The organism is Sulfitobacter sp. 1A15106, from assembly GCF_043556995.1.
GTDB classification, from domain to species: Bacteria; Pseudomonadota; Alphaproteobacteria; order Rhodobacterales; family Rhodobacteraceae; genus Sulfitobacter; species Sulfitobacter faviae.
The window spans coordinates 218,838-331,844 of the sequence record NZ_JBIFFM010000003.1 but is presented as its reverse complement, the minus strand read 5'-3'; the positions used below and the strand labels follow the sequence as shown (position 1 = coordinate 331,844).

The 113,007-nt window shown below is 62.4% G+C and carries 106 protein-coding genes, 2 tRNA genes and 2 riboswitches (2 of these 110 running past the window's edge); of the genes, 62 read left to right on the top strand and 46 right to left on the bottom strand.

Features of this window, described 5'->3' with window-relative positions; translation table 11 throughout:
* From nadC to ACGYKA_RS06540, 4 genes are all read right to left on the bottom strand, one after another.
* On the bottom strand, positions 1–59 hold the 5' end (the start) of the coding sequence (gene nadC / locus ACGYKA_RS06555; RefSeq protein WP_394438277.1) for a carboxylating nicotinate-nucleotide diphosphorylase. 784 nt of this gene lie to the left of the window's left edge; 59 of the gene's 843 nt are visible here — the first part of the coding sequence; its start codon is at positions 57–59; its stop codon lies off the left edge, out of view.
* 2 nt (positions 60–61) lie between these two features.
* On the bottom strand, positions 62–1,618 hold the full coding sequence (locus ACGYKA_RS06550; protein WP_394408085.1) for an L-aspartate oxidase: 1,557 nt from the start codon (positions 1,616–1,618) through the stop codon (positions 62–64).
* Positions 1,619–1,629: 11 nt separating this feature from the next.
* A complete protein-coding gene (gene nadA / locus ACGYKA_RS06545) occupies positions 1,630–2,682 on the bottom strand; it encodes a quinolinate synthase NadA (protein WP_394408088.1) in 1,053 nt (350 codons plus the stop codon).
* Between the two features lie 134 nt (positions 2,683–2,816).
* The gene (locus ACGYKA_RS06540; RefSeq protein ID WP_322328646.1) at positions 2,817–3,689 is read right to left on the bottom strand and encodes a MurR/RpiR family transcriptional regulator; all 873 of its coding nucleotides are present in this window, start codon (positions 3,687–3,689) and stop codon (positions 2,817–2,819) included.
* Between the two features lie 186 nt (positions 3,690–3,875).
* Here ACGYKA_RS06540 and ACGYKA_RS06535 point away from each other — a divergent pair, with 186 nt between their 5' ends.
* The 7 genes from ACGYKA_RS06535 to ACGYKA_RS06505 are packed head-to-tail and all read left to right on the top strand — an operon-like array spanning position 3,876 to position 11,502.
* Complete coding sequence (locus tag ACGYKA_RS06535; protein WP_394408782.1) at positions 3,876–4,577, top strand: N-formylglutamate amidohydrolase; 702 nt, start codon at positions 3,876–3,878, stop codon at positions 4,575–4,577.
* Complete coding sequence (locus ACGYKA_RS06530; protein WP_067268278.1) at positions 4,574–5,140, top strand: TRAP transporter small permease subunit; 567 nt, start codon at positions 4,574–4,576, stop codon at positions 5,138–5,140. Before ACGYKA_RS06535 ends, ACGYKA_RS06530 begins: the two co-directional genes overlap by 4 nt.
* A complete protein-coding gene (locus tag ACGYKA_RS06525; RefSeq protein WP_067268276.1) occupies positions 5,140–6,465 on the top strand; it encodes a TRAP transporter large permease subunit in 1,326 nt (441 codons plus the stop codon). Before ACGYKA_RS06530 ends, ACGYKA_RS06525 begins: the two co-directional genes overlap by 1 nt.
* Positions 6,466–6,515: 50 nt before the next feature.
* Entirely contained in the window at positions 6,516–7,553 is a 1,038-nt protein-coding gene (locus ACGYKA_RS06520) for a TRAP transporter substrate-binding protein (protein ID WP_136720278.1), read from the top strand.
* 59 nt (positions 7,554–7,612) lie between these two features.
* Entirely contained in the window at positions 7,613–8,977 is a 1,365-nt protein-coding gene (locus ACGYKA_RS06515) for a glutamine synthetase family protein (protein WP_394408091.1), read from the top strand.
* A gap of 2 nt (positions 8,978–8,979) precedes the next feature.
* Positions 8,980–10,353 (top strand): aldehyde dehydrogenase family protein, encoded by a 1,374-nt coding sequence (locus ACGYKA_RS06510; RefSeq protein WP_394408094.1) that lies wholly within the window; start codon positions 8,980–8,982, stop codon positions 10,351–10,353.
* 3 nt (positions 10,354–10,356) lie between these two features.
* Complete coding sequence (locus ACGYKA_RS06505; RefSeq protein ID WP_394408097.1) at positions 10,357–11,502, top strand: iron-containing alcohol dehydrogenase; 1,146 nt, start codon at positions 10,357–10,359, stop codon at positions 11,500–11,502.
* Between the two features lie 58 nt (positions 11,503–11,560).
* Here ACGYKA_RS06505 and ACGYKA_RS06500 read toward each other — a convergent pair whose 3' ends face one another.
* Entirely contained in the window at positions 11,561–12,031 is a 471-nt protein-coding gene (locus ACGYKA_RS06500) for a c-type cytochrome (protein ID WP_394408100.1), read from the bottom strand.
* A 195-nt stretch (positions 12,032–12,226) separates the two neighbouring features.
* Between ACGYKA_RS06500 and idi the strand changes: the two genes are divergently transcribed.
* Entirely contained in the window at positions 12,227–12,757 is a 531-nt protein-coding gene (gene idi, locus ACGYKA_RS06495) for an isopentenyl-diphosphate Delta-isomerase (RefSeq protein ID WP_394438271.1), read from the top strand.
* 18 nt (positions 12,758–12,775) lie between these two features.
* On the top strand, positions 12,776–13,657 hold the full coding sequence (hemF, locus tag ACGYKA_RS06490) for an oxygen-dependent coproporphyrinogen oxidase (protein WP_394408105.1): 882 nt from the start codon (positions 12,776–12,778) through the stop codon (positions 13,655–13,657).
* Positions 13,658–13,897: 240 nt separating this feature from the next.
* Here the strand turns inward: hemF and hemE are convergent, their stop codons facing one another.
* Positions 13,898–14,938, bottom strand: coding sequence for a uroporphyrinogen decarboxylase (hemE, locus tag ACGYKA_RS06485; protein WP_394408108.1), 1,041 nt, complete (start codon positions 14,936–14,938; stop codon positions 13,898–13,900).
* A gap of 84 nt (positions 14,939–15,022) precedes the next feature.
* Between hemE and hemC the strand changes: the two genes are divergently transcribed.
* From hemC to ACGYKA_RS06460, 5 genes are all read left to right on the top strand, one after another.
* Positions 15,023–15,970 carry a hydroxymethylbilane synthase gene (gene hemC, locus ACGYKA_RS06480; RefSeq protein WP_271688676.1) on the top strand — a complete coding sequence of 316 codons (948 nt, stop codon included), beginning with the start codon at positions 15,023–15,025 and terminating at the stop codon, positions 15,968–15,970.
* On the top strand, positions 15,967–16,899 hold the full coding sequence (locus ACGYKA_RS06475) for a LysR family transcriptional regulator (protein ID WP_394408111.1): 933 nt from the start codon (positions 15,967–15,969) through the stop codon (positions 16,897–16,899). The genes hemC and ACGYKA_RS06475 overlap by 4 nt, the downstream gene beginning before the upstream one ends.
* Before the next feature lie 62 nt (positions 16,900–16,961).
* Positions 16,962–19,037 (top strand): hydantoinase/oxoprolinase family protein, encoded by a 2,076-nt coding sequence (locus ACGYKA_RS06470; RefSeq protein WP_394408114.1) that lies wholly within the window; start codon positions 16,962–16,964, stop codon positions 19,035–19,037.
* Between the two features lie 4 nt (positions 19,038–19,041).
* Positions 19,042–20,751 carry a hydantoinase B/oxoprolinase family protein gene (locus tag ACGYKA_RS06465; protein ID WP_394408117.1) on the top strand — a complete coding sequence of 570 codons (1,710 nt, stop codon included), beginning with the start codon at positions 19,042–19,044 and terminating at the stop codon, positions 20,749–20,751.
* A 98-nt stretch (positions 20,752–20,849) separates the two neighbouring features.
* A complete protein-coding gene (locus tag ACGYKA_RS06460) occupies positions 20,850–21,539 on the top strand; it encodes a fumarylacetoacetate hydrolase family protein (RefSeq protein WP_067262780.1) in 690 nt (229 codons plus the stop codon).
* Positions 21,540–21,554: 15 nt separating this feature from the next.
* Here ACGYKA_RS06460 and ACGYKA_RS06455 read toward each other — a convergent pair whose 3' ends face one another.
* The 4 genes from ACGYKA_RS06455 to gabT form a co-directional block, all read right to left on the bottom strand.
* On the bottom strand, positions 21,555–22,922 hold the full coding sequence (locus ACGYKA_RS06455) for a tetratricopeptide repeat protein (protein ID WP_394438266.1): 1,368 nt from the start codon (positions 22,920–22,922) through the stop codon (positions 21,555–21,557).
* On the bottom strand, positions 22,919–23,728 hold the full coding sequence (locus tag ACGYKA_RS06450) for an alpha/beta fold hydrolase (protein ID WP_394408123.1): 810 nt from the start codon (positions 23,726–23,728) through the stop codon (positions 22,919–22,921). Before ACGYKA_RS06450 ends, ACGYKA_RS06455 begins: the two co-directional genes overlap by 4 nt.
* Positions 23,721–24,710 (bottom strand): P1 family peptidase, encoded by a 990-nt coding sequence (locus ACGYKA_RS06445; RefSeq protein WP_394408785.1) that lies wholly within the window; start codon positions 24,708–24,710, stop codon positions 23,721–23,723. The genes ACGYKA_RS06450 and ACGYKA_RS06445 overlap by 8 nt, the downstream gene beginning before the upstream one ends.
* 232 nt (positions 24,711–24,942) lie before the next feature.
* Entirely contained in the window at positions 24,943–26,343 is a 1,401-nt protein-coding gene (gene gabT / locus ACGYKA_RS06440) for a 4-aminobutyrate--2-oxoglutarate transaminase (protein ID WP_394408126.1), read from the bottom strand.
* A gap of 181 nt (positions 26,344–26,524) precedes the next feature.
* Here gabT and ACGYKA_RS06435 point away from each other — a divergent pair, with 181 nt between their 5' ends.
* Positions 26,525–27,076: a cupin domain-containing protein gene (locus tag ACGYKA_RS06435; protein WP_209216952.1), complete on the top strand. Its 552-nt coding sequence runs from the start codon at positions 26,525–26,527 to the stop codon at positions 27,074–27,076.
* Between the two features lie 71 nt (positions 27,077–27,147).
* Here the strand turns inward: ACGYKA_RS06435 and ACGYKA_RS06430 are convergent, their stop codons facing one another.
* From ACGYKA_RS06430 to ACGYKA_RS06415, 4 genes are all read right to left on the bottom strand, one after another.
* Positions 27,148–27,315, bottom strand: a complete 168-nt coding sequence (locus ACGYKA_RS06430) for a hypothetical protein (protein ID WP_209216953.1) — start codon at positions 27,313–27,315, stop codon at positions 27,148–27,150.
* Between the two features lie 139 nt (positions 27,316–27,454).
* Positions 27,455–29,179 carry a sensor histidine kinase gene (locus ACGYKA_RS06425; RefSeq protein ID WP_394408130.1) on the bottom strand — a complete coding sequence of 575 codons (1,725 nt, stop codon included), beginning with the start codon at positions 29,177–29,179 and terminating at the stop codon, positions 27,455–27,457.
* A gap of 2 nt (positions 29,180–29,181) precedes the next feature.
* A complete protein-coding gene (locus ACGYKA_RS06420; protein WP_067264157.1) occupies positions 29,182–29,739 on the bottom strand; it encodes an RNA polymerase sigma factor in 558 nt (185 codons plus the stop codon).
* Positions 29,739–29,909 (bottom strand): NepR family anti-sigma factor, encoded by a 171-nt coding sequence (locus ACGYKA_RS06415; protein WP_197470876.1) that lies wholly within the window; start codon positions 29,907–29,909, stop codon positions 29,739–29,741. The genes ACGYKA_RS06420 and ACGYKA_RS06415 overlap by 1 nt, the downstream gene beginning before the upstream one ends.
* 93 nt (positions 29,910–30,002) lie before the next feature.
* Here ACGYKA_RS06415 and ACGYKA_RS06410 point away from each other — a divergent pair, with 93 nt between their 5' ends.
* The 3 genes from ACGYKA_RS06410 (at position 30,003) to ACGYKA_RS06400 (ending at position 31,575) form a co-directional block, all read left to right on the top strand.
* Positions 30,003–30,812, top strand: a complete 810-nt coding sequence (locus ACGYKA_RS06410; RefSeq protein ID WP_067264155.1) for a response regulator — start codon at positions 30,003–30,005, stop codon at positions 30,810–30,812.
* A gap of 106 nt (positions 30,813–30,918) precedes the next feature.
* Complete coding sequence (locus tag ACGYKA_RS06405; protein WP_067264153.1) at positions 30,919–31,224, top strand: YqjD family protein; 306 nt, start codon at positions 30,919–30,921, stop codon at positions 31,222–31,224.
* The gene (locus tag ACGYKA_RS06400) at positions 31,225–31,575 is read left to right on the top strand and encodes a phage holin family protein (RefSeq protein WP_394417441.1); all 351 of its coding nucleotides are present in this window, start codon (positions 31,225–31,227) and stop codon (positions 31,573–31,575) included.
* Here the strand turns inward: ACGYKA_RS06400 and ACGYKA_RS06395 are convergent.
* Positions 31,526–31,897 carry a hypothetical protein gene (locus ACGYKA_RS06395; RefSeq protein WP_394408136.1) on the bottom strand — a complete coding sequence of 124 codons (372 nt, stop codon included), beginning with the start codon at positions 31,895–31,897 and terminating at the stop codon, positions 31,526–31,528. The genes ACGYKA_RS06400 and ACGYKA_RS06395 overlap by 50 nt on opposite strands.
* A 90-nt stretch (positions 31,898–31,987) precedes the next feature.
* Here ACGYKA_RS06395 and ACGYKA_RS06390 point away from each other — a divergent pair, with 90 nt between their 5' ends.
* Positions 31,988–32,716, top strand: coding sequence for a Crp/Fnr family transcriptional regulator (locus ACGYKA_RS06390; RefSeq protein ID WP_168612601.1), 729 nt, complete (start codon positions 31,988–31,990; stop codon positions 32,714–32,716).
* Between the two features lie 3 nt (positions 32,717–32,719).
* Here ACGYKA_RS06390 and ACGYKA_RS06385 read toward each other — a convergent pair whose 3' ends face one another.
* The 3 genes from ACGYKA_RS06385 to ACGYKA_RS06375 form a co-directional block, all read right to left on the bottom strand.
* Entirely contained in the window at positions 32,720–33,655 is a 936-nt protein-coding gene (locus tag ACGYKA_RS06385; RefSeq protein WP_394408139.1) for a YihY/virulence factor BrkB family protein, read from the bottom strand.
* Positions 33,656–33,697: 42 nt separating this feature from the next.
* The gene (locus tag ACGYKA_RS06380; RefSeq protein ID WP_168612603.1) at positions 33,698–34,543 is read right to left on the bottom strand and encodes a formate/nitrite transporter family protein; all 846 of its coding nucleotides are present in this window, start codon (positions 34,541–34,543) and stop codon (positions 33,698–33,700) included.
* Between the two features lie 164 nt (positions 34,544–34,707).
* Positions 34,708–35,970 carry an Hsp70 family protein gene (locus ACGYKA_RS06375; RefSeq protein WP_394408142.1) on the bottom strand — a complete coding sequence of 421 codons (1,263 nt, stop codon included), beginning with the start codon at positions 35,968–35,970 and terminating at the stop codon, positions 34,708–34,710.
* A gap of 159 nt (positions 35,971–36,129) precedes the next feature.
* Here ACGYKA_RS06375 and ACGYKA_RS06370 point away from each other — a divergent pair, with 159 nt between their 5' ends.
* Complete coding sequence (locus ACGYKA_RS06370; protein ID WP_394408145.1) at positions 36,130–37,614, top strand: ABC transporter substrate-binding protein; 1,485 nt, start codon at positions 36,130–36,132, stop codon at positions 37,612–37,614.
* 77 nt (positions 37,615–37,691) lie between these two features.
* Here the strand turns inward: ACGYKA_RS06370 and ACGYKA_RS06365 are convergent, their stop codons facing one another.
* On the bottom strand, positions 37,692–38,129 hold the full coding sequence (locus ACGYKA_RS06365; protein ID WP_271688691.1) for an HdeA/HdeB family chaperone: 438 nt from the start codon (positions 38,127–38,129) through the stop codon (positions 37,692–37,694).
* A 251-nt stretch (positions 38,130–38,380) separates the two neighbouring features.
* Between ACGYKA_RS06365 and ACGYKA_RS06360 the strand changes: the two genes are divergently transcribed.
* The 11 genes from ACGYKA_RS06360 to ACGYKA_RS06310 all read left to right on the top strand — a co-directional run bounded on the left by ACGYKA_RS06360 (position 38,381) and on the right by ACGYKA_RS06310 (position 53,735).
* Positions 38,381–39,328 carry an ABC transporter permease gene (locus tag ACGYKA_RS06360; protein WP_209217004.1) on the top strand — a complete coding sequence of 316 codons (948 nt, stop codon included), beginning with the start codon at positions 38,381–38,383 and terminating at the stop codon, positions 39,326–39,328.
* Positions 39,325–40,140, top strand: coding sequence for an ABC transporter permease (locus ACGYKA_RS06355; RefSeq protein WP_394408151.1), 816 nt, complete (start codon positions 39,325–39,327; stop codon positions 40,138–40,140). The genes ACGYKA_RS06360 and ACGYKA_RS06355 overlap by 4 nt, the downstream gene beginning before the upstream one ends.
* A complete protein-coding gene (locus ACGYKA_RS06350; protein WP_394408154.1) occupies positions 40,137–41,738 on the top strand; it encodes an ABC transporter ATP-binding protein in 1,602 nt (533 codons plus the stop codon). The genes ACGYKA_RS06355 and ACGYKA_RS06350 overlap by 4 nt, the downstream gene beginning before the upstream one ends.
* 222 nt (positions 41,739–41,960) lie before the next feature.
* Entirely contained in the window at positions 41,961–42,920 is a 960-nt protein-coding gene (locus ACGYKA_RS06345; protein WP_394408157.1) for a TAXI family TRAP transporter solute-binding subunit, read from the top strand.
* A 101-nt stretch (positions 42,921–43,021) separates the two neighbouring features.
* Positions 43,022–45,775, top strand: a complete 2,754-nt coding sequence (locus ACGYKA_RS06340; protein WP_394408160.1) for a TRAP transporter permease — start codon at positions 43,022–43,024, stop codon at positions 45,773–45,775.
* 12 nt (positions 45,776–45,787) lie between these two features.
* On the top strand, positions 45,788–46,219 hold the full coding sequence (locus ACGYKA_RS06335; protein ID WP_067268202.1) for a universal stress protein: 432 nt from the start codon (positions 45,788–45,790) through the stop codon (positions 46,217–46,219).
* Between the two features lie 67 nt (positions 46,220–46,286).
* Positions 46,287–47,369: a carbon-nitrogen hydrolase family protein gene (locus tag ACGYKA_RS06330; protein ID WP_394408163.1), complete on the top strand. Its 1,083-nt coding sequence runs from the start codon at positions 46,287–46,289 to the stop codon at positions 47,367–47,369.
* 66 nt (positions 47,370–47,435) lie between these two features.
* Positions 47,436–50,171, top strand: a complete 2,736-nt coding sequence (locus ACGYKA_RS06325) for an aminotransferase class I/II-fold pyridoxal phosphate-dependent enzyme (RefSeq protein WP_394408166.1) — start codon at positions 47,436–47,438, stop codon at positions 50,169–50,171.
* A 17-nt stretch (positions 50,172–50,188) separates the two neighbouring features.
* Positions 50,189–51,646: a biotin carboxylase gene (locus ACGYKA_RS06320; protein WP_394408169.1), complete on the top strand. Its 1,458-nt coding sequence runs from the start codon at positions 50,189–50,191 to the stop codon at positions 51,644–51,646.
* A gap of 17 nt (positions 51,647–51,663) precedes the next feature.
* On the top strand, positions 51,664–52,635 hold the full coding sequence (locus ACGYKA_RS06315) for a C45 family autoproteolytic acyltransferase/hydolase (RefSeq protein ID WP_209216969.1): 972 nt from the start codon (positions 51,664–51,666) through the stop codon (positions 52,633–52,635).
* Positions 52,632–53,735, top strand: coding sequence for a CaiB/BaiF CoA transferase family protein (locus tag ACGYKA_RS06310; protein WP_394408172.1), 1,104 nt, complete (start codon positions 52,632–52,634; stop codon positions 53,733–53,735). Before ACGYKA_RS06315 ends, ACGYKA_RS06310 begins: the two co-directional genes overlap by 4 nt.
* A gap of 50 nt (positions 53,736–53,785) precedes the next feature.
* Here ACGYKA_RS06310 and ACGYKA_RS06305 read toward each other — a convergent pair whose 3' ends face one another.
* Entirely contained in the window at positions 53,786–54,346 is a 561-nt protein-coding gene (locus ACGYKA_RS06305; protein ID WP_394408175.1) for a type 1 glutamine amidotransferase domain-containing protein, read from the bottom strand.
* A gap of 157 nt (positions 54,347–54,503) precedes the next feature.
* Between ACGYKA_RS06305 and ACGYKA_RS06300 the strand changes: the two genes are divergently transcribed.
* The 7 genes from ACGYKA_RS06300 to ACGYKA_RS06270 all read left to right on the top strand — a co-directional run bounded on the left by ACGYKA_RS06300 (position 54,504) and on the right by ACGYKA_RS06270 (position 63,420).
* Complete coding sequence (locus ACGYKA_RS06300) at positions 54,504–55,151, top strand: paraquat-inducible protein A (RefSeq protein WP_394408178.1); 648 nt, start codon at positions 54,504–54,506, stop codon at positions 55,149–55,151.
* Positions 55,109–55,768, top strand: a complete 660-nt coding sequence (locus ACGYKA_RS06295; RefSeq protein ID WP_271690018.1) for a paraquat-inducible protein A — start codon at positions 55,109–55,111, stop codon at positions 55,766–55,768. The genes ACGYKA_RS06300 and ACGYKA_RS06295 overlap by 43 nt, the downstream gene beginning before the upstream one ends.
* Positions 55,761–57,845: an MlaD family protein gene (locus ACGYKA_RS06290; RefSeq protein ID WP_394438244.1), complete on the top strand. Its 2,085-nt coding sequence runs from the start codon at positions 55,761–55,763 to the stop codon at positions 57,843–57,845. Before ACGYKA_RS06295 ends, ACGYKA_RS06290 begins: the two co-directional genes overlap by 8 nt.
* Positions 57,846–57,848: 3 nt before the next feature.
* The gene (locus ACGYKA_RS06285; protein ID WP_394408183.1) at positions 57,849–58,415 is read left to right on the top strand and encodes a membrane integrity-associated transporter subunit PqiC; all 567 of its coding nucleotides are present in this window, start codon (positions 57,849–57,851) and stop codon (positions 58,413–58,415) included.
* 120 nt (positions 58,416–58,535) lie between these two features.
* Complete coding sequence (locus ACGYKA_RS06280) at positions 58,536–59,009, top strand: MarR family transcriptional regulator (RefSeq protein WP_168612826.1); 474 nt, start codon at positions 58,536–58,538, stop codon at positions 59,007–59,009.
* A gap of 41 nt (positions 59,010–59,050) precedes the next feature.
* Positions 59,051–60,292, top strand: a complete 1,242-nt coding sequence (locus ACGYKA_RS06275; RefSeq protein WP_394408186.1) for an efflux RND transporter periplasmic adaptor subunit — start codon at positions 59,051–59,053, stop codon at positions 60,290–60,292.
* Complete coding sequence (locus ACGYKA_RS06270) at positions 60,289–63,420, top strand: efflux RND transporter permease subunit (protein ID WP_394408188.1); 3,132 nt, start codon at positions 60,289–60,291, stop codon at positions 63,418–63,420. Before ACGYKA_RS06275 ends, ACGYKA_RS06270 begins: the two co-directional genes overlap by 4 nt.
* Before the next feature lie 22 nt (positions 63,421–63,442).
* Here ACGYKA_RS06270 and ACGYKA_RS06265 read toward each other — a convergent pair whose 3' ends face one another.
* From ACGYKA_RS06265 to pcaF, 15 genes are all read right to left on the bottom strand, one after another.
* Positions 63,443–63,907 carry a PTS sugar transporter subunit IIA gene (locus ACGYKA_RS06265; protein ID WP_067630567.1) on the bottom strand — a complete coding sequence of 155 codons (465 nt, stop codon included), beginning with the start codon at positions 63,905–63,907 and terminating at the stop codon, positions 63,443–63,445.
* A gap of 40 nt (positions 63,908–63,947) precedes the next feature.
* Positions 63,948–64,514, bottom strand: coding sequence for a ribosome hibernation-promoting factor, HPF/YfiA family (gene hpf, locus ACGYKA_RS06260; protein ID WP_067267651.1), 567 nt, complete (start codon positions 64,512–64,514; stop codon positions 63,948–63,950).
* 308 nt (positions 64,515–64,822) lie between these two features.
* Positions 64,823–65,581 (bottom strand): LPS export ABC transporter ATP-binding protein, encoded by a 759-nt coding sequence (gene lptB, locus ACGYKA_RS06255; RefSeq protein WP_136720275.1) that lies wholly within the window; start codon positions 65,579–65,581, stop codon positions 64,823–64,825.
* Entirely contained in the window at positions 65,578–66,072 is a 495-nt protein-coding gene (lptA, locus tag ACGYKA_RS06250; protein WP_394408191.1) for a lipopolysaccharide transport periplasmic protein LptA, read from the bottom strand. Before lptA ends, lptB begins: the two co-directional genes overlap by 4 nt.
* Before the next feature lie 5 nt (positions 66,073–66,077).
* Positions 66,078–66,686 carry an LPS export ABC transporter periplasmic protein LptC gene (gene lptC, locus ACGYKA_RS06245; protein ID WP_394408194.1) on the bottom strand — a complete coding sequence of 203 codons (609 nt, stop codon included), beginning with the start codon at positions 66,684–66,686 and terminating at the stop codon, positions 66,078–66,080.
* A 6-nt stretch (positions 66,687–66,692) separates the two neighbouring features.
* Entirely contained in the window at positions 66,693–67,661 is a 969-nt protein-coding gene (locus ACGYKA_RS06240; protein WP_394408197.1) for an SIS domain-containing protein, read from the bottom strand.
* Entirely contained in the window at positions 67,658–68,272 is a 615-nt protein-coding gene (locus ACGYKA_RS06235) for a ribonuclease D (RefSeq protein WP_394408200.1), read from the bottom strand. Before ACGYKA_RS06235 ends, ACGYKA_RS06240 begins: the two co-directional genes overlap by 4 nt.
* A gap of 54 nt (positions 68,273–68,326) precedes the next feature.
* Positions 68,327–69,106, bottom strand: a complete 780-nt coding sequence (locus tag ACGYKA_RS06230) for a PaaX family transcriptional regulator C-terminal domain-containing protein (protein ID WP_394408203.1) — start codon at positions 69,104–69,106, stop codon at positions 68,327–68,329.
* Positions 69,096–71,120 carry a phenylacetic acid degradation bifunctional protein PaaZ gene (paaZ, locus tag ACGYKA_RS06225; RefSeq protein WP_394408206.1) on the bottom strand — a complete coding sequence of 675 codons (2,025 nt, stop codon included), beginning with the start codon at positions 71,118–71,120 and terminating at the stop codon, positions 69,096–69,098. The genes ACGYKA_RS06230 and paaZ overlap by 11 nt, the downstream gene beginning before the upstream one ends.
* 10 nt (positions 71,121–71,130) lie before the next feature.
* A complete protein-coding gene (locus ACGYKA_RS06220) occupies positions 71,131–72,195 on the bottom strand; it encodes a 2Fe-2S iron-sulfur cluster-binding protein (RefSeq protein ID WP_394408209.1) in 1,065 nt (354 codons plus the stop codon).
* A gap of 7 nt (positions 72,196–72,202) precedes the next feature.
* Complete coding sequence (paaD, locus tag ACGYKA_RS06215) at positions 72,203–72,751, bottom strand: 1,2-phenylacetyl-CoA epoxidase subunit PaaD (protein ID WP_394408212.1); 549 nt, start codon at positions 72,749–72,751, stop codon at positions 72,203–72,205.
* Positions 72,745–73,467: a 1,2-phenylacetyl-CoA epoxidase subunit PaaC gene (paaC, locus tag ACGYKA_RS06210; RefSeq protein WP_394408789.1), complete on the bottom strand. Its 723-nt coding sequence runs from the start codon at positions 73,465–73,467 to the stop codon at positions 72,745–72,747. The genes paaD and paaC overlap by 7 nt, the downstream gene beginning before the upstream one ends.
* 32 nt (positions 73,468–73,499) lie before the next feature.
* A complete protein-coding gene (gene paaB, locus ACGYKA_RS06205) occupies positions 73,500–73,844 on the bottom strand; it encodes a 1,2-phenylacetyl-CoA epoxidase subunit PaaB (protein WP_231886377.1) in 345 nt (114 codons plus the stop codon).
* 5 nt (positions 73,845–73,849) lie between these two features.
* Positions 73,850–74,842 carry a 1,2-phenylacetyl-CoA epoxidase subunit PaaA gene (paaA, locus tag ACGYKA_RS06200; RefSeq protein ID WP_271688712.1) on the bottom strand — a complete coding sequence of 331 codons (993 nt, stop codon included), beginning with the start codon at positions 74,840–74,842 and terminating at the stop codon, positions 73,850–73,852.
* A gap of 28 nt (positions 74,843–74,870) precedes the next feature.
* Positions 74,871–76,076 carry a 3-oxoadipyl-CoA thiolase gene (gene pcaF, locus ACGYKA_RS06195; protein WP_394408215.1) on the bottom strand — a complete coding sequence of 402 codons (1,206 nt, stop codon included), beginning with the start codon at positions 76,074–76,076 and terminating at the stop codon, positions 74,871–74,873.
* 206 nt (positions 76,077–76,282) lie between these two features.
* On the opposite strand from pcaF, the gene ACGYKA_RS06190 reads away from it, so the two are divergent.
* A complete protein-coding gene (locus ACGYKA_RS06190) occupies positions 76,283–77,830 on the top strand; it encodes an alkaline phosphatase (RefSeq protein ID WP_209219578.1) in 1,548 nt (515 codons plus the stop codon).
* A 57-nt stretch (positions 77,831–77,887) separates the two neighbouring features.
* Here ACGYKA_RS06190 and cobO read toward each other — a convergent pair whose 3' ends face one another.
* From cobO to aroC, 3 genes are all read right to left on the bottom strand, one after another.
* Positions 77,888–78,493: a cob(I)yrinic acid a,c-diamide adenosyltransferase gene (gene cobO, locus ACGYKA_RS06185; RefSeq protein WP_394408218.1), complete on the bottom strand. Its 606-nt coding sequence runs from the start codon at positions 78,491–78,493 to the stop codon at positions 77,888–77,890.
* 70 nt (positions 78,494–78,563) lie between these two features.
* A complete protein-coding gene (locus tag ACGYKA_RS06180; protein WP_067265788.1) occupies positions 78,564–79,502 on the bottom strand; it encodes a DMT family transporter in 939 nt (312 codons plus the stop codon).
* A gap of 10 nt (positions 79,503–79,512) precedes the next feature.
* The gene (gene aroC, locus ACGYKA_RS06175) at positions 79,513–80,622 is read right to left on the bottom strand and encodes a chorismate synthase (protein WP_394408221.1); all 1,110 of its coding nucleotides are present in this window, start codon (positions 80,620–80,622) and stop codon (positions 79,513–79,515) included.
* Between the two features lie 92 nt (positions 80,623–80,714).
* Positions 80,715–80,816, top strand: a riboswitch (TPP riboswitch).
* Between the two features lie 34 nt (positions 80,817–80,850).
* Between aroC and thiB the strand changes: the two genes are divergently transcribed.
* From thiB to ACGYKA_RS06160, 3 genes are read left to right on the top strand one after another with little or no spacing between them, the layout of a single operon-like run.
* Positions 80,851–81,828: a thiamine ABC transporter substrate binding subunit gene (gene thiB / locus ACGYKA_RS06170; RefSeq protein WP_394408224.1), complete on the top strand. Its 978-nt coding sequence runs from the start codon at positions 80,851–80,853 to the stop codon at positions 81,826–81,828.
* The gene (locus tag ACGYKA_RS06165; RefSeq protein ID WP_394408227.1) at positions 81,804–83,360 is read left to right on the top strand and encodes a thiamine/thiamine pyrophosphate ABC transporter permease ThiP; all 1,557 of its coding nucleotides are present in this window, start codon (positions 81,804–81,806) and stop codon (positions 83,358–83,360) included. The genes thiB and ACGYKA_RS06165 overlap by 25 nt, the downstream gene beginning before the upstream one ends.
* Positions 83,347–84,039 (top strand): ATP-binding cassette domain-containing protein, encoded by a 693-nt coding sequence (locus ACGYKA_RS06160; protein ID WP_271688719.1) that lies wholly within the window; start codon positions 83,347–83,349, stop codon positions 84,037–84,039. Before ACGYKA_RS06165 ends, ACGYKA_RS06160 begins: the two co-directional genes overlap by 14 nt.
* Here ACGYKA_RS06160 and ACGYKA_RS06155 read toward each other — a convergent pair.
* Positions 84,036–84,518: a 6,7-dimethyl-8-ribityllumazine synthase gene (locus ACGYKA_RS06155; RefSeq protein WP_271688720.1), complete on the bottom strand. Its 483-nt coding sequence runs from the start codon at positions 84,516–84,518 to the stop codon at positions 84,036–84,038. The two genes, ACGYKA_RS06160 and ACGYKA_RS06155, sit on opposite strands and share 4 nt — an antisense overlap.
* A gap of 77 nt (positions 84,519–84,595) precedes the next feature.
* A riboswitch (FMN riboswitch) is annotated at positions 84,596–84,735 on the bottom strand.
* A 57-nt stretch (positions 84,736–84,792) separates the two neighbouring features.
* On the opposite strand from ACGYKA_RS06155, the gene ACGYKA_RS06150 reads away from it, so the two are divergent.
* The 5 genes from ACGYKA_RS06150 (at position 84,793) to ACGYKA_RS06130 (ending at position 89,592) form a co-directional block, all read left to right on the top strand.
* Positions 84,793–85,407, top strand: a complete 615-nt coding sequence (locus tag ACGYKA_RS06150) for an FMN-binding negative transcriptional regulator (protein WP_394408230.1) — start codon at positions 84,793–84,795, stop codon at positions 85,405–85,407.
* A 60-nt stretch (positions 85,408–85,467) separates the two neighbouring features.
* Positions 85,468–86,076: a glutathione S-transferase gene (locus tag ACGYKA_RS06145; protein ID WP_394408233.1), complete on the top strand. Its 609-nt coding sequence runs from the start codon at positions 85,468–85,470 to the stop codon at positions 86,074–86,076.
* A gap of 190 nt (positions 86,077–86,266) precedes the next feature.
* Positions 86,267–86,827, top strand: a complete 561-nt coding sequence (gene petA / locus ACGYKA_RS06140) for a ubiquinol-cytochrome c reductase iron-sulfur subunit (protein ID WP_067623073.1) — start codon at positions 86,267–86,269, stop codon at positions 86,825–86,827.
* Positions 86,828–86,842: 15 nt separating this feature from the next.
* Positions 86,843–88,186, top strand: a complete 1,344-nt coding sequence (gene petB / locus ACGYKA_RS06135; protein WP_067265773.1) for a cytochrome b — start codon at positions 86,843–86,845, stop codon at positions 88,184–88,186.
* An 11-nt stretch (positions 88,187–88,197) separates the two neighbouring features.
* Positions 88,198–89,592, top strand: coding sequence for a cytochrome c1 (locus ACGYKA_RS06130; RefSeq protein WP_348408954.1), 1,395 nt, complete (start codon positions 88,198–88,200; stop codon positions 89,590–89,592).
* A 254-nt stretch (positions 89,593–89,846) separates the two neighbouring features.
* Here the strand turns inward: ACGYKA_RS06130 and mtaB are convergent, their stop codons facing one another.
* Positions 89,847–91,100: a tRNA (N(6)-L-threonylcarbamoyladenosine(37)-C(2))-methylthiotransferase MtaB gene (gene mtaB, locus ACGYKA_RS06125; RefSeq protein WP_394408237.1), complete on the bottom strand. Its 1,254-nt coding sequence runs from the start codon at positions 91,098–91,100 to the stop codon at positions 89,847–89,849.
* Entirely contained in the window at positions 91,097–91,930 is an 834-nt protein-coding gene (gene dapF, locus ACGYKA_RS06120) for a diaminopimelate epimerase (protein ID WP_394408792.1), read from the bottom strand. Before dapF ends, mtaB begins: the two co-directional genes overlap by 4 nt.
* Positions 91,931–92,034: 104 nt before the next feature.
* Here dapF and ACGYKA_RS06115 point away from each other — a divergent pair.
* A tRNA-Lys gene (locus ACGYKA_RS06115) sits at positions 92,035–92,110 on the top strand.
* 61 nt (positions 92,111–92,171) lie between these two features.
* Here ACGYKA_RS06115 and ACGYKA_RS06110 read toward each other — a convergent pair.
* Genes ACGYKA_RS06110 through ACGYKA_RS06095 form a run of 4 tightly spaced genes read right to left on the bottom strand, consistent with a single transcriptional unit; the run spans position 92,172 to position 96,510 of the window.
* A complete protein-coding gene (locus ACGYKA_RS06110) occupies positions 92,172–93,020 on the bottom strand; it encodes an ABC transporter permease (RefSeq protein WP_174861039.1) in 849 nt (282 codons plus the stop codon).
* Positions 93,021–93,024: 4 nt separating this feature from the next.
* Entirely contained in the window at positions 93,025–94,266 is a 1,242-nt protein-coding gene (locus tag ACGYKA_RS06105; protein ID WP_394438226.1) for an ABC transporter permease, read from the bottom strand.
* A 48-nt stretch (positions 94,267–94,314) separates the two neighbouring features.
* Positions 94,315–95,358: an ABC transporter substrate-binding protein gene (locus tag ACGYKA_RS06100; RefSeq protein WP_394408274.1), complete on the bottom strand. Its 1,044-nt coding sequence runs from the start codon at positions 95,356–95,358 to the stop codon at positions 94,315–94,317.
* Positions 95,359–95,418: 60 nt separating this feature from the next.
* The gene (locus tag ACGYKA_RS06095) at positions 95,419–96,510 is read right to left on the bottom strand and encodes an ABC transporter ATP-binding protein (RefSeq protein ID WP_322344744.1); all 1,092 of its coding nucleotides are present in this window, start codon (positions 96,508–96,510) and stop codon (positions 95,419–95,421) included.
* A gap of 236 nt (positions 96,511–96,746) precedes the next feature.
* Here ACGYKA_RS06095 and ACGYKA_RS06090 point away from each other — a divergent pair, with 236 nt between their 5' ends.
* The 3 genes from ACGYKA_RS06090 (at position 96,747) to ACGYKA_RS06080 (ending at position 98,624) form a co-directional block, all read left to right on the top strand.
* The gene (locus ACGYKA_RS06090) at positions 96,747–97,844 is read left to right on the top strand and encodes an NAD(P)/FAD-dependent oxidoreductase (protein ID WP_394408277.1); all 1,098 of its coding nucleotides are present in this window, start codon (positions 96,747–96,749) and stop codon (positions 97,842–97,844) included.
* A 129-nt stretch (positions 97,845–97,973) separates the two neighbouring features.
* Entirely contained in the window at positions 97,974–98,153 is a 180-nt protein-coding gene (locus tag ACGYKA_RS06085) for a hypothetical protein (protein WP_269341980.1), read from the top strand.
* Positions 98,154–98,228: 75 nt separating this feature from the next.
* Positions 98,229–98,624 carry a PleD family two-component system response regulator gene (locus tag ACGYKA_RS06080; protein ID WP_300051021.1) on the top strand — a complete coding sequence of 132 codons (396 nt, stop codon included), beginning with the start codon at positions 98,229–98,231 and terminating at the stop codon, positions 98,622–98,624.
* 106 nt (positions 98,625–98,730) lie between these two features.
* On the opposite strand, the gene ACGYKA_RS06075 is transcribed toward ACGYKA_RS06080, so the two are convergent.
* Positions 98,731–98,816: transfer RNA gene (locus ACGYKA_RS06075), tRNA-Leu, on the bottom strand.
* Between the two features lie 168 nt (positions 98,817–98,984).
* Between ACGYKA_RS06075 and ACGYKA_RS06070 the strand changes: the two genes are divergently transcribed.
* From ACGYKA_RS06070 to ACGYKA_RS06020, 11 genes are all read left to right on the top strand, one after another.
* On the top strand, positions 98,985–99,971 hold the full coding sequence (locus ACGYKA_RS06070; protein ID WP_394408326.1) for a complex I NDUFA9 subunit family protein: 987 nt from the start codon (positions 98,985–98,987) through the stop codon (positions 99,969–99,971).
* Positions 99,971–100,777, top strand: a complete 807-nt coding sequence (locus ACGYKA_RS06065) for an undecaprenyl-diphosphate phosphatase (RefSeq protein WP_067623108.1) — start codon at positions 99,971–99,973, stop codon at positions 100,775–100,777. Before ACGYKA_RS06070 ends, ACGYKA_RS06065 begins: the two co-directional genes overlap by 1 nt.
* Before the next feature lie 159 nt (positions 100,778–100,936).
* The gene (locus ACGYKA_RS06060) at positions 100,937–102,370 is read left to right on the top strand and encodes an NAD(P)-dependent oxidoreductase (RefSeq protein ID WP_394408329.1); all 1,434 of its coding nucleotides are present in this window, start codon (positions 100,937–100,939) and stop codon (positions 102,368–102,370) included.
* A 1-nt stretch (position 102,371) separates the two neighbouring features.
* A complete protein-coding gene (locus tag ACGYKA_RS06055; protein WP_300051090.1) occupies positions 102,372–102,845 on the top strand; it encodes a GFA family protein in 474 nt (157 codons plus the stop codon).
* Complete coding sequence (locus ACGYKA_RS06050) at positions 102,842–103,276, top strand: GFA family protein (RefSeq protein WP_067942620.1); 435 nt, start codon at positions 102,842–102,844, stop codon at positions 103,274–103,276. The genes ACGYKA_RS06055 and ACGYKA_RS06050 overlap by 4 nt, the downstream gene beginning before the upstream one ends.
* Positions 103,273–107,805 (top strand): glutamate synthase large subunit, encoded by a 4,533-nt coding sequence (gene gltB / locus ACGYKA_RS06045; protein ID WP_132444038.1) that lies wholly within the window; start codon positions 103,273–103,275, stop codon positions 107,803–107,805. Before ACGYKA_RS06050 ends, gltB begins: the two co-directional genes overlap by 4 nt.
* Before the next feature lie 249 nt (positions 107,806–108,054).
* Entirely contained in the window at positions 108,055–108,759 is a 705-nt protein-coding gene (locus tag ACGYKA_RS06040) for an SGNH/GDSL hydrolase family protein (RefSeq protein WP_394408334.1), read from the top strand.
* A gap of 7 nt (positions 108,760–108,766) precedes the next feature.
* On the top strand, positions 108,767–109,495 hold the full coding sequence (gene mtgA / locus ACGYKA_RS06035; RefSeq protein WP_067624604.1) for a monofunctional biosynthetic peptidoglycan transglycosylase: 729 nt from the start codon (positions 108,767–108,769) through the stop codon (positions 109,493–109,495).
* Between the two features lie 58 nt (positions 109,496–109,553).
* On the top strand, positions 109,554–110,222 hold the full coding sequence (locus ACGYKA_RS06030; RefSeq protein WP_394408337.1) for a glutathione S-transferase family protein: 669 nt from the start codon (positions 109,554–109,556) through the stop codon (positions 110,220–110,222).
* The gene (queG, locus tag ACGYKA_RS06025; RefSeq protein WP_394408340.1) at positions 110,222–111,286 is read left to right on the top strand and encodes a tRNA epoxyqueuosine(34) reductase QueG; all 1,065 of its coding nucleotides are present in this window, start codon (positions 110,222–110,224) and stop codon (positions 111,284–111,286) included. Before ACGYKA_RS06030 ends, queG begins: the two co-directional genes overlap by 1 nt.
* A gap of 11 nt (positions 111,287–111,297) precedes the next feature.
* Positions 111,298–113,007: the 5' portion of a hydantoinase/oxoprolinase N-terminal domain-containing protein gene (locus ACGYKA_RS06020; RefSeq protein ID WP_394438214.1), read on the top strand. 297 nt of this gene lie beyond the right edge of the window; the window shows 1,710 of its 2,007 coding nt (coding positions 1–1,710); it begins with the start codon at positions 111,298–111,300; its stop codon lies off the right edge, out of view.

Genomic DNA, 113,007 nt, shown 5'->3' with positions numbered 1-113,007 from the left:
TCCAGCAAAGCGGCACGGACCAACGGCTCAAGGATCAGGTCGGGCAGGGCGGTGGTCATCTTCAGGCGTCCTCGGGGTTGGTACGGCGGGCGGTGGCCTCGGCCAATGTCATGAAGCTGCGGGCGGCTTCGGGGAGCGTTTCGGGATAGTCCGTGCGGCAATGCGCGCCCCGGCTTTCGCGGCGGGCGAGGGCGGCGGCGGCGATCAGCGTTGCGGTGGCGGTCATGTTTTGCAACTGGGCGCAATCGGGTTGCGCCGCTTCGATCTCGGCGATGGCCGTCAAGGCGCGGTGCAAGCCCGCCGCATCCCGCAGCACGCCGACCTCTGCGGTCATGGTTTGGCGCAGGCGGGTGACGAGGGTCTCGTTCGGTGTCTCGCCAGCAGACAATTCCGGCAGCTGTACGGCGTCATCGTCACCCGCCTCGCATTCCTCAAGCATGTCCTGCGCCGCGCGGCGGGCAAAGACCAGCGCTTCGAGCAGCCCGTTGGATGCCAGACGGTTCGCGCCGTGCAGCCCGGTCGAAGACGCCTCTCCGCAGACCCAGAGCCCGGCGAGGCTTGAGCGGCCATGCGCATCCGTCGCGACACCGCCCATATGGTAATGCGCCGCGGCGGCGACGGGGATGGGCTGGGTCACCGGGTCGATGCCATTGCGCGCGCAGGCGGCTGCGACGGCGGGGTAGTCGGTCAGCACCGCCGCGCCCAAGGCCGCGCGGGTGTCCAGCATGGGGCGCAGCCCCGTCTGGGTCTGGGCAAAGATCGCATGGGCCACAACATCGCGCGGGGCAAGCTCGGCAAGGGGGTGAACCGCCTCCATAAAACGCGCGCCTTCGTGGTTGATCAGATGCGCCCCGGCCCCGCGCAGCGCTTCGGTCGCCAAGGGCGCGGGGTCTTCGCCGCAGTCGATGGCGGTCGGGTGGAATTGTACGAACTCAGCATCGGCAATGAGCGCGCCCGCCCGGGCGGCCATGCCGATCACCTGCCCGCGAATGCGGGCCGGGTTGGTGGTCAGCGCATAAAGCCCGCCAGAGCCGCCGCCCGCCAGCAAGACCCCCGCGCCGCGCAGCATCACGGGGGCGGAGCCTTCGGGCCGGGCCAGTTCGACCTCGACCCCGGTGACCTTGGTGCCGTCACTTTCCAAACCGCGGGCTAGCACCCCTTCGAGCACTTGGATCGAGGGTGTTTCGCGCACCTTTTCGATCAGGGCGCGCATGATCTCGGCCCCCGCTTGATCGCCTTGCACGCGCACGACGCGGGCAAAGCTATGTGCGGCCTCGCGCGACATGACATAGCCGCCATCGGCGCTGCGGTCGAAGGCGGTGCCGAAATCCGTCAGGGCGAGGATATGGGCCCGGGCCTCATCCGTTACGGTGGCGGCGACGCGCGGCTCGACCGTGCCCGCCCCCGCTTTGATGGTGTCGAGCGCATGGGCCTCGGGGCTGTCGGCCTGCGCCATCGCGGCGGCCACGCCGCCCTGCGCCCAAGCAGAACTGGCCCCAGACCCCAAAGGATCGGGCGAGATCAGCAAAACCGGGCGCGGCGAAAGACAAAGAGCGGCATAGAGCGCGCCCAGACCGGCCCCAACGATGATGATCCTGCCGGTTGTGATCTGCTCCACGCGCGCGCCCTTCAGAGGCCGAGTTCGCGGGAGAGGTCGATCATCCGTTGCACGGCCACCCGCGCCTTGCTGGCAACCTCGGCCTCTACCTCGACGGCGCCGGACATCGTGTGCAGCGACCAGAGCACCTTTTCCAGCGTGATCTTCTTCATGTAGGGGCACATGTTGCAGGGACCGACGAAATCGACCTCGGGCAATTCATCGGCGATGTTCGAAGCCATGGAGCATTCGGTGACCAACATCGCCTTGGCGGGTTTATCGCGGTGCACATAGTCGAGGATCCCGCTGGTCGAGCCGGAGAAATCCGCCTCCGCCACCACGTCGGGCGGGCATTCCGGATGCGCGATGATGCGGGTGTCGGGGTTCCACTCGCGGTAGTCGGCGATATCTTTTGCGGTGTAGCGTTCGTGCACGATGCAGGCGCCGTCCCACCAGACGATGCGCTTTTGCGGCACCTGTTTGGCGATGTTCTGGGCAAGGTATTTGTCCGGCGTCATGATGATCGTCTCTGCCTCAAGCGCAGCCACGATCTGCGCCGCGTTCGACGAGGTGCAGCAGATGTCCGACGCCGCCTTCACCTCGGCCGTGGTGTTGACGTAAGTGACAACCGGCGCGCCGGGATATTGCGCGCGCATCTGCGCCACGCCCTCGGCGGTGATGCTTTCGGCCAGCGAGCAACCCGCTTCCATGTCGGGGATCAGCACGGTTTTCGCGGGGTTCAAGATTTTCGAGGTCTCGGCCATGAAATGCACGCCGCATTGCACGATGACATCGGCCTCAACCTCGGTCGCCTTGATGGCGAGTTGCAGGCTGTCGCCGACGAAATCCGCGATGCCATGGTAGATGTCGGGCGTCATGTAATTATGCGCGAGGATGACCGCGTTGCGCTCTTTCTTGAGCTTGTTGATCGCGGCGACATAGGGCGCGTGGATGGCCCAGTCGGGGGGCGAGATCACGCGGTCCATCCGGGCGTAGATATCGGCCATTTCAGCCGCCAGCGCTGGCGATGGCGCGAGGTCATAATGGCGCTCAAGTTCGCTGGGCGAAAAGATTTCATCACGCATGGTCGGTCCCCCTCCGGCCTTGGCGCGTGTCACGGCACCGCGCTGGACACCACACCCGGCGTGCTGGCCATAGACGACTGGCGGGGTTTGGGCAAGCCAATACCCTTTATGACAAGGCGTTGCTTGCGGGGGGCTTAGGTGAATTTGCGGAACAAACGGGTCTGGTCGAACATGTCTTCCAGCCGTTCGGCCCGGTCCTTCGTATCGGCCCAGTTGATGTCTTGCATGGCCGAGATCACGCTTTCTACCAGCAGCAGCGTGGCCGCCGCGCTGTCCCAAGCTGAGGGCGCGACGATCCGGCTGGAGAAGCAGATATCGGCAAGGCTATGCACCGGAGAGCGCCACTGGTCGGTGAAGAGGATGATCTTGGCCCCCCGCGCATGGGCCATTTCCGCCAGCTTCAGCGTGTTGTTCTCATAGCGCCGCACGTCAAAAATAACGAAAACATCGCCTTCGCCCACGTCCAGCAGGTAATGCGGCCAAGCGTTTGATGTGGATTGAATATGTGTCACTCGTGGGCGGATGATCTGAGCGTGGAGGAACAGATATTCGGCCATCACATGGGTGATGCGCCCGCCCACGATATAGAGCGGATGCGCAGTATCGGCGATCATGGCGCAGGCGCGGTCGAAGGTGGCAGGCTCGATCTGGCCCAACGTATGGCGGATGTTATCGATCACCGCATCGGTGAACCGGTTCAACACATGGCCCGAGGGCGCGCCTTCGGTCCATGTGTCGTGTTTGGCGATGGGGTTCTTGGCCTTGGCCTTCAACTCTTCGCGCAGCTCGTTCTGGAACTCGGGATAGCCCTTGAACCCCAGCTTTTGCACCATCCGCGCCACGGTGGGGGTCGAGACGTTGGCATCCTTCGCCAGTGCCGTCAGCGGGCCAAGGCCGGAGGCGGGGTAGTTTTCCAGAATCGAATGGGCAAGTTGCCGTTCCGCACGGGTCAGCCGGTCCAGCTCTTGCTGGATACGGTCGGAAATGGTCAGCGTCGGTTCAGCCATGGATGCCCCTCTTTTGACGAGTAATAACACAAACTGAATGGCGTTGTAATAAATTTGACATTATTCTGTTGACAGAAGCCCCCCGCCCGAATGAGGTTTGAAGCAATTGAGGGGGACAGGGTGTCAGAACAGACAGATCTTTCGAATGAAGCCGTCGAGGTGATCAATGCCGGGGCCAAGGCACCGATGGTCTTGGTCTGCGAACATGCGGCGCGTGAGATACCGGCCTGCTACGACGGTCTGGGGCTGGATGCCGCGGCCCGCGAAAGCCATGTGGCTTGGGATCCCGGTGCCTTGGGCGTGGCCCGGGCCATGGCACAGGATCTTGATGCGGTGCTGGTGGCGGGGCGCGTTTCGCGTCTGGTCTATGACTGCAACCGCCCGCCCGAAGCCCCGGGCGCGATGCCAGCGCAGAGCGAGATTTTCGCGATCCCCGGCAATGCCACGCTTGATGAGGCTGGCCGAGCCGAGCGGGTGGCGCGCTATTACGAGCCATTCCGCAAGACTTTGGCGGCAACGATCAAACGGGTCGATGCGCCTGCGATTGTCACGGTGCATAGTTTCACGCCGATTTACCACGGCAAACCGCGCAGCGTTGAGATCGGCATCCTGCATGACAGCGACACGCGCCTTGCCGATGCGATGCTCGCGGTGGCGTCGGAGTTCACGGACCTCAATGTCGAGCGCAACGCGCCCTACGGCCCGCAGGACGGGGTGACCCATACACTGAAGGAGCATGGGCTTGCCCATGGTCATCCCCATGTCATGCTAGAGATCCGTAATGACCTCATCACGACCGAGGCCGAACAGCGGCAGATGGCCGAGATGATCAGCAATTGGCTCCGTGCCGCCATGGCTCGGCCCGAGATGGAGGAGGTCAAACCATGAGGTTCATCCGGGGCTATATCCGGGGCATCGACGCGATGAACCGGCGGATCGGGCGGATCATGATGTATGGCATCTTTGTCCTGATGGGGGTGCTGTTGTGGTCCACCGTCAGCAAAGCCTTCTTCGTCCCCTCGCTTTGGACGTTGGAAATGGCGCAGTTTGTCATGGTGGGCTATTACATCTTGGGCGGGCCTTATTCGATCCAACTGGGGTCGAACGTGCGGATGGACCTACTCTATGGCGATTGGTCGCTGCGCCGCAAAGCGTGGTTTGACCTCTTCACCGTGTTCTTCCTGATCTTCTACCTCTGCGTGCTGCTCTATGGCGCGGTAAGCTCTACGGCCTATTCGCTGGGCTACTGGGGGACCGAGCCGTTCAGCTTTTTCGGCGGCTTGATCACCGGCAGTGAAGAGGTTGGCCATATGGAGCAATCCAGTTCCGCATGGCGTCCCTATCTCTGGCCGATCAAGGTCGTGATGATCGTCGGCATCTTTCTGATGCTGCTGCAATGTCTGTCCGAGCTCGCGAAAGACGTGCTGCGGCTCAAGGGTGAGGCCATCTGATGTCCTATGAAATGATTGCGACATTGATGTTCTCGTCAATGATGCTGATGCTACTGACCGGCCAGCGGGTGTTTGGCGCCATCGGCTTTATCGCCGTGGTTTCGGCGCTGCTGCTGTGGGGCGACAAGGGCGGCTATGACATCGGTTTCGCCGCCGCGATGAAGCTGATGAAATGGTATCCGCTGCTGACGCTGCCGATGTTCATCTTCATGGGCTATGTCCTGAGCGAAAGCCGCATCGCCGATGACCTTTACCGCATGTTCCACGTCTGGATGGGCGGGGTGCGCGGCGGGCTGGCGATTGGCACGATTGGCCTGATGGTGCTGATCTCGGCGATGAATGGGCTCAGCGTGGCGGGCATGGCGATTGGCTCGACCATTGCGCTCCCGGAACTGCTGAAACGTGGCTATGACAAAAGGATGGTCACGGGGGTGATCCAAGCAGGGTCCAGCCTTGGCATCCTCGTGCCGCCTTCGGTGGTGCTGGTGCTTTACGCGATGATCGCGCGGCAGCCGGTGGGGCAGTTGTGGCTTGCCGGGGTCATCCCGGGGTTGATGATGGCAGCGATGTTCATCGCCTATATCGTCATCCGCTGCCGGATGAATCCCGAACTTGGTCCCATCCTCTCAGCCGAGGATCGCGACATTCCCCGTGCCGAGAAACTGCGCCTGCTGCGCGCGGGCATCCTGCCGCTGGTGATCTTTGCGGTGATGATGGTGCCTTTCGTCAACGGTTGGACCAGCTTGGTCGAAAGCTCGGCCATCGGGGCCGCGGCGGCGTTCTTTGCTGCCGTTCTCAAGGGCCGCATGACCCGCGAGGTTTTCGAGAACTCCGTGCGCAACACCTTGGGCATCACCTGCATGTTCATGTGGATCATCCTCGCCGCCCTCGCCTTTGGCGCGGTCTTTGACGGGCTGGGCGCGGTGAAAGCGATTGAGAGCCTGTTCACCGAGAAGATGAACCTCAGCCCCTGGATGATCCTGATCATGATGCAGCTTAGCTTCATCATCATGGGCACCTTCCTTGATGATACGGCGATGCTGGTCATCGTGGCGCCGCTCTATGTGCCCTTGGTCGGTGCGCTGGGCTTTGATCTGATCTGGTATGGTATCCTTTACACAATCACCACGCAGATCGCCTATATGACGCCGCCCTTCGGCTATAACCTGTTCCTGATGCGCGCCATGGCCCCGCCAGAGATCACGCTGCGCGACATCTATGCGTCGATCACGCCCTTCGTGCTGGTGATGGTCTTGGCGTTGATACTCGTCATGGTCTTCCCGGAGATCGCGACTTGGCTGCCCGATTACATCTACGACAAATAACAACGAGAGCCGCGCGAAGACGGCCTGACATTTCAACAAAGGAGAGACGTATGACCACTCGCAGAAAGTTTCTATCCGGGGCCGCCGTCGCCGCCCCTGCGGCCCTCGCCGCGCCCTCCATCGTGCATGCCCAAGCGCCGATCAAATGGCGCATGCAGACATATGCCGGCGCCGCTTTGGGTGAACAGGTGACCAAACCGGCGGTCGATTACATCAATGCCGCCGCCAACGGCGAGATGGAGATCGAACTGTTCTACGCCGACCAGATCGTCCCCACCGGTGAGCTGTTCCAAGCCATGCAGCGCGGCACCATCGACATGGTGCATTCCGATGACGACTCCATGGCCTCGCCCACGCCGCTGCAACAATTCGGCGGCTACTTCCCCTTCGCCACCAAGCACATCCTCGACGTGCCAGTGCTGTTCAACCAGTACGGTTTGGCCGAAATCTGGAAAGAGGAATACGCCAAGGTCGGTGTTGAATGGCTGTCGGCTGCGGGCCAAGACCCCTGCAACTTCAACACCACCAAAGAGATCAAATCGGTCGCCGATCTGGACGGTCTGAAGCTCTACACCTTCCCCACCGCGGGCCGCTTCCTGTCGAAGTTCGGCGTGGTGCCGGTGAACATTCCCTACGAGGACGCCGAAGTCGCCGTGCAAACAGGCGAGCTCGACGGCATGGCGTGGTCCGGCATCACCGAAGACTACACCGTCGGCTGGGCCGATGTGACCGACTACTTCCTGACCAACAACATCTCGGGTGCTTGGATCGGGTCGTTCTTCGTCAACCAGCAGCAGTGGGCCGATCTGCCGGATCACCTCAAACAGTTGGTCATGGCGGGGATCGAAGCGGGCCACACCTACCGCAACCAGTGGTACTGGGGCGGCGAGGCGCGTCTGCGGGCGCAGGGCGACAAGCTCAAGCTCAGCACCGTACCTGCCGACGAATGGGCCGAGGTTGAAAACGCGGCCAAGGACTTCTGGACAGAGATCGCCGAAGAAGGCGAAGTGCATGCCAAGATCGTGCAGATCTTCCGTGACTATAACGAAGTCATCAACAAAGCCGGTCCGCCCTACACCAACGGCTGAACCGACAACCGGGGGCGCGCTGCCTGCGCCCCCGCCTTACCCCCTGAAGTGGACAGAACATGCCCGGCACACTGACATTCGACGCGCTGAAAAAACTGGTCAAAGAGGGATCCGTCGATACGGTCCTTGCGTGCCTTGTGGATATGCAAGGCCGGTTGATGGGCAAGCGTTTCCACGCCGTCAACTTCGTCGAGACCTCCTATAAAGAAACCCATTGCTGCAACTACCTGCTGGCCACCGACCTTGAGATGGCCACGCCCGAAGGCTTTGCCTCCACTTCGTGGGAGACGGGCTATGGCGACTATGTGATGCAGCCCGATCTCGACACGATCCGCCCGGTGCCGTGGCTGGAAGGCACGGTGATGGTGCTTTGCGACGTGCTGGATCACGACACGCATTCCCCGGTGCCGCATTCCCCGCGCGCCATGTTAAAAAAACAGATCGCTCGGCTGAAAGAGCTTGGCTTCGACGCGATGATGGCGACCGAATTGGAGTTCTTTCTCTTCGAGCAGAGCTTTGACGCGATCCGCAAGGGCGGCTACCGCGACCTAACGCCGATCAGCGGCTACAATGAGGATTACAACATCCTCCAGACCACCAAGGAAGAGAACGTGATGCGCCCGCTGCGCAACCATCTCTTCGCCGCCGGTCTGCCGATTGAGAACTCCAAAGGCGAGGCCGAGGCCGGTCAGGAAGAGCTCAACATCCGCTATTCCCAAGCCCTCGACTGCGCCGATTATCACACGATTGCCAAACATGCGGTCAAGGAGATCGCTTGGCAGCAGGGTCATGCGGCAAGCTTCCTGCCCAAGTGGCACAAGGACCGCGTCGGCTCTTCCAGCCACGTCCACCAGTCGCTGTGGAAAGACGGCCAAGCGGCTTTCTTTGACAGCGAGGGTGAGTTGGGCATGTCCGAACTCATGCACCACTATATGGCCGGTCTGATCGCCTATGCGCCGGAATATACCTATTTCCTCGCCCCCTATGTGAACAGCTACAAGCGCTTCGCTAAAGGCACCTTCGCCCCGACCAAGACCGTCTGGTCCGTCGACAACCGCACCGCCGGTTTCCGTCTATGTGGGGCAGGGACAAAGGGCGTGCGCGTCGAATGCCGTATTGGCGGATCGGACTTGAACCCTTATCTGGCGCAGACGGTCATGCTGGCCGCCGGAATCAAAGGGATCGAAGACAAGATGGAGCTTGCCCCGCCCACACGCGGCGATGCTTATGGCGAGTCCGACGCTGTCGATATCCCCCAGACCCTGCGGGCAGCAACCGAGACCCTGCGCGGCTCGACGTTCCTGCGCGAGGTCTTGGGCGACGATGTAGTGACCCATTACACCCGCGCGGCGGAATGGGAGCAAGAAGAATATGACCGGGTGGTGACCGATTGGGAAATCGCCCGCGGCTTTGAAAGGGCCTGAGAATGACGACGGTAAAATGTATCTCTCCGATTGACGGTTCGGTCTATGCGGAGCGCGAAACCCTGAGCACGGAGGCAGCGCAAGACGCTGTCGCCCGCGCGCGCAAGGCGCAAAAGGCATGGGCCGCGCGGCCCTTGCAGGAGCGTGTCGATCTGGTGATGGCCGCGCTGAAAGAGATTGAGAATTCCACCGACCGGATGACCGAGGAGCTGGCCCATCAGATGGGCCGCCCGGTGCGCTACGGGGGTGAGTTCGGCGGCTTGCAAGAACGCACCAGCCACATGGCCAAGATCGCCGCCGATGCGCTAGCGCCCAAGGTGATCGAGGACAGCGCCGCCTTCAGCCGCAAGATTATGCGTGAGCCGCATGGCGTGGTTTTCGTCGTGGCGCCGTGGAACTACCCCTATATGACCGCGAACAACACCATCGCGCCTGCGCTGATCGCGGGCAATTCGGTGATCCTGAAACATGCCTCGCAGACCATTCTTGTCGGTGAACACCTCGCCGATGCCTACCGCGCCGCGGGCGTGCCCGAGGATGTGTTCCAGAACGTTGTGCTGAGCCATGACACCACCTCGGCGCTGATCGCCGACAACGCCTTTGATTTCGTCAACTTCACCGGCTCTGTCGGCGGCGGTCAGGCGATGGAACGCGCCGCGGCGGGCACTTTCACCGGTGTCGCCACCGAGTTGGGCGGCAAAGACCCTGCCTATGTCCGTGCCGATGCCAATCTCGACGCGGCTGTCGACGGCGTGATGGACGGGGCGATGTTCAACGCGGGCCAGTGCTGCTGCGGAATCGAGCGGATCTATGTGCACGAAAGCCTCTATGACGCCTTTGTCGAAAAGGCCGTGGCATGGGTGAATAACCTCAACCTCGGCAATCCGCTGGATCAGGCCACGACGCTTGGGCCGATGGCCAACGTGCGTTTCGCCAATGAGGTTCGCGCGCAGATCGATGAGGCCGTGGCGGCAGGTGCCAAGGCGCATATCGATAGAATGCCCGCCGACGATGGCGGTGCCTATCTGACGCCGCAGGTGCTCACCGATGTGACCCATGAGATGCGCGTCATGCGTGACGAAAGCTTCGGCCCCGTGGTCGGCATCATGCCGGTCAAGGACGATGAAGAAGCCATTGCGTTGATGAACGACAGCCAATTCGGTCTGACCGCCGCGATCTTTACCGCCGATGCCGAGGCCGCCGAGGCCATCGGCCAGCGGTTGGAAACCGGCACCGTCTTCATGAACCGTGCCGACTATCTGGACCCGGCGCTGTGCTGGACCGGCTGCAAGCAAACCGGGCGCGGCGCGGGCCTGTCTGAACTGGGCTATCACGCGCTGACACGCCCCAAATCCTACCACCTCAAGAAAGCCTGAGACATGTCCCTGACTGCCAATTGGTCTTACCCCACCGCCATCCGTTTCGGCGCAGGCCGGATTAAAGAGATTGCCGAGGCTTGCGCCGCCGCAGGTATCAAAAAGCCTCTGTTGGTCACCGACAAGGGGCTGGCCTATCTGCCGATCACCCAGTCCACGCTGGATCTGATGGAGGCCGAAGGTCTGGGCCGCGCGGTGTTTTCGGACGTTGACCCGAACCCGACCGAAATGAACGCCGAGGCGGGCATCAAGGTCTATCGCGACGGCGGCCATGACGGCGTGATCGCCTTTGGCGGTGGCTCCGGTCTCGATCTGGGCAAGGTCATCGCCTTCATGGCGGGCCAAACCCGCCCCCTGTGGGATTTCGAGGATATCGGCGATTGGTGGACCCGCGCCGATGCGGATGGCATCGCGCCCATCGTGGCCGTGCCGACCACTGCCGGAACCGGCTCGGAAGTGGGGCGCGCCAGCGTCATCACCAATTCCCAGACCCATGAGAAAAAGATCATCTTCCACCCCAAGATGCTCCCCGCTGTCGTGATCTGCGACCCAGAACTGACCGTCGGCATGCCGCCGATGATCACCGCAGGCACCGGGATGGACGCCTTCGCCCATTGTCTGGAGGCCTTCTGCTCGCCGCATTACCACCCGATGAGCCAAGGCATGGCGCTGGAAGGGATGCGTCTGGTCAAGGAATACCTGCCCCGCGCCTATGCCGATGGCAGTGATCTTGAGGCCCGCGGCCATATGATGTCCGCCGCCGCCATGGGCGCTACGGCGTTCCAAAAGGGTCTGGGCGCGATCCATGCCATCAGCCACCCGATCGGCGCGGTGCATCACACGCACCACGGCACCACCAACGCGGTGGTCATGCAGCCGGTGCTGCGCATGAACCGCCCCGCGATTGAGGAGCGTCTGGCCAAAGCGGCGGCCTATCTCGATATCGTCGGCGGTTTTGACGGGTTCTATGATTTCGTCGGCAAGCTGAACGAAGAGTTGAACATCCCCGCCGATCTGACCGCCCTTGGCGTCACCGACCCGGATATCGACGCGCTGGTGGCCTCGGCCCTGCAAGACCCGAGCTGCGGCGGCAACCCCATTGAGCTTACCAAAGAAAACGTCACGCAGCTGCTGCGCGACTGCTTCTGATCTGAAACAAAAAGGGGGGCCAGATGGCCCCCCTTTCGCATTGCGCTGAATGCGCGAATTACTCGGTTGCCTCTGCCGCCGCTTCGGTTTCGGTTACCTCCGGCCCGACGGAGACCAGATAGGCCCAAACGTCTTTCGCGTCTTCTTCGTCTCTCAGACGGTAAGACATTTTCGACTTGGCCCGTTTCGTATCAAGATACTCGGCCAAAAACCCCTTGGGGTCGGCGACGTAGCCTGTGAAACTCTCTTCGTCCCATGTCAGACCGGCTTCGCCCGCAGCCACGATGGAATCGCCATAGCGGTAGTCTTCGACGGAACCCGCCACGCGGTTGTAGATCCCATAAAGGTTCGGCCCCGTACGGCCCCCTTTTTGGATATCGTTGCCCTCATCATCCGAGATCATGTGACAGCTTTTGCATTTACGAAAGACCTTTTCCCCGGCTTCGGCGTCACCGGAGGCATGGCTTTCCGCCCAAAGGGGCGTGGCCCCAAGGCAGATGGCGAAGATCGACGCGATACGCATGTTCATTGTGAGTTCCTTTGTCAGTCTGACTTGAAACTAGCGTTTGGGGCGAAGGGGTAAAGGATGTTCACTGCGCCAAAAGGTAGCACGGGCGCAGGGCGGGCCGGTTAGCGGTTGAGACTAGGGGGAAATCCCTCGATAATTGCCGGTGAATTTCTTCTGTGCCGAGGGTGAGATGAACACAACGGTAAGCCGCATCTGATGGAGATCATGGTCCCCGCCTGGGTCGACGGCACCCTGCAACCGGTCGAAAAGCTCGCCGCGCATGAACGCGGTTTGCGGCATATGGCGGTTTCGGTCTTTGTCATCTCCGACGGCAAGCTGCTGATGCAGCAGCGCGCGCTTGGCAAATATCACACCCCCGGTCTCTGGGCGAACACCTGCTGCACACACCCGCATTGGGATGAGCCGCCCGAGGACTGCGCCGCGCGGCGTTTGGACGAAGAGTTGGGGATCACCGGGCTGGCCTTGCAGCACCGGGGCCGGGTCGAATACCGCGCCGATGTCGGCGGCGGGCTGATCGAACATGAGGTGATCGAGGTCTATCTCGCCCATGCCGCGCCGGACCTCTCGGTCACGGCAAACCCTGACGAGGTGATGGCGACCCGCTGGTTCACCCTTGGCGATCTACATGCCGACCTCGCGCAGCACCCCGATGCATATACGCCTTGGCTGCGGATTTACATGGCCGAACACGAAGGTCTGATCCTCGGCGGCGGGGCGATGGAATAACAGAAAGGCGGGCCAGAGATGACCGACGACATGCAAGACCAAAAGACACGCGCGGCGGATTGGTTCCGCAAGCTTCGCGATGACATCGTTCAGGCGTTTCACGACATCGAAGCGCGTCATGTGGGCGAGGAAGAGGCCGGGCGTTTCGTGGTCAGCAACACCACCCGCACTGCCCCCGATGGGTCGGACGCTGGTGGCGGTGAGATGTCCGTCATGCGCGGGGGCCGTGTGTTCGAGAAGGTGGGCGTGAATATCTCCACCGTCTACGGCGAGTTGGGCGAGCGGGCGCAGGCCGCCATGGCCGCGCGCAAGGGGGTGCCCGGCATGGCCGAAGATCCGCGTTTCTGGGCCTCTGGGATTAGCCTAGTTGCGCATATGCAAAACCCACATGTGCCGGCGGTGCATATGAACACCCGCATGTTCTGGACCCCCCATGCATGGTGGTTCGGCGGCGGTGCGGATTTGAACCCTTGTATCGAGTATGACGAGGACACCGACCATTTCCATGCCGAGATGAAGGCCGCCTGCGACCCGCATGGGGCCACGCTCTATGATGAGTTGAAGGCTTGGGCGGATGAGTATTTCTACATCCCCCATCGCAAACGCGCGCGGGGTGTGGGTGGCATCTTTTACGATGACCGCAACAGCGGCGACTGGGAGGCGGATTTCGCGCTGACACAGGATGTGGGTCGCGCGTTCCTGCCCGCCTATGTGCCCGTGGTCGACAAACGGCGCGAGATGCCGTGGGACATGGACGACAAGGACGTGCAACTGCGCCACCGGGGGATCTATGCTGAGTATAACCTTGTCTATGACCGGGGGACGAAGTTTGGTCTGGAGACGGGGCATGATCCGGATGCGGTTCTGATGAGCCTGCCGCCGATGGCGAAGTGGGTGTAAGCAGAACTTAGTCCCGGAACCAAGTCTCGGCGAGACCGAGCGGTGACGGTTACCACCTTGGCCCGGAATCAAGCCGCAGGCGCCGGGCCATCGCCTGCCCGCCCGGACGGGTAGGCGATTTGGTTAGTCTGGGCGCCCCGTGTCGGACACACATCATGGTTGAACCATAAAGTGGTATGAACCAACGTGACATCGCCAACCCGCGGGCAGGCGATGGCCCTCATCTCTTAGCGCGGGTGTTCAGCCCCGCGTCCCGCGCACCGTATCAATCATCAACTGCACATTCTCCGGATCCGCATCCGGCGTGATCCCATGCCCCAGATTAAAGATATGCGGCCCCTTCGACAGCGCATCGCAAATCGCCCGGGTCTCCTGCACCAGCGCATCCCCACCTGTCACCATATGCGAGGACTTCAGGTTGCCCTGCACACAGCCATGCGGCTGCACATGTTCGGCCACCCACTCTGCACTCACGCCGTCGTCGACGGCGATACAGTCCGCCCCGGTGGCGGCATGTAGATTGGCGAAGCGCGCCCCGGCTCCACGCGGAAAGGCGATCACGGGCACGCCCGGATGACGCGCCTTCAACGCGCTGATGATCTGGCGCAGCGGCTCTGTCGAATAGCGGTCGAAATCCGTGCCTTCCAGCGATCCGGCCCAGCTGTCGAAGAGCTTTACCACCTCGGCTCCCGCCTTGATCTGCATGTCGAGGTATTCGATCGTCGCCAGCGTGATCCGCTCCATCAGCGCATCGAACACCTCGGGGTTCTCGTCCTTTAGCGCATGGGCTGGCCCCTGATCCGGCGTGCTCTTGCCCGCGATCATATAGGTCGCCACCGTCCAAGGCGCGCCTGCGAAACCGATGAGCGTCGTCTCTTCGGGCAGTTCGCGCGACAGGATGCGCACGGTCTCGTAAATCGGGGCGAGGTGGTCGTGAATGGCGTCCGCTGGTTTCAGCGCTTCCATCTCGGCCTTGGTGGTGATCGTCGACAGACGCGGCCCCTCACCAGTGACGAACCACAGATCGGCGCCAAGCGCCTGCGGCACCAGCAGGATGTCGGCGAAAAGGATCGAAGCGTCGAAACCATAGCGGCGGATCGGTTGCAACGTCACCTCGGCGGCCAGTTCCGGGTTGTAGCACAGCGACAGGAAATCGCCTGCCTCGGCCCGGGTCGCGCGGTACTCGGGCAGGTAGCGCCCGGCTTGCCGCATCATCCAGATCGGCGGCGTCGGCAGGGTTTCGCCCGCAAGGGCGCGCAGGATGGTCTTGTTCGCAGTCATTATGGCGTTCCTATTTGTGGCAAACCCGTAGGTAGCGCAGGTACAGCAGTTGTCAGTTCATGTCGACGGGGGTAGGGATGCGTCATGACGTATCAGCTTCCCACCCCGGCCCGGCCTCTCAACATCGGCACACGCGGATCGCTTTTGGCGCTCGCGCAGGCGAATGAGGTGCGCGACCGGCTCGCCGCCGCCTTCGATCTCCCGTTCGAGGCTTTCACCATCGTCGTGATCAAGACCACGGGCGACAAGATCATCGACCGCCCGCTGAAAGAGATCGGCGGCAAGGGTCTGTTCACCCGCGAGATCGAGGCCGCGCTGCTCGACGGCTCCATCGACATCGCGGTGCATTCGATGAAGGACATGCCGACGCTGCAACCCCAAGGCCTGCTGATCGACACCTATCTGCCGCGCGAGGATTGCCGCGACGCTTTCATCTCGCCGCATCTGAAATCCATCGCCGAGTTGCCCGAAGGCGCGGTGGTGGGCACCTCCAGCCTGCGCCGCCGGGCGCAAGTGAAACTGCGGCGGCCTGATCTGGAAGTGGTCGAGTTTCGTGGCAACTTGCAGACTCGTTTGAAAAAACTCGATGACGGTGTGGCCGAAGCGACCTTCCTCGCCATGGCCGGGCTGAACCGCTTGCAAATGGACGACGTGCCACAGGCTGCCGTGCACCCCGACGACATGCTGCCCGCCATCGCGCAGGGGGCCATCGGGGTTGAGCGGCGGGAGGATGACAGCCGCGCCGCCGAGATGCTCTCGGCGATCCATGACCGCAAGACTGGCGAACAGCTTGCCGCCGAACGCGCGTTCCTCGCCACGCTCGATGGGTCTTGCGAGACGCCCATCGCCGGTCTGGCCGAACTCAACGGCAGCGAGATGCGCCTGCGCGGGCAGGTGCTGCGCCCCGACGGGTCCGATGCCATCGGCGATGACGTTACCTGCGCCATTTCCGACGGCGCCGCGGCGGGTGAGGCGATGGCCCGCAAGCTTCTGGCCGAGGCCGGACCGGGTTTCTTTGACTGGCGCGAATGATCGGCAATCTCTTCACGCTGAAACAGCTTGAAGCGCTGATCTGGGTCGCAGACCTTGGCAGTTTCCGCCGCGCCGCCGCGCATCTGAACACGACACAGCCCAATATCTCGGCCCGGATTTCCGGGCTGGAGGCAACCTTGGGCGTCACCCTGATGCAGCGCGATGCTGGGTCGATCCGGCTCACCGAAAAGGGCAGCGCCCTGCTGACCCAAGCCCGCCGCGTGCTGCGCGAAGCCGAAGCACTGGTCGAGACCGCCGCGCGGCCCGATCTGATCGACGACAGCCTCCGCCTTGGGGTGACCGAAGTGGTCGCGAGCACATGGCTGCGCCCCTTTCTGCGCGCGCTGGCCGATGCCTATCCCAATCTCACTGTCGAACTTACCGTCGATCTCTCGCGCGATCTGGATCAGGAGCTTGCCGCTCATGCGCTCGACCTGACCCTGCAAACCGCCCCCTTCTCGACCCCGGCAAGCGGGCAGCTGGACCTTGCGACCTATGACTACATCTGGGTCGCCGCGCCGGAATTGGCCGCCCAGATCGGCCCCGCGCCCGACTTCGCCGCCATGCTGCGCCATCCGGTGCTAGGCCATGCGCGGCATACGCAGGCCCATTCCGATCTGATCGGCCATTTCGACGGCACGACCGCCCCCAAGGCCCGTTTGGTGCCCTCCAGCAGCCTGTCGGCGGCGATGAACATGGTGCTCGACGGGATGGGCGTGGCCGTGATGCCACGTGTGATGGTGGCAGCCGCGCTGGCCGATGGGGCACTGCGGATTCTACCCGCCGCGTGGCACCCGCGCCCGCTGCAAGTCGCCGCGCGTTATCACGCGGATCGCACGCCCGCCTATGTCGCCCGCGCCGCTGAACTGGCCCGCGAATGCGCCCGAAGCTTCGATGTCGAGGATCGAAAAAACCTTTCACACCCATAGAATATAATAATTTGCACCGATACTGTGCCCACCTCTATCCTGCGCCCAAACAGGAGTGAGACATGGCATCAACCATCCGACTGGGCGTAGACATCGGCGGCACCTTCACCGACGTGGTGCTCGAAAAGGGCGGCGAGAGTTTCTCGACCAAGGTGCTGACCACCTATGCCGCGCCCGAGAACGCGATCATCGACGGGATGCATCAGGTCTGCACCAAGGCCGGGATCACGCCCGCCGATCTCACGCAGATCATCCACGGCACCACGCTGGCAACCAACGCGCTGATCGAACGGCGCGGGGCCAAGACCGCGCTGATCACCACCCAAGGCTTCCGTGACGTGATCGAAATGCGCACCGAAAGCCGGTTCGAGCAGTATGATCTGAACCTCAACCTTCCCGAACCGCTGCTGCCGCGCCAGATGCGCTACACGGTGGAAGAGCGTGTCGATGCCACGGGGGCGGTTCTGCACCCGCTCGACCGCGCCGAGGTCGAGGCGCTGGCGGACCGCATCGCCGACGCGGGTTATGAAAGCGTCGCGGTCGGGCTGATCCATTCCTATCTGAACGACGCGCATGAGCGCATGGTCCGCGAGGTGTTGGAAGAGAAGCTGCCGGGCGTCATGGTCTCGATCTCCTCCGAGGTCTCGCCGCAGATGCGCGAATATGAGCGCTTCAACACCGTGGTTGCCAATGCCTATATCAAGCCGCTGATGAAGAGTTACCTCGGACGGCTCGAAGGGCGCCTGCAGGAGGAGGGCGTCTCCTGCAACATCTTCCTGATGCATTCGGGCGGCGGCATCATCTCGATCGAAAGCGCCGCCGAATTCCCGGTGCGGCTGGTGGAGTCGGGCCCGGCAGGCGGGGCGGTCTTTGCCGCCAATATTGCCGCGCGCTACGGGCTCGACAAGGTGCTGAGCTTCGACATGGGCGGCACCACGGCCAAGATCTGCCTGATCAAGAACCAGACGCCCAAGACCAGCCGGGTCTTCGAGGTGGCGCGGACCTATCGATTCAAAAAAGGCTCCGGCATGCCGATCTCGATCCCGGTGATCGACATGGTGGAGATCGGCGCGGGCGGCGGCAGCCTCGCCCATGTGGACGCCATGCGGCAGATCCGCGTGGGGCCGGAAAGCGCGGGATCCGAGCCGGGGCCGGCCTGTTACGACCGCGGCGGGGAGAAGCCTGCGGTGACCGATGCCGATCTGGTGCTAGGCAAGCTTGACCCTGAGAATTTCGCCGGCGGCTCGATCCGGCTCGAGACTGGCAACTCCGAGACGGCGCTGAGCCAAGTCATCGGGCAGGAGCTGGACATGGACGCCGCGACCGCCGCCTTCGGTCTGGCTGAGGTGGTGGATGAGAACATGGCCAATGCCGCGCGGGTCCATGCGGTGGAGAACGGCGAGGACCTCAGCGACTATACGATGATCGCCTTCGGCGGCGCGGCCCCGCTGCACGCGGGGCGGCTGTGTGAGAAGCTGGGGGTGGAGCGCCTGCTTGTGCCGCCCGGGGCCGGGGTCGGCTCGGCCATCGGGTTCCTGCGCGCGCCTTTCAGCTTCGAGGCCAACCGCTCGGTCTACATGAAGCTGTCGGACTTCGACGCGGGTCGCATCAAGACGCTGCTGGCGGAGCTGCGCGAGGAGGCCACCGGTTTCGTGCGCAACTGCGACGCCGGGGCCGAGATCCTGTCGGAATACAAGGTCTACATGCGCTACAGCGGGCAGGGCTGGGAGATTCCCATCGTGCTGGACGAAGCCGATGCCATGAACCCCGATGCCGCGCGTTTCGAGGCGCTCTTTGAGGCGGATTACGCCAAGCTTTTCGGCCGCACTGTCGAAGGGTTGGACATCGAGATCACGGTCTGGTCGGTCAATGCCACCACCCCGCCAGAAGAGGTGGCGCGCGTCGCGGAAGAGATGCCGGGGAGCGCGGCAGATGTGGCTCTAACCCGGCGCATTTTCGACCCTGCGCTGGCCGAGTACCGCGAGGCCGACGTGGTGCTGCGCGCTCAGATGGCCCCCGGCCAGACCGCCCAGGGCCCTGCGGCCATCACCGAGGATGAGACGACGATCATCCTTCCCGCCTCGCGCCGGGCGATCTGCCAGCCGGACGGCTGCATCGACATCACCGTGAAAGGGTAAGCCCATGGCACAGACACATTCTAACGTCGCCTATCAGGTCATGTGGAACCGCCTCATCTCGGTGGTCGAGGAACAGGCCCAAGCACTGGTGCGCACTGCCTTTTCGACCTCGGTGCGAGAGGCCGGCGACCTCTCGGCGGGCGTCTATGACACCGACGGCCGGATGCTTGCGCAAGCGGTCACGGGCACGCCCGGCCACGTCAACGCCATGGCCGACGCGGTGGCGCATTTCATCCGCCGCATCGGGCGGCAGAACATCCTCGAAGGTGACGTCTATATCACCAACGACCCTTGGGAGGGGACGGGCCACCTGCATGACATCACCATGGTCACGCCCTCCTTTCATCGCGGCAAGCTCGTGGGTTTCTTCGCCTGCACCGCGCATATCGTTGACATCGGCGGACGGGGGTTCGGCGCGGATGCGGCGAGCGTCTACGAGGAAGGTCTTTACCTGCCGATCATGAAGTTCGCCGATGCGGGCAAGGTCGACGAGACGCTGGTGCGGATCATCCGTGGCAACGTGCGCGAGCCGGATCAGCTGATTGGCGATATCTACGCGTTGACCACCTGCAACGAGATCGGCCACCGCCGCCTCATCGACATGATGGAGGAATTCGACCTCGACGATCTCACCGGCATCGCGGCCTTCATCCTCGACAATTCCCGCCGCGCCACCTTGGAACGCATCGCCGCCCTGCCGCGCAAGCAGGCGACAGGCGAGATGACCATCGACGGGTTCGACACGCCGATCACGCTGAAGGTCACCGTGAGCATCGCGGAGGATCACATCCTGTCAGATTTCGCCGGCACGTCCGGGATCGACAAGAAGGGCATCAACTGCCCGCTGGTCTACACCAAGGCCTATGCCTGCTACGCGCTGAAATGCGCCATCGCGCCGGAAATCCCCAACAACGCCGCCTCGCTGGAGCCGTTCCGGATCACCGCGCCCGAGGATACCATTGTCAACGCCGTGCACCCCGCACCCGTGGCGCTGCGGCATATCGTGGGTCACTTCGTGCCCGACACGGTCTATGCCGCGCTCGATCAGATCCTGCCGAACCTCGTGCCGGCCGAGGGAGCGGGGTGTCTATGTAACTTCCAGGTCAGCCTGCGCCCCCGCACCGATGCGAAAGCGCCCGCGGGCGCGCGCCGGGCCGAGGTGCTGACCTTCAACTCCGGCGGCTCGGGCGCGCGACCCGAACACGACGGGCTCAATGCCACGGCCTTCCCCTCGGGGGTGATGACCATGCCGGTGGAGGCCACGGAACACGCCGGTCCAGTGGTGATCTGGCGCAAGGAGTTGCGCCCCGACAGCGGCGGCGCGGGGCGCCAGCGCGGCGGGCTGGGGCAATATATGGAAGTCCGCGCGCGCGAGGGGCATGAGTTCGACATGCAGGCGATGTTCGACCGCGTCGATCATCCCGCGCGCGGGCGGCAGGGCGGCAAGCCCGGTGCCCCCACCACCATCGCCCGCGACGACGGCACGCCGATGCGCGGCAAGGGCAAGCAGTTCGTGCCGCATGGCGCCAAGGTGCTGATGGCCTTCCCGGGCGGTGCCGGCTACGGCCCCGCCGAGGAACGCCCCAAGGCGCAGGTAAAGCGCGACCTGCTGCGCGGCTACATCAGCGCCGAGGTGGCGGCGGCGGACTATGGGCTGAGCGTCGAGGACATCGCCGAGGTGCAAGAGGCCATCCGCAAAGGCGCCGAACTGTGAAAGAGTGGCCGCTCAAAGGCTTATAAGCGCGAGGGGTCATTGACTGTTACAAAGCATGGGTGTTCCTTGGCGGCATTATGCCAAAAGGAACACCCGTGATGTATGTGATTGATCCCCCCAAGCAAAGCAGCCTTGCCGTTCAAGGCACCAGCGACCGTTTCCCGGTGCGCCGCGTCTTTTGCGTGGGCCGCAACTATGAGGCGCATGTGCTTGAGATGGGCAATGACATGCGCGACCCGCCGTTCTTTTTCACCAAACCTGCCGATGCCACGCTCGATACGCCTTGCACCGTGCCCTATCCGCCGCTGACGGAGGATTTCCACTTCGAGGCTGAGCTTGTCATCGCGATCGGCAAGGGTGGCGCGAATATCGCGGAAGCGGATGTGATGGATCACATTTGGGGCGCCTCGGTGGGCATTGATTTCACCCGCCGCGATCTTCAGGCGCAGGCCAAGAAGATGGGCCGCCCGTGGGACTGGTCCAAGGCCTTTGACAACTCCGCGCCCATCGCGCCGATCCTGCCCATGGCCGATGTCCCCTCGGTCGAGAAGGGCCGCCTTTGGCTTGCCGTGAACGGCGAGATGAAGCAGGAGGCCGATCTGTCGCAGATGATCTGGTCGGTGCGGGAGCATACCGCCACCCTGTCGCAGGCCGTGACCTTGGCGCCGGGTGACATCATCATGACCGGCACGCCTGCCGGTGTCGCGGCGGTGCAGCCCGGCGATGTGATCACCGGGGGGGTCGACGGCATCTCCGAGTTCGAAGTCACCGTCGGCCCGCGCGCCTAAAGCGCGCGGTTCGGTCTAGGCCCCGGCCAGCGTGCGTTCGGCCCGCGCGCGGGCTTGGGCCGCCAGATCGGGCAGGCCGGTCTTTTCATAGACCTCGCCCAGCATCAGGTTCAGCGGCACGCCATCGGGGTCATAGGTCCGGCGCATCTCAAGCACCTGCTGCGCGGCAGAGGCCCGGCCATCGCGCACCAGCGCGTCGAGGTGGATTTGCTCGAACAGGTCACGCTGCGCATGGCTGCCGCCACATTCGGCCATGCGGGGCAGGGCCATGCCAAGCTCGCGGATCGCCGTGGCCCACTCCCCCTTGGCATGGGCGGCGATGCCGCGGGCCGCGGGCAGTGCGACTTCGGCCCATGCGGCGTGGTCATGGGCGGCAGTCTCACTCGCGCGGGCATTGATCGCGCTGAGCATCTCTGCCGCCTCGGGCCGCCCGGTGCGGCAAAGGGCATAGAGGTATTGCAGCGTCAGGAAGGGACTCACGGTATCCGCCCCCCGCGCCGCCACATGGTCGGCCACATCGCCCCAACGGTCGCCCACATCGACACCCGCGAATTCCATCCGCGCCAGCAGAGACACGGCGCCGACTTGGTCTTGGGAATAGTCCTTTTCCAGCCCCCAGATATGCTGGTCATAGGCGGCGCGCACATCGTCGTGACGGCCCTGCGACAGGTAGAACAGCGCCAGATGCCACCATTTGTGGCTCCGCATGAAGGAGTTCAGGTCGCTCCACGTCTCGGCCACGCTTTCCATGAAACGCGCGCCTTCAGCGACGCGGCCTTGCGTTAGCATCACATGGGCCAGCGCGTGATGCGCCCAAGGCTCATCGTGCCGCAATTCCATCGCCCGGCGGGCAGCAGCTTCGGCCCGGTCGAGCAGGTGACATTGCTCATAACCAAAGGCGATCATGCCGTGGGTATAGGCGATGTCTTCGGCCTCGGGCAGGGATTTGAGTGCGAGGCGCAACATGCCAGCGGCATCGCCGGTGGTGAACAGGTGGTATTGCGCCAGTTTCAGCATCGCCAGATCGCGCGGCCATTGGTCGGTGATGGCGTCACAGGCGGCGACGAGGGCGGGCACATCGCCGTCGATCCAGTGCCCGACTGCGCGGATGACCTCCTGCTCGCGAGCATTGGCGCCGGGGGCTGCCTTGGCGCGCTCCAGATAGGGGCGGGCCTTCTCAGGGGCGATGGGGTGTTCGAGGAACATCCACAAGAGCGCCGCATAGGCATTGACCAGCGGGCCATCGGGGTCGGCATCGGCGGCGGCGATCACGCCTGCGGCCTTGGGTTGGTAGGACAGGAAGCCGTGGATGAAGTCATTGATCGCCTGCAAGGTTTCCGTGCGGTCGGTAGAGGTTTCCAATCCGTAAAGGTCTTGTGTCATCTCGGGTCTCCGGCGGTGTCGTGGAATTGGCGCAGATGTTGGGCAACGGCCTCGGCGGCGTCCCAATGGATCGAATGGCCCGCATCGGGCAGGGTGGTCTGGGTCACACTTGGGATCTCCGCAAAAGCCTCCTCGGCGGCGGCGCGGGGGATCAGCAGATCTTCGGCCCCGTGGAGCACCTTGGTCGGACAGGTCAGATCAGAGGGCCGTACCGTGGGGCGGAAACCGCGCAGCGCTTCGAGTTGATGGGCCATGGCATCCGCGCTCTGCGCATGGGGATAGGCCAGTGCTGCGGCGAGGGCGGTGTTTGTATTGTTGGGGTCAGTGAAGAAACCGGTGGCAAAAATCCAAGGGTAGAGCGCGCGCAGCCAAAGCTGCTCCCCTTCCGGCGCGCGGCGCACGGCGAGCAGCGCATCAAAGACTGCCATGGTCCGGGGGGCGCGAACCGGGGCAGAGGCGAGGATGCTCAGCGCTCGGATGTGATCCGGCGCGAGGCCAAAAAGCTCCATCGCCATTAGCCCGCCCATCGAATGGCCGACGACGTGAAAGGTCTCATGCCCCAGATGATCCATCAGCGCCAGCGCATCCCGCGCCATCTGCGCGACAGAGGTTTCGGCATCCCAAGGGGTCGTGCGCCCGGTGCTGCGGTTGTCGGGCCGGATCAGGGTGAAGTGATCGGAAAGCAGCGGGGCCAAAGCGCCCCAACTCGCGCTGTCGCTCAGCATCCCGGCCAGCATCAAAAGCGGCGGGCCGCGCCCGTCGACCTCATAATGAAGTGAAATATCGGAGAGGGGCAGATCAGGCATTCAACGTGCTCCAACAAGGCAAAAGATCCCCATCGGCGGGGGTGGCCGCATAGATGGCGCGGGCAATGGCGCGCGACAGGCAGAGGGCCGCGGCATGGCCGATCATCGCCACATCCCCCGCAGGCCGCGCCGCGGTGGAAAGGGAGAAGACCAGATCGCCGTCATTGGGCATATGCGCAGGCACCACGGCGCGGGCGATGCCGTCATGGGCCGCCACGGCGACGCGCTGGCATTCGGCCTTGGTCAGCGTGGCATCGGTGGCGACGATGGCGATGGTGGTATTGGCGCGGGCCGACATGGCCGCCATCTTGCGGCTCTCGAAGCTCAGCCCCAGCCCGGCGGACGGGTCCGGCCCCCACCCGCCGAACTCTCCGTCGATCTCAAAGGGGGCGGCGTGGAAATAGCGGTCACCGGGGGTGGTGACGGCGCCCACCGGATTGGCCCCGACAAGCGCGCCGACCGTGCTGCCATCTGGCAATTGCAAACTGGCGGAGCCGAGGCCCCCTTTGACCATTGCGCTGAGCGCGCCGGTGCCCGCGCCGACAGAGCCGATTTGAAAATCTTCGCCCGCCGCATCCAAGGCCTGGCGGCCAAGAACGGCATAGGGGTTCTGCGCCCAATCCTTATCGCCGCCGTTCAGCAGATCGAAGAGGATCGCGCCGGGTACCAGCGGGATCAGCGCGTCCCCCACGCGAAAGCCGCGGCCCTTTGCGCGCAGGGCATCGACCACGCCCGAACAGGCATCCAGCCCATAGGCAGAGCCGCCCGAGAGCACCAGCGCATCGACCGCGGCGACGGTCTTGTCAGGGGCCAGCAGGTCTGTCTCGCGCGTGCCGGGCGCGCCGCCCATGACGTGGATAGAGGCGGTGAAGGGCGCGTCGCCGATCAGCACGGTGCTGCCGGATTTCAACCGCGCATCCTGTGCATTGCCCACCTTCAGTCCTGCAACATCGGTGATCAGGTTGCGCGGGCCAGGACGCATTGGCGCGCTCATGGCAGGCTCTTCACGTGAAACATCCCCGCAAGGGTGCGCATGGGACAGGGGGCTAACAAGGGCATCGTCACTCCGGCGTTGATTTCGGGCGGAGTTTGCGCGCTTCCCCGGCGGATGCCAAGGGCCGAGGTGGGACAGGATGCCCCCGCCGGAGGGGCGCCATAAAAATGGGCGCGCAGGTTGCCCCGCGCGCCCGATCCATCCGGTGTGACCGTTTGGTTTACTTCTGCTCTTCGGCGACAGCAGCGGCGACGGCCTCTTCAAAGATGGCGAGACCCTCTTCGACAATGGCGTCGGATGCGGTGAGCGGCACCATGACCCGGACGGCGTTGCCGTGCATGCCACAGCTCAGCAGCAGCAAGCCGCGCTTCAGCGCGTGGGCGATGACGCGTTTGGTGAAATCCGCGTCGGGCGTGGCGCTGTCAAAGTCGGTCACGAATTCAACGGCGACCATGGCGCCAAGGCCGCGGATGTCCCAGAACCGGAAGGGCGCGGAACGCTCGCCAATCTCGGCAAAGCGGGCTTTGAGAGTGTCGCCCATCGCGGTCGAGCGGGCCAGCAGACCTTCGTCTTCGATCGCCTCGATGGCTGCCAGTGCCGCCGCGCAGGCCACAGGGTTGCCGCCATAGGTGCCGCCCAAGCCGCCGGGGGCCATCGCGTCCATCACGTCAGCGCGGCCAATGACACCGGCCAGCGGATAGCCACCTGCCATGGATTTCGCCACGGTGATCAGGTCTGGCACCACGCCGGAATGCTCGATCGCGAACCATGTGCCGGTGCGGCCAAAGCCCGCCTGCACCTCATCGGCGATCAAGAGAATGCCGTGCTGGTCACAGATCGCGCGCAGCTCTTGCATCATCTCGAAAGGCACGGGGGTGTAGCCGCCTTCGCCAAGCACCGGTTCGATGATGATCGCGGCGACACGTTCGGGCTGGGCATCGGTGAGGAAGAGGTTCTTCAGCCCGGTCAGCGCGTCCTGCACGGTGATCCCGTCGCGGACAGAGGGGAAAGGCGCGCGGAAGACATCCGCGGGGAATGGGCCGACGTCTTTCTTGTAGGGCGTGACCTTGCCGGTCATGCCAAGCGTCAGCAGGGTACGGCCGTGGTAGCCGCCGGTGAAGGCGATGACGCCCGGGCGGCCGGTGGCGGCGCGGGCGATTTTCACCGCGTTCTCAACGGCTTCGGCGCCGGTGGTGACCAGCAGCGTCTTCTTGGGCGCGTCACCGGGGGCGAGCGCGTTCAGCTTCTCGGCCAGTTCGACATAAGGCCCGTAGGGCACGACCTGAAAGCTGGTGTGGGTGTAGTGATCTTCCTGCGCCTTGGCGGCCTCGACCACTTTGGGGTGGCGGTGACCGGTGTTCAGCACGCCGATACCACCAACGAAGTCGATGTAGCGGTTGCCTTCCACGTCCCACAGCTCGGCGTTCTCGGCATATTTCGCGTAGATCGGCGCGGCGGAGGCGACGCCGCGCGGTACGGCGGCATCGCGGCGCGCGATGAGGTCGGCGTTGGTCTGACCGTCGGGCTGGGTCGCTGGGTTGGTTTCGACCACGGAGATCTGCGGCGCGGCTTTGGCTTTGGCTGCGGATTTCCGGGGTGATTTCTTGACGGTGCTGGACATGGAACAGATACCTTATTGCGAAAGAGAGGGGGCAGTGACGTGTCGTTTAAAAAATCCATATTCCGTTTAATATAATTGTCAATCGCGATCGCAGCCTCTATCTAACAATTCCCGTGACCCCCCGGTTGACCCAAGGCCGTGCCCCGTAGCGGCGGCGCGGGGGCCTACAAAGGACAAGCCATTGAACGTCGGCGATAAACTCAGAGCGATCCGCAAGAAACACGGGCTCTCCCAACGGGAGCTTGCGGCCAAGGCCGGGCTGACCAATGGCACGATATCGCTGATCGAAAAGAACCGAACCAGCCCCTCGGTCGCGTCGCTCAAAAGCCTGTTGGACGCGATTCCCATCAGCATGGCCGAATTTTTCGCGATTTTAGAAGAAGACGACAGCGCCAAAGTCTTCTACCGCGCGGAGGAGTTGACCGAGATTTCACCAAGTCATCAGGGCGGCGTATCCCTGCGTCAGCTGGGCAGTGCCGCGCATCACGCGCTTCAGGTTTTGCATGAAACCTATGAGCCCGGCGCCGATACCGGACCTGAGTTTCTGAGCCATGAGGGCGAAGAGGCGGGGGTCGTGGTGCGCGGGAGCATCGAAGTAACGGTGGATGGCGCGGTCAGCTTGCTTCATGCCGGGGACGGATATCTGTTCGACAGCCGCCTGCCGCATCGGTTCCGCAACACCGGGTCCGAAAGTTGCGAGATCGTCAGCGCCTGTACCCCGCCCAGTTTTTAAAAAAAGGTGCCCCATAAATATCGACCGCCCCGAGCATTCTGCTCGGGGCGGTCGATAGGGGGTGTCAGGTCTTAGTAGTCTGACCGGTAGTTCGACCTTTGGGCCTCCGGTTGCTGTTTTTCGCGCCCGGTGCGGTCCTCATCCGGGTGAAGTTCCCTTCGGCCCGTGGTGAGGGCAAGGATGATGACCGCCGCTAAGGTCAGGATGGTCAGACCGCCGAGAAAAAGCTCCGTGGTCATCTCCGTGTTCCTTTTTAGCACTGCGTTTCAGGTGCTCAACCGCGCGCAGGCCAAAGGGTTCCGACAAATTTTTCGCCTATGACGAGTCTGTGATCGCTCCGCCACGTTTCGGGCCAGATTCCATTGGGGCTTTGGGGCCTTAGTAATCGTAGATCATTTTACTGTCGGTCGGGACGTGGAAGTTCACCCTGATCTGGTAGATGTCGTCGTTGGTTTCCACCTCGACCTGGCCGTTCAACTGGCGGGTAAAGGCTAGGATCAGACGCGAGCCTAGCCCGGTGCCAGATTTCACCTCTTCGGGGTTGCCGATGGTGTTGCGCACTTCGAGCATCGCCTGCTCTGGCCCGGTTTGGATCAGTTTAAGCGAAATAAAGCCTTTGCCATGTTCGACCGTCGAGACGTATTTAAGCGCATTGGTCAGCGCCTCAGAGACCAGCAGGGTCAGCGGCGCGGCATCGTCGGCGTCGATCTTGATCGGCTCGAAGGACTGTTCGACCTTCACGCCAGAGCCGGATGGCAAGCCGACTGAGAGCATCTGGCCCACAATCTCACGCAGCAACTCGCTGGCATTGACGCGGACCAGATCGTCATTCTGATAAAGGTTCTTATGCACCGTGGCGAGGCTGAGGATACGGTCTTGCAACCGGCGCAGCACGAAACGCGCATCTTCGCTTTTGGCCTGCCGGATCTGCATGTTCATGATCGAAGAGATCAGTTGCAGGTTGTTTTTGACCCGGTGGTGCACCTCTTTCAGCAGGATGTTTTTCTGCCGAAGGCTGTCTTCCAACGTCGCCTCGTCCCGCAAGATGGATTCCGCCATGCCGACAAAAGCAGCCTCCATCTCGACCAATTCGGTGGGAACCGAGGGGCCGAGTGTCCCACGCGGCAGAGTACGGTTCAGCGCGAAGCGCCGCATCTGCCGCCCGAGCTTGCGGATATGGTTGATCGCCAGACGGTTCAGCGCCCAGAAGGCCACGATAAGGCTCGCCAGCCACATGACGATGGGCAAAAGCGCGCTGAGGCGGGTCGAAACGCCAGTGTCCAAAAACGGGGTGTTGCTGGGCCAAACGCTAAGCGCGAAGACCGTGTCGGGCACGATCGGCACGATCACGTAGGCGCGCTCTTGGCCGTCGGAATTTTGCGAAAGAAAGACATTGGGCTCTTTGGTGGTCAGCAGCGACAGGGCGACATCGCTGGGATATTCCGTCTTGGCCACCTCAAGTCCGTTTTCGGTGGTAAGGATATGACCCATCTTATTGAGGGTCATCATCGCGACGCTGCTGTGTTTGCTCTTGGGCTCGCGGATCGCGTTAATGGCATCCTCGGGGATGCTAAGTGCCATGAAGCCGATCAACTCGCGCTCTTCGTAGACCGGCGCGTTGATCAGCGTGACCACTTGGTTGCTGACCGCCCCCTGCAGCACTGGCATCGCGCGGCGGACCGGGTTTTCCAGCAGGGTCTGGAAATTCTCATCCTGCGAAAAGTCATGATCCTGCCCCGTGGAGGAGCAGGTCATATGTCCGTCTAGTCCGATGAAACCCACAAGCGAATAGATGTCTGACGCCTGTTTATATTCCCTAAGGAAAGCCGTGCATTCCTCGGGATCTTCTCGCCTGAGCCGCACGATGGCGGTGAGCGCTTCGGCCGCGCCAAAGGCCTCTTGGATCACCCGGCGTTCCGCCGCGGAGGCTTGTTCCGTGACTGCGATCAGCGATAGCTCCGCGCTTTGGCGGCTTTGATCCGCAATCTGCCGTGTCTGTACAACCGCGATCAGCCCGATGGGCAAAAGCGCGAGAGACAGAAACAGCAGGATACGGATCGTCAGCCCACGCATCAGATCACCGCTGAAGAAGCCAGATGTCATATTTAGAAAGAGGAAACTTTAGATGCGGATAGGACAGACATTGTTGCGTCATCGGTCATTTCAAGCGACTCGTCGTCATGGTGACCCAGCAGTTCGGCAAGGCGGGCACGCGCCCGGTTGGTACGGCTTTTAATGGTGCCAACAGCGACCCCACACATTTCCGCAGCCTCTTCGTAAGAGAAACCGGAGGCCCCGACAAGAAGCAGCGCTTCGCGTTGTTCGTCCTTCAAAAGAGCCAGTGCCTTGCGGAAGTCGGTCATCTGCATGTGGCCATCGTGCGCGGGCTTTTCGGCCAGCCCATCGGTCAGCACGCCATCCACGTCCGAGACTTCGCGCTTCGCCTTGCGGCGCGAGGAATAGTAGGTGTTACGCAGGATCGTGAAGAGCCAAGCACGCATATTCGTGCCTTCTTGGAACTTTTCGATGTTGGTCCACGCCTTGACCAAGGTGTCCTGCACCATGTCGTCTGCCGTGGCACCATTGCGTGTCAGGCTGATGGCAAAGGCCCGCATGGCCGGCAGATGTTCTACCAGCTCGTCGCGCGGATCGGGACGGGTCATTATGACGTTCCTTTTTCTGAATCCTGTTCCTTCAACTTCTGAAGCAGATCCTTGAAACGATCAGGGATGCCTTCTTCGAGCGTCTCATCGAAGACCCGTTTGAGGTTGTCGTCGATGACGCGCTCGCGCTCGTCCTTGTTTCCTGAATTCACTAACATCACCTCTGGCATCGTCGTCTCGTTTGAATAATTATGCATGCATACTGGAACCAAACACAATGTCGACGTGTTTGGTTCCAAGAAAAGTAAAAAGGATTCGACTAGATGAACGATGCGACACAAAAGACCAGCATCAGCGATGAACTGGGAGCCAACATCCCCTACCTTCGCCGGTTCGCGCGGGCGATGACAGGCAGCCAGACCAGTGGCGACACCTTTGCCGCGGCAGCCCTCGAAGCCATCTTGGTTGATCGCTCGGTGCTCGATGGAGTAGATACAAAGACGGGTCTTTTCAAAGTTTTGTACGGTATTTGGGCCAGCGCAGGCGCCCCGGTGGAAGAGGGCGAAAGCGGCCCACGGGCCAAAGCACAGCGCCATCTTTCCAGCCTCACGAACAACAGCCGTGAAGCGCTTTTGCTGCACACGATCGAAGGCTTCTCTCACGGGGAAATCGCCAAGATCATCGGTGTGGATGAGGCCGAAGCGGGCGAGTTGATCCAGATCGCCCATCGCGAAATGGCCGACAGCACCTCGGGTTCGGTGATGATCATCGAAGACGAAGCCATCATCGCGATGGACATTGAATCCATCGTGGCCGAGATGGGCCACCGGGTGACCGGCATCGCCCGCACCCGTGAAGAGGCGGTGAAACTGGGCAAGGCCGATGTGCCGGACCTGATCCTCGCCGACATTCAACTGGCCGACAACTCTTCCGGCATCGACGCGGTGAACGACCTGCTGAACGAGTTGGGCATGCGTCCGGTGATCTTCATCACGGCCTTCCCCGAACGTCTGCTGACCGGCGACAAGCCCGAGCCTGCCTTCCTGATTTCCAAGCCCTATTCGGTGGATCAGGTCGTCTCGGCTGTGTCGCAAGCGATGTTCTTTTCCTCCACGGAAACGCTCAACGCCTGAAGCTGAGCCGCGAAAACAGGGTTCCCCGCGCGCAACGTCGCGCAGGGAACCCTTTGCATTAGAAGCGCGTGCCGCCTAACATCACCCAAACATTCAGGAGGCTTGCATGGCCAAGACCACAACCGCTGCCGCAAAAGAGGTGACGATTGACGATCTGTCGGATCAGATCGCACTTCTCAAAAAAGACATCGCCTCCCTGACCGAAACCCTGGGCGACTATGGCAAGGCCAAGTCGGAAGAGATGCGGGACAATGCCCGCAATGCGGCGAATGATTTCGCCGATACGGGGCGTCTCAAGGCGATGGAAGTTCAGCAACAGGCCGAGGAATTCCTCAAGGCCCAGCCCGGAACCGCTTTGGGGATTGCCGCAGGCATCGGTTTTCTTGTCGGTCTTGTGACGGCCCGCCGCTAAATGCTGTCTTCGGTGATGCAACATCTGCGCGGCTCCCTGCGACGGGCGCTGCGCACTGCCATGCTCAGCGCCGGGGCCGTGCTTTTTCTGCTGATCGGCCTGCTGTTTCTCACGCTGGCGGCATGGCTTTACCTCATCACCGTCACCACCGCGCTCACCGCCGCGCTGATCCTCGGCGCGGTTTACTTCGGTATGGGCTTTCTCTTGCTCGCCATCGCCGGGTCAGCTGGTGAGGCCGCGGCGCAGCCGTCCCGGCAAGAAGACTCCGCCGCCTCCGATCATGATGGCTTGAAGAACCTGGTCATGGCATTTCTGGCTGGCATAACCGCGGGTCAGAAAGCGCGCCGTTAACCGCGGCCAGCAGGTTGCTGCTGGAAAACGGGCGGGTGATGAATTTCAGCCGCTCGCCTACCTTTGCCAGCCGTGGTGTATCGTTCATGATGCAGATGATCGGAAACCACTCCTGCAAGTTCGACAGTTCCGACAAATGCTGATGCAACTGTTCGCGCCGCAGCGACAGGACCGCGAATTCCGTGTCGTTGACGTTGTCCACCAATGCGCTAAGATCAAAGCTTTCCAATACTTCAATTTGAGATTGCGGAAACGCGGCAGAAAGCGTTTCATTTATGTCTGAACAGACCAATGGGTCCGGTTCGTAGATCAAGATCGACATGGTCTTCCCCCGGGTAAGCAAAGTCGTCGGTGTAGGGGGTGCGCAAAACACGCGCATTAAACTAAGACATATAAAGGCAAATTTTATCTAATGACGACACAATGCCGCTATTGCCCCCTTCGGCGCAAGGATGCCTTCCTGCCGATGTCGAAAGAAGAAGTGAGCTTCATGGAGAAGTTCAAGTCGGGTGAGTTGACCGTCGAACCTGGCACGCCGATCCTGATGGAAGGGTCGAACTCGCCCCAGCTTTACACGGCGCTCACCGGAATGGGCATCCGCGACAAGACGCTGGAGAACGGTAGCCGGCAGGTCATCAGCTTTGTCTTCCCCGGCGATTTCATCGGGCTACAGGCTGGCATCATGGGCGAAATGGGCCATTCCGTCGAAGCCCGCACCCATATGCGGCTCTGCGTTTTCAACCGCAGTGAGTTCTGGAATTTCTTCAAATCTCACCCCGAACGCGCTTTTGACATTACTTGGCTGGCCGCCATCGAAGAGCATTTCATGGGCGAAGTCCTCGCCACCATCGGCCAACGCAGCGCGATGCAGGCCATCGCTTGGGCGATGGTCAAGATTTTCGAACGCGGCCAGTCGCTCGGGATGGTCACCCACAACCAGATGCTGCTGCCCTATTCGCAACGCGATCTGGCCGATGCGCTTGGCCTCTCGGTGGTGCACACCAACAAGACCCTCGGCGCTCTGAAAGAACGTCAGTTGCTGTCATGGTCCGACAGGGTGCTGCAAATCAACGATCTCGCCGCCCTGGCGAAAGAGGGGATGACCGATCCGGAAAGCCGCCAAAAACGCCCGCTGCTCTAACCGTCAGTCCTGCGCCACATCGATATAGGTATCCGCCGCCTCCGCCCCGCGTTGCCCGCGCGGTTTGGCCGGGCCAACGGTGCTGTCAGGCCGCGTCCGCCGCTCCACCTGCGCGTTCAACGCGGCCCCAAACAAGATCAGAAAGCTGCTGATCCAAAGCCAGATTAACATCGCGATCACCGCCCCGATCGAGCCATAGACCTGATTGTAGTTGCCGAAATTGGCCACATAATAGGAAAAACCGATGGAAAGCACCGCCCAAGACAGCACCGCCAAAATCGCCCCGCTGCTGAGCCACGGCAGCCGCGCCGCCCGCCGGTTTGGGCCAAAGCGGTAAAGCACCCCAACCCCGGCAAACAAAACCACCGTCGCCACGGTCCAACGCAAAAGGTCGGCCACCGCATTGCCAAAGGGACCAAGCGGGAAGAAGGCCAGAATGATCGGCGCTATCACTACCGCCAGCAGCGCCACGATGCCGACCGCCACAAGGCTCACCGTCAGAAGCAGGGCATGAAGGTAGTGTTTCGCGGCATTGCGGTTGCGCTCATTGTAAACGGCGTTCAATCCGATCACCATCGCCCCCACCCCGGCCCGGGCGGACCAAAGCGCCACCAGCAATGACACGATACCGGCCCAACCCAGCGTATCGGCCCGCGCAGTGACCAAGCCGGTCACCTGCGTATTAATGATGTCATAGACATCATCCGGCAGCAGCCCGCGCACTTCCTCCAATTGGGCGACGACGACGACAGGGTCCGAAATCAGCCCCAAAAGCGCGATCAATGCCGCCAGCGCCGGAAACAGCGACAGCATGGCGAAAAACGCCACCCCGGCCGAGATCAGCGCAAGGTTGTCCTCCGCCGCCTGTTTCAGGCTCGCTTTGAAAGCATCCCAATAGATCGCCGGTCGGGTCGGGGGTCTGCGCAACACCAATGCCATTCCTCTCAATTCGGCCCCGACCTTGATCGGGACCGCTTTGCCTCAACTGTCCTCCACATCGTCGCGGACCTGGCCCCAAGCAACAAGGGTGAAGACCACCGTGCCGCCGATGATGTTGCCCACAAGCACCGGCAGGAAGAAGCCAAAGATCGCCTGACCGACCCCCAAGCCGCCATGCAGGATCAGCGCGGCCATCTCGACCGAACCCGCGACGATATGCGTGAAATCCCCCGCCGCAATCAGCCAAGTGAAGGTCAGGATCAGGAAAAAAGCGGTCTCATCCGCCTGCGGAAGCATCCAAACGATCAGCGCCACGATCACGCCCGCCGGAATCCCGCGCCAGAATGCCTCCGATACCCCCATCCCGGTGGCATGTTCCGAAAGGCTGATAATGGCGGGCAGAATGTTTTCTGGAATCGCAGGCGTATAGATAAATAGCGCCGCCGCCGCAAAGGCCCCGACGACATTCGCCCCCAATACAACACCCCAAAGCCGCAACAGGCTGCACAAGACCCCCAAGCTGCGCTCCTGCATCAGCGGCAAGACGGTGGTGATGGTGTTTTCGGTAAACAACTGCATCCGGCCCATGATGACCGCGATGAAACCCAAGGAATAGCCAAGGTTCTCAAGCAGGAAGCGCCATTCTGCATCCGGCAGATAGGTCCGGAAAATCGCCTCGCCCAAGACAGAAAGACTGATCAGCATCCCCGCAGAAATCCCCGACCAGATCAGCGAACGGTTGGTTCGATTCAACTCGTCGCGCCCCTCGCGCCGGATTACCTCATAGATCAGCTTGGGCGACAGCGCCGCCGCATCACTGACAGAGCGTTCTTCCGCCTCCTCCTGCACAGCAGAGGTCGGGGGCTTTTTCTGGATCAGAGGGGCCATGCGCGTTCTTCCTAAAGACTACGGACATGATGAACATAGCCCGCCGCGGCCTCCTGCACAGTAAAAAGACCGCAGCCTCACGCCGCACCACCAGCGGCCCTTTCGAGCCCCCCTTCACCTTCATCCTTTCTCAAATACCGATCCCGCACTCTCAACCAGCCGGATCAGCCGTGTTCATCCCCACCGGCCTGCAAGGCCAACCCCTCAACAATCGCCGTCAGCGCCGCCCCCCGATGCAGTTCCGCCCGTGGAAACCGCGCCCGCATCTCCTCTTCGACCACCGCCATCAGGCTCGACCCGCCGACAAAGATCAGCCGGTCCACTGCCTCGGGCGCGAGGCCTGCCTTCTGCGCCGTCGCCTCTGCTGCGTCCCCCATCTGCACGGCGAGTTTCGACAGCCGCTTGCGCATCCAATCGCGGGGCAGGGGCAAGGTCGCGCGGGGTTTGAGCATCGACACATCGATCACCGGATCAGCATCCCCCGCGCCCCCCGCACCATTGGCGCGGATTTTGCCCGCTTCGACAGCAAAGGCGAGGTCATGGCCAAGCTCTTCATCAAGCACTTTGACCAGTCGGGCCAAGCGTTTGGGATGTTCGGCAAATTTATGCAGTTCCGCCGCCGCCTTGCGGGTGTCCGGACCATAGAGGAACGGAATTTTCGCCCAAGTCGCCAGATCGTTAAAGATCGCATTGGGCGCGATATGGGTATCACCGCCGAAAGCATGGCGAATTTCGCTACCCATACCAAGCTGCGGCATCACCCGCCCGATCGACAGGGACCGGTCGAAATCGGTCCCGCCCAGCCGAATGCCGTGGCTTTCCAAAATGTCGATCTCATCATTCCCGCGCTGCCGGAAGAGCGTGAAATCCGAGGTGCCGCCGCCGATATCGATGACCAGCCCCAGATCCCCCGGACGCAAGGCCGCGCGATTGGCAATCGCGGCGGCTTCGGGTTCGTTCATAAAGTCCACATGATCGAAACCCGCCCGGCCATAGGCCTCGCGCAGGTCTGTCAAGGCTTGGGCATCTCGAGCATCATCGGCGGAATGAAAGCGCACCGGACGGCCCGAGAGCGCCCTGTCGAAGTGCATCCCCGTGGCTGCTTCCGCCTGCGTTTTGACCCGTGCCAGAAAGCGCGACACGATATCGATAAAATCCAACCGTTCGCCCAACAGCACCCGCCGTTCGCGCATCAGCCGGGTGCCAAGCAGGCTTTTCAAGCCGCGCATATAGCGGCCCTCGGCCCCGGCCAGCAGCGCGTCGGATGCCGCGGCACCGATCCGCATCTCCCCCGCCTCGAAATCAAAGAAGACCGCTGTCGGAAGGGTCTGCGCCTCGGCCTCCAGCGGGATCAGGCGCGGCGTGCCGTCGATGGCGATGCCCGCCGCGGTGTTGGAGGTTCCGAAATCAATCCCCAGCGTGGCCATGATGTTCTCCTGATGCCTTTTCACGGTCGCCCCGATGCGCGGCGCGCCCGTGCAAAGCACCCGCGATACCCTTCTCGCGCGCGCTTGGCAACGAAGGCTGGCGTGCCGCGTGGCTTTTGGCTAGCCTCGCAAAAAAATACACCAATATGGGAGACTTTCATGAACCGTTTGAACCGCTTGATGACCGGTGTGGCCAGCGCCGCATTGGTCGCTGCCGCCACAACGGCCCTTGCCAAGGATGACATCACCGTCGCCATGCAGCTTGAGCCGCCGCATCTCGATCCGACCTCCGCCGCTGCGGGCGCCATCGACTCGGTGCTATATACCAATGTTTTCGAAGGGCTGACCCGCTTCATGGGCGACGGCTCTGTCGTGCCGGGGCTGGCGGAATCTTGGGAGATTTCCGAAGACGGGCTGACCTATACCTTCAAGCTGCGCGAGGGGGTCACCTTTCACGATGGCACCACGATGGATGCCGAGGACGTGAAATTCACCCTCGACCGGATCAATGCCGAAGACAGCGCCAACGCGCAAAAGGCCCTCTATTCCGCGATTTCCGAGGTAAATGTCATCGATCCCCAGACCGTTGAGGTCACACTAAGCGAGCCGAACGGCAACATGCTTTTCAACCTTGCTTGGGGCGATGCGGTGATCGTGGCGCCGGAATCGGTCGAGACGATCAAACAGACCCCAATCGGCACCGGCGCTTTCAAGTTCGAGAACTGGAACCAGGGCGACAAGATCACCCTGACCCGGAATGAAGATTATTGGGGCGAAGCGCCCGCCCTGGCCAGCGCGACCTTCAAATTCATCTCGGACCCGACAGCGGCTTTCGCCTCCGTCATGGCTGAAGATGTCGATGTTTTCACCGGCTTCCCCGCGCCTGAGAATATCCCCCAGTTCGAAGCCGACCCGCGGTTTCAGGTTCTGATCGGCTCGACCGAAGGGGAAACGATCCTGTCGATCAACAACCAGCGCGAACCTTTTGATAACGTCAAAGTGCGCGAGGCCGTGGCCCATGCCATCGACCGGCAGGCGATCATCGACGGCGCGATGTTTGGCTATGGCACGCCCATCGGCACCCATTTCGCGCCGCATAACCCAGACTACGTCGACCTGAAGGAGATGAGCAGCTACGATCCCGAGAAATCCAAGGCGCTGCTGGCTGAGGCCGGTTTCCCCGATGGGTTCGAGACGACATTGCACCTGCCGCCCCCATCCTACGCCCGCCGCGGGGGTGAGATCATCGCCGCGCAGCTGGCCGAGGTTGGCATCAAGGCGCAGATCATCAATGTCGAATGGGCGCAGTGGTTGGAAACCGTGTTCAAGGGTAAGGATTTCGGCCTGTCGATTGTCAGCCATACCGAGCCGATGGACATCAACATCTATGCCAACCCGGACTATTACTTTCAGTATGACAATGCCGAATTCCAGTCTCTGATGACCGAGTTCAACAAGACCGCCGACCCCGCCGCGCGGAGCGAGATGCTGGCCAAAGCACAACGCATCATCGCCGAAGACTATGTGAACGGCTACCTGTTCCAGCTTGCCTTCCCGACGATTGCGAAGGCCGGCGTCGAAGGGCTTTGGGTGAATGCGCCGACACAGGCGACAGATCTAACCGGTGTAAGCTGGGCAGAGTGATCTGAAAGGATCATGTCGAGGCACTAAAAAAGGGCGCGCCGTGAGGCGCGCCCTTTGTAATTAAATGCGAAGACCTATTAGTCTTTGCCGCGCATGCCAGCAGCAGCTTCGCTTACCAGTGCATCGGGGTTCTGGTTGCAGACGACCATGAAGTCTTCCATTTCCTGCTGCATGTCCGTGTCTGCCATTTCGTCGGCTTCTTCGGAATCTTCAACAGCTTTGGTGTTGTCGATCAGGGAATCTTCGGTCTCTTCGGAATCTGTCGCTTCTTCAGCGGAGATGTCGCTCGGCTCGGAACCGTCGCTCTTGGTTTCGGTGATCATGGAGCCACCGTGGCCGCCATCTTCCAGCTCGGCGATTGCCATGGAAGCGACTTTCATTTTGTCGTCATCGCTCAGTTCTTGGTACTGGGCGCAGGTCATGGTTGCCATATCCATGTGCGCAGCGGCGAAGGCGGGTGCGGAAACGGTGCCCAGAAGGCCGGCGATCGCAAGTGTTTTCAAAGTCGTTTTCATTTTCATTCTCCAGTTTTGTCTGTTCTCCCGAAAACAACACCGCATAACCGATATGGTTCCAGCGCATAGCAATAAGCCCCGCGAAAACCGCGCCTAGAAAGGCTAAGGGCATGCCTTGACTGGATTCTTTCGGCGATCATTCGGGGCGCAGCTGGCCGAACATCCAAAAAATGATCATTTTTTTCTTTCTCGCGGGGGAAACTGCACGCGGGCTCTGGACCCTTCCGAGCGTGCCGCCTAACCTCCGCGCTATGTTGCGCTATGCGTTGAAAAGATTTCTCTCCTTGCTCATCAGTCTCGCGGTTGCGTCGCTGGTGATTTTCATGGTGATCGAGGTCGCCCCCGGCGATCCGGCCTCCTTTATGCTGGGCTTGAATGCCCAGCCCGAAACACTGGCCGCGCTGCGCAGTGAACTGGGGCTCGATCAGTCCCGGCCAGAGCGTTATCTGGAGTGGGTTGGCGGCATGTTGCAGGGCGATTTCGGCACCTCCTACACCTATCGCACCCCGGTGACCGAGATGATCGGCGACCGGCTTTGGGTCTCTGTGCCCTTGGCGCTTTATGCGCTTTTCCTCTCTGTCATCGTGGCCTTTCCGGCGGGCATCTATGCCGCCTCGCGCCGCGGTCGGGCGGGGGATGTGGGCGTGATGGGGGCGACGCAATTGGGTGTGGCTGTGCCGAACTTCTGGTTCGCCATGATCCTCGTGCTGATCTTTTCGATCAATCTGCGCTGGTTTTCGGCGGGCGGTTTCGTTGGCTGGGACAAGGGGCTTTTCGCCGGGCTGCACGCGCTGACCCTGCCCGCCATCGCGCTGGCCTTGCCGCAGGCGGCGATCCTTGCGCGGGTCATGCGCTCGGCCCTGCTGGATGTGCTGGGCGAAGATTTCATGCGCACCGCGCGGGCCAAGGGGCTGACGGCGCGGCAGGCGCTTTGGCGGCACGGGCTGCGCAATGCGCTGATCCCGGTGCTGACCATCATCGGCCTGCAATTCTCCTTCCTGCTGGCCGGGTCGATTATTATTGAGCAGGTCTTTTACCTGCCGGGGCTCGGGCGGCTGGTGTTTCAGTCGATCTCGGCGCGGGATTTGATCGTGGTCGAGTCGGTCGTGATGCTCTTGGTCTTTTCGGTGATCTTGGTGAACTTCCTTGTCGATCTGGCCTATGCCGCCGTCGATCCCCGGTTGAGGGCCCGCACATGAACCGCAATCTGTTTCTTGGGGCCGTGCTGACTTCGGTCTTTCTGCTGGCCGCGCTGATCTCCTTTGTCTGGACACCCTATGACTATGCCGGACTTGATATCGCGAACAAGCTGCACAGCCCTTCGCTGGCGCATCCGATGGGGACGGATCACTTTGGCCGCGACATTCTAAGCATGATCATGGTCGGCGCGCGCACCTCTATCGCCGTGGCGCTGGTGGCGGTGGGCATTGGCATGGGCGTGGGTGTGCCGTTGGGGCTTTGGGCTGCGGCGCGGCGCGGCAGCCTTGTGGATGAGGTCATCATGCGCGGCAATGATCTGGTCTTTGCCTTTCCGGCCATTGTCATCGCCATTCTGATTACGGCGGTCTTTGGCGCCGGGGCGATCAATGCGATCATTGCCATCGGTATCTTCAACATTCCCGTTTTCGCCCGGATCACCCGCGGTGCGGCGCTGTCGCTGTGGCAGCGGGAGTTCATCATGGCGGCACGGGTGGCAGGCAAATCCGCGGCGCGTATCTCGTTCGAGCATATCCTGCCCAATGTCGCCAACCTGCTGATCGTGCAGGGGACCATCCAATTCTCTCTCGGCATCCTTGCCGAGGCGGGGCTGAGCTATGTCGGCCTCGGCGCGCAGCCGCCGGTGCCGTCTTGGGGCCGGATGCTGGCCGATGCGCAGACCATGGTCAGCATCGCGCCGCATATGGCCCTGATGCCGGGGTTCGCGATCATCCTGACGGTGTTGGGGCTGAACCTGATGGGTGACGGGCTGCGCGACCTGCTTGATCCCCGCCTGAGGGTGGCACGCACATGACGCTTCTTTCTGTCTCCAACCTTTCGCTCTCTATCCACGGGCTGCGCATCCTCGACGGGGTGACCTTTTCCGTCGCACCGGGAGAGATCGTGGCCGTGACCGGGGAAAGCGGCTCGGGCAAGTCGATGACCGCGCTGGCGGCGATGCAGCTGCTGCCCAAGGGCGCGACGACGACCGGGCATATCATGCTGGGCGAGGACGATCTGACCCAGATGGACGAGGCAGCGCTTTGCGATATGCGCGGCAATGACATCGGCATGGTGTTCCAAGAGCCGATGACCGCGCTCAACCCGGTGCAAAGCATCGGTCGCCAAGTGGCTGAGACCATCCGGGTGCACGAACCCAGCGTCTCCCGGGCCGAGGCTGAGGCCCGAGCCGCCGATACGCTGACCCGCGTTGGCCTGCCCCAAGACCGCTTCCCCCTGTCGCGCTATCCGCATGAGCTGAGCGGTGGGCAGCGCCAGCGGGTGGTGATCGCCATCGCCATCGCCCTGCGCCCCCGTCTGCTGATCGCGGACGAGCCGACCACCGCGCTGGATGTCACCACGCAGGCGCAGATCCTCGCCCTGCTGACCCGATTGGCGAGCGAAGACGGCATGGGGCTGTTGATGATCACCCACGACCTTGCCGTCGTGGCGGATATGGCCGACCGGATCATCGTCATGCGCAAGGGGCAGATCGTCGAACAGGGGGAGACGCAGGCCCTGCTGCACAACATGCAGCATCCCTATACCAAAATGCTTTTCGACGCCTCCCGCCATGAGGTGAACCTGCCCGCGCCGCCCGCGCCTAAGCCTCTGCTAGAGGTCAAAGGCGTCTGCCGCGACTACCATCTGCCGCGCAAGGCACTCTTTGGCGCGCCCGGCACGTTCCGCGCGGTGGACAACCTCAGCTTTACCCTAAACCGGGGGGAACGTTTGGGGCTGGTCGGGGAATCCGGTTGCGGGAAATCGACCCTGACCCGGGCGATTTTGGGTCTGGAACCGGTGCAAGAGGGCAGTATCACTGTCGATGGCCAGCCGGTCTTTACCGGGACGCAGCCGAACCTCGCCGTGCGCCGCAAGATGCAGGTGGTGTTTCAAGACCCTTTCGGCAGCTTCAACCCGCGCCACCGGGTCGACCGTTTGGTGACCGAGCCGTTTCACCTGCTCAACACCCCGCCGCAGGGGGCCGAGCGGTCCCGAGCGATTGACGAAGCCTTGACCGCCGTGGGACTGCGGGCCTCGGATGCACGGAAATACATCCACGAATTCTCCGGCGGGCAGCGGCAGCGGATCGCCATCGCCCGGGCGCTGATCATCCGGCCCGAGTTGATCCTGTTCGATGAGGCCGTCAGCGCGCTTGATGTCTCCGTCCGGGCGCAGATCCTTGATCTGCTGGCCGATCTTTGCAGCCATTATGACCTGACCTATCTCTTCATCTCGCATGACCTATCGGTGGTGCGCACGGTGACGGATCGGGTGCTGGTGATGCAGTCTGGCAAGATCGTCGAGGCCGGAGAGACAGCGCAGGTCTTTGACGCGCCGCAGCATGCTTATACTAAATCGCTGATCGCCGCTGCCCCGGTTCTGCCCGACTTGCCCCAGCCCGTCGGGTAGGCTTTGCGGCCCTTCGTGTCAGCCGCATTGATTGCGATGAAAAACCGACCTAACGTGAAATCGGGGATTCCCGCCACAGGGGCATGTCTGCTCGCGGTCTGAATGGTGTGTGAAGAATTTCCCAGCCCAGTCAATTGCCTGAAGGCTGCGGCGCTCTACTTGTGCATGCAATGGTGTCCGCCTAAAGGGTGGTCCGCCAATTATAACAATGGGAGACATCTTATGAAAATGTTCAAAATGCTCGCGATGACCGGTGCCATGGTGGCCGGCACTGCGGCTATGGCGCAGGAAAAATTCATCACCATCGGCACCGGTGGTCAGACGGGCGTTTACTTTGTCGTCGGTCAGTCGATCTGCCGTCTGGTGAACCGCGGCACCGCGGATCACAACCTGAAGTGCACCGCGCCCTCCACCGGCGGGTCGATCGCCAACATCAACGCGATCAAAGCGGGCGACATGGACATGGGCGTGGCCCAGTCCGACTGGCAGTTCCACGCCTACAACGGCTCCTCCCAGTTCGAGGGTGACAAGTTCGACAAGCTGCGCGCGGTCTTCTCCGTGCATGGTGAGCCCTTCAACGTCATCGCCCGTGCCGACAGCGGCATCGAGAGCTTCGATGACCTCAAGGGCAAGCGCGTGAACATCGGTAACCCCGGTTCCGGTCAGCGCGCCACCATGGAAGTCGTGATGGACGCCCTTGGCTGGACGCTGGATGACTTCGCGCTCGCTTCCGAGCTGAAGCCGGCCGAGCAGGCCGCCGCTCTGGGCGATAACAAGGTCGACGCGATCATCTACACCGTGGGACACCCCAACGGCTCGATCCAGGAAGCCGTGTCGACCATCGACGCCAAGCTGATCCCGGTCGAGGGTGACGCGATTCAGGGTCTGATCGACGACAACCCCTACTACGCCGAGGCCACCGTGCCGGGCGGCATGTACAAGGGCACAGACGAAGACGTGAAAACCTTCGGCGTGAAAGCCACCTTCGTGACCTCCGCCGATGTTGACGACGAAGTCGTTTATCAGGTGGTCAAGGCGGTCTTTGACAACTTCGACCGTTTCAAGCGTCTGCACCCTGCCTTTGAGAACCTGACCCAAGAGGAAATGATCTCGGGCGGTCTTTCCGCGCCGCTGCACCCCGGCGCAGAGAAGTATTACAAAGAGCAAGGTTGGCTCGAGTAATCTATCCGTGACATGATAGCTCTGGCGGCGGTACGCTGCCGTCAGAGGCCCGAAAAACAATATGCGCATCCGCCCCAAGGTGGAGCCGACAGGGGGACGATATGTCTGAGAAGGACCAGCAAAAGGCGGCGGCTGTTGAAACCGCCGCGACCGGTGACCGGGGCGGATTGAGCCAGGCGGAACTGGACGAACTTGTCGCTTCTTCTGATACGGGTGGGCGTTCTGTCAGCGGTTTGATGGGCACCTTGCTGCTGCTGGTGGCCTTGGCTTGGTCCCTGTTCCAACTCTACATCGCCTCGCCCATCGGCCTTTTCAACGATACGCTGGCCCGCTCCATCCACCTCGGCTTTGCCGTATTCCTTGGCATCATGGTGTTTCCGGCCACGCGCACCAGTTTTCAGGTGGCGCTTGGCGTCATCGTTCCCATCGTTCTTGCCGCCCTATTCATGGTCAGTACGAAGGATTCTACCGCGGTCTGGTGGATCCCGATCCCGGCGGCCTTTGTGGTCGCGACAGTGCTGCTCGGCTCGCCCAAGAACCGCATTCCGATCTGGGAATGGGCCTTGGCCATCGTCGGCACCTTCTGCGCGCTGTATCTCTTTATCTTTTACCGTGACATCGCCAACCGCGTCGGCGCGCCGATCCTGCCGGATTATATCGCGGGGGTGACCGGTCTATTAATCCTGCTCGAAGCCACCCGCCGCGCCCTTGGGCCTGCGCTGATGATCGTGGCGAGCGTCTTTCTTTTCTACACCGTGCTCGGCCCCTATATGCCCAGCATCATCGCGCATAAGGGCAACAGCCTTTCGGAGATCGTGAACCACCAGTGGATCACGACCGAAGGTGTCTTTGGCATCGCGCTTGGCGTGTCGACCTCCTTCGTCTTCCTCTTCGTGCTCTTCGGCTCGCTGTTGGACCGTGCGGGGGCGGGCAACTACTTCATTCAGGTCGCCTTCAGCCTCATGGGCCACATGCGCGGCGGCCCGGCGAAAGCGGCGGTCGTGGCCTCGGCGATGACCGGCCTGATCTCTGGCTCTTCCATTGCCAACGTGGTGACCACCGGCACCTTCACCATCCCGCTGATGAAGAAAGTGGGCTTCAACTCCGAAAAAGCAGGCGCGGTCGAGGTGGCTTCGTCGGTCAACGGCCAGATCATGCCGCCCGTCATGGGGGCTGCGGCCTTCCTGATGGTCGAATATGTCGGCATTCCCTATTTCGACGTGGTCAAACACGCCTTCCTGCCTGCGGTGATCTCTTACATCGCGCTGGTCTACATCGTGCATCTTGAGGCGATGAAAGCCGGGATGCAGGGGCTGCCGCGTGCCTATACGCCCAAGCCGCTGGTGCAGCAGCTTATCGGCATCGCCTTTGCGATCATCGCGATCTGCGCGCTGTCCTTCGCCGTTTACTACCTGATGGGCTGGATCCGCCCGGCCTTCCCCGAAACGGCGGGCTATATCATCTTTGTCTTCCTCACGGCGGTCTATGTTGGCCTGCTTTATGTGGCGAGCAAGGAAGAACCGCTTGAGATGGAAGACCCCAACGCCGAGGTGACGACCCTGCCGATGCCGGGGCCGACTGCGCGGTCCGGTCTGCATTTCATCCTGCCTGTCGTGGTGCTGGTCTGGGCGCTGATGGTCGACCGCTTGTCGCCCGGCCTCTCGGCCTTTTGGGCCGCGGCCTATATGATCTTCATCCTGCTGACGCAGCGCCCGCTTATGGCGATGTTCCGGGGGGAGAGCCAGTTTGTGAACGACGTGAAAGCGGGTGTGCTTGACCTGATCGACGGTCTGGTCACCGGCGCGCGCAACATGATCGGTATCGGCATCGCCACCGCCACGGCGGGCATCATCGTCGGCGCGGTCAGCCAGACCGGTGTCGGCTCGGCGCTGGCGGATGTGGTCGAAGTGCTTTCGGGCGGCAATATCCTTGCCATCCTGTTCCTGACCGCGGTGCTGTCGCTGATCCTTGGCATGGGGCTGCCCACCACGGCGAACTATATCGTCGTCTCGGCGCTGCTGGCGCCGGTGATCGTGACGCTGGGCCAGCAGAACGGGCTGATCGTCCCGCTGATCGCGGTACATCTCTTCGTCTTCTACTTCGGCATCATGGCCGATGTGACCCCGCCGGTGGGATTGGCGAGTTTTGCTGCCGCCGCCGTTTCGGGCGGTGATCCGATCCGCACAGGTCTGGTTGCCTTCTTCTACTCCCTGCGCACCGCGGCGTTGCCGTTCCTGTTTATCTTCAACACGGAATTGCTGCTGATCGGGGTCACATGGGGGCAGGGGCTGTTCATCTTTGTGGTGGCGACCGTGGCCATGCTGCTTTTCGCGGCGGCGACCCAAGGTTTCTTTCTGGCCCGCAACCGTTTCTACGAGACTATCGCGCTGCTGCTTATCGCCTTTACCCTGTTCCGCCCGGGCTTTTGGATGGACATGATCTATCCCCCCTATAGCGAGGAGGCCCCGACCGAGATTGTTCAGGCCGCCGAAGAAACCCCTGCGGGTGAACGGCTGCGGCTGCGCATCTCGGGCGTGAACGATCTGGGCGATCCGCTGGAGTTCGTGGCGCTGCTGCCCATCGGCGAAGGTGAGACTGGGGCCGAGAAGCTGGAGGCCGCGGGTCTCATGTTCCGCAAAGATGGCGACAAGATGATCATCGACGATGTCCTCTACGACAGCCCGGCCCAGGGCGCGGGTCTCGATTGGGATCAAGAGGTGCTGCGGGTGCTTAAACCGATGCCGCAACCCAGCAAGTACTGGATGTTCATCCCCGCCCTGCTACTTCTGGCGCTGGTGGTGTTCTTGCAACGGGGCCGTGCCGCGCAGGCCCCCCGTAAGCCCGCGACAGCCTGAGGAGGGCGCATCATGTTCGATAACATTCTGCTGACCGTTGATCTGAGCGACCCGAAATCATGGGAAAAGGCGCTGCCGCAGGCGATTGATATGATCCGCCTCTCCAAGGGCACGTTGCATATCCTCTCGGTCGTGCCGGACATGGGCACGCCGCTGGTCGAAGGGTTCTTTCCCGCAGATTACGAGAAACAGGCCACGGGCCGCGCGGCCAAGGCGCTTGAACAGCTGGTCGAGCGTGAGGTGCCTGATGACGTAAAGGTGAAGCAGCATCTGAAATTCGGCAAGATCCACCGCGAGGCGCTGAAAACGATAAAGAAATCAAACGCCGATCTGGTGGTCATGGGGTCCGAGCACCCCGACAGCCTGCGCGAATTCCTCGTCGGCTCCAACGCCGACCGCATTGTGCGTCGTTCCCCTGTTTCCGTTCTGGTCGTGAGGGCGTAAGACACGTGCGTCGCGGAGATAGGCAAGGAAATGGTCCATTGCGCCGCGTAGTTCGGAGTATTCACGCATGACCCCTTTCGCGATTGCCGGCGTGCAGATGTACGTCAATGCCTTGCAGCCCAATGTCGAGGGCATGATCCAGCGGCTCGACATTCTGATGGCGCGTTTCCCTTGGACGCAGATGGTGCTGTTCTCCGAACTGGCGCCTTTCGGCCCGCTTGACCGGTTTGCCCTGCCGCCCGAGAATGAGACGATCGAACAGTTTCAGGCCGCCGCGCGGCGGCATCGGGTCTGGCTGATCCCCGGTTCGATGTTCCTCAAGCATCCCGAGGATGGCCGCGTATATAACACCTCGGTCGTCATCAACCCCGAAGGCGAAGTGGTGCGCCGCTATGCCAAGATGTTCCCCTTCCGGCCCTATGAGGCCGGGATCGCGGCGGGCAATGAATTCTGTATTTTCGATGTGCCGGGTGTGGGCCGCTTTGGCCTGTCGATCTGCTATGACATGTGGTTCCCCGAAACGACGCGGCAGTTGACCTCGCAAGGGGTCGAGGTGCTTCTGCACCCGGTGCTGACCGGCACCACCGACCGCGATGCGGAACTGGCCATCGCGCGTGCCACGGCGGCGCAGTTCCAGTGCTATATCTTCGACGTGAATGGCCTGGGCGCCGGGGGCGTGGGCCGCTCCTGCGTGGTCGACCCGACTTCGATGGTGCTGCACCAATCGGCGGGGCAAGAGGATATGTTCCCGATTGAGATCGACCTCAACATGGTGCGCCGCCAGCGTGAGACGGGGATGAAGGGGCTGGGCCAACTGCTCAAATCCTTCCGCGACCGCCCGACAGACTTCCCGGTCTATGACCGTGACAGCGGCGCGGATGCCTTCCTCCACACGCTTGGCCCGCTTGAAATTCCGCAACAGGGCAGCCGTGCGGGGCTGCATGTCGATGTGCCCGCGCAGCAGGTCCCTGCCGAAATTCCCGCCTACAAGGGCAAGAACGGCTTCCCGCCCGAACCGCTTGCCAGCCCCACGGCTGGCACGGCGCCTGAGGTTGCGCAAACACCGGCGCCCGCGGTACCCGCTGCGGCCATGCCCGACCCACAGACAACGCCCGACACGCCCGGGCAGAACGACAATACCAGCGGCTAGGCCGGGGTTAGGTTCGCACAAAGCGCTACCTGACGCATCGGTCGGCCCTCCAGCAGAGGACGACTGATGCATTCTATGAACGACTATTCCTCGGCCATTCAACTGCGGTCGGATCGGTGGAGCGCCCTGCGCGCCGCCGCCGCCGCCATGTCACGCGATCCGAAAGGCAAGGGCGCGGCGCAGGGGCGCAAGGAAATCGAGGCGCTGTTTGAGTCACTGGCCCTGATCGAGCCCTATTGGGCCTTTCCGGGCATGTCCGCTTTTGACCACATGCGTCGCCAGTTCGCCCACGGCAATTTCGAAGATCTGGCCTTTGCCGTGAACCGGGTGACGCGGGCGCTAACCACCGGCGCCTATCGCCGCCGCACCATCCCGTTGGAACGCGACAGTCTGGATCAAGACGAGCATGACGACGAGGCGATGTTGCCGCCCGAGGCGCGGGCGCTGGCGAAACCCTATTTCGAAGTGCTGATCGTCGACAATGTGAACGAACAGCAGGAACGCTGGCTGCGCAGCAATGTCTCCCGCATGCGCCGGACCGAAGACCCGTTCATCTACGAAGCCGTCGTGGTGCCCAGCCTCGAAGACGCGCTGATCGCGGTGATGTTCAACCACAATATCCAAGCCATCGTCGTCCGCCCCGGGCTCACGTTGAAATCGAAAGTCGATCAACAGATCCTGACCCGCTACCTCGCCCGCGCGGGCGGGCAGGATGAGATAGACGCACTTCAGCCTGAGAGCTATGGCCCAGAGCTTTGCCGCATGATCGCCAAGGTCCGGCCCGAGCTTGATGCCTATCTGGTCACCGAACGCTCGGTCGAGGATATCGCGGGGCTCGATCTGGGGATTTGTCGGCGGGTCTTCTACAATCAAGAAGACTTCATGGAGCTGCACCTCAACATCCTGCGCGGGGTGCAGGCGCGCAACAAGTCGCCCTTCTTCACCGCGCTGGTGGAATATTCCAAACAGCCCACCGGCGTCTTCCACGCCATGCCGATCAGCCGTGGCAAGTCGATCACCCGCAGTCACTGGATTCAGGACATGGGGGCGTTCTACGGGCCGAATATCTTCCTTGCAGAGACCTCGGCGACATCGGGCGGCCTCGACAGCCTGCTAGAGCCGCATGGACCGATCAAAGAGGCGCAGGAACTGGCAAGCCGCGCTTTCGGCTCTAAACAGACGTTTTTCGCCACCAATGGCACCTCGACCTGCAACAAGATCGTGGTGCAGGCACTGGTGCGGCCCGGGGATATCGTGCTGGTCGACCGCGACTGCCACAAGTCGCACCATTACGGGATGGTGCTGGCAGGCGCGCAGGTCAGTTACCTCGACAGCTATCCGCTCAACGAATACTCGATGTACGGCGCCGTACCGCTGCGTGAGATCAAGGAGCGGTTGCTGGAGCTAAAGGCCGCGGGCAAGCTCGACCGCGTGCGGATGCTGTTGCTGACCAACTGCACCTTCGACGGGCTGGTCTACAACGTCGAGCGGGTGATGGAGGAATGTCTGGCGATCAAGCCCGACCTCATCTTCCTTTGGGACGAGGCATGGTTCGCTTTCGCCCGGTTTAGTCCCACATATCGCCAGCGTACCGCGATGAACGCGGCCAATACCCTACGCGCGAAGTTCAAATCCGAAGCCCATACCCCCGCCTATGAGGCGCAGCAGAAAGAGTTGAAGGACGCGGACGACGAGACGCTGTTGAACACTCGGTTAATCCCCCCGCCGCAGGCGCGGGTGCGGGCCTATGCCACGCAATCGACCCACAAGACGCTGACCTCGCTGCGGCAGGGCTCGATGATCCACGTCAACGATCAGGACTTCAAAGGCGAGGTCGAGCAGAGCTTTCACGAAGCCTATATGACCCACACTTCGACCTCGCCGAACTACCAGATCATCGCCTCGCTCGACGTGGGGCGGCGTCAGGTCGAACTCGAAGGGTTCGAGTTTGTCCAACGGCAGGTCGAAGCGGCGATGTCGATGCGCCGCGCGATCAGCGAACACCCCCTCTTACGCAAGTATTTCAAAGTGCTCTCCGCCGGGGACATGATCCCCGAACAGCACCGCGAAAGCGGCGTCACCAGCTACTATGACGTTGAGCAGGGCTGGACCGACATGTGGGATTGCTGGGAGCAGGATGAATTCGTGCTCGACGCGACCCGCGTGACCCTCGCCGTCGGCGGCACGGGCTGGGATGGCGATACTTTCAAGACCCAGATCCTGATGGACAAATACGGCATCCAGATCAACAAGACCTCGCGCAATACCGTGCTGTTCATGACCAACATCGGCACCACGCGCTCTTCGGTCGCCTATCTGATCGAAGTGCTGGTGGAGATTGCCAAATCTCTCGATGATCTTTTGGACGATGCCAGCCGGATGGAGCGGCTGTCATTCGACCGGCGCGTCACCAATCTGATGGAGAACTACCCGCCGCTGCCGGATTTCAGTTGCTTCCACGAAGCCTTCCGCGCCGCAGACACGCCCGAAGGCGACATTCGCACGCCCTTCTTCCTCGCCTATGATGAGAAGAACTGTGACTACCTCGATCTGAACGGATCCTTGCAAGAGGTCATGGACGCGGGCGACACGGTGGTCTCGGCCAGCTTCATCATCCCCTATCCGCCCGGCTTTCCGATCCTCGTACCCGGACAGGTCGTCAGTCAGGAAATTCTCGACTTCATGCGCGCGCTCGACGTGAGCGAGATCCACGGATACCGGCCCGATCTGGGCCTGCGCGTCTTTACTGCGGAGGCGCTGAAACGCGTGCGCCGCAAAGACCTTTCTTCTTCACCCGTTTGACCAAAAGGACCTACGACATGGTAAAAATTCTTAAGAATATCTCCGAAATCCGCCGGTTCTTTCACCGAAACGAAGATCCGGTTTATTTCATCTCGGCCACCAATTTTAACCTTTTGGGCCTCGATGAATGGGTGAAAAACTTCAAATACATCTGCTACATCGACTGCTACGGCGGCAAGCATCCCAACGTCTTCTGCCCCTCGGAACAGCCCCATGCGGAGTTCCAGAGCATCGAGGACATCAACAACTACCTGCTGCAGCACAAGGAGGTCATCGACTTCATCAAGCGCCGCGGGGGCAAGCCCAAGTTCGTCTTCCTGATGTTCGACGAAGAGACCGAGCGCCTGAGCAAAGAGCTCGGGGCCGAGGTCTGGTTCCCCAAGGCCAAGCTGCGCCAATCGATGGACAACAAGATCGAGACGGTGCGCATCGGCAACAAGGCCGGCGTGCCTTCGGTGCCCAACACGCTGAGCGAGGTGAAAAGCTACGACCACCTCCGCGAGATCTGCGAGAAGGCCGATCTGGGCCATGACCTCGTGCTGCAATCGGCCTATGGCGACAGCGGGCATACCACCTTTTTCATCAAGACCGAGGCCGATTTCCGCCGCCACGAGAGCGAGATCGTGGGCGAGGGCGAGATCAAGATCATGAAGCGGATCGACTGTCGCGGTGCCGCGATCGAGGCTTGCGCCACCAAGGAGGGCACCATCGTCGGCCCGCTGATGACCGAACTGGTCGGCTTCAAGGAATTGACCCCCTACCGCGGTGGCTGGTGCGGCAACGAGATCCTCGCCACCGCCTTCCCGCCCAAGGTGCGGGAGAAGGCCCGCGATCTGACCTTCAAGTTCGGCGAGCAGTTGCGGAAAGAGGGCTATCGCGGCTATTTCGAGCTCGACTTCCTGATCGACAAGAAGACCGGCGACTTGTGGTTGGGGGAGTTGAACCCGCGGATCACCGGGGCAAGCTCGATGACCAACCACGCCGCCTTCGCCCATGCCGACGCGCCGCTGTTCTTGTTCCACTTGCTGGAGTTCAGCCGCAAGAAGTTCACCCTCGACGTGGATGAGCTGAACGCCCGCTGGGCCGATCCGGATAACATCGACGGCTGGAGCCAGATGGTCATCAAACACACCGAAGACAGTGTCGACATCTGCACCGAGGCGCCCGAGACCGGGATTTACAAGATGAAGGAAGACGGCGGCGTGGTCTTTGACCGTTTTGACTATCACCGCCGCGCGGTCGAAAGCGAGAACGAGGCTTTCTTCCTGCGCATCCTGCAACCGGGCGATTATCGCTATGAAGGAGCCGACATTGGCATCCTTGTGACGCGGGGTCGGTCGATGACCAAGTCTTTCCAGTTGAACGAACGCGCGAAAAAGTGGATTCACGGGATCAAACGCAGCGTGGACGGCAAACCCATTCCCTCCGCTTCCGCTGGTCCGGAGTTTTCGGATCCGGCGTTCAAGATCCTGTAACGAGATGAAAGGCCGCGATGTACTGGCGCGCACTGTCCGAAGACCAGCCCGGCCCGAAATGGGCTGGTCTCTTCGCGGCCTATTGGCCTGATTACCACGCCTGGTGGCTGAAGGAGGGGGAGGCCGCGCGTCCGACCTATGCCCAATGCCGCCGTGCGCTGGCCCAGCATATGCCCGAGATGCTGCCGCTTTATGACCAGCTTTGCAGTCTGGCAGGCGGCGGCGATCACGCGGCGCGCTTCCTTAGTTTCTATTGCCCGCCGCCCTATCTCTCGGCCTGTTCGCAGGCGATCTGGGCGGGGAAAGAGCCGGTCATGGTGCGCAACTATGACTATAACCCCAATGCCTTTGACGCGATGGTGCTACGCACGGGCTGGCAGGGGCGGCAGGTCATGGGCACCTCCGACGGGCTTTGGGGGCTGGTCGACGGGGTGAATGATGCAGGGCTGTCGATCTCGCTCACCTTTGGCGGGCGACGTGTGGTGGGCGAAGGCTTCGGCGTGCCGCTGATCCTGCGCTATGTCTTGCAGACCTGCGAAACCGCGCAGGAGGCGGGCGAGGTGCTGGCGCGGGTGCCCACACATATGAGCTACAACGTGACCGTACTCGACCGAAAGCGCAGTTACCTGACCGCCATGATGGCCCCCGATCGCCCCGCTGTCATCACCCGCGCCGCGGTGGCGACCAACCATCAAGAGAATGTGGAGTGGATCAGCCACGCCCGCTTTACCGCCACGGTCGAGCGGGAGCGCTACCTGTTGCAACGTCTGCGTCTGCACCGCGACCCGGAGGAAAAGTTCATCGGGGCGTTCCTCAAGCCGCCGCTTTATTCCACGGCCTTCAACGCCGGGTTCGGCACGCTTTACACCGCCGTCTACCGTCCGCGCAAACGCGAGATGGAGTTGCGCTGGCCCGGCACGACATGGGCGCTGTCACTGTCGGATTTCACCGAAGGGGCGCGGCAGGTCTTGGTGCCGGGGGCGGCATGAGCGGGGCGGCGCGCAAAGGGCCGCTGTCCTCGCTCAGGGTGGTGGAGTTTTCCGGTCTTGGCCCCGCGCCGCTGGCAGGGCAACTGCTGGCCGATCAAGGCGCGGATGTCATCACGGTTGACCGCAAAGCCGCCCCGGCGGAGCCGTCGGACATCAACCGGCGCGGCAAGCGGTCGGTGGTGTTGAACCTGAAAACCGCCGAAGGGATCGCCGCGGCAAAGGCGCTGATCGCTTCTGCCGATGTGCTGATCGAAGGGTTTCGCCCCGGCGTGATGGAACGTTTGGGCCTTGGTCCCGAGGATTGCCCTAAAACCCTGATCTATGGCCGCATGACCGGCTGGGGCCAGACCGGCCCATGGGCGCAGACGGCGGGGCATGACATCAATTATTTGGCTCTAACAGGGGCACTTCATGCCATGGGCCACGCCGACGCGCCCCCGGTGCCGCCCCTGAACATGGTGGCGGATTACGGCGGCGGGACGATGTTTCTACTGTTCGGCATCCTTGCAGCCGTCATCGAACGCGGTGTGACCGGTAAGGGCCAAGTCGTCGACGCCGCGATGGTCGATGGGGTGCCTGCGATGATGGGGCTGATCCATGGCATGCTGGCCCAAGGCGCATGGACCGAAGAGCGTGCCGCCAATTGGCTTGACGGGGCCGCGCCCTTCTATCGTTGCTACACCTGCGCCGATGGGAAGTTCGTCTCGGTCGGGGCATTGGAGCCGCAGTTCTACGCGATCTTGTTGGAGAAGCTGGGCCTGCCTGCGGCGCTTGCCGACAGCCAGAACGATAGGACGACATGGGAGGCGCGTATCGCCGAGTTCTCCGCGATTTTTGCCACCCGCGCCCGGGACGACTGGGCGGCGCATTTCGACGGCTCAGATGCCTGCGTGGCCCCGGTGCTCAGCTTTTCCGAAGCGCCGGATCATCCGCAGATGGCGGCGCGGGGCAATGTGGTGAGGGTCGATGGCGTGTTGCAATCAGGCCAAGCGCCGCGGTTTGACGGTTCCGCGCCACAGATGCCTAGCCCCCCACGGGCAATCGGTGCGGATACCGATGCTGTGCTGGCGGAGCTTGGTCTGCCGCGCGACCGCGCATGAAAAACCCCCGGTCAAAGGACCGGGGGTAAATCTTGTCATAGAGGTAAGGCTCAAGCCGCCTTGCGGTCGTGTTTGCCCTCTTCGACTTCCTCGACGATCTTGGCGACGAAAGCGTCGAGATCCTCGGGCGAGCGGCTGGTCACGATGCCTTGGTCGGCCACCACTTCGCTGTCTTCGTAATGCGCGCCGGCATTCTTTACATCCGTCGCGATGGAGGAGAAGGAAGTCGCCTTGCGGCCCTTGATGATGCCCGCCTCGATCAGCAGCCACGGGGCGTGGCAGATGGCGGCGACGGTCTTGCCGCTGTCGTGGAACTTGCGGATCAAAGCCACCGCGTCTTTGTTGGCGCGCAGCAGGTCGGGGTTGATCTGGCCACCGGGCAGCACGATGCCTTGGTAGTCGTCGACACTCACGTCCCGAAGGGCGAGGTCTGCGGGCACGGTGTTGCCCCAGTCATCTTCGTCCCAACCCTTGATCTCATTGCCGTCGGGCGTGGCTACATGGACGGTGGCACCGCGGTCGCGCAGATCGTTCAGGGGTTTTTCCAGTTCGGACTGCTCAAAGCCATTGGTGGCGAGGATCAGGATCTTTGCATTGGTGATATCAGTCATTGCTTTCTCCTTTGTCATTTCTGCTAGACCAACGGTCTGCATGGCCGCCTGTTCCCCTCACATTCGCGCGAGGGCGATGATCCGCCGGTGCAGATGCGCCACAGGGCGGTGAATATTTGTTGATACGTCAAAGGACGGCATCATATATGCGTTCAGAATGGATCGCCCCGACACCCCCCTTGCCGAATTGCCCATGGACGAATTGATCGTCTGTCCGCAATGCGACGCCGTCTATCGGCTGCGCCGCCCCGCCCATGGGGAGCGGGCGAGTTGTGAGCGGTGCCATACCGCCCTGATCACGCCCCGCAGAAACGCCGGGTTGCAGATCATCGCCGTGGCGGTGGCGGTCATGGTGCTGATTATCGGGGCGGCGGTCTTTCCATTCCTCACCATCGACGCGGCGGGGGCCAGCAACGCGGTGTCGGTGCTGGATGCAGCACTTGCCTTTTCCGGCGGGCCGATGATCCTCTTGTCGCTGGCCACGGCGGCGCTGATCTTTTTCATCCCGCTCTTGCGGGTGCTGCTGGCGCTCTATGTGCTGATCCCCGTGGTGCTGGATCGCCCGCCCGCGCGCCATGCCGTCGCCGCCTTTCGCCTGTCGGAGGAACTGCGCCCTTGGTCGATGGCCGAGGTTTTTGCCATCGGCTGTGCCGTGGCGCTGGTCAAAGTGGCCGATCTGGCCGATGTGGGCTTTGGCCCCGCGTTTTACATGTTCGGCGCGCTGGTGATCCTCGTCATCGCGCAGGACAGATTCTTATGCAAATGGTCCGTATGGAACTCTCTGGAACATCCCAAGACATCGTGAGCGCACGGGAGTTGGGCATCGTGGCCTGCACCCGCTGTAACAAGCCCGCGCCGATGGGCACGGAGCTTTGCAGCCGTTGTGGCAGCAAGCTGGTCTCGCGCGATCGGATGAGCCTTCAGCGTGTCTGGGCATTCTGGACGGTGGGGCTGATGTGCTACATCCCCGCGAATACCTATCCGATGCTCAAGACCCGCACGCTGTTTCAGGTCGAGGAAAGCACGATCATCGGCGGCGCGGTGGAACTGGCGCAATATGGCAACTGGGGGATCGCCCTGATCATCCTCTTCGCCTCTGTCGCCATTCCGTTGGCTAAATTCATGGCCGTGGCCTTTCTTGCGATCAGCGTCAAACGGCGCTCGGTCACCTCGCAGCGCCAGCGGCATTACCTTTACGAAGTGGTTGAGTACATCGGACGCTGGTCGATGATCGATATCTTTGTGGTTGCGATTTTGTCGTCTCTGGTGCAACTCAAGACACTGGCCGCCATCAATCCCGGTACCGCGAGCATCTTTTTTGCCCTCTCCGTGATCTTTACCATGCTGGCGGCACAAGCGTTCGATACCCGCATGATCTGGGACGCTCAGACCAAGGACGAGGGCCTGAAAACCAATGACTAAGACGCCTCCCGACGTACCGATTTCCCCGACTCGCAAGATGTTTCTCAGCGGGGCCTCGGTGATCTGGATCATCCCGATCCTCGCCCTGATCGTGGCGCTTTTCGTGGCCTATCGCTCTTACAGCGAACGCGGCCCGGTGATCGTCGTGGAATTTGAAGAGGGCGCGGGTATCTCTGCTGGCGAGACCGAGTTGCGCTTTCGCGATGTGACGGTCGGGGTGGTCGAGAAGGTCGGCTTTACCTCGGGTTTGGACCGGGTGACGGCGCATATCCGCGTCGACAAGGACGTGGCGCCTTATATCGACAATGGCGCGGTCTTCTGGGTCGTGCAGCCCGAGGTCACGGCACAGGGCATCACCGGTCTCAGCACGGTGCTGAGCGGTGTCTATATCGAAGGGTCATGGGACCAACAGGTCGGCCCGGCGGCGGAGCGCTTTCAGGGATCGTCGACCGAGCCGTTGATCCGCGGCGGCCAAGGCGGGCTTGAGATCGCCTTCCGCTCCACCGCAAACGGGCATCTGACCGACAATGCGCCGATCCTTTACAAGGGCATCGAAGTGGGCCGTGTCGGCTATGCCAAGATCGCCCCGCGCGGCAACTATGCCATTGTCGAGGCGCTGATTTTCGAAGAGCACCGCCAGCTGATCAATGAATCCACCCGGTTTTGGGATGCATCGGGCTTTAGCGTCAACATTGGCCCGGCGGGGGCCGAGATCGACTTTTCCTCGTTGGCGACCCTCGTTGGCGGCGGCATCACCTTTGACACTTTCGTCTCGGGCGGCGCGCAGGTGTCTGACGGCACGGTGTTTGAGATTTACCCCGACAAGGAAACCGCGCGGAACTCTGTCTTTAACGCCTCCGAAGTCGATCCGCTGAAGCTGAGTGTCGTGTTCGACGACAATATCTCGGGTCTGATCGTCGGCGCCCCGGTTGAGATGAGCGGGCTGGAGATCGGTGAGGTCGAGACCCTCTCGGGGCTGGTCGACTTCGAACGGTTCGGCGACAGCCGCGTCCGGCTGAACGCCATCCTGTCGATCCAACCGGCGCATTTGGGGATGCAGGACGATGTGACCGCCGAGGCCGCTTTGGCGTTCTTGAAAGAACGTGTGGAAAACGGCCTGCGCGCGCGGCTTGCCTCGGCCAGCCTTCTGACCGGCGGTTTGAAGGTTGAGTTCGTGGCCGTCGAAGACGCGCCTGAAGCTTCGTTGAACGAGACGGAGAATGGCCTTGCGCTGATGCCCACTACCGAAAGCGATGTCTCCGATGCGGCGGCCACGGTCGAAGGGGTCTTTGCCCGCATTAACAGCCTGCCGATCGAAGAGTTGCTCAACAGCGCGATCACCTTCCTCAATTCGGCAGAGGCTTTCGTGTCGGACGAAGACCTGCGCGAAACCCCGCAGGACGTGCGCACCCTTTTGGGCGAATTGACCGGGCTGGTCTCTTCCGAAGAGGTCAAGAACGTGCCTGTCGCCCTGAACGGCACGCTGGTGCGGATCGAAGAACTGGTGGCCCAGCTTGAGGAGGAGCGGATTGCCGAACGGCTTTCCGACGCGCTTGAGGGCGCGTCGGATGCGGCCAATGCGGTGTCCTCCTCGGTCGAAGGCGTGCCGGAGTTGGTGGAGCGCATTCAGGCGGTGGCGGCCAAGGCCGAAACGCTTGAGGTCGAAGAACTGGTCGTCGCACTCACCGACCTCACCGAATCCGCCGATGCGGTGATCGGCACCGAAGATGCGGTGGCCCTGCCGGGCGCATTGAAACGCGCCTTGGACGAATTGAACGCCACGTTGGAAGAGCTGCGCGAAGGCGGCGCGGTCGAGAATGTGAACCGCACCTTGGCCTCGGCCCGCAACGCCGCGGACAATATCGCCCTCTCGGCCCAAGACCTGCCGCAGGTGGTCGAGCGTTTGACCGCGCTTTTTGCCCAAGCCAGCCGCACCATCGAAGGCTATAATCAAGGTGAACAGCTGAGCCGCAGCGCCGAACGCACCCTGCGCGACATTCAGAAAGCCGCCGATGCCCTTGCATCTTTGGCGCGGACCATCGAACGTAACCCCAATTCTCTATTGCTGGGACGGTAACGCATGACATTTGCAAGACCCTTGATCACCCTTGGCCTGCTGGCCGCCTTGGCGGCCTGTGGCGGCACGGCTGAACGTTTCCCCGTCCGCGCCCCGGCGGTGACAGAGAAGACCTCCATCGCTTTCAGCTCTGTCGAAGTGCGCGACGTGTCTTTGCCGACCTATGCCGCCGCCGAAGAGATTTCGGTGCAATTGGCCGATGGCCGTCTGGTCAGTTCGACCGATGTGCTTTGGGCCGATGCGCCCGAACGGGCCGTGGCGCTGGAGCTTAGTCAGAACCTTGCGCGGATGACGGGGCGGCGCATCGCGTCTGAGCCTTGGCCGTTCGAAGCCTTCCCCGATGCCAGCCTCGAAGTGCGCTTTGCCGAACTGGTGGCCACCGAAGCGGGGGAGTTCCGCGCCTCCGGCCAGTATTTCGTGGCCGTCCGGGATGACCGTCGGGAGCGGTCGGGCCTGTTCGACCTCAGCGTGCCGTTCAATCCCGAAGGTGGCGCAAACGCCATCGCCGCGGCGCGGGGGCAACTCGTCCTTGATCTAGCCCGCTATATCGCCCGGAACGGGTTGAAGTAGGGCCAAACGCCGGGGCTACGGGCGACGCGCGTTGTTCCGTCTGTTCGGAAAATTCTGAATAGTCTTGATTTGTGCCCCGCCTTGTCTATCTACCGTCAACGCGCCTGCCGTGGACGGGGAATGATGGATAGCACTGACCAAATCGACCAAGTCCGCGATGACTTCATCACCCGCATGGGCGTCGTTGCCATGGGCGAGGGGTTGCCGCGCATGGCAGGGCAGGTCTTTGCCATGCTGGTTTTCGAGGGCGAGCCGATTGCCTTTGGCGCGCTGTCGCGCCGCCTTTCCGTCAGCCGCGCCACAATCAGCACTTCCATTCGCCTGCTCGAAGAGCGGGGGTTGATCCGGCGTGTGAACAAGACCGGCGACCGGCAGGACTACTTCCAACTCGCCGATGACGCCTATGCCGCGATGACGAAATACGCGCTGGCAGGGACCCGCCACGCCAAATCCGAGATTAACGATACGATCCGCAAGCTGCCCGAAGAGGCCGAAGGGGTGCGCGAAAGGCTCGATACTTTCGCCGCCTTCTATGACACGATCAGCGCCGCGCTTGATGACGTAGCAACCCGGGTGAGCAAGCCCAAGAATTGACGCGCGCCTGATCACAGGGCCGCGGTGATGGAGTTCGATCAATGAGTGACACATCTCAAGAGCGCCAGACGCTTTCATTCGACAGCGATGCCGGTTCGAAACGGTCGAAGTTCATCGCCGGTGGGATCGCGCTGTTGATCGCTCTTTGGATGGGCAGCGGCTATATTATCCCCTCCGAAGAGACCGAAGAAGCCGCGCCTGCGCCCATTGCTCCCGAAGCGGTGACAGTGGCCGTGCGCGGCTCTCAGGCGGACAGCGTGACGCAGGTCTTCGTGGCCGAAGGGCAGGCCCTGCCGGACCGCGATACGATGGTCCGCGCCGAAGCGGGTGGTGAAATTGCCGAGGTGCTGGTCGCCAAGGGCGATGTGGTCGGAGCGGGCGCGCTGATCGCGCGGCTCAGCACCACGGCGCGCGATTCCGATCTGGCCCGCGCGCGTGAGGAATTGAGCCGCGCACAGCGCGAATACGACAACGCCCAAGCCCTACTGGACAGGGGCGTCTCGACCGTGGACCGTGTGAGCCAAGCGCGCGCGACCTTGGCCGCCGCTCAAGCGTCGGTCACCGCCGCCGAAGAGGCGCTGAACAACACCGAAATCCGCGCCCCCTTTCCCGGCCGGTTAGAGATGCTCGATATCTCAGCGGGAGAGTTCGTGTCGACCGGTGAGGAAATCGCGCGTCTGGTCGACAACACGCCGCTGACGATCCAAGTGCAGGTGCCCCAGCAGTCGCTTAAAGACATCAAAGAGGGGCAAAACGCCGAGGTTGTCTTCATCACCGGGACAGAGGCGCAGGGCAAGGTGCAATTCGTCTCAAGCAGTGCGAGCGCCGAAACCCGGACCTTTACCGCCGAAGTCAGGGTCGATAACACCGATGGGGCGATCCCCGCGGGCATTTCGGCCCGCGTGCGCATCCCCACGGGCGAAACCCGCGCGCATTTCGTCTCTCCGGCGATCTTGTCGTTGGACACCAATGGCACCTTGGGCGTCAAAACGGTGAACGATGAGGACAAAGTTGTCTTTAACAAGATCGCCATCGTGCGCGCCCAGACCGATGGCATCTGGATCGCGGGCCTGCCGGATGAGGCCAAAATCATCACCATCGGGCAGGGCTTCGTCAACGACGGGGAAACGGTCAACCCGCAGCCCGAAACCGGTGGCGACAACGAAGGGGAAGCGCAGCCCATGACGGGTGTGCCCGAGATTGACGAGTTGGAAGACCAGCCAAGCGGCGACAGCCAGATCACCGGCAGCGCCGAAGCCGCCCAGCCGGAGCAAGTGGAATGAACACGCTGATCGACGCCGCTTTCAGCCGCGCCCGCGTGGTGATCCTGAGCTTGGTGATGATCTTGGCGGTCGGGGCCTATGCCTATGTCGGCATCCCCAAGGAAAGCTCGCCCGAAATACCGATCCCGACGCTCTATGTCTCGACCTCCCTCGAGGGCATCTCGCCCGAGGACAGCGAGCGGCTGCTCGTTGAGCCGCTTGAGACCGAACTCAGCGCCATCACCGGGTTGAAACAGATCACCTCGAACGGGGCCGAGGGCCATGCCTCGGTGCAATTGGAGTTCGAGCCGGGGTTTGATTCAGATGAGGCACTCGACAAGGTGCGCGAGGGCGTGGACCGTGCCAAGTCGGACCTGCCCGAAGACGCCACCGACCCGGTCGTGACCGAGATCAACACGGCGCTCTTCCCGATCCTGACCGCGATCCTCTCCGGCCCGGTGCCGGAACGGACGCTCAACTCCATTTCCGAAGAGTTGAAGGACGCGATCGAAGGGCTGTCCGGCGTGCTTGAAGTCGATGTCGGGGGGGAGCGGACCGAGCTTTTGGAGGTGTTGATCGCCCCCACGGTCTTTGAGACCTATAACATCTCTTTCGAAGAGCTGATCAGCCAGATCAACCGCAACAACCGCCTGATCGCGGCGGGGGCGATTGAAAGCGGCGCGGGGCGGCTGGTGCTCAAGGTGCCGGGGCTGATCGAGAATGTCGAAGACGTCATGTCGCTGCCGATTAAGGTGCGCGGCGATACGGTGGTGACCTTTGCCGATGTCGCCACGATCCGCCGAACCTTCAAAGACCCGACTGGCTTCGCCCGGATCGACGGCCAGCCCGCGCTGGCGCTTGAGATCAAGAAACGCTCGGGCGCGAATATTATCGAGACGGTCGCGGCGGTGCGCGAATTGATTGACGAGATGCGCGCGGAATGGCCCGACAGCATCACCGTCAAATACACCCAAGACGAATCCGAGCAGGTCCAAGACATGCTCAGCGATCTTGAGGCCAATGTTATTGCGGCGGTGATCCTTGTGATGATCGTGATTGTCTGGGCCTTGGGCGTCCGCTCGGCCCTGCTGGTGGGCTTGGCCATTCCGGGGGCCTTCTTGGCTGGGGTCACGGCGCTTTGGGTCATGGGCTATACGATGAACCTTGTGGTGCTCTTCTCGCTGATCCTTGTGGTGGGTATGCTGGTGGACGGGGCCATCGTGACCACCGAACTGGCCGACCGCCGTCTGCAAGAGGGGCATTCGCCCCGCGCCGCCTATGCCCATGCCGCCAAGCGCATGGCATGGCCGATCATCGCCTCCACGGCGACGACGCTCAGCGTGTTCTTCCCGCTGCTGTTCTGGACCGGCACGGTGGGGGAGTTCATGAAGTTCCTGCCCATCACGGTGATCCTGACCCTGACCGCATCACTTTTCATGGCGCTGGTCTTTATCCCCGTCGTCGGCGGGATCATCGGCAAGCGGCCCCCGCAATCTGCCAAGGATAAGGCGACGCTCTATGCTGCCGAACAGGGCGACCCGCGTGACCTGAAGGGCTTTACCGGCGGCTATGTCAAACTGCTGCAATTCGCCATCCTGCGCCCGTGGATGACCCTGATCCTTGCCATTTCCATGCTGATGGGCGGCTTTACGGCCTATGCGGAATTCGGCAATGGGATCACCTTTTTTCCCGATGTAGAGCCTGATTTTGCGCAGGTGCAGGTGCGTGCGCGGGACAATTTCTCGATCTACGAACAAGACGCGCTGGTGCGGCAGGTCGAACAGCGCCTCTTTGCCTATGACGAGATCGCCAGCGTCTATGCCCGCACCGGCAGCAGCAACCGCGACAGTGCCGATCTGATCGGCACCATTCAGGTTGAGTTCACCGAGTGGGACGAACGCCGCCCCGCCGCCATCATTGGCGAGGAAATCCGGACCGAGATGGCGGCCATTCCGGGGATCGACGTGCAGGTGCAGACCGCCTCGAACGGCCCCTCAGCGGGCAAACCCGTCAATCTGCGGATCGAGGCGCATGACCTGCAGGTGCAGCAGCAGGTGGTGGATCAGATTCGCGAGAAGATGGCCGATATCGGCGGATTCACCGATGTGACCGACTCGCGCCCCCTGCCGGGGGTGGAATGGCGCATCGCCGTGAACAGGTCCGAAGCCGCGCGGTTCGGGGCCGATATCTCGACCCTGGGGCAGGCGGTGCAACTACTGACACGGGGCATCACGGTCGCAGATTACCGGCCTGACGATGCCGAAGGCTCCATCGACATCAACGTGCGCTTCCCCTCCGATGAGCGCACGCTGGAAGAGTTGCAATCGCTGCGCGTGCCGACCTCCGCAGGGCTGGTGCCGATCTCGAACTTCGTGACTTTCGAGCCGAGTCCGCGGACCGGCACGATCACGCGGGTGGATCAAGAGCGGGTGGTGACGATCGAGGCCAACGTCGCACCGGGCGTTTTGGTGAACGACCAGACCGTCGCGCTGCGCAGCGCGATTGACGCGATGGACCTACCGCCGGGTGTAGAAGCCTCCTTCGCCGGGGAGGCGGAGGACCAGCAGGAATCGATGATCTTCCTCGTCGGCGCCTTCATCACCGCGATTTTCCTGATGTTCGTGATCCTCGTGATCCAATTCAACAGCTTTTACCAAGCCTTCGTCGTCATGTCGGCCATCGTCTTTTCGATCGCCGGGGTGCTCTTTGGCCTGCTGATTACCGGACGGCCCTTCGGGGTGGTCATGGGCGGCATCGGGGTCATCGCGCTGGCAGGGATCGTGGTGAACAACAATATCGTTCTGATTGATACCTATAACGACCTTAAGAAACTGGGGCTGTCGCCGCTAGAGGCTGCACTGCGCACCGGGGCGCAGCGTTTGCGGCCCGTGGTGCTGACCTCGGTCACCACGGCGCTTGGCCTGATGCCCATGGTGATTGGCCTCAACATCAACTTCTTCACGCGCGAGATCGTCTATGGCGCGCCTTCCACCCAATGGTGGACCGAGCTGAGCTCGGCCATCGCGGGCGGTCTGGTGGTCGCTACCGTGCTGACGCTGGTGGTGACACCGGCGATGCTGATGTTGGGAGAGAAGAAAGCGAAACGCGCCGAGCCGACCCCGCCGGAGCCGGAACCGGTCGCCGTCTAGCGCAAGGTAAGGCGGCCCAAGATCAGGCGGCCTTATCGGCCTTGTCTTCGGTCAGGATGGTGTAAAGCGTGGCCGGGTCTGGGTTTGACCGCAGCTTGGTGCAAATGCTGGTGTCGCGCAGCGTGCGGGCCACCAGTGCCAGCGCTTTGAGATGCTCCACCCCCGCATCTTCGGGGGCGAAGAGGGCAAAGGCCACGTCGACCGGCTGGCGGTCGACCGAGGAGAAATCAATCGGCTTGTCCAGTAGCACGAAGGCACCGACGACCTTGTCGATCCCGTCCATCCGCGCGTGGGGCAGGGCAACGCCATGGCCGACACCGGTCGGCCCGAGGGTTTCGCGCGTCATCAGCGCGTCCACCACTTGGCCGGCCGGCAGCCCATAGGCTTGCTGGGCGAGTTCGCCGATATCCTGCATCAGACGCTTCTTGCTCGAAGCCGAAGTCAAAACCTTCACGGCCTCTGGCTTGAGGAGTTTGCCGAAATCCATTCCGCTCGCCCTGCTCTGTGGCGGAAGTTACCGCCGTGGGTTACGAAGGGTCGATCCAGCCGATGTTGCCGTCTTCGCGGCGGTACACGACATTCATCCCTTCCTGGCCTTCCTTGCGAAACAATAGCACCGGATCGCCCGACAATTCCATCTGCATCACCGCTTCGCCGACAGACAAAGTTGGCACCTTCGTCTGCATCTCTGCAATGATCATGGGTTGGAGGGTATCAGGTTCCTGCGCATCTGAATCGCTGTCTGACGCGAGGATATAGGAGGACGCCCCCAGAAGTTCAACCGGTTCGGCGCGTTCTTTGTGATGGTCCTTCAGGCGGCGCTTATAGCGGCGCAGCTGTTTCTCCATCTTTTCGCAGCAGCTGTCGAAGGCGGCATAGATCTCTGTCGCCTTGGCCTTGGCCGACGCATTAAGACCGGTGGAAAGATGCACGGTCGCCTCGCAGGCAAATTCGTGGCCCGTTTTGGAAAACACCACCATCGCATCTGTCGGGCGTTCGGCATATTTGCTGACCGCCTCGTCCAGTTCGGTCCGGACATGTGTCCGAAGCGCGTCGCCAATGTCGATCTGTTTGCCACTGATCTGATACCGCATATCGTCTCCTTGTCTTTCTTGTTCCGAACATTGCCAAACGGTCCACGTGCGTGGAGCGCGACAACTTTCAGATATGGAGGAATGGCGCTGCGACCAGGATGATTTTGACCGTTCCTTCGCGGGAAGGGCGATGCAGGATCAAACAGGAACGCGATGTCACCATAGCTCAATGAGGCCGCGTTTCGGTTTGAAAGTCAATGGCGCCGATGCGCGCGCCATCCTTTTATCGCTACAATCAGAGCGGTTTTCCGCATCATGCGAGCAAGGCTTCGCCGAGGGCTGGCAGGCCCGGAAAAACGCGCTAAGTCTTAGGAAATACGGAAATTATCGCCAAGGTAGACGCGGCGGACATTCTCGTTTTGCACAACTTCTTCGGGCGTTCCGGACATCAGAACTTTGCCCTCATGCAGAATATAGGCGCGGTCCACGATCTCTAGGGTTTCGCGCACGTTGTGGTCGGTGATCAGCACCCCGATGCCGCGTTTCTTGAGGTCGGCAACCAGTTGCCGGATGTCCCCGACCGAGATCGGATCGACCCCGGCAAAGGGTTCATCAAGCAGCAGATAGTTCGGGTTGGCGGCCAGACAGCGGGCGATTTCCACCCGGCGTCGTTCCCCGCCCGATAGCGCCAGGGCAGGTGCGCGGCGCAGGTGTTCGATGGAAAATTCGGTCAGCAACTCTTCCAGCCGCTCGCGGCGCTGGTGGCGGTGTTTGACCCGGATATCGAGGATTGCGCTGATGTTGTCTTGCACCGACAGCCCGCGAAAAATGCTCATCTCCTGCGGCAGATAGCCGATGCCAAGCTGCGCGCGGCGGTACATCGGCAGGGTGGTCACGTCTTTGCCGTCCACCGTGACGCGCCCGCCCTCGGGCGTGACCAGACCGGCCACCGCGTAGAATGTCGTCGTCTTGCCTGAGCCGTTCGGCCCCAAAAGCGCCACGACCTCCCCCCGGTCAAGCGCCATCGAAAAGTCGCGGATCACCGCTTTCTTGCGGTAAGACTTGCGCAGATGTTGAATGCGCAGGCCGGAATCGCCCCCGGCGACTTTCAGCTCGGGCGGCATCAGTTGTCGCTGCCGGGCTGCAAAATGGTCTTCACGCCACCCGACATCTGCGCCGTGCCGTCGTTCAGGTTCACCGTCATTTCCTGCGCGCTCAGGGCACTGGGGCCTTGGGTCATCAGCACATCGCCGCGCATCACCAAGGTGCCGGCGTCGATGTCGTAATCGGCGCGCTGCGATTCAGCGGCGTCCTCACCCGCGACCAAGACCACGCCGCCGGTGGCCGCCAGCTTGGCGATGCCCTGATCCGAGGCGCGATAGACGACCTCGACCTTACCGGCGGAAAGGGTCATTTCACCCTGAGAAATCATGACATTGCCCGTGAAGACGGCGGTGCCGGTGGCATTGTCGACCGACAGGTTGTCGGCGGTCACTTCGACGGGTTGACTGGTGTCTTGCTCAAGCGCGCCGAAGGCGACGTTGGCAGATTGTGCAGAGACAGGGGCGGCCTGCAGCGCGAAAAACAGCGGCAGCATCAAAATAAACAAATGTCTCAAGGCAGTTACTCTTTCGTTGCTTGCGGCGTGTATATCAGTTTCACGCCCTTTGTGAAAAGCAATTGCGATCCGGCGCTGTTCTGCCGGTTGGTGATGGCCATGCTTCCGGCGGTGATCTCGCCTGCGGGGCTGGTGGCGCGCACCGGGCCGGGCGATTGCAGGTCCAGCGTGGTGAGGTTCGAGATCATCCGCTCGGACAGGATTTCGTAGCCGGTTGAGGTGCTAACCCGCACATTGCCCGCCAGTTCCGCCTCCTCAGCCCCAGTGTCGAACCGCCCGCTGTTGGAGTGCAGCGTGATTTTGGAGCCGCCTTCTAGGTCCAGCGTCGCCTCGATCTCTTCGGCCTCATTTGTGCCCGTCTCCCCGCCGGGAGTGGTCAGCTTTTCGGCAGAGAAAGAGATCAGATCGCCATCCGCGGTGGTGCCGGAATAGAAGGGGCCGGTGATCTGTTGGTCGCGCAGCCGTTCCTGAACCTCTTTATCCGCGAAAGGGATCACGGCCTGCGGTTCAATCGCCCGCGACAGCAGGAACAGGGTCGATAGCAGCGCCAGCGCGATCAGCGGAAAGAGCACTTTCAGCCACGACACGACACGAGAGTGGCGATCCCCCTTCATCCTGCGTCACCCCAGCCCGACGCGTAGGCAGTCGTGGATATGCAGCAGCCCGATCGGCGATTTGCCGTCGTTCTGCGCGGGGTCGGTCACGATAAGACAGGTGATTTTGCGGCTGTTCATCACGCCCACGGCCTTTTCGGCCAATTCGTCGGGGGTGATGGTCACGGGCGCGGGGGTCATGACATCGCGTGCGGTCATGGTCATCAGCCCATCCAGATGCCGCGCAAGGTCACCCATGGTGATGATCCCGGCCAGCGCGCCTGTCGCATCGGTGACGCAGACCACGCCAAAGCCCTTGCGGCTGATCTCGCTCAGCGCCTCGGGCATCGGGGCGTCGGCGGTGACCAGCGGCAGCTTATCGCCCACATGCATCAGATCGGCCACGCGGCTCAGCCTTGCGCCCAGCTTACCGCCGGGGTGGAAGTCGCGGAAATGCTCGGCGGTGAAGGCGCGGTTTTCCATCAACGCCACGGCCACGGCATCGCCCATCGCCAGCGTCAGCGTGGTCGAGGTGGTGGGCACCACGCCGGTGCCGCAGGCCTCTGCCGTGCGGGGCAGTTCAAGCACCACGTCGCTATGGCGGCCAAGGCTGCTTTCGGGGCGGCTGGTGAGGCCAATAAGCGGGATCTCGTAGCGGCGCGAATAGGCGATGAGGTTCGCAAGCTCGGGCGCTTCGCCGGAGTTGGAGATTGCCAGCACCACATCGGCGGCGGTGATCATGCCTAGATCGCCGTGGCTCGCTTCGGCCGGGTGGACGAATTGCGCGGGCGTGCCGGTGGAGGCCAGCGTCGCCGCGATCTTATTGCCGATATGGCCCGATTTGCCGATGCCGGTGACGATCACGCGGCCCTTGCAGGTGCGCATCAGGTCAACCGCGGCGCGAAAGCGGTCATCAAGGCTGTCGGCCAGCAGTGTCAGCGCGTCGGCTTCGCAGCGGATCACCCGGCGGGCGGTGTCGAGGAAAGGTGTGTTCATGCGTGTGCGAAGATGTCCGTATCCGGCCATCCCTCCAGATCCAGCCGGGCGCGCATGGGCAGGAAATCGAAACAGGCCTGCGCCATGTCCATCCGGCCTTCGCGTATCAGGCGTTTGTTAAGTTCATCGCGCAGCCGGTGCAGGTAAAGCACGTCAGAGGCGGCATAGTCGATCTGCGCTTGGGTCAGCTCTTCGGCCCCCCAATCGCTGGATTGCTGCTGTTTCGAGATATCGACGCTCAGAAGTTCTTGGCAAAGCTTCGCCAGCCCGTGCCGGTCGGTATAGGTGCGCACCAGACGGCTGGCGATCTTGGTGCAATAGACCGGCGCCGCAGTGGCGCCGAAGGCGTTGAGCATCGCGGCAATGTCGAAGCGGCCATAGTGGAACAGCTTCAGCACATGGGGGTTTTCCAGTAGTGCAGAAAGGTTCGGCGCCTCGGTCTGGCCCTTGGCAACCTGCACCAGATGCGCGTGACCATCACCGCCCGAAAGCTGCACGACACAGAGCCGGTCGCGATGCGGATGCAGCCCCATCGTTTCGCAATCAATCGCGACCATCGGCCCAAGGTCGAGGTCATTCGGCAGGTCGTTCTGATAGAGGAAATTTGTCATGAGCACGTCTATATCCTGCTTGTCCGGCATGGGAAAGCAGGGCTTTGCGCCGCGTCAGGCGGTGGCCAGATCCTGCAGTGCGGGGCGCGGGTAGCGGCGCAGAAGGCGGTCGACCAGCAGATGGCAGCGGTAGCCGGGCCAATCGGGGCGGATCAGCCCGCCGGGCAGAGCAGGATGCTTTAGCACCAATCGCCGCCAATTGTGCACGATCAGGCAGCGCAAGACCGCGACGTCCAAGGGGGTGAGTTGCTCTGGCGCGGGAAGCTCGGCATCCAAGGCCGTGAGCGCGGCCAAGAGTGCGTCATAGTCAGCCTCAAGCTCGGCGGGTTCCACTGCGCGGCGCAGCCACTCGGGCGGTGGCGTGCCGGGCAGGGCAAGGGATCCCGTGGGGGCCGCGCTCACGGCCCGCCCGACATAGGCGCGGGGCAGGGCGGCGATGAACCCCGCCTCTCGCAAGGCGCTGTCGGTCTCGCGCGCGTTCTCCTCGGTCACGACCATCTGCCAAGGTTCCGACAGGTCTGGGGGCGCGGCGTAGATGCGCGGACTGGCGGCAGCGCTTTCCGCGCGGCCTTGGGCGGTCAGGCTGTGCTGGCTGATGCGCCCGGCCTTGACCGATTGTAGCCAGCCGTCATTGCGCAGCCGGTGCAGCGCCACGCGGCTCGCCTCGGGCCGCACGTCGAGCGCGGCCATGATCTGCGACAGCACCGGCCCGTCGATTGCATTACCCTGTCCCTGTGCCAGATCGCCGAAGAGGCTGACCATCAGCGACCAAACCCGCTGACCGCCAAGGCCAGCGAGTGCCGCGACGACCGAGGGGGCGTGGTCAGACGGCATTCATCGTCAGCAGGTCGTATTCGGCGACCGCCTCCTCACGCTGGTTGGTGAGGGTCACATGCCAGCGCACCTCGCCGTATCCCTCGTTGCGCGGCGTCTTGTGCTTGACCGAAAGCCGCACCTTGATGCTGTCGCCCGCCGAGACCGGTTCAAGGAAGCGCAGGTTGTCGAGGCCGGTGTTGGCCAGCACCGGACCGGGGTCGGGCTGCACGAAAAGCCCTGCGGCAAAGCTGAGCAGGAGGTAGCCATGCGCCACGCGCCCCGGGAAGAAGGGGTTCGCGGCGGCGGCCTCGTCATCCATGTGGGCATAGAAGGTATCGCCGGTGAAATGGGCGAAGGTCTCGATATCCTCGAGCGTGACCTCGCGGCTGGGCGAATGGAAAGTCTCGCCCAGATCGAGCTCGGTGAAGCGGCGGGTGAAAGGGTGCGCGCGGTCGGTGATCTCCTCGGCACCCGGCACCCATTGCTTGCCGATGGCGGTAAGGATGTCGGGGCTGCCCTGCACCGCGGTGCGCTGCATGTAATGCATCACGCCGCGCACGCCGCCCAGTTCTTCGCCGCCGCCTGCGCGACCCGGCCCGCCATGCACCATATGCGGCAGCGGCGAGCCGTGGCCCGTGGCCTCGGCCATCGACTTGCGGTTGTTGAAGTAGAGCCGCCCGTGAAAGGCTGCAGAGCCCATGGTCAACTCGCGCGCGACTTCACCATCGTTGGTGATGATGGAGGCAACGAGCGAGCCTTGGCCGCGGTTCAGAAGCGCGCTCGCATGGGCGAGATCGCGGTAGGGCATGAGGGTGGAAACCGGGCCGAAAGCCTCGGTGTCATGCACGCGCTCGGCGGCATCGGGATCGGCGCAGTGGAACAGCATCGGCGGCAGAAAGGCGCCCTTGTCGCGGTCGGCACCCTTCACGGTGAAGTTGTCGGGGTCGCCGAAAACGCGCTCCGCCTCGGCGCTCAGCAGCCCGACCTTCTCCAACACGTCGCGTTTCTGGCTGCCCGAGACCAGCGCGCCCATGCGCGTGTCCTCGGCCCGCGGATCGCCAATGGTGGTCTTGGCGAAGCGCTCGGACAGGGCTGAGATGACCGCGTCGATCTGCGCCTGCGGCACCATGATGCGGCGGATGGCGGTGCATTTCTGCCCCGCCTTGGCCGTCATCTCGCGCTGCACTTCCTTCACGAAAAGGTCGAATTCGGGCGTCCCCGGCACGGCATCGGGGCCGAGGACGGAAGCATTCAGGCTGTCCTGCTCGGAGGTGAAGCGCACCGAGTTTTCCATGAGCCGCGGGTTGCCGCGCAGCTTCAGCGCGGTGTCGGCGGAGCCAGTGAAGGCCACGGCATCCTGACAGCCGAGCAGATCGAGCATGTCGCCCAAGCCGCCGCTCACGAATTGCAAAGCACCCTTCGGCAGCAGCCCGCTGTCCAGCATCAGCCGCACGCAATGCTCGGTCACGTAGCAGGTGGCGGTGGCCGGCTTCACAATCGCCGGCACGCCGGCCAGCAGCGTTGGTGCTAGCTTCTCCAACATGCCCCAGACCGGGAAGTTGAAGGCGTTGATATGCACCGCGACGCCCTGCAGCGGGGTGCAGATGTGGCGGCCCATGAACTGCCCCTCGCGGCCCAGTTGCTCGGGCGCGCCGTCGAGGTAGACATGGGCGTCCGGCATCTCGCGCCGGCCCTTGGAAGCGAAGACCAGCATGGTGCCGATGCCGCCATCGACGTCGATCTTGTGGTCCGAGAGCGTGGCGCCGGTGTCATAGCTCAGATCATAAAGCGCCTGTTTGTGCTCCATCAAATGCAGCGCCAGCGCCTTGAGCATGCGCGCGCGGTCGTGGAAGGTCATGGCGCGCAGGGCAGGGCCGCCGTGTTCGCGGGCGAAGCCCAGCATGGCGCCCGCGTCGAGCGCATCGTTGCCGGCCTGCGCGATCACCTCGCCGGTAATGGCGCTGGCGATGTTGCGAGCGCCGGCCCCGGGGGCCAGCCATTCGCCGGCGGCGTAACTGTGAATATCGCGCATGTCGGCTCCTTCAGTGGGTGTCGTAGTCGATGGTGAGTTTGTCGCTCAGCGGGTAGGACTGGCAGGTCAGCACGTAGCCGCGTTCGACCTCGTAATCCTCCAGCGCGTGGTTCGAGATCATCTCGACCTCGCCTTCCAGCACCTTGCCCATGCAGGTCGAGCAGACCCCGGCCTTGCAGGAGAACGGCGCCTCCTGTCCGTTCTCGAGCGCCGCTTCGAGGACCGACTGCCCCTTCTGCATGGTGAAGCTGCGCCGCGCGCCGTCGATGATGACGGTGATCTCGGTGCCCTTCTGGCCCTCGCTGCGCTTGGCCATTTCCTGTTTAGCCAGACGGCCCTGCTGGCTTTCGCTGAAGAGTTCGAACTTGATCTGCTCGTCGGTCAGCCCATTCGTCTTCAGCGCCTCAGCGATGGCCAGCATCATCGGCTCCGGCCCGCAGATGAAGGAGGTGTCGATGTTGTCGATCTGAATCCAATGCTTGAACAGCGCGTTGCATTTGTCCTGATCGACCCGGCCCTCGAAAAGCTCCATGTCCTGCCCGGATTCGAGGATATGGATCACCGTCAGGCGGCCCATGTAGCGGTTTTTCAGGTCTTCGAGTTCCTCGCGGAACATGATCGTGTTCACCGCGCGGTTGGCATAGACCAGCGTGAAGGTGGACTTCGGCTCGCGTTTCAGCACCGTTTTCAGGATCGACAGCACCGGGGTGATGCCCGAGCCGCCCGCGAAGCCGAGGTAGTTCTTGGCGACCTCCGGTTCGATCGGGGTGAAGAACTTGCCCTGCGGCGGCATGGCGTGCAGCACGTCGCCGACCTTAAGCTCGGTATTGGCATAGGTCGAAAAGGCCCCGCCGTCGACGCGCTTGATCCCGACCTTTAACTCGCCGTCATCCAGCCCTGCGCAGATCGAGTAGTTGCGGCGCAGCTCGGTGCCGTCGAAATCCTGTTTGAAGGTCAGGTACTGGCCTTGTGTGAAGGCGAAGGCGTCGGGGTCTTCCGGCTTCAGCGTCAGCACCACGGCATCGCGGATGGTGTGGTGGATGTCGGTGACGGTGAGGGGGTGGAACTGGCTCATCGGGGCCTCAGATACATTTGAAATAGTCAAAGGGTTCAAGGCAGTCCAAGCACCGCCATTGCGCCTTGCAGGGGGTCGAGCCGAACTGGCTGATCCGCTCCACCGCTTTCGATTGGCAGTGCGGGCAGTGCTGCGGCCCGCCGGCGGGGCGCGGCGGCGCGATGCCGTAGGCTTCGAGCTTGGCGCGGCCGGTGTCACTCATCCACTCGGTGGTCCAGGGCGGGGAGAGCTGGCGCTTCAGCTCCAGCTTCTCGATCCCGTGGCCGTGCAGCGCCGTCTCGATGTCGAGGTTGATGATGCTGGTGGCCGGGCAGCCCGAATAGGTCGGCGTAATGGTGACGACCAGCGTGTCGCCGTCCCATGCCACATCGCGGATGATGCCCAGATCGGTGAGCGAAATCGCCGGGATCTCGGGGTCCGGGATCGCGGAGAGCCACGCCCAGACCGTCTCCACCGACGGCTTCTCGCCGCGGGCGGGGCCGCGCGGGGCGGTCTCGCGCACCACCCCCGGCACCGGCGCGGGGGCGGGCCGGCTGTGGGGGGCGGGTTTCACCATGTGGCGTCCGGGTAGGCGCGTTGCAGCCACTGCATCTGGGTCAGCATATGGCCCAGATGTTCGCTGTGCCGCGCGCCGCTCTTCCCGCCCCTATGGGCAAAGTCATCCTCGGGCTTACTGAGGGTCGCCGCCGCCAGCGTGTCGCCGACCAGTTGGTCATAGCTTTTGCGCATGCTCGCCGGATCGGGGGCGATGCCAGCTTCGGCCATGGCGGCGTCGACATCATCGCCAATGAACATTTCGCCCACATAGGGCCAAAGCAGGTCGAGCGCCGCCTGCATCCGGCGGTGGCTTTCCTCGGTCCCGTCACCAAGGCCGATCACCGTGTCCGAGGACCGCTCGAGGTGATAGGTTACCTCTTTCGCGGATTTCTCGGCGATGGCGGCGATCTCTTTGTCGCTGGAATCGATCAGCGCGGTCAGCTGCGCCAGATGCCATGCGTCGAACAGAAACTGCCGCATCATGGTCTGGCCGAAATCGCCGTTGGGCTGTTCCACCAGCAGGACATTGCGAAAGTCCCAGACATCGCGGTGAAAGGCGAGCTTGTCGGCGTCGCGGCCTGCGCCCTCGACCTCGCCCGCGAGTCCCAGCCAAAGCTGGGTCTGGCCAATCAGGTCGAGCGCTACGTTCGCCAGCGCGATGTCCTCTTCCAGCACCGGCGCCACGCCGCACCATTCCGAGACGCGGTGCCCGAGCACCAGCGCGTTGTCACCCATGCGGCAGAGGAATTCGAACTTGGGATCGGTGCTCACATCGCCCCCACTTCGTCGGGAATGTCGTAGAAGGTCGGGTGGCGGTAGACCTTGTCGTTCGCCGGCTCATAGAGCGCGCCCTTCTCCTCGGGCGAGGAGGCGGCGATGGCGCTGGCTTCGACCGCCCAGATGCTCACGCCCTCGTTGCGGCGGGTATAGACGTCGCGGGCGTTCTTGATCGCCATTTCCGCATCCGCCGCATGCAGGCTGCCGACATGGCGGTGGCTCAGCCCGTGCTGGCCGCGGATGAAGATTTCCCATAGGGGCCATTCGGTGGGCCGTGCGTCGCCGTGGGGGGCGGCTTCGGTGCCTTTGTATTCGCTGGATTCAGGGCTGCTCATGTCGCTTACTCCGCTGCCATTTGTCTGCTGCGCTTCTTCTCGGCGTGGGCCAGAAGCCCCTCGCGCACCCAGCGGCCCTCGTCCCAAGCCTTGTTGCGCGCCGCCAGCCGTTCGGTGTTGCAGGGGCCGTTGCCCTTGAGCACCTGGAAGAACTCTTCCCAGTCCGGTTCGGCAAAATCGTAGTGGCCGGTCTCTTCGTTGAACTTCAGCGTCTCGTCGGGGATCGTGAGGCCGAGGTATTCGGCCTGCGGCACCGTCTCGTCGACGAACTTTTGGCGCAGCTCGTCATTGGTGTTCATCTTAATCTTCCACGCCATTGACTGCGCGGAATGGACCGAATCCTTATCCGAGGGGCCGAACATCATCAGCGCCGGGAACCAGAAGCGGTTGAGCGCGTCCTGCGCCATCTTGCGCTGGGCGGGCGTGCCATTGGCCATCTTCATCATGATGTCGAAGCCTTGGCGCTGGTGGAAGCTTTCTTCCTTGCAGATGCGGACCATGGCACGGGCGTAGGGCCCGTAGGAGGTGCGCTGCAGCGGCACCTGATTCATGATCGCGGCACCATCGACGAGCCAGCCCACGGCGCCCATGTCGGCCCATGTCAGCGTGGGATAGTTGAAGATCGAGGAATACTTCATCTTCCCGGAAAGGAGGTCGCGGGTCATCTGGTCGCGGGTCACGCCCAGCGTTTCCGCCGCGCAGTAGAGGTAGAGACCGTGGCCGGCCTCGTCCTGCACCTTGGCCAGAAGGATCGCCTTGCGCTCCAACGTCGGCGCGCGGGTGATCCAGTTGCCTTCCGGCAACTGGCCCACGATCTCGGAATGCGCATGCTGTCCGATCTGGCGGATCAGGTTCTTGCGATAGCCGTCGGGCATCCAGTCCTTGGGCTCGATCTTGCCGCCCGCGTCGATGCGTTCCTGAAAGGCGCGCTCGTCGGGGTCCATCTCGTCGAGGGATTTGACGCCCTTGCCAGTGGATTTGATCATCTGTGCATACATCGGTCCGTTCCTTTCGAGGAAAGAAGTGTCAGCCTGCGTTTTCGAGGATCAGGGCAACGCCCTGACCCACGCCCACACACATGGTACATAGCGCATATTTGCCGCCCGTCCGCTTGAGCTGCAGCGCCGCCGTCATCACCAGACGTGCGCCGGACATGCCAAGGGGGTGGCCGATTGCGATGGCGCCGCCGTTGGCATTTACATGGGGCGCATCGTCCCGCACGCCAAGCGCGCGCAGCGTGGCGAGGCCTTGGCTCGCGAAGGCTTCGTTAAGCTCGATCACGTCCATCTGCTCGATCGTGAGGCCCGCGCGGTCCAGCACCTTGCGCACCGCCGGGATCGGGCCGATGCCCATAACCCGCGGCTCGACGCCCGCCGCGGACATGGCGACGACGCGGGCGATGGGGGCAAGGCCGTGGTCCTTCACGCCGGTCTCAGAGGCTAGCAGCATTGCCGCGGCACCGTCGTTCACGCCCGAGGCATTGCCGGCGGTGACGGTCAGATCGGCGCCGTTGATGCCGCGCAGCTTGCCCAGTTTTTCCAGCGTGGTGCCGGGGCGGGGGTGTTCGTCGCTGTCGACGACCACGTCATCGCCCTTGCGCTGCGGGATGGTGACCGGGGCGATTTCCTCGGCGAAGACGCCTTTCTCGGCGGCGGCGGCATAGCGTTCCTGGCTGCGTGCGGCGAAGGCGTCCTGATCTTCACGCGACACGTCATAATCGGCGGCGACGTTGTCGGCGGTCTCGGGCATGGAATCCACGCCGAACTGGGCTTTCATCTTCGGGTTCACGAAGCGCCAGCCGATGGTGGTGTCATAGACGGCGTTGTTGCGGGAAAAGGCTGTTTCCGCCTTGGGCATCACGAAGGGGGCGCGGGACATGCTCTCGATGCCGCCGGCGATGGCAAGGTCCATGTCGCCCGCGCGGATCGCCCGGGCGGCGGCGCCGACGGCGTCCATCCCGCTGGCGCAGAGACGGTTGATTGTGGCACCCGGCACATCGACCGGCAGACCGGCCAATAGCGACGCCATGCGTGCCACGTTGCGGTTATCTTCGCCCGCCTGATTGGCGCAGCCCATGATCACGTCATCGACCCGCGCCCAGTCGACGGAAGGGTTCCGCTCCATCAGCGCCTTCAACGGCACGGCGGCCAAGTCATCGGCGCGAACCGAAGAGAGGGCGCCGCCGTAACGGCCAATGGGGGTGCGCTGCGCGTCGCAGATGAATGCCTGCATGGGGGTCTCCTGTTGTTGCACCGTAATCTACACATCGGGGCGATTCGGTTCAATCAAAATGTTACGGAATGAAAATAGGGTACGGATTTTGGTAACACGTTATCGCGCTGTCACCAAAGCTTTGCCAAAGAGTCACGCCGCTGTCGGCCATCTGTCACGCATCGGGGGTTCTGTGCCGCCATCGCCACCCTCAGAGGAAGCTCACGATGACCAAACTGATCCGCCCGACCCGTCGCGCTGTGCTGGCGGGCTCCACCGCCTTTGCCGCAAGCCTTGCCATGCCCAGCCTCAGCCGTGCAGCCTCGCGCCCGGTGTTTACCCATGGGGTGCAATCGGGCGATGTCGACACGCAGTCCGGCATGATCTGGACCCGCACCGACCGCCCGGCACGGGTGCAGGTCGAAATCTCCACTACCGAAAGCTTTGCCAACGCGCGCCAGCTTGCGCCGATGAATGCGTTGCCGAACCATGATCTGGCGGTGAAACGTCTGGTCGAAGGGCTGCCCTCGGATCAGGATATCTTTTACCGCTTCACCGCTGCGGACTTGAGCGACATCAACGCCACCTCCGAGCCGATCATCGGCCAGTTCCGCACCGCGCCCACCGCGCGCCGCGACGTGCGCTTTGCTTGGTCCGGTGACACTGCCGGTCAGGGCTGGGGCATCGACGATGAGGGCATGCGCACCTATGCGACCATGGCCAAACACCGCCCCGACTTCTTCCTGCATTCCGGTGACACCATCTATGCCGATGGCCCGCTTGAGGATGAGGTGCAGCTTGACGATGGCACGATGTGGAAGAACACCACCATCATCGACGAGAAGCGCAAGGTGGCTGAGACGCTGGACGAATACCGCGGTCAGTGGAAATACAACCTGATGGACGACCATGTGCGTGAGATGAACGCCCACGTGCCGACCTTCATGCAGTGGGACGACCATGAGGTCGTGAACAACTGGTCCTCCTCGCGCAGCCTGATGGAAGACGACCGCTACAGCGAGAAGTCGATCCATGTCCTCGCCGCGCGCGCTTCGCAGGCCTTCCATGAGATGACCCCGCTGCGCATCACTCCTGCCGAGCCGGGCCGGGTCTACCGCAAGATCAACTACGGTCCGATGCTGGATGTCTTCTTCCTTGACCTGCGCAGCTACCGGGGGCCGAACAGCGAGAACATGCAGACCGAGATGTCGCAGGCCACCGATATCCTCGGGGCCGAGCAGATGGCATGGCTCAAGCGTGAGCTGACCAATTCGGCGGCCACATGGAAGGTCATCGCCTGCGACATGCCCATCGGTCTGGTCGTCGGCGGCGGGGCCGAGGCGGTTGCCAATGGCGACAATGGTGCCGCCAAGGGGCGCGAGCAAGAGATCGCGGGGCTGCTGCGTTTCATCAAAACCGCGCAGGTCGACAACGTGGTCTGGTTCACGGCGGATGTGCATTACACCGCCGCGCATTACTACAACCCCGACAAGGCGCAGTTTCAGGACTTTGACCCGTTCTGGGAGTTCGTCTCGGGCCCGCTGCACGCAGGCACCTTTGGCCCGAACGAATTGGACGGCACCTTTGGCCCCGAGTTGAAATACGTCAAAGCCCCCGAAGAAGGTCAGGTGAACCTGCCGCCTTCCGCCGGTCTGCAATTCTTTGGCTTGGTCGATATCGACGCCAAGACCCAGCAGATGAAAGTGCGCCTGATGGACCGCGCCGATACCGAGCTTTACTCGGTGACGCTCGACCCCAAGGGCGCGGCGATCTAAGCGCCCTCTGCATGGCACAGTGAGAGGATCGCCGGGAAGCGGGCGATCCTTTTCGTTTCAGTAGTCGACGCCGCGCTGTGCTTTGATGCCCGCTTTGAACGGGTGTTTGACCTCGGACATTTCGGTCACCAGATCGGCATAGTCGCAAAGCTCGGGCCGGGCGTCGCGGCCTGTCAGCACCACGGCGGTGCGCTTGTCGCGCGCGTCGAGCCCGGCGATCACGTCTTCGATCTTGAGGTATTCATAGCGGATGGCGATGTTGATCTCATCCATCACCACAAGGTCATAGTCGCCGCTCTCCATCATCTCGCGCGCCTTGCCAAATGCGGCTTCGGCGGCGGCGATGTCGCGGTTGCGGTCTTGGGTGTCCCAAGTGAACCCTTCGCCCATCGTGTGCCATGTCACCTCGTCCAGCCGTTCAAAGAACAGCCGCTCGCCGGTTTTCCATTTGCCCTTGATGAACTGCACCACGCCGACGCGCTGTTTCCAGCCAAGCGCACGCACCACGACGCCGAAGGCGGAAGAGGATTTGCCCTTGCCCGGGCCGGTATGGACCAGCACCAGACCCTTCTCGGGGTCTTGCAACTCGGCCACCTTGGCGCGCTGTTCGGCCTGACGCTGCTGCATCTTTTTCTTGTGATCTTTCGGATCCGCGTCGCTCATCGGTCATCTCCTCTATCCGGTTTCGGGGCACCATAGGGAGAGGTCGGGCCGGGCGAAAGCCCGCATTCGATCACGCTTTGGGATCGGTGACAGACCGCGCCTTGCCGCGCTCCATCCCCAACTGCCGCTCGCGCCAGATCACCAGCGCGCCCGCGCTGATCACCAGCGCCGCGCCCGCCAGCATCATCATCGTGGGCAGTTCGGCAAAGAAGACATAGCCCAGCAAAATGGCGAAAAGCATTGAGGTGTAGTCATAGGGTGCCAGCATTGAGGCCGAGCCAAAGCGATAGGCCGAGGTGATCAGGATTTGCGCCACCCCGCCGATCAACCCGGCGAGGACCAGCAGGCCAAAGGTTTGCAGATCGGGGATGACCCAGCCGAAGGGCAGGGTGCAGAGCGCCAGCAAGGAGGCGGTGCAGGAGAAGTAAAAGACGATCGCGGCGGTGTCTTCGTTCTGCACCAATTGGCGAATGTGGATTTGCACGAGGCTGCGCACCATTGTCGCCATCAGGATCAGCAACGCGCCGATGGTGGCTGTCTGCTCCATCGTGCCGATGCTGGTGAAACGCGGCCAGAGGATGATCATCACCCCCACCAATCCAATCGCCACAGCACTCACGCGGATCAGACGGATTTTCTCGCCCAGCAACACGGCGGCGAGGATGACCGTGAAAATCGGTGTGGCAAAACCGATGGCCGTGACCTCGGGCAGGGGCAGCAGGCCGAGGCCGGTAAAGGTCAGCCCCATCGCCGTGGTGCCGAACAGCCCGCGCCAGACATGGCCCATCGGGTTTTGCGTCTTTAGCCCGCTTTTCAATTTGCCGCGCTGCGCGAGCCAGATCAGGATCACCGGAATGGCAAAGAAGGACCGGAAAAAGACCGACTCCCCGGCGGGAACCTCGTCGGCCAGCGATTTGATGATCGCGGACATGCAGGTGAAAAGCAGGATTGCCGTGATTTTCAGACCGACACCAAGGGCGGGGCGGGCGGAGAAATCATCGACTTTCATGCTTTGATCCTCACGCCTCGGGGCCGATTATGCCGCGGTTCTGGCCAATTTGTCCGCGATGCAGCAGCAGGTGATCCAGCAGCACGCAGGCCATCATCGCCTCGCCCACCGGCACCGCGCGGATGCCGACGCAGGGATCGTGGCGGCCCTTGGTGATGATCTCGGTCTCTTCGCCCTGTTTCGTGATCGTGCGGCGCGTGGTTAGGATGCTGGAGGTCGGCTTCACCGCGAAACGCAGCACCACATCCTGCCCGGTGCTGATCCCGCCCAAGATGCCGCCGGCGTGGTTCGAGGAATATTCCGGCCCATCGGGCCCCATGGTGATCTCATCGGCATTCAATTCGCCGGTCAGCATCGCCGCCGACATGCCCTCACCGATCTCCACGCCCTTGACGGCATTGATGCTCATCATCGCGGCGGCCAGATCGGTGTCGAGCTTGCCATAGACCGGCGCGCCGAGACCCGCAGGCACGCCGCGCGCCGTCACCTCGATGATCGCGCCGACGCTGCTGCCCGATTTGCGCAGCCCGTCGAGGTAGTCGGCCCAGTCCGCCGCTGCCTTGGCATCCGGCACCCAAAAGGGGTTTTGGTCGATCTGGTCCCAATCGAACGCTTCGCGGTCGATCTTATGCGGCCCCATTTGCACCATGTAGCCGGTGATCTGAAGCTCCGGGGCCAGCGCCTTGATCGCCTCACGCGCCAGACCGCCCGCCGCCACCCGCGCGGCGGTCTCCCGGGCCGAGGAACGGCCACCCCCGCGATAGTCGCGGATGCCGTATTTCTGGAAATAGGTGATGTCGGCGTGACCGGGGCGGAACTTGTCCTTGATGTCGCCGTAGTCTTTCGAGCGTTGATCGGTGTTCTCGATCATCAGCTGGATTGGCGTGCCTGTGGTGACCCCTTCGAAGGTGCCCGACAGGATCCGCACCGCGTCCGCTTCGCGCCGCTGCGTGGTGTATTTGTTCTGGCCCGGTTTGCGCTTGTCGAGCCACTGTTGAATCATGCCCTCGTCAATCGGCACGCCTGGGGGGCAGCCATCGATCGTGGCGCCAAGGGCGGGCCCGTGGCTCTCGCCCCATGTGGTGACCCGGTAAAGATGGCCAAAGCTGTTGATCGACATGGGCGGACCTCCTGTTGTCAAACCCTTAGCGGGGGCAGCGCGCTGCCTCAAGGGGATTTGCCTTGCCAATTGTGCAGGTCCGATCTACCCCTGACGCTACCTCGGGGGGCCTTTGGGCTGAGATGTGCATGTTGTGCGGACCCGTTGAACCTGAACCGGTTAACACCGGCGGAGGGAAGGTCAGGACAGACATCCACCTTTTACCTTTCGCCGCAAAAGGAGGATGCGATGAAGTATCTTACACTTGCTGCGGGCGTCATGGGCGCATCGGCCGCATGGGCCGAGACGCCTGAACTGACGGTCTATACCTATGACAGTTTCGTCACCGAATGGGGGCCGGGCCCGGCCATCGAAGAGGGGTTCGAGGCCGAATGCGGCTGCGATCTGAAATTCGTCGGCATGGGCGACGGTGCGGCCCTTTTGGCGCGGCTCAAGCTTGAAGGCGCACGGTCCGACGCGGATATCGTGCTGGGGCTGGACTCCAGCCTTGTCGCCGCCGCGAAAGAGACCGATCTGTTTGCGCCGAGCGGGTTGCAGGCCGAGTATGCCCTGCCGATCACGTGGGAAGACGAAGTCTTCGTGCCCTATGACTGGGGCTATTTCGCCTTTGTCCACGGCACCGATCTGGATACGCCCGGCGATTTCAAAGCGCTGGCCGAGAGCGATCTGAAAATCGTGATCCAAGACCCGCGCTCTTCGACGCCCGGTTTGGGGCTGCTGATGTGGGTCAAAGCGGCCTATGGCGATGAGGCGCCCGAGGTTTGGGCAGGGCTGGCGGATAATGTCGTGACGGTCACCAAAGGCTGGTCCGAAGCTTACGGTCTGTTCCTCGAAGGCGAGGCCGACATGGTGCTGAGCTACACGACTTCCCCCGCCTACCACCTGATCGCCGAGGAAGACGACAGCAAGACAGCGGCGCTGTTCGACGAGGGCCATTACATGCAGATCGAAGTGGCGGGGAAGCTTGCCGGGTCGGATCAGCCGGAACTGGCGGATCGGTTCTTGCAATACCTCGTCTCTGATGCCGCGCAATCGGTGCTGCCGACGACCAACTGGATGTATCCCGCCGTGACGCCCGAAGGCGGTCTGCCCGCAGGGTTCGAGGGCATGATCCAGCCCGGCAAGGCGCTGTTGGTACCGAACGGCGAGGTCCCCGCGCTTCGTGAGGAGGCTTTGGACGAATGGCTGACCGCGCTGTCGCGTTAAGCGGCAAGACGGGGCTTTTCGCCGCCGCGCTGATCGCGGGGCTGATCCTTGCCGCTTTGGTCGCCGTCTTCGCGGCAGCCGATGTGGGCGCAGGGCTCGGCCCGGCGGATTGGGCGGCGGTGCGCTTTACCGCGACACAGGCGGTCTGGTCGGCGGTGCTTTCGGTGCTGCTGGCCGTGCCGGTGGCGCGGGCGCTGGCGCGGCGGCGGTTTTGGGGGCGCGGGGCGCTGATCACGCTGCTGGGCGCGCCTTTCATTCTGCCGGTGATCGTGGCGGTGCTGGGGCTGCTGACCGTCTTTGGCCGCTCGGGCGTGCTGAACCAGTTTGGCGCGGCTCTTGGCCTGCCGCCGGTGTCGATCTACGGGCTGCACGGCGTGGTTTTGGCGCATGTCTTCTTCAACCTGCCGCTTGCGACGCGGCTTTTGCTGCAAGGCTGGCAGAGCATCCCGTCCGAGCGGTTTCGGCTCGCGGGGCAGCTCCAGATGACGCCGCGGGCGCTGTTTTTGGCGCTGGAATGGCCGATGCTGCGGCAGGTGCTGCCCGGTGTGGCGACGCTGATTTTCGTGATTTGCCTGACCAGTTTCGCCGTGGCCCTGACGCTGGGCGGTGGGCCGCGGGCGACGACGATTGAATTGGCGATTTATCAGGCCTTTCGGTTTGACTTCGATCTGGGCCGCGCCGCGCTTCTGTCCGTGGTGCAGCTTGTTCTGGCTGGCGCTGCGGCGGTGGCGGCGCTTTGGCTGATCCCGCCGATCAGCTTGGGGGGCGGGTTGGACCGCCCCCTGCGCCGCTGGGATGCGCGGGGCGGCGTGCAGCGAGCGTTGGACGGGCTGGTGATCGCGCTCGCCGCGCTGTTCTTGCTGCTGCCGCTGGGGGCCGTGGTGCTGCGCGGGCTGGCGGGGGTCGCGCAACTGCCTGCCTCGGTCTGGCAGGCCTCCGGGAATAGCATTCTGGTGGCGGGGTTGAGCGTGGCGGTGCTGGCCCTGCTGGCGCTGCCGATGGCAGGCTGGATCGCCACCCGGCGACGCGGCGGGGTGGAGGCGATTGGCCTGATGGGGCTTGCGGCCTCTCCGCTGATGATTGGCACGGGGTGGTTCATCTTGATCAACCCTGTGCTGGACCCGGCACGGCTGAGCTTGCCGGTCACCGCCTTGGTCAACGCGCTGATGGCGCTGCCTTTCGTGCTGCGCATTCTGGTGCCGCGCCTGCGCGAGACCTTGCAGGATTATGGCCCCCTGACCCAGACCCTCGGCATGACGGGTTGGGCGCTGTGGCGGTTGCTGGTCCTGCCGCGTCTGCGCCCGCAACTGGGCTTTGCTGCCGGGCTGACGGGGGCGCTCTCGGTGGGGGATCTCGGCGTGATCGCGCTTTTCGCCGATCAGGAACGTGCGACGCTGCCTTTGCAGATGTACCGTCTCATGGGCGCCTACCGGATGGAGGCCGCGGCGGGCGCAGCGCTGCTTTTGTTGGTCTTGGCGCTGGCGGTGTTTTTCATCTGCGACAAATGGGGGCGCTGGCATGCTGACGCTTGAAGACATGCGCATTGAGCGGGGCGAGTTCTCCCTCGCGGCCGATATGACACTGGCGCAGGGGCGCAACTACGCGGTGATCGGCCCCTCGGGATCGGGCAAGTCGACGCTGCTGGCGGCAATCTGTGGGTTCGTGCCCGTGGCGGCGGGGCGGCTGCTGCGGGAGGGGGAGGAGATCACGGATCAACATCCCGGCCAGCGCGGCATGACGATGCTGTTTCAGGACAACAACCTATTCCCGCATCTCACCGTGCGGCAGAACGTCGGCCTTGGCCTGCGCCCCGATTTGCGGCTGAAAGCAGCGGATCGGGAGGCGGTCGATGCCGCCCTCGCGCGGGTGGGGCTTGCCACCCATGCCGCCAAACGCCCGGGCGCGCTGTCGGGCGGGCAGCAAAGCCGCGTGGCGCTGGCGCGGGTGCTGGTGCAGGCGCGGCCTTGGGTGCTGTTGGACGAACCCTTCGCCGCGCTCGGCCCGGCGCTGCGGGTCGAGATGCTGGATCTGGTCCAAGACCTCGCCCGTGAGACCGGCGCGGGGCTGATCATGGTGACCCATGCCCCCGATGACGTGCGCCGCATTGCGGATGAGGTGATCTTTGTCGAAGGCGGGCGCGCCCATGCGCCGGGACCGGCGGCGGAATTGCTCGACAACCCGCCCCCGGCCCTGCGCGCCTATCTCGGCTAGGCGGCGGAAATTTTTGAAATTTCCGCGCCGTTTTCTTTTGAAGAAAACGTCTCCAGCGCTTGGGTCATGCCAAGGGCGGCCTGCGCAGCCTCGCGCCCCTTGGTGACGAAATGATCGCGGTAGATCGCGTTGTGATGATCCGTTTCCTGATAGTGGTGCGGCGTGAGCGAGACCGACAGCACCGGCAGGTCGCAGTCCAGCCCCACGCGCATCAGCCCATCGATCACCGTCTGCGCTACGAAGTCATGCCGGTAAATGCCGCCATCCACCACGAAGGCCGCGCAGATCACGGCGTCGTAGCGGCCCGTCTTGGCCAGACGCTGCGCCATGAGCGGCAGTTCAAAGGCACCGGGAACGGCAAAGCTGTCCACCTGCGCGGCGTCAATAACTTCGGTAAACCCGTCATAGGCGCGGTCGACGATATCCGCATGCCAGCTTGCACGCACAAAGGCGAAACGGGCGGAACGTTCTTGTGTCATGGTGATCTCCTTTAGGTTCAGACACGTCCACCCAAGGCGATCACGCGCAAAGACCGAGGCTTCGCCCCCGTCCTTGTTCGCATTCTCTTTCATCCGGACTGTGACCGTCGGCTCTGGAGTCGCACCAGATCTGCTGACACCTTCGAAAAGGCCGCTCGCGGGCTTGCGGAAACCGCTTACCGCCGGTGGGGAATTTCGCCCCGCCCTGAGAATGATGTCAGGTTGCCAAGTTGCGCAGGGCTCTGCAATACCAAAGAAACGCATAGGAGGCACCATGCACCCCAATCCGATCTACCGCAAAGAGGGCCGCGACCGGAACCTTGCCTTTGCCCGTGACACCGGCTTTGGCGTGTTGGCGATAAACGCCGACGAGGGGCCGTTGATGGCGCATGTGCCGTTTATCTTGAACGAAGCCGGGGATTTGGCTGAGTTGCATCTGGTACGCTCGAACCCCATCGCGCGGGCGCTGAAAACCCCGCAGCCGGTGCGTTTGGCGGTAACGGGGGCCGACAGCTATGTCTCGCCCGACTGGTACGGGATCGAGGATCAGGTGCCGACATGGAACTATGTGGCCGTGCATCTGACCGGCAGGCTCGCGCTTCGCCCGGCAGAGGAACTGCCCGATCTGCTGGCACGGCAATCGGCGATCTACGAGGCGCGGCTGGCCCCAAAGACCCCGTGGAGGATGGACAAGATGACCCCCGAGGCGCGGGACAAGATGCTGCGGATGATCGTGCCTTGCCAGTTCCGCGTCACCGGGGTCGACGGCACATGGAAGCTGGGCCAGAACAAGGATGCGGCCGTGCGTCTCGCGGCGGCGGAGCAGATGGCGGCGCATGGGTTCGGTACGGATCCGACGGTGATGGCGGCCCTGATGCGCGGGGTGTGATCGCCGTTGCGTCCGGCGCAGCGCCGTTGAATAGTGCGGGCAACCAAGGGGGGACTTCACGTGAAACTATTTTATTCTCCAACCTCGCCCTATGTCCGCAAGGTCATGGTGCTGCTGCATGAGACCGGCCAGCTTGACGATGTCGCGCTGGAGCCGACATCGGGCACGCCGCTGGCCCCGGCGGAGGGCTTTGCCGCGCGCAACCCGCTGACCAAAGTGCCTGCGTTGGAGCGGCCAGACGGCTGCACGCTTTATGACAGCCGGGTGATCTGCGCCTATTTGGATGACCGCGCCGGGGCGGGGCTTTACCCCCAAGGCACAAGCAGGTGGGACACTTTGACGCTGGAGGCCACGGCGGACGGGATGCTCGATGCAGCGCTCGCCATGGTCTACGAAGGCAAGCTGCGCCCCGAAAACAAACGCATGGCGGAATGGGTCGAGGGCCAGTGGGGCAAGGTTGAACGCGCCTGCAAGACGCTGAACAATCAATGGGCGGCGCATCTCGCTGGGCCTTTGGACATGGGGCAGATCGCGGTTGGCTGCGCCTTGGGTTATATCGATTTCCGCCATGGCGCGCGGGATTGGCGGGCCGGAAACCCCGATCTGGCAGCTTGGTTCGATGCCTTTGATTCGCGCCCCGCGATGACCCATACCGCGCCGCCGCAGTAATCGGGCCGTAATGATATTGCCACAATCGCGGTATTTTTGCCGCGTTGTGGCGCGGTTGATCCCAGATGCGCGGCTTTGACATCTGGACGGGCGCGGTCCATCCCGGTAGATAGCGGCGAGAAGTCAGGTGGCAAGGTGACGCCACCCCTATGTCTGACGGCCAGATTTGGCCAAGAATTGGAGTAAACCCGTGTCCCAAGCAGAAGAACACGCAGGCACCCGGAGGGATTTCCTGTATTACGCGACAGCCGGTACAGGTGCCGTCGCCGTTGGTGCCGCCGTCTGGCCGCTGGTCAACCAGATGAACCCCTCTGCCGACGTAAAGGCGCTGTCGTCCATTCGTGTGGATGTGTCTGGCGTTGAAGTCGGGACGCAGCTGACCGTGAAATGGCTGGGCAAGCCGGTGTTCATTCGCCGCCGCACCGAAGCCGAGATCGAAGAGGCGAAAGCCGTCGATGTATCGACGCTGCCCGATCCGATCGCGCAGAACGAGAATCTTGGTGGCGACGTGCCTGCCACGGATGAGAACCGCGCGCTGGATGAAACTGGCGAATGGCTGGTTCAGATGGGCGTTTGTACGCACCTTGGCTGTGTGCCTTTGGGTGATGCGGGTGACTTTGGCGGCTGGTTCTGCCCCTGCCACGGGTCGCACTATGATACCGCAGGCCGCATCCGTAAGGGGCCGGCCCCACGCAACTTGTCGGTGCCTGTCGCCGAATTCGTGGACGAGTCCACGATTAAACTGGGTTAAGGGAGCGGAAGAAAGATGTCTGGAATTCCTCACGACCATTACGAGCCGAATTCGAACGGCGAAAAGTGGCTGCACCGCCGCCTTCCCATCGTTGGCCTTTTGTACGACACATTGATGATCCCCACGCCCAAGAACCTGAACTGGATGTGGATCTGGGGCATCGTGCTGACTTTCTGTCTGGCACTGCAGATCATCACCGGCATCGTTCTGGTGATGCACTACACGCCGCATGTCGATCTGGCCTTCTCGTCGGTTGAGCACATCATGCGCAACGTGAACGGCGGCTATATGATCCGCTATCTGCATATGAACGGCGCGTCGCTGTTCTTTATCGCGGTCTATGCGCATATTTTCCGTGGTCTCTACTATGGCTCCTATAAAGCCCCGCGTGAGATCACATGGATCATCGGCATGTTGATCTATCTGCTGATGATGGCCACCGGCTTTATGGGCTATGTTCTGCCTTGGGGTCAGATGTCCTTCTGGGGCGCGACCGTGATTACCGGCCTCTTTGGCGCGGTTCCCTTTGTCGGTGAAACACTGCAGACCTTCCTGCTGGGTGGACCTGCGGTTGATAACGCGACGCTGAACCGCTTCTTCTCGCTGCACTATCTGCTGCCCTTCGTGATTGCGGGCCTTGTGGTGCTGCACATCTGGGCCTTCCACACGACCGGCAACAACAACCCCACCGGGGTCGAAGTGCGCCGCACCTCGAAGGAAGACGCCAAGAAAGACACGCTGCCGTTCTGGCCCTACTTCGTGATCAAGGACTTGTTCGCGCTGGCCGTGATCCTGACGCTGTTCTTCGCGGTTGTTGGCTTCATGCCGAACTATCTGGGCCACCCGGACAACTACATCGAAGCCAACGCTCTGGCGACGCCTGCACACATCGTGCCGGAATGGTACTTCCTGCCCTTCTACGCGATCCTGCGGGCCTTCACCTCTGAGGTTTGGGTTGTGCAGATCGCGTCCTTCGTGACCGGTGGCATCATCGACGCCAAGTTCTTCGGCGTGCTGGCGATGTTCGGTGCGATTGCCGTGATGGCGCTGGTGCCATGGCTGGACACATCCTCTGTACGTTCGGGCCGGTATCGTCCGATGTTCAAATGGTGGTTCGCTCTGCTGGTGATCGACTTCTTCGCCCTGATGTGGCTGGGTGCGATGCCCGCAGAAGAGCCCTATGCGAGCTTCTCACTGATCGCTTCGGCCTATTGGTTCGCCTACTTCCTCGTGATTCTGCCCCTCTTGGGCGTGATCGAGAAGCCGCTGGCGCAGCCTGAAACCATCGAAGCCGACTTTGACGCGCATTACGCGCCCAAGGCAGGCGGCACCAAGACGCTTGTGAACCCGGCGGAATAAGGATCATGACCATGATGAAGACCAACCTCCTTTCTGCCGTGGTAACTCTGGGCCTTGCCCTGCCGGGGACGGCGGTGCTGGCGCAGGACACAGCGACAGAAGAAGAACTGCTAACAACTCCGGCGGAAACGCCGGAGGCCGAAGCCGAAACCGCGCCTGCTGAAGCGCCAGCGGCGGAAGAGGCACCTGCTGAAACTGACGCGCCCGCAGCCGAACCCGAGGTCGACGCGGCCCCGGCTGACGAACCCGCGGTTGAGGCAGCCCCTGCTGAGGACACCGCAACCGAAGAGGCACCTGCTGCCGAGGCTCCGGTTGAAGACGCACCAGCTGAAGAGGCGACAACCGAAGAAGCTCCGGCTGAAACGGCGCCTGCCGAGGAAGCACCAGTAGCGGAAGAGGCCCCGGCCGAAGAAACCGCCACTGAGGATGCTGCCACCGAGGAAGCGCCCGAAGAGGTTTCTGCCGAAGACGCCGAAGAAGCGCCTGCCGAAGAAGTCGGAGCCACGGACGAAGCGCAATCGACAGCCGAGGAAAACGCTGAAAACGAAGTGATCGCCGAAGACGATGTTGCCGGTCAGGCGCATAGTGATGACCCCAACGTGGGTGTCATGGAAGCGGAAGACCACGGCGAGGAAACTGCCGCTGAAGATCACGCCGGTGACGACGATCAGGGTGACGATTCCCACGCCACACCGCATATCGACAACATCGATTTCTCTTTCGATGGTCCGTTCGGCGGTTACGACGTAAACCAGCTCCAGCGCGGTCTGCAGATCTACACCGAGGTTTGCGCGGCCTGCCACGGTCTGGAGTATGTCGCGATGCGGACATTGTCGGACGAAACCGGTCCGAACATGCCCGAAGAGCAGGTGATCGAATACGCCAAAGGCTATGACGTCTATGACGCCGAGCTGGACGACACCCGTCCCGGCACCCCGGTTGACCACTTCCCCGGGTCCAACCTGCCGAACGCACCTGACCTCTCGCTGATGGCCAAGAAACGCGCCGCGTTCCACGGCCCCTACGGTTTGGGCATCAACCAGTTCCTCAAAGGGATCGGCGGGCCGGAGTATATCACCGCACTTCTGGCCGGCTACACCGGCGAAGAGAAAGAGCAGGCGGGCACGGTTCTTTATGAGAACACTGTCTTCCCGGGCGGCTGGATCGCCATGGCGCCCCCGTTGTCGGATGAGCTGGTCGAGTTCGCGGATGACCATGCCAACGACGTGCAGCACATGGCCGAAGATGTCTCTGCCTTCCTGATGTGGACCGCCGAGCCGAAGCTGGGCGCACGCAAGCAGGCTGGCTTTGCTGGGGTCGTGCTGTTGGGTCTGTTGTCGGTGCTGCTGTACCTGACCAACAAAAAGCTCTGGGCGCCGGTCAAGAACCGTCGCAAGGACGACTGATCGGGCCACGGCTTTTGGAAATGAGAAGGGCGTCGGGAAACCGGCGCCCTTTTTTTTGGCCATGCGTAATGGTGGCGGCCATTTGGCCTAAAACCTCTCAACAGGGTCCGCCCGGTGGCACACCGGGCATCGCCCTCCCTCCCCCCGGAGGGCGATTTGGCGAGGTTTCATGATGCGGAGTCGTTTCGAGTACGGTAGCCGTTCCGACCACAGCCTCGTTCCATCGCCCCCCAGGGAGGGCGATGCCCTTCGCGCTAGGCGGTCAGCTGCGCGCCTGAAATTCCGGTGATCTCGGCCCGCACGATGTCGCCCTCGACCTGTGGCGCGGCAAAACTCACCTCGGTGAACTGCGCCGTGCGCCCCATGTGAGGGTTCTCCATCAGCACATCGTGCGTGCGTCCGACTTGCGCCTCCAAATGCCGTTGCACTTGCCGTTCTCCTGCCGCGCGCAGCCGTGCCGCGCGGGTTTTAATCGCAGCACCGTTCACCGCGGGCATCCGCGCCGCGGGGGTGCCGGGGCGGGCGGAATAGGGGAAGACATGCAGCCATGTCAGGTCACATTCCTCGACCAGTTTCATTGAGTTTTCGAACATCGCTTCGGTCTCGGTCGGGAAACCGGCGATGATGTCGGCACCAAAGGTCATGTCAGGCCGCAAGGCGCGGGCCTCTTGGGCGAAACGGATCGCATCGTCGCGCAGGTGGCGGCGTTTCATGCGCTTGAGGATCATGTCATCGCCGTGTTGCAGCGACAGATGCAGATGCGGCATCAGGCGTGGCTCCGTCGCGATGGCCTGCATCAGGCTTTCATCCACCTCAATCGAATCGATCGAGGAAATCCGCAAGCGCGGCAGATCGGGCACCAGACGCAAGATTCGCATCACCAGATCGCCGAGCTTTGGCGTGGCGGGCAGATCGGCCCCCCATGATGTCAGGTCGACCCCGGTCAGCACCACCTCGTTAAAGCCCTTGTCGACCAACCGCTTGATCTGATCCACCACGACCCCTGCGGGGACCGAGCGCGAATTGCCGCGACCGTAAGGAATGATGCAGAAGGTGCAGCGATGGTCGCAGCCGTTTTGCACCTGCACATAGGCGCGGCTCCGGGTGCCGAACCCGTCGATCAAATGGCCTGCTGTTTCAGTGACAGACATGATGTCGTCGACCTGCACGGTCTCGGTCTCGCCGATGAAATCGGCGGCCATGCCCTGCCATGTCGCACCCTGCATCTTTTCGGTGTTGCCGATCACGGCGTCGACCTCGGGCATGGCGTTAAAGGTCTCGGGCTCGGTCTGTGCGGCGCAGCCGGTGACGATCAGCCGCGCATCGGGGTGCGCCTTGCGCAGCTTGCGGATATCTTGGCGGGCTTTGCGCACAGCCTCGGCGGTGACGGCGCAGGTGTTGACGACCACGGCGTCTTGCAACCCGGCCTGTTCGGCCAGTTCCTTCATCGCCTCGGTCTCATAGGCGTTGAGACGACAGCCCATGGTGCTGAAGATCGGGGCGCTCATGTCAGGCTCTCCAGAAAGTCGGGGGTGAAGGTGCCGGAAAAGACATGGGCGGTCGGCCCCGTCATCCAGACGCCATCCTCGCGCCAATCGATGTGCAGTGTGCCGCCGTCGAGGTCGATGCGCACGGCGCGGCCCGTGAGGCCCCGACGGGCGGCGGCGACGGCGGTGGCGCAGGAGGACGAGCCCGAGGCCAGCGTGACGCCCACGCCGCGCTCCCAAACGCGCATGCGGATGTGATCCGGCCCGACGATCTGCGCGACTTGCACATTGGTCCGCTCAGGATAAAGCGGGTCATGCTCGGCGCGGGGGCCGAGATCGGATAGGTCCACCGCCTCGGCACCATCGACGAAAAAGGTGCAATGCGGGTTGCCCATGCCGGTGGCGACGGGGTCGCCGTCGATCGGCAGGTGCAGCGTGTCCATTTCGCGCGCCAGTGGCACCTCGTCCCAATTCAACTGCGGGTGGCCCATGTTGACGGAGGTCAAGCCGCCCCCGGCGTCGTTCGCTGCCAGATCGCCCCGCGCGGTGGTCAAATGCAGCGAATCGCGCCCCGACTCATCCATCAGGTAGCGTGCGATGCAGCGGGTGGCATTGCCGCAAGCGGCAGAGGGGGAGCCGTCGGAATTGTAAAAGGTCAGATGCGCGTCGCCCGTCCCTTGGGTAATCACCGCAAGCTGATCGAATCCCACACCAAATTGCCGGTGACCAATGGCCTGCGCCATCGCCGGAGTCACGTCGATTGCCTCCGCACGTGCATCAAACACGACGAAGTCATTGCCTAGCCCATGCATTTTCATGAAGGGCAATCCGGGGGTCTGATCGCTGTACATTCGGGGCATATAACCCCGGCATGAAAACTAATCCAGCATCTCGCATTATTTTCGTAATTAAGGGCTTGACCCTGCCGCCCGTAATTTCTAGTTACCCGCCTAGTGGGCCGTTAGCTCAGTTGGTAGAGCAACTGACTTTTAATCAGTAGGTCGATGGTTCGAACCCATCACGGCTCACCACTCACCCTCCCCGAATATGGTAGTGGATCAGGTGTTTGGTGCCGCCCGCGGGCGGTTTCGCCTATTCCTGCCCGCGCAGCCGCGCCGAGCGTCGGCGCAGGGCTTCCAGCACGAAAAGCATCGTCGCCGAGAGCACCACCAGCAGCGTTGCCACCGCCAGAATCGTCGGGTTGATCTGCTCGCGCAGACCCGAGAACATCTGCCGCGGAATCGTGCGCTGTTCGGGGCCTGCGAGGAAGAGCACCAGCACCACCTCGTCAAAGGATGTGACAAAGGCAAAAAGCCCGCCCGAGATCACGCCGGGGCGAATGAGCGGAATCACCACGTCCCAGAACACTTTGATCGGAGAGGCCCCAAGGCTCAGCCCCGCCACGAAGAGTGAGCGGTCAAAGCCGCTGAGCGTGGCGGTGACGGTGATGATGACAAAAGGCACGCCGAGCGCCGCGTGGGCGATGATCAGCCCGGTGAAGGTGCCGACGAGGTTGAACTGCGTGTAGAAAAAGAACATGCCCGCAGCGATGATGATCAATGGCACGATCATCGGCGACAGTAGCAGCGCGGTGATGACCCGTTTGAACGGCATCCAAGGCGAGGCGAGGCCGACGGCGGCCAGTGTCCCCAGCACCGTAGCGATACTGGCAGCTGCGATGCCGACAAGGAAGCTGTTGCGGATCGCGATGCGCCATTTTTGGTCATCGACAATCTCTTGGTACCAGCGCGTTGAATAGGCGTCGGGGTCGAGCGACAGCATGCCTTGGGTGAAGGTAAAGAACGGCTCGGCATTGAACGACAGCGGCATGATCACGAGGATCGGCAGCATCAGAAAGATGAGCACCAAGGCCGCCATGATGCGCAGGCCATAGTGCCCCGCCTTGTGCCAGATCGTGTAATAGTCGGGCAATGGGCTCATGACGTCATCCCAGCTTGAGGTTGTCGGTGCCGACGAAACGGTCGAACAGCCAGTAGAGAACGAGGATCAGGATCAGCAGGAGCGAGCCCAAGGCCGCCGCCAGTTCCCAGTTGTTGGACACCTGCATGTGGAAGGCGATGATGTTGGAGATCATCTGACCGTCGGTGCCGCCCACCAGCGCGGGCGTGATGTAGTAGCCGACCGAGATGATGAAGACCAACAGCGCCCCAGCCGAGAGGCCCGGCAGGCTCATCGGCAGGTAGATTTTGTACCACGCGCCGATGGGGTTCGAGCCCATCGAAATCGCGGCGCGCATGAAGCTCGCGTCGATCCCGCGCATCACCGCATAGAGTGGCAGTACCATGAAGGGCAGCAGGATGTGGGTCATGGCGAGGATGGTGGAGAACTCGTTGTACAAAAGCTCAATCGGCTCATTGATCAGCCCCGCCCAAATCAGCGTAGAGTTCACCACGCCGCCCGCTTGCAACAGCGCGATCCAAGCGGTGGTGCGCACCAGCAGGGAGGTCCAGAATGGCAGGAGGACAAAAACCATGAGGAAGTTCGCCATCGCTGGCGAGGCTTGCGACATATAGAAGGCCAGAGGATAGCCCAGCAGCATGGTCAGCCCGGTGATGATCAGCGCCATCTTCAGCGTCTTGCCATAGAGCTGTTTGTAGATCTGCGTGTCACGCATGATGATCTCGCCCTCGGCATCGTACTCCAGATCGACGGCGGTGAGGTAATAGCTTGAGGTATAGGCCTGCCCGGCGCTGCGGATCGCGCGCCATGTGGCGGGCTTGGCCCAGCGGTCATTCTCGGCCAGCAGCATCTCGGCCCCGTTGGCGGCGAGTTCCGCATCATCGGCACGGCGCAGACCGCGGGCGGTGGATTTGATCACGCTCGACATGCCCGGCAGGGCGCGGTTGATCTCATCGGCGAATTTGCCGGAGGTGCGGTTGCCCGCCATGCGCTTCATGTCGATGGCCATTTGCGTCACCACAGCCGGATCGGGCAGGGTCTCACCCTCCCAGTCTTCGAGCATGGTCAGCGTCTCAGGCACCAGTTCGGCGACGGTCGGATTATAGACACTGCGAAACAGCATCGTGGTGATCGGGGCCACAAAGGCAAAAAGGATAAAGACCAGCAGCGGCACCACAAACAAAAACGCCTGCGTGCGGCGGCGGCGCAATTGGCGACGGGCGTTGGCGGCGTCTTCGGAACTGAGGCTGGGCACGCGATTACTCATCTTTAAGGTCTGGGGTCCCCGCGCCCGGAAAGGCGCGGGGCAGGGTGCTTATTGCAGCAGCCATTCGTTGAACTTCTCGCCAAGGCTTTCGCCATAGTCGGCCCAGAAGATACCATCGGCCTTCACGCCCTCATCAAGATGCGCCGTGGGCAGGTCTTTCTTGACCTCTTCGGGCAGCAGCGCCTGAGCAGAGGCGCGGGTCGGGCCGTAGGCCACGTCTTGCATCCCCGAGAGCGGCACGGTGCCTGTGGCGAACTTGATGAACTCCATCGCCTCTTCTTTCTTCTCGGTGCCTTTCATGATCGCCCAAACGTCGAGGTCATAGATGTGGCTGTCCCAGACGATCTCGAAGGGGGCGCCATCGTCCTTGATTGCGGCAAAGATACGACCGTTGGCGGATTGCACCATGGTGGCACCGCCGTCGTTCAGCAGAACGGGGGCCTGAGACCAGCTGTCATACCAAGTGATCTCATCCTTGATGGTGTCGAGCTTGGCAAAGGCTTGGGCTTGGCCCTCTTCGGTGGCGAGCACTTCATAGACTTCTTCGGGGGCAACGCCATCGGCCAGCAGCGCCCATTCCATGTTCACTTGGGGGCGTTTGCGCAGACCGCGTTTGCCGGGGAACTTCTCGGTGTCAAAGAAGTCTTCAATGGTTTTCGGGCCTTCGCCGTTTTCTGTGTTCACCGCAAAGACGACGGACCAAACGATATTGCCGACGCCACACTCATTGGCCAGCGCGTCTTCGATGAAGTCATCCGCCGCTGCGGTGCCATCGTCGCCCTCGGGCAGAACGGATTGGTCGATCACTTCCAGATAACCTTCGGCGCAAGCGCGTTCGAGGTCGATCACTTCGATGTCGACGACATCCCACAGGATGTTCCCGGCTTCGACCTGCGCCTTCATCTCGGCCACGCCGCCGCCGTAGTCTTCGAACAGGACGTTGGTGCCGGATTCCTTCATGTAGGGTTCAATCATGTGCTCCATCTGTGCCGCGCCATAGGCGCCGCCGAAGGACGTCACTGTCAGATCCTGGGCCAGAACAGGGCTGGCAAGCAGCGCCGTCGTGGCCAGATACGTCAGATGTTTCTTCATCGGGTCTCTCCTTGTTGTGTCCAGGTCTTTTGCGGGGCCCCGGTTTGCCCTCGGTCGCCTTTAATTGGCAAAGGCGATGCAATCTTTCGTCAGGGACAACAGCTGCGCCGTCGCGCCGTCTTCGAATTCTGGCGCGGACAGGTCGTTGAGCACTTTGACGATAATGTCGGTGCCGTCGGGTAGGCGGAAATAATAGCGGATGAAATCGCCCACATAGATGCGCGTGACAAAGGTCGCCGTCAGCGCGTTGTCATGGGCGTGGGTCGTGGGGTGAATGAACAGTTTCTCGGGCCGGATGGAGACGCGGCATTGCGCGCCTTCGGTCAGCCCTTCGGAAGTTTGCGTGGTGATGGTGCCGGTGTCTGTCTCGACCTTGGCAAGGTCGCCATCGATCTTGCTGACCTTGCCCTGCACAAAGTTATTCTCACCAATGAACTCGGCCACGAAGGCATTGACCGGGCGCTCATACAGTTCCGCCGGTGGGGCGCATTGCTGCACGACGCCATCGTTGAAGACCGCGATCCGGTCCGACATCGAAAGTGCCTCGGTCTGGTCGTGGGTCACGTAGATCACGGTAAAGCCGATCTGCTTGTGCAGGCGGGTGATCTCGAACTGCATCTGTTCGCGGAGGTTCTTGTCGAGCGCACCCAAGGGTTCGTCCATCAGGATCAGCGTCGGCTGAAAGATCATCGCGCGGGCCAGCGCCACACGCTGCCGTTGGCCGCCGGAAAGCTGACCGGGGCGGCGGTCGCCAAAGGCCGAAAGTTCGACCAATGCGAGATACTCGGCCACGCGCTCTTTGATATCCGCCTTGGACATTTTGCGAACGCTGAGCGGATAGGCGAGGTTTTCGGCCACCGTCATATGCGGGAACAGCGCGTAGTTTTGGAACACCATGCCGATATTGCGCTTGTTCGGCGCGGTCTTGTTGATCGACCGGCCATTGATCGCGATATCGCCCGAGGTGACGCTTTCAAACCCCGCCAACATCATCAGAACGGTGGTTTTGCCCGACCCGGAGGGGCCAAGAAGGGTGATGAACTCCCCCTCCTGCACATCCATGTCGAAGCCTTTGACGACGAGGTTTTCCTGATCGTAGCTCTTCTTGACGTTGTCAAAACGCAGAAAAGTCTCTGCTTTGGTGTCTTTCATTGTGCCGCGGCTCTCCCTGTCGCTGGGGGGAGTTAAACAGGTGCGATGATTCTAAACAATATGTTGTATCGTTTAAGAGAATCGGCCCCCCTTAAGGCGCTTATCGGGTGAGCATGTGACCACTTTGGCGGCACAGTCGGCAGGTTTTGGCATCCCGGGCGGGAAATTTATGACCCCGCGCCTATGTGGATAGCCAACCGCATGGGCAAGATTGTCCGGCAGACTGGGATGACCACATGGAGACAGCACCGATGGGCAAACGTATCGCAATCGTAGGGGGCGGGTATCTGGGGGCAGATCTGGCCAAGGCGATGGACGACATTGCCGATGTCACATTGATCGAACCGCGCAGCCATTTTGTGCATGCCTCTGCGATGATCCGCGCCGTGGTGCAGCCCAGTTTGGTCGAAGACTCGCTGATCCCCTATGACCGCTTGCTGAAACGCGGCCGTGTCGTTGCGGCGCGGGCGACGGGTGTGGACGGGGAGGGTGTGACCCTTGATAGCGGCGCGCGGGTCGACGCAGATTACATCGTTGTCGCGACCGGCTCAAACTATGCCGCGCCCTTCAAGCCCAAAGGCGCAGACATCGACGGGTTGCGGGCCGCGAGCCGAGCCGCGCATGAAAAGCTACAGGCGGCCAAGACCGTCGGCATCATCGGCGCCGGGGCTGTGGGGGTTGAGCTTGCGGGCGAGATTGCCGAGGCCATGCCCGACAAAAAGATCACCGTGATCACCATGGACGACAAGCTCTTTGCGGCCAAGCCGGACAGCCTTGGGGCTTCGCTGAGCAAGAAGTTAAAGGCCAGCGGGGTGGAGCTTATCCTCGGCAAAAAGGTCGAAGGGCTTACCTCTATGACAGAGCCGCATGCGGGCAGTGTGACCCTCGAAGGAGGACCTGAACGCGCATTCGATCTGATCTTTCCCGTGTTGGGGGCGCGCGCCTGTTCTGACCTGCTGAAGAACCTTCCCGGCGCAGAGGTTACCGCCGCAGAGCGGATCAAGACAGACGGCCATCTGCGCCCCTCGTCCCTGCCCAACGTCTTTGCCGCCGGGGACGTGGCGGACCCCGGTGACACCATGACCATCGTCGCGGTCAGCCGGCAATTGCCTTGGTTGAAAAAGACCCTCACCGGGCTGATCACGGGCCGCAAACTGGCGGATATGAAAACCTATCGCCCGTGGGGTACGGAGGCGCCGATCGTGCTGCCCTTGGGGCCGGAACGCGGCAATAGCTTTTTGATGCTGTTCACAGCAGGCGATTGGATAACGAAAAAGGTGAAAGGCGCGGATCTGTTCGTGCCAAAGTACCAAAAGCTGCTGAACCGTCGCTGACGGGGCGCTTTTCGTAGTCTGAAAGTGACGTGGCATATACCTAAGAATAGGGCCGTTATCCTGACGCCAGCAGGCATTGAGCGGCGACATGTGTGAAGGTTGATTAACGTCAACTCAGGAGCACAAGCCATGTCCATTCAGTTCAGCCACAGTTTCGATGCCGCCCAAAACGTCACAGAGATCACCCCGATCACCGCCTGCGTCAGCATGGGCAAATACGCGACCGCGCAGGGGGAGCTTGTCTGGCAAAAGGGTGAGATCGCCTGCATCCGTTCCGACACGGCGCTGTTTGTCGGCAAACGCATTTAAGCATTCACACGATATTAAGTGCCACACCGCTACGGTGGCCCCCGGGGCGTTGTTTAGAAGGTAAGGTGCGGTGAAATGAACTGGAATGCTATCGTTATCGACGATTCAGAGATTGCGCGGCAGTTCATTCAGGCGTCCCTCGCCGAAGTCGGATTTTCATGCGTGGCGGATTATGGATGCCCCGCCCAAGCCTTGGCCGCGCTCGCGAAGGAACGGATCGCGACAGATGTGATCATCACGGATTTCATGATGCCCGCGATGGACGGGCTTGAGTTCTGTAGCCATGTCAGAGGTCTGCCATTCTACCACGGCGTTCCGGTCGTCATGATCTCAACCCGGAAAGACGCAGATCTGCTACGCCGCGCTTTGGCCGCAGGGGCAAGCGACTGTTTGAAAAAGCCTTTTAGCCTGTCAGAGCTTGGAAGACGGCTGCAGTTATGTCTGAAAAACGCAGGCGTTGCCGTGCAATAAGGGTGCGTCTGTACGCAGACTGGGCGGCATAGCGCCCCCTTGCGGGGTGTGTAGCGTCGGGGTCGGTTGAGACCTGATCTACGGTCAATCATCTGTCGGGGAATATTGGTGCCCAGGAGAGGACTCGAACCTCCACACCGTTGCCAGTACTAGCACCTGAAGCTAGCGCGTCTACCATTCCGCCACCTGGGCACGTATCGTGTGGGGTGCTTTAAGGCTCAGCCGGGTGACTGTCAATCGCAATTTGAGCGAAATCTAGAAAATCCTGCGCGAGGATCGCTACAACCGGGGGTTTGGCCTTGTGACAGCGGCGGCGCACGGGTACATCCTGTCAGAGAATTTATCTACAGGAGCGGCAGAATGTCTAAGCTGGTCACGATTTATGGCGGTTCGGGGTTTGTCGGACGCTATATCGCGTATCGCATGGCCAGAGCTGGTTGGCGGGTACGGGTGGCGGTGCGCCACCCCAACGAAGCGCTCTTTGTGCGGACCTATGGTGTGGTTGGCCAAGTCGAACCTGTTTTGTGCAACATTCGCAACGATGGCTCCGTGCGCGACGCCCTGCGTGGGGCGGACGCGGTCGTGAACTGCGTGGGCATTCTGGTCGAAACCGGCAAGAACAGCTTTGACGCGGTGCAGTCCGAAGGGGCGGAGCGTATCGCCCATATGGCCGCAACCGAAGGAGTTGGTCGTTTCGTGCATGTCTCTGCCATCGGCGCGGACATGGAGGCCGAGAGCGACTATGCCCGCACCAAGGGCGAGGGCGAGGCCGCCATTCTCAAACATATGCCTGAGGCCGTGATTCTGCGCCCCTCGATCATGTTTGGCCCCGAGGATGAGTTCTTTAACCGCTTTGCGGGCATGACCCGCACCGGCCCGATCCTACCGGTCGCCGGTGCCTCTACCCGGTTCCAGCCGGTCTTTGTCGATGACGTTGCCAAAGCGGCCGAAAAGGCTCTGGAGGGGCAGGCCCCCGCGGGTGTCTATGAGCTTGGTGGCCCTGATGTGGATACTTTCCGCGGCCTGATGCAGCGTATGCTTGAGATGATTCACCGTCGGCGTTTGGTGCTCAACATGCCGTGGTTCTTAGCCAAGATCGTCGCCTTTGGGTTCGACATGGTGCAGGCCGCGACCTTTGGTCTTTTCACCAACAAGATGCTGACCCGCGATCAGGTCAAAAACCTGCGCAATGACAACGTTGTGGCAGAAGGGGCGCGCGGCTTTACCGAGCTTGGCATCACCCCCACCGCGATGGACGCGGTGCTGCCCGACTATCTCTGGCGGTTCCGACCCTCGGGGCAGTATGACGCCATCAAAGCATCGGCACGTAACCTGCGGCAGGGATAATGGAACAGTCAACCACTCTGATCGCCGCCTTTCTGGGTTTGCTGGAGGGGCTGACAGAGTTCATCCCCGTATCTTCGACCGGGCATCTTCTGTTGGCCGGTCACTTCTTGGGCTTTGAGAGCGCCGGGCGGACCTTTGAGGTCGTGATCCAATTGGGCGCGGTGCTGGCGATCCTGACAGTTTATTCCGCACGGCTTTGGGCGGTATTCTCCGCCGCGCCGCATGATCCGCAGGCACGGCGGTTCATCTGGTCGGTGCTTCTGGCCTTTCTGCCTGCGGTGTTCATCGGCGTCTTGGCCCATGATTTCATCAAGACGGTCCTGTTCGAAACACCTCTGCTGATCGCCATCATGTTGGTGCTGGGCGGGGTGGTGCTGCTGATCGTGGATCGCATCGCACCTGCGCCGACCTATACCGACGCGACCAAATTCCCGCTTTCCATGGCGTTCAAGATCGGCGTCATCCAATGCCTTGCCATGGTGCCGGGCACCTCGCGGTCGGGCGCGACGATCGTTGGCGCCCTGTTGCTGGGGGCCAGCAAACGCGCCGCGGCGGAATTCTCGTTCTTTTTGTCGATGCCGACGATGGCGGGCGCCTTTGCCTATGACATCTACAAGAACCGCGATGTGCTGGATGCCTCTGCCATGGGCGAGATTGCTGTGGGCTTTGTCATGGCCTTTATCTCTGCCGTCTTCGTGGTGCGTTGGGTGCTCGATTACATCAGCCGCTATGGCTATGCGCTTTTTGGGTGGTGGCGAATCCTTGTAGGTGGTGTCGTGATCATTGCGCTTTGGGCAGGGTTTTGACGCTTAGGTCCGTATCGGACCTTAAATGATGCATAAAAATGACCTGGGGGCGATCCATTTGCCCGGAAAGAGGTAAATAGGTCAGCACTGCTGTCTTTTATTTACTTGGGCGCTCTCGTATACGAGCCTTCTGACGGAATTTGTCGAAGGAACGGGTATATGGCGAAGCAGGTCATGCTGAAATTTACAGACGTTGCGCGGGATATGCCCGAAAAGCGCCCGCCCGATTTGCGCCGGACGGATTTCGACGAGATTTATGCCGAATATGCGGATGCGAAAGCGGCTGAACAGTCCAGCCGGTGCAGCCAATGCGGCGTGCCCTACTGCCAGACCCATTGCCCTTTGCACAACAACATCCCCGACTGGCTTCGCCTGACTGCGGAAGGGCGTCTGCAAGAGGCCTATGAGATCAGTCAGGCGACCAATACCTTCCCCGAGATCTGTGGCCGCATCTGCCCGCAGGACCGCCTGTGCGAAGGCAACTGCGTGATCGAGCAGTCGGGCCATGGCACCGTCACCATCGGCTCGATCGAGAAATACATAACCGACACCGCATGGGAGCAGGGCTGGGTCAAACCCGCCGCCCCACGCGAAGAGCGCGCTGAAAGCGTTGGCATCATCGGTGCCGGCCCCGGCGGTCTGGCAGCGGCGGACATGCTGCGCCGCGCGGGCGTGCAGGTCACCATCTATGACCGCTACGACCGTGCGGGCGGCTTGCTGACCTATGGCATCCCCGGCTTCAAGCTTGAGAAAGACGTGGTCGAGCGCCGCAATGCGCAGCTTGCCGAAGGTGGCGTGACCTTTGAATTGAACTGCGATGTGGGTGTCGACCTTAGCTTTGGCGCGATCCGGGGCAAACATGACGCGGTGATCATCGCCACCGGCGTTTACAAAACGCGCGAGATCGAAGCTCCCGGCGTTGGTGGTTTCGGCGTGGAGCGGGCGATTGACTTCCTGACCGCCTCGAACCGCAAAAGCTTTGGCGACTCGGTCGATGACTTCGAAAATGGCCGTCTGAATGCTGCGGGTAAGAAAGTCGTCGTGATCGGCGGTGGCGACACCGCGATGGACTGCGTGCGCACCTCGATCCGCCAAGGCGCGGAGAGCGTGAAATGCCTCTACCGTCGGGACCGGGCCAATATGCCGGGCAGCCAACGCGAAGTACAAAACGCCGAGGAAGAAGGCGTGATCTTTGAATGGCTCAGCGCACCCAAGGGCTTTGTCGGCGATCCCGTGACCGGCGTGATGGTACAGAAGATGCGCCTTGGCGCGCCGGATGTCACTGGCCGTCAGGCCCCCGAGGTGATCGAAGGCGCGGACTACGTCGAAGACGCCGACCTCGTCATCATGGCGCTTGGGTTCGAGCCCGAAGACCTGCCGACCCTGTGGAACGAGCCGGACCTGCCGGTGAACCGCTGGGGCACGATCAAAGCCGATTACGTCACCGGGGCAACGGCGCTTGATGGCGTCTATGCCGTGGGCGACATCGTGCGCGGGGCGAGCCTTGTGGTCTGGGCCATCAAGGATGGCCGCGACTGCGCGCAGGCGATCCTTGATGATTTCAACGGGGCGCAGCGCATCGCTGCGGAATGAGATGAGTGCTGGTGCAGCCATCAAAGCGGACAACGCCATGGGGGGTGAAGCTCACCACGGCCACTGTCTGTGCTGCGCGGTCACGGTGGATGTGACCGGGCCGTTGGCTGCGATTTCGGCCTGTCATTGTGACCTCTGCACCCGGTGGAGCGGCTCTGTCCAGATGGGGATCGAAGTGCCACGCGCGCGGGTTTCCCACAAGGGACCGATCCGGACCTATGCCTCATCCTCCTTTGCCGAGCGGGCGTGGTGCGAGACCTGCGGCACAGCGGTTTGGTTTGCCGATACCGAAGGCGAGAACGCGGAGCTGCTGGAACTGGCTCCGGGTCTCTTCGACGGGTTTGGCGAGGCAAAGCTGGCGCGTGTGGTCTATGCCGACCGCGCCCCAAGCAACTTTGCCCTGGCCGGAGAACTGGAGCGGGTGAGCAAAGCCGATTACGAGGCCCGCGCCCTGCATGTGGAGGACAAGCAATGAGCCTTTTGAGCGGTCATTGCCTCTGCGGGGCGGTCACGGTCAGCTTTGAGCCGTTGAAAGACGCGCTTGGTGCCTGCCACTGCGAGATGTGCCGCCGTTGGACCGGCAGCGCTTTCCTTGAGATCGACGCAAAACCGGGCAGCCTGACCTATGATGGCCCGGTGAAATCCTATGCCTCCTCGGACTGGGCAGAGCGGGCATGGTGCGACAGTTGCGGCAGCACGCTTTGGTATCACCTCACGCTGCCGGGGCATGACTATTACTCACTCTCTGCCGGGTTGGTGGAGAATGCGGGCGGCCTGCCGCTCAAGACCGAGATTTACATAGATGTGAAGCCCGACGGCTATGCCTTTGCCGGGGACCACGAGATCAAAACCAAGGCCGAAGTCGAAGCAGGATTTGCGGCGTTTGTGGAAGGAACCAAGCCATGACCAAATATGATGACGCCTGGGTGGCCCGCGAAGAAGCCAAACGCGCGATGATGGCCGATAAGGGCATGTATAGTTTCGAGGAAGAGCATTCTTCCTGCGGCGTGGGCCTTGTGGTCAATATCAACGGCGAGAAGACCCGCGAAGTCGTCCTGAACGGGATCAACGCGCTCAAGGCGATCTGGCACCGCGGCGCGGTTGACGCAGATGGGATGACCGGCGATGGCGCGGGCATCCACGTGCAGATCCCTGTGCCCTTCTTTTATGAGCAGGTCCGCCGCACCGGCCACACCCCGCGCGAGAACGAGCTGATCGCAGTGGGCCAAGTCTTCCTGCCGCGCACCAATTTTGCAGCGCAAGAGACATGCCGGACCATCGTGGAAACCGAAGTCCTGCGCATGGGCTATTACATCTACGGCTGGCGCCATGTGCCGGTAGATATCTCCGTGTTGGGCGAGAAAGCCAACGCGACCCGGCCCGAGATTGAGCAGATCCTGATTTCCAACGCCAAAGGTGTCGACGAAGAGACCTTTGAGCGTGAGCTTTATGTCATCCGCCGCCGCATCGAAAAAGCTGCCATCGCCGCGCAGGTGCCGCAGATGTACATCGCCTCGATGTCCTGCCGCAGCATCATCTACAAGGGCATGATGCTGGCCGAACAGGTGGCCGAATTCTATCCCGACCTGAAAGACGACAAGTTCATCAGTGCCTTCGCGATCTATCACCAGCGCTACTCCACCAACACTTTCCCGCAGTGGTGGTTGGCGCAGCCCTTCCGCATGTTGGCCCATAACGGTGAGATCAACACCCTCAAGGGCAACATGAACTGGATGAAGAGCCATGAGATCCGCATGGCCTCTGCTACCTTTGGCGACATGGCCGAGGACATCAAACCGATCGTGGCCTCGGGGTCCAGCGACTCTGCCGCACTGGATTCCGTGTTCGAGGTGCTGGTCCGCGCGGGCCGCTCCGCGCCGATGGCCAAGACGATGCTGGTGCCGGAATCGTGGTCGAAACAGGCGGTGGAACTGCCCCAAGCATGGCGCGACATGTATTCCTACTGCAACTCCGTGATGGAGCCATGGGACGGCCCCGCCGCATTGGCGATGACCGATGGCCGCTGGGTTTGCGCCGGGCTTGACCGGAACGGCCTGCGCCCGATGCGCTATGTGGAAACCTCCGACGGCATGTTGATCGCCGGGTCCGAGGCCGGGATGGTGCCACTGGACGAGGCGCGGGTCGTGCGCAAAGGCGCGCTTGGCCCGGGGCAGATCATCGCGGTCGATATGGAAGAGGGCAAACTCTTCAACGATACCGAGATCAAGAACAAGCTCGCGTCGAACCAGCCCTTCGGCGAATGGGTCGGCAAGATCACCGAGATGGATGATGTCCTTGGCCGCGTCACCGAAAAGCCGCTGTTTGACGGGGCCGAACTGCGCCGCCGTCAGGTGGCTGCGGGCTATACCATCGAAGAGTTGGAACAGATCCTCGCGCCCATGGCCGAGGACGGAAAAGAGACGCTGGCCTCGATGGGCGATGACACGCCCTCGGCGGTCCTGAGCGGCCAGTATCGCCCGCTGAGCCACTTCTTCCGCCAAAACTTTAGCCAAGTCACCAACCCGCCGATCGATTCCTTGCGCGAATTCCGGGTGATGAGCCTCAAGACGCGCTTCGGTAACCTCAAGAACGTGCTCGACGAAGACAGCTCCCAGACCGAGATCCTCGTGCTCGACAGTCCCTTCGTCGGCAATGCGCAGTTCGAAGAACTGATGGCGCAGTTCAAGGTGCATACCGTGTCCATCGACTGCACCTTTGAGGCGGGCAACGGCAATCTCAGTGCCGGTCTGGCGCGGATTCGGGCCGAGGCGGAAGACGCCGTGCGCTCTGGCGCGGGCCATCTGGTGCTGACCGATCAGCACAGCGGGGCCGACCGGGTCGCGATGCCGATGATCCTTGCGACCAGCGCGGTGCACAGTCACCTCGTGCGCAAGGGTCTGCGGACCTTTACCTCGCTCAACGTGCGTGCGGCGGAATGTGTCGACCCGCATTACTTCGCGGTGCTTGTGGGCTGCGGCGCGACCGTGGTGAACGCCTATCTGGCCGAAGATTCCCTCGCCGACCGGATTGAGCGCGGGCTTCTGGACATGACCTTGACGCAGGCGGTGCAGAAATACCGTGAGGCGATTGACCAAGGTCTGCTCAAGATCATGGCGAAGATGGGGATTTCCGTGATCTCGTCTTATCGCGGCGGCCTGAACTTCGAGGCCGTGGGTCTTTCGCGCGCCATGTGTGCCGAGTACTTCCCCGGCATGACCAGCCGTATCTCCGGCATCGGTGTCGTCGGCATTCAGCGCAAAGCCGAAGAAGTCCACGCCAAAGGCTGGCAGGGCGACGGGGTCGTGATGCCGATTGGCGGTTTCTACAAGCAGCGCAAGACGGGCGAAAAACACGCTTGGGAGGCGAGCAGCATGCATATGCTGCAAATGGCCTGCAACAAGGCGTCCTATCAGATGTGGCAGCAGTATTCGAAAAAGATGCAGAGCAACCCGCCGATCCATCTGCGTGACCTGCTCGACATCAAGCCCAAGGGCACGCCGGTGCCATTGGAGGAGGTGGAGAGCATCACCTCGATCCGCAAGCGTTTCGTAACGCCGGGCATGTCGCTGGGCGCGCTTTCCCCAGAGGCGCATAAGACGCTGAACGTGGCGATGAACCGTATTGGCGCGAAATCTGACAGCGGCGAGGGCGGCGAAGATCCGGCGCATTTCGTGCCAGAAAGCAACGGCGACAATCCGTCGGCCAAGATCAAACAGGTCGCCTCGGGCCGCTTTGGCGTGACGGCGGAGTATCTGAACCAATGCGAAGAGTTGGAGATCAAGGTCGCACAGGGTGCCAAGCCCGGTGAGGGTGGGCAGCTTCCCGGCATGAAGGTCACCGATCTGATCGCGCGGCTGCGGCATTCGACCAAGGGCGTGACGCTGATCTCGCCCCCGCCGCACCACGACATCTACTCGATCGAAGACCTTGCGCAGCTGATCTATGACCTCAAGCAGATCAACCCGCGCTGCAAGGTGACGGTCAAGCTGGTGGCGTCGAGCGGTGTCGGCACGATTGCTGCGGGCGTGGCCAAGGCCAAGGCCGACATCATCCTGATCTCGGGCCATAACGGTGGCACCGGGGCCTCGCCTGCGACCTCGATCAAATATGCGGGTCTGCCGTGGGAGATGGGCCTCACTGAGGCGCATCAGGTTCTGTCGATGAACAACCTGCGCGACCGGGTGACATTGCGCACCGATGGTGGCCTGCGCACCGGACGCGACATCGTCATGGCTGCGATGATGGGGGCCGAGGAATATGGCATCGGCACCGCCGCGCTGATCGCTATGGGCTGCATCATGGTCCGCCAGTGCCAGTCGAATACTTGCCCCGTGGGTGTTTGCACACAGGACGAAGCTCTGCGTGGCAAGTTCACCGGCAATGCGGACAAAGTGGTGAACCTCATCACCTTCTATGCCACCGAAGTGCGTGAGATTCTGGCCAGCATCGGGGCGCGCAGCCTTGATGAAGTCATCGGCCGCGCGGACCTGTTGACGCAGGTCAGCCGAGGTTCGGCGCATTTGGATGATCTGGACCTCAACCCGCTGTTGATCACCGTCGATGGCGCACATGAGAACGTCTATGACCGCGACAAACCGCGTCAGGTGGTGCTTGATACGCTTGATGCGCAGATCGTCCGGGATGCCGCGCGTTTCCTTGAGGATGGTGAGAAGATGCAGCTGTCCTACGCCGTGCAGAACACGCACCGGACGGTCGGCACGCGGGTTTCGAGCCATATCGTGAAACGCTTCGGTATGCGCAATTCCCTCCAGCCGGACCACTTGACGGTGAAGCTGACCGGGAGTGCCGGACAATCGCTCGGCGCCTTCGCGGCACCGGGGCTGAAGCTCGAAGTCTCGGGCGATGCGAACGACTATGTCGGCAAGGGTCTGTCCGGCGGCACGATTGTGGTGCGGCCTTCGATGGCGAGCCCGGTCGTGGCGTCGGAGAATACGATCATCGGCAACACGGTGCTTTATGGTGCGACGGCGGGATACCTCTTTGCCGCGGGCCGGGCGGGCGAGCGTTTTGCGGTGCGCAACTCGGGCGCGCATGTGGTGATCGAAGGCTGCGGCAGTAACGGTTGTGAATATATGACTGGCGGTGTGGCGGTGATCTTGGGCGAGATCGGCGCGAACTTCGCCGCCGGGATGACCGGGGGGATGGCCTATCTCTATGACCCCGACGGGCTGGCGCCGAAGCTGATGAACGCCGAGACGATCGTGACCTGCCCGGTCAGCGTCGAACATTGGTTGGACCAGTTGCACGGGCTGCTGGAGCGTCATGTCGCCGAGACCAACAGCCGCAAGGCCGCCGATATTCTTCAGCATTGGGAGACTGAGAAGCACAACTTCCTGCAGGTCTGCCCGAAGGAGATGCTGGTGCATCTGCCCGCGCCGCTGTCAGTGGAAGAGACGGCAGTTCCAGCGGAGTAAGTTATCCCCCGCGCGGCTTCGGTCGCGCGGGAGGGACATCGCCTGCCCGTGGGGTGGCGATTGAAACGCCGCTTCGGGCCACTTTATGGCGCAGCGATGATGTGTGTTCGCGAAGGTTCGCCCAGCCTCACCAAATCGCCAGCCCGCCGGGACGGGCAGGCGATGGCCCGGCGCCTGCGGCTTGTTTCCGGGCTGGGGTGGTATTCAAAAGTGTCTGCGCTACCTCTGCCTCTCCACGGGAGGCAGATCATGCGAGAAATTCTAGCGGTATTGCTGATAGTCACGGGCCTCAGCGCCTGCACCGACACCGCACCGCGTGGCGGGGGCGATATCCTCGTGCTGGGCGATTCCATCATGGCGTGGAATGGAGGCCGCTCCATCCCCGATGTCATTGCCAACCAAACGGGCCGCAGCGTCACCAGCCGTGCCGTGCCCGGCGCGCAGTTCGACAACGGCTCGACCATCGCCTCTGCCGTTGGCTTTGACATTCAGCAGCAGTTCCCCGGCGGGCGCTGGAACTGGGTGGTGGTGAATGGCGGTGCCAACGATCTGAGCGCCGATTGCGGCTGCGGGGCCTGCGGGGCCTCGGTGAATGCGCTGATCGCACCGGACGGTCAAAGCGGCAGCATCCCCGCCTTCTTGCAACGCCTCCGTGCCCAGACCGGGGCGCAGGTCATGTGGATGGGCTATTACGCAGGCTCCGGCTCAGGCTCCTTTGCCGGATGCCGCGATGATCTGGTCGAAATCGAATCCCGCATCGCCACTTTCGCCGCAGGCCGCCCCGGGATCCATTTCGTCGATTCCGAAGACGTGATCGACCGGGGGGACCGCGGGCTTTTTGCCGGGGACAACGTGCATCCCTCCGCCCGTGGCTCCGCCCGGATCGGTGCCTACCTCGCCCTAGAAATCACCGCGCGCGAGAACCGTTCACAAAATCCCGCAGACGGCCTATAGCTGATCCATGGCGACACGGAAAAAGACCGCCCCCAAGGGCAAGAATTCGAGCAAGGCAAGCCCCCCGTTGAAGAAACGCGCGGGCCGCTGGGTGGTACGCGCCTTGGCGCTGGCCTTTGTCTTGGCCGTGCTGCTGGTGCTGCTGTTCCGCTTCGTAAACCCGCCCACCGGGGTCTACATGCTTTCGGAATCGCGCCGTCTGGGTGGGGTGCAGCGCGACTGGGTGCCGCTTGAGCAGATCGCCCCCGTGATGGCCCGCGCGGCTGTCGCGGCAGAGGATGCGAATTTCTGCAACCACTGGGGCTTTGACATGCAGGCGATCCGCACCGCGATTGAAAATGGCTCTGCCCGCGGGGCGTCCACGATCAGCCAGCAGACGGTCAAGAACGTCTATCTTTGGCATGGCCGCTCGTGGCTGCGCAAAGCACTTGAGGCCGGGATGACCCCGCTGGTCGAAACCCTTTGGCCCAAGCGCCGGATCATTGAGGTCTATTTGAATGTGGCCGAGTTCGACGAAGGTGTCTTTGGCGTCGGCGCTGCGGCCCCGCATTACTTTGGCGTCGCGGCAGCAGACCTGAGCCCGACGCAGGCCGCGCGCCTTGCCGCGATCCTGCCCGACCCGAAAGAGCGTTCCGCCTCCCGGCCCGGTGACTTTACCCGCAAGCGCACGGCCCAGATCATGGACGGGGCGGCGACCATCCGCGCGGACGGTCGTGCCGCTTGTTTCGAGAGTTGAAAATCCTCCCGCCAGCAGGCATGGAAGAGTGCAATCCCTTTAACCACACGGACTTTATATGACGGCTCGCTTGTTTCACGTTCCCTTGTCCCCCTTCTGTCGCAAGGTGCGGCTTAGCCTTGGGGAGAAGAAGATCGAGGTGGAACTGGTCGAGGAACGCTATTGGGAGCAAGACCCCGATTTCCTGCGCCGCAATCCGGCGGGCAAGGTGCCTGTGCTGCGGCTTGACGGGATCATGATGGCGGAAAGCGCCGCGATCTGTGAGTATATCGAAGAGACCCGCCCAGAGGGGTCATTGCTGCCCAGCGACCCGGTGCAGCGCTTGGAAGTGCGCCGTCTGGTCAGCTGGTTCGACGACAAATTCCACGACGAGGTGACCTCGAAACTGCTGTACGAGCGGGTCAACAAGAAGGTCACCAAACAGGGCTACCCGGACAGCAAGAACGTAAAGGCCGGGGCCAAGGCGATCAAATATCACCTCGACTATATGGCGTGGCTGCTGGACCACCGCCGCTGGCTGGCGGGCGATGTAATGACGCTGGCCGATTTCGCCGCCGCCGCGCATCTGTCGTCGCTCGACTATATCTCGGACGTGGATTGGAACCGCTCTGACGTGGTCAAGGACTGGTACGCCAAGATCAAATCGCGTCCCGCCTTTCGGTCGATCCTCGCCGACCAGTTGCCGGGCTTCCCGCCGCCGGTGCATTACAACAACCTCGACTTCTGATGCCCGCCGCCCCCCGCGCCGACCCCGGGCCGGAGGCCCTCAAGGCGCGGGTGGTGGCTCGGGCACTTGAGGAAGGCTTTGTCGCCTGCCGTATTTGCCGCCCCGAAGACGTGCCCGAAATGCCCGAAAGGCTCGCCCGCTTTGTCGAGGCGGGGTTTCACGGGCAGATGGGCTGGATGGAAGAGCGGATGCATTGGCGCGGCAATCCCGCAGCACTCTGGCCCGAGGCGCGGTCGGTCATCATGCTGGCCGAAAGCTACACCCCCGACCATGACCCTCGCGCGGTGTTGGAGCATCCCGACAAGGGGGCGATCTCGGTCTATGCGCAGGGGCGTGACTACCACGATATCGTCAAGAAACGGCTGAAGCGGCTGGCGCGTTGGCTGATGGAGGAGGCCCGTGCGGCTGACCCCGAGGTGAAGGTTTTCGTCGATACCGCCCCAGTGCCGGAAAAGGCGTTGGCGCAGGCGGCGGGGCTCGGCTGGCAGGGCAAACATACCAATCTTCTTAGCCGGAAATTCGGCAATTGGGCCTTTTTAGGGTCTGTTTTCACCACGCTTGATCTCGCCCCCGATGCGCGGGAGGTCGACCACTGCGGGTCATGCCGCGCCTGCCTTGAGGCTTGCCCGACAGATGCCTTCCCTGCGCCCTATCAACTCGACGCGCGGCGCTGCATTTCCTATCTGACGATCGAACATAAAGGGCCGGTCGATCTGGACCTGCGCGAGAAGATGGGCAACCGGATTTATGGCTGCGACGATTGCCTTGCCGCTTGCCCGTGGAACAAATTTGCTGTGGCGGCCAGTGATATGCGCTATCACGGCCCCGCAGTGCAGCCGGCGGACTTGGCAGAGTTGGCGACGCTGGATGATACGGCGTTCCGCGCGCGCTATTCCGGCTCTCCGATCAAACGGATCGGGCGAGACCGCTTTGTGCGCAATGTGCTCTATGCGATTGGCAATTCCGGGCTGGCGCGGCTGCGCCCGGTGGCGCAATCTCTGACCGAAGATGCTGACCCCACCGTGGCCGATGCCGCGCGTTGGGCGGCAGAACGGTTGGCATAGGAGGCACGCCCATGGCGGTGTTATTGGGTGTGGACACGGGCGGCACCTATACCGACGCGGTGCTGATCCGCGATGAGACAGAGGTGATCGCCTCGGCCAAAGCGCTGACGATCCGCGCCGATCTGGCTGTTGGCGTGGGCAATGCGGTCAGCGCGGTGCTGGCGCAGTCCGGCGTGGCGGCGGATCAGATCGCCATGGCTTCGCTCTCCACCACGCTGGCGACCAACGCGCTGGTCGAAGGGCAGGGCGGCCGCGTGGCGCTGATCTATGTCGGATTTCGCGCTCCTGATCTTGAGGCGCATGGGCTGTCAGAGGCGCTGCGGGGTGACCCTTGCCTGCTGCTGGCTGGTGGGCACGACCATGCGGGGGCCGAGGTTGCGCCGCTGGACGAGACAGCCCTAATCGCCTTTTTAGAGACGCATAGGGCCGACGTAAGCGGCTTTGCCGTGGCCAGCCAATTCGCCACGCGCAATCCGGCCCATGAGCAGCGGGTCGCGGAACTGGTGGCAGAGGTCACGGGGCGTCCGGTGTCGGCGTCTCATAGTCTTTCGGCCAAGCTGAACGGGCCGAAGCGGGCGCTGACGGCTTTGCTGAACGCGCGGCTGATTGGCATGATCGACCGGCTGATTGGCCGGGCGGAGGATCAATTGTGCAGCTTGGGCATCAGCGGCCCGATGATGGTGGTGCGCGGCGACGGTGCCTTGATGTCGAGCGCGCAGGCCCGCGAGCGCCCGATCGAGACGATCCTTAGCGGCCCTGCTGCGTCGCTCGTGGGCGCGCGCTGGTTGACCGGGGCAGAGACGGCGCTGGTGTCGGATATCGGCGGGACGACGACCGATGTAGCGCTGTTGCGCGACGGTCGCCCGGCGATTGATCCGGCGGGTGCGCAGGTTGGTCCCTATCGAACCATGGTCGAGGCGGTGGCGATGCGGACCCATGGCTTAGGCGGTGACAGCGAGGTGCACTTCACGTCCCAAGGTCTGACCGCGGGTGTGACCCTTGGGCCGAAGCGGCTGCTGCCGGTCTCTCTCCTTGCGGTGGAGGCGGGCGAGGTGGTGCATAGAGCATTGGACGCCCAACTGCGGCGGAGTGTGGTGGGAGAGCATGATGGCCGTTTTGTGCGGGCCGTGTCGGGTCAGGAGGTCGAAGGTCTGGCCCCGCGCGACTTGGCCCTGCTGGAGCGGATCGGCACCGATGTCTGGCCCTTGGGCGACGTGCTGCGGAACCGGGTCGAACAGGGCGCTTTGAACCGGTTGGTGGCGCGCGGGCTGGTGCAGGTGGCGGGGGTTACGCCCAGTGATGCGAGCCATGTCGCCGGGCATCTTGTCGCATGGGACAGCGCGGCTGCGCATAAGGCGTTGGCGTTGTTCGGACGCAAGCGCGGCGGCTCGGGCCTGCGGTTCTGCCCCGAGCCCGAGAGCCTTGCCAAAATCATCATCGACCAGCTGACCGATCAGACCACTTTGGCTCTTTTAGAGACTGCTTTTGCCGAAGAATCCCCCGCCTTTGACCTGCCGCCCGAGATCTTGGCACGGCATGTTTTGATGCAGCGTGGCCTGTCGGGGCATCGCGGCGTGCTGCGGATTGATGCGGGCCTGAACTTGCCTGTCGTGGGCTTGGGCGCTTCGGCGGCGACCTACTACCCGGCGGTCGGAAAGAGACTGGGGAGCGAGATGATCCTGCCTAGCCACGCCCATGTCGCCAATGCCATCGGTGCGGTG

Coding starts and splice junctions, on each gene's coding strand:
- nadA (WP_394408088.1), bottom strand. CDS start 2,682: ATGCGTGATGAAATCTTTTCGCCCAGCGAACTTGAGCGCCATTATGAC.
- ACGYKA_RS06540 (WP_322328646.1), bottom strand. CDS start 3,689: ATGGCTGAACCGACGCTGACCATTTCCGACCGTATCCAGCAAGAGCTG.
- ACGYKA_RS06535 (WP_394408782.1), top strand. CDS start 3,876: ATGGTCTTGGTCTGCGAACATGCGGCGCGTGAGATACCGGCCTGCTAC.
- ACGYKA_RS06530 (WP_067268278.1), top strand. CDS start 4,574: ATGAGGTTCATCCGGGGCTATATCCGGGGCATCGACGCGATGAACCGG.
- ACGYKA_RS06525 (WP_067268276.1), top strand. CDS start 5,140: ATGTCCTATGAAATGATTGCGACATTGATGTTCTCGTCAATGATGCTG.
- ACGYKA_RS06520 (WP_136720278.1), top strand. CDS start 6,516: ATGACCACTCGCAGAAAGTTTCTATCCGGGGCCGCCGTCGCCGCCCCT.
- ACGYKA_RS06515 (WP_394408091.1), top strand. CDS start 7,613: ATGCCCGGCACACTGACATTCGACGCGCTGAAAAAACTGGTCAAAGAG.
- ACGYKA_RS06510 (WP_394408094.1), top strand. CDS start 8,980: ATGACGACGGTAAAATGTATCTCTCCGATTGACGGTTCGGTCTATGCG.
- ACGYKA_RS06505 (WP_394408097.1), top strand. CDS start 10,357: ATGTCCCTGACTGCCAATTGGTCTTACCCCACCGCCATCCGTTTCGGC.
- ACGYKA_RS06500 (WP_394408100.1), bottom strand. CDS start 12,031: ATGAACATGCGTATCGCGTCGATCTTCGCCATCTGCCTTGGGGCCACG.
- idi (WP_394438271.1), top strand. CDS start 12,227: ATGGAGATCATGGTCCCCGCCTGGGTCGACGGCACCCTGCAACCGGTC.
- hemF (WP_394408105.1), top strand. CDS start 12,776: ATGACCGACGACATGCAAGACCAAAAGACACGCGCGGCGGATTGGTTC.
- hemE (WP_394408108.1), bottom strand. CDS start 14,938: ATGACTGCGAACAAGACCATCCTGCGCGCCCTTGCGGGCGAAACCCTG.
- hemC (WP_271688676.1), top strand. CDS start 15,023: ATGACGTATCAGCTTCCCACCCCGGCCCGGCCTCTCAACATCGGCACA.
- ACGYKA_RS06475 (WP_394408111.1), top strand. CDS start 15,967: ATGATCGGCAATCTCTTCACGCTGAAACAGCTTGAAGCGCTGATCTGG.
- ACGYKA_RS06470 (WP_394408114.1), top strand. CDS start 16,962: ATGGCATCAACCATCCGACTGGGCGTAGACATCGGCGGCACCTTCACC.
- ACGYKA_RS06465 (WP_394408117.1), top strand. CDS start 19,042: ATGGCACAGACACATTCTAACGTCGCCTATCAGGTCATGTGGAACCGC.
- ACGYKA_RS06460 (WP_067262780.1), top strand. CDS start 20,850: ATGTATGTGATTGATCCCCCCAAGCAAAGCAGCCTTGCCGTTCAAGGC.
- ACGYKA_RS06455 (WP_394438266.1), bottom strand. CDS start 22,922: ATGACACAAGACCTTTACGGATTGGAAACCTCTACCGACCGCACGGAA.
- ACGYKA_RS06450 (WP_394408123.1), bottom strand. CDS start 23,728: ATGCCTGATCTGCCCCTCTCCGATATTTCACTTCATTATGAGGTCGAC.
- ACGYKA_RS06445 (WP_394408785.1), bottom strand. CDS start 24,710: ATGCGTCCTGGCCCGCGCAACCTGATCACCGATGTTGCAGGACTGAAG.
- gabT (WP_394408126.1), bottom strand. CDS start 26,343: ATGTCCAGCACCGTCAAGAAATCACCCCGGAAATCCGCAGCCAAAGCC.
- ACGYKA_RS06430 (WP_209216953.1), bottom strand. CDS start 27,315: ATGACCACGGAGCTTTTTCTCGGCGGTCTGACCATCCTGACCTTAGCG.
- ACGYKA_RS06425 (WP_394408130.1), bottom strand. CDS start 29,179: ATGACATCTGGCTTCTTCAGCGGTGATCTGATGCGTGGGCTGACGATC.
- ACGYKA_RS06420 (WP_067264157.1), bottom strand. CDS start 29,739: ATGACCCGTCCCGATCCGCGCGACGAGCTGGTAGAACATCTGCCGGCC.
- ACGYKA_RS06415 (WP_197470876.1), bottom strand. CDS start 29,909: ATGCCAGAGGTGATGTTAGTGAATTCAGGAAACAAGGACGAGCGCGAG.
- ACGYKA_RS06410 (WP_067264155.1), top strand. CDS start 30,003: ATGAACGATGCGACACAAAAGACCAGCATCAGCGATGAACTGGGAGCC.
- ACGYKA_RS06405 (WP_067264153.1), top strand. CDS start 30,919: ATGGCCAAGACCACAACCGCTGCCGCAAAAGAGGTGACGATTGACGAT.
- ACGYKA_RS06400 (WP_394417441.1), top strand. CDS start 31,225: ATGCTGTCTTCGGTGATGCAACATCTGCGCGGCTCCCTGCGACGGGCG.
- ACGYKA_RS06395 (WP_394408136.1), bottom strand. CDS start 31,897: ATGTCGATCTTGATCTACGAACCGGACCCATTGGTCTGTTCAGACATA.
- ACGYKA_RS06390 (WP_168612601.1), top strand. CDS start 31,988: ATGACGACACAATGCCGCTATTGCCCCCTTCGGCGCAAGGATGCCTTC.
- ACGYKA_RS06385 (WP_394408139.1), bottom strand. CDS start 33,655: ATGGCATTGGTGTTGCGCAGACCCCCGACCCGACCGGCGATCTATTGG.
- ACGYKA_RS06380 (WP_168612603.1), bottom strand. CDS start 34,543: ATGGCCCCTCTGATCCAGAAAAAGCCCCCGACCTCTGCTGTGCAGGAG.
- ACGYKA_RS06375 (WP_394408142.1), bottom strand. CDS start 35,970: ATGGCCACGCTGGGGATTGATTTCGGAACCTCCAACACCGCGGCGGGC.
- ACGYKA_RS06370 (WP_394408145.1), top strand. CDS start 36,130: ATGAACCGTTTGAACCGCTTGATGACCGGTGTGGCCAGCGCCGCATTG.
- ACGYKA_RS06365 (WP_271688691.1), bottom strand. CDS start 38,129: ATGAAAACGACTTTGAAAACACTTGCGATCGCCGGCCTTCTGGGCACC.
- ACGYKA_RS06360 (WP_209217004.1), top strand. CDS start 38,381: ATGTTGCGCTATGCGTTGAAAAGATTTCTCTCCTTGCTCATCAGTCTC.
- ACGYKA_RS06355 (WP_394408151.1), top strand. CDS start 39,325: ATGAACCGCAATCTGTTTCTTGGGGCCGTGCTGACTTCGGTCTTTCTG.
- ACGYKA_RS06350 (WP_394408154.1), top strand. CDS start 40,137: ATGACGCTTCTTTCTGTCTCCAACCTTTCGCTCTCTATCCACGGGCTG.
- ACGYKA_RS06345 (WP_394408157.1), top strand. CDS start 41,961: ATGAAAATGTTCAAAATGCTCGCGATGACCGGTGCCATGGTGGCCGGC.
- ACGYKA_RS06340 (WP_394408160.1), top strand. CDS start 43,022: ATGTCTGAGAAGGACCAGCAAAAGGCGGCGGCTGTTGAAACCGCCGCG.
- ACGYKA_RS06335 (WP_067268202.1), top strand. CDS start 45,788: ATGTTCGATAACATTCTGCTGACCGTTGATCTGAGCGACCCGAAATCA.
- ACGYKA_RS06330 (WP_394408163.1), top strand. CDS start 46,287: ATGACCCCTTTCGCGATTGCCGGCGTGCAGATGTACGTCAATGCCTTG.
- ACGYKA_RS06325 (WP_394408166.1), top strand. CDS start 47,436: ATGCATTCTATGAACGACTATTCCTCGGCCATTCAACTGCGGTCGGAT.
- ACGYKA_RS06320 (WP_394408169.1), top strand. CDS start 50,189: ATGGTAAAAATTCTTAAGAATATCTCCGAAATCCGCCGGTTCTTTCAC.
- ACGYKA_RS06315 (WP_209216969.1), top strand. CDS start 51,664: ATGTACTGGCGCGCACTGTCCGAAGACCAGCCCGGCCCGAAATGGGCT.
- ACGYKA_RS06310 (WP_394408172.1), top strand. CDS start 52,632: ATGAGCGGGGCGGCGCGCAAAGGGCCGCTGTCCTCGCTCAGGGTGGTG.
- ACGYKA_RS06305 (WP_394408175.1), bottom strand. CDS start 54,346: ATGACTGATATCACCAATGCAAAGATCCTGATCCTCGCCACCAATGGC.
- ACGYKA_RS06300 (WP_394408178.1), top strand. CDS start 54,504: ATGGATCGCCCCGACACCCCCCTTGCCGAATTGCCCATGGACGAATTG.
- ACGYKA_RS06295 (WP_271690018.1), top strand. CDS start 55,109: ATGGTCCGTATGGAACTCTCTGGAACATCCCAAGACATCGTGAGCGCA.
- ACGYKA_RS06290 (WP_394438244.1), top strand. CDS start 55,761: ATGACTAAGACGCCTCCCGACGTACCGATTTCCCCGACTCGCAAGATG.
- ACGYKA_RS06285 (WP_394408183.1), top strand. CDS start 57,849: ATGACATTTGCAAGACCCTTGATCACCCTTGGCCTGCTGGCCGCCTTG.
- ACGYKA_RS06280 (WP_168612826.1), top strand. CDS start 58,536: ATGATGGATAGCACTGACCAAATCGACCAAGTCCGCGATGACTTCATC.
- ACGYKA_RS06275 (WP_394408186.1), top strand. CDS start 59,051: ATGAGTGACACATCTCAAGAGCGCCAGACGCTTTCATTCGACAGCGAT.
- ACGYKA_RS06270 (WP_394408188.1), top strand. CDS start 60,289: ATGAACACGCTGATCGACGCCGCTTTCAGCCGCGCCCGCGTGGTGATC.
- ACGYKA_RS06265 (WP_067630567.1), bottom strand. CDS start 63,907: ATGGATTTCGGCAAACTCCTCAAGCCAGAGGCCGTGAAGGTTTTGACT.
- hpf (WP_067267651.1), bottom strand. CDS start 64,514: ATGCGGTATCAGATCAGTGGCAAACAGATCGACATTGGCGACGCGCTT.
- lptC (WP_394408194.1), bottom strand. CDS start 66,686: ATGAAGGGGGATCGCCACTCTCGTGTCGTGTCGTGGCTGAAAGTGCTC.
- ACGYKA_RS06240 (WP_394408197.1), bottom strand. CDS start 67,661: ATGAACACACCTTTCCTCGACACCGCCCGCCGGGTGATCCGCTGCGAA.
- ACGYKA_RS06235 (WP_394408200.1), bottom strand. CDS start 68,272: ATGACAAATTTCCTCTATCAGAACGACCTGCCGAATGACCTCGACCTT.
- ACGYKA_RS06230 (WP_394408203.1), bottom strand. CDS start 69,106: ATGCCGTCTGACCACGCCCCCTCGGTCGTCGCGGCACTCGCTGGCCTT.
- paaZ (WP_394408206.1), bottom strand. CDS start 71,120: ATGCGCGATATTCACAGTTACGCCGCCGGCGAATGGCTGGCCCCCGGG.
- ACGYKA_RS06220 (WP_394408209.1), bottom strand. CDS start 72,195: ATGAGCCAGTTCCACCCCCTCACCGTCACCGACATCCACCACACCATC.
- paaD (WP_394408212.1), bottom strand. CDS start 72,751: ATGGTGAAACCCGCCCCCCACAGCCGGCCCGCCCCCGCGCCGGTGCCG.
- paaC (WP_394408789.1), bottom strand. CDS start 73,467: ATGGGTGACAACGCGCTGGTGCTCGGGCACCGCGTCTCGGAATGGTGC.
- paaB (WP_231886377.1), bottom strand. CDS start 73,844: ATGAGCAGCCCTGAATCCAGCGAATACAAAGGCACCGAAGCCGCCCCC.
- paaA (WP_271688712.1), bottom strand. CDS start 74,842: ATGTATGCACAGATGATCAAATCCACTGGCAAGGGCGTCAAATCCCTC.
- pcaF (WP_394408215.1), bottom strand. CDS start 76,076: ATGCAGGCATTCATCTGCGACGCGCAGCGCACCCCCATTGGCCGTTAC.
- ACGYKA_RS06190 (WP_209219578.1), top strand. CDS start 76,283: ATGACCAAACTGATCCGCCCGACCCGTCGCGCTGTGCTGGCGGGCTCC.
- cobO (WP_394408218.1), bottom strand. CDS start 78,493: ATGAGCGACGCGGATCCGAAAGATCACAAGAAAAAGATGCAGCAGCGT.
- ACGYKA_RS06180 (WP_067265788.1), bottom strand. CDS start 79,502: ATGAAAGTCGATGATTTCTCCGCCCGCCCCGCCCTTGGTGTCGGTCTG.
- aroC (WP_394408221.1), bottom strand. CDS start 80,622: ATGTCGATCAACAGCTTTGGCCATCTTTACCGGGTCACCACATGGGGC.
- thiB (WP_394408224.1), top strand. CDS start 80,851: ATGAAGTATCTTACACTTGCTGCGGGCGTCATGGGCGCATCGGCCGCA.
- ACGYKA_RS06165 (WP_394408227.1), top strand. CDS start 81,804: ATGGCTGACCGCGCTGTCGCGTTAAGCGGCAAGACGGGGCTTTTCGCC.
- ACGYKA_RS06160 (WP_271688719.1), top strand. CDS start 83,347: ATGCTGACGCTTGAAGACATGCGCATTGAGCGGGGCGAGTTCTCCCTC.
- ACGYKA_RS06155 (WP_271688720.1), bottom strand. CDS start 84,518: ATGACACAAGAACGTTCCGCCCGTTTCGCCTTTGTGCGTGCAAGCTGG.
- ACGYKA_RS06150 (WP_394408230.1), top strand. CDS start 84,793: ATGCACCCCAATCCGATCTACCGCAAAGAGGGCCGCGACCGGAACCTT.
- petB (WP_067265773.1), top strand. CDS start 86,843: ATGTCTGGAATTCCTCACGACCATTACGAGCCGAATTCGAACGGCGAA.
- ACGYKA_RS06130 (WP_348408954.1), top strand. CDS start 88,198: ATGATGAAGACCAACCTCCTTTCTGCCGTGGTAACTCTGGGCCTTGCC.
- mtaB (WP_394408237.1), bottom strand. CDS start 91,100: ATGAGCGCCCCGATCTTCAGCACCATGGGCTGTCGTCTCAACGCCTAT.
- dapF (WP_394408792.1), bottom strand. CDS start 91,930: ATGTACAGCGATCAGACCCCCGGATTGCCCTTCATGAAAATGCATGGG.
- ACGYKA_RS06110 (WP_174861039.1), bottom strand. CDS start 93,020: ATGAGCCCATTGCCCGACTATTACACGATCTGGCACAAGGCGGGGCAC.
- ACGYKA_RS06105 (WP_394438226.1), bottom strand. CDS start 94,266: ATGAGTAATCGCGTGCCCAGCCTCAGTTCCGAAGACGCCGCCAACGCC.
- ACGYKA_RS06100 (WP_394408274.1), bottom strand. CDS start 95,358: ATGAAGAAACATCTGACGTATCTGGCCACGACGGCGCTGCTTGCCAGC.
- ACGYKA_RS06095 (WP_322344744.1), bottom strand. CDS start 96,510: ATGAAAGACACCAAAGCAGAGACTTTTCTGCGTTTTGACAACGTCAAG.
- ACGYKA_RS06090 (WP_394408277.1), top strand. CDS start 96,747: ATGGAGACAGCACCGATGGGCAAACGTATCGCAATCGTAGGGGGCGGG.
- ACGYKA_RS06085 (WP_269341980.1), top strand. CDS start 97,974: ATGTCCATTCAGTTCAGCCACAGTTTCGATGCCGCCCAAAACGTCACA.
- ACGYKA_RS06080 (WP_300051021.1), top strand. CDS start 98,229: ATGAACTGGAATGCTATCGTTATCGACGATTCAGAGATTGCGCGGCAG.
- ACGYKA_RS06070 (WP_394408326.1), top strand. CDS start 98,985: ATGTCTAAGCTGGTCACGATTTATGGCGGTTCGGGGTTTGTCGGACGC.
- ACGYKA_RS06065 (WP_067623108.1), top strand. CDS start 99,971: ATGGAACAGTCAACCACTCTGATCGCCGCCTTTCTGGGTTTGCTGGAG.
- ACGYKA_RS06060 (WP_394408329.1), top strand. CDS start 100,937: ATGGCGAAGCAGGTCATGCTGAAATTTACAGACGTTGCGCGGGATATG.
- ACGYKA_RS06055 (WP_300051090.1), top strand. CDS start 102,372: ATGAGTGCTGGTGCAGCCATCAAAGCGGACAACGCCATGGGGGGTGAA.
- ACGYKA_RS06050 (WP_067942620.1), top strand. CDS start 102,842: ATGAGCCTTTTGAGCGGTCATTGCCTCTGCGGGGCGGTCACGGTCAGC.
- gltB (WP_132444038.1), top strand. CDS start 103,273: ATGACCAAATATGATGACGCCTGGGTGGCCCGCGAAGAAGCCAAACGC.
- ACGYKA_RS06040 (WP_394408334.1), top strand. CDS start 108,055: ATGCGAGAAATTCTAGCGGTATTGCTGATAGTCACGGGCCTCAGCGCC.
- mtgA (WP_067624604.1), top strand. CDS start 108,767: ATGGCGACACGGAAAAAGACCGCCCCCAAGGGCAAGAATTCGAGCAAG.
- ACGYKA_RS06030 (WP_394408337.1), top strand. CDS start 109,554: ATGACGGCTCGCTTGTTTCACGTTCCCTTGTCCCCCTTCTGTCGCAAG.
- queG (WP_394408340.1), top strand. CDS start 110,222: ATGCCCGCCGCCCCCCGCGCCGACCCCGGGCCGGAGGCCCTCAAGGCG.